Source organism: Klebsiella sp. P1927 (genome assembly GCF_018204675.1).
GTDB lineage: Bacteria > Pseudomonadota > Gammaproteobacteria > Enterobacterales > Enterobacteriaceae > Klebsiella > Klebsiella pneumoniae.
Genome location: NZ_CP073378.1, coordinates 1 through 115,343 on the forward strand (window position 1 = coordinate 1; position 115,343 = coordinate 115,343).

At 44.9% G+C, this 115,343-nt stretch carries 113 protein-coding genes and 6 pseudogenes (1 of these 119 running past the window's edge); 45 read left to right on the top strand and 74 right to left on the bottom strand.

The features are described 5' to 3' along the window. The 3 genes from KB892_RS27235 to KB892_RS27245 are packed head-to-tail and all read left to right on the top strand — an operon-like array spanning position 1 to position 2,596. On the top strand, positions 1–675 hold the full coding sequence (locus tag KB892_RS27235) for an IncC plasmid conjugative DNA transfer DtrJ family protein (protein ID WP_004181910.1): 675 nt from the start codon (positions 1–3) through the stop codon (positions 673–675). An 8-nt stretch (positions 676–683) separates the two neighbouring features. After that, a complete protein-coding gene (locus KB892_RS27240; RefSeq protein ID WP_004181908.1) occupies positions 684–1,820 on the top strand; it encodes a S49 family peptidase in 1,137 nt (378 codons plus the stop codon). Between the two features lie 2 nt (positions 1,821–1,822). Further along, a complete protein-coding gene (locus KB892_RS27245) occupies positions 1,823–2,596 on the top strand; it encodes a nuclease-related domain-containing protein (protein ID WP_004181907.1) in 774 nt (257 codons plus the stop codon). A gap of 53 nt (positions 2,597–2,649) precedes the next feature. Here the strand turns inward: KB892_RS27245 and KB892_RS27250 are convergent, their stop codons facing one another. From KB892_RS27250 to KB892_RS27265, 4 genes are all read right to left on the bottom strand, one after another. Continuing rightward, positions 2,650–2,928: a hypothetical protein gene (locus tag KB892_RS27250; protein WP_065366041.1), complete on the bottom strand. Its 279-nt coding sequence runs from the start codon at positions 2,926–2,928 to the stop codon at positions 2,650–2,652. Between the two features lie 620 nt (positions 2,929–3,548). Next, positions 3,549–3,782 carry a hypothetical protein gene (locus KB892_RS27255; RefSeq protein ID WP_004181905.1) on the bottom strand — a complete coding sequence of 78 codons (234 nt, stop codon included), beginning with the start codon at positions 3,780–3,782 and terminating at the stop codon, positions 3,549–3,551. A gap of 78 nt (positions 3,783–3,860) precedes the next feature. Further along, positions 3,861–4,208 (bottom strand): hypothetical protein, encoded by a 348-nt coding sequence (locus KB892_RS27260; protein WP_004181904.1) that lies wholly within the window; start codon positions 4,206–4,208, stop codon positions 3,861–3,863. Between the two features lie 155 nt (positions 4,209–4,363). After that, positions 4,364–5,431 (bottom strand): hypothetical protein, encoded by a 1,068-nt coding sequence (locus KB892_RS27265; protein ID WP_004181903.1) that lies wholly within the window; start codon positions 5,429–5,431, stop codon positions 4,364–4,366. Between the two features lie 689 nt (positions 5,432–6,120). Here KB892_RS27265 and KB892_RS27270 point away from each other — a divergent pair. Further along, positions 6,121–6,498 (top strand): hypothetical protein, encoded by a 378-nt coding sequence (locus KB892_RS27270; protein ID WP_004181901.1) that lies wholly within the window; start codon positions 6,121–6,123, stop codon positions 6,496–6,498. Positions 6,499–6,695: 197 nt separating this feature from the next. Here the strand turns inward: KB892_RS27270 and KB892_RS27275 are convergent, their stop codons facing one another. From KB892_RS27275 to relB, 4 genes are all read right to left on the bottom strand, one after another. After that, positions 6,696–7,670: a hypothetical protein gene (locus tag KB892_RS27275; RefSeq protein ID WP_004181899.1), complete on the bottom strand. Its 975-nt coding sequence runs from the start codon at positions 7,668–7,670 to the stop codon at positions 6,696–6,698. Positions 7,671–8,272: 602 nt separating this feature from the next. Next, positions 8,273–8,431, bottom strand: coding sequence for a type I toxin-antitoxin system Hok/Gef family toxin (locus KB892_RS27280; RefSeq protein WP_004181898.1), 159 nt, complete (start codon positions 8,429–8,431; stop codon positions 8,273–8,275). A gap of 71 nt (positions 8,432–8,502) precedes the next feature. Further along, positions 8,503–8,790 (bottom strand): type II toxin-antitoxin system mRNA interferase RelE, encoded by a 288-nt coding sequence (gene relE, locus KB892_RS27285; protein ID WP_000323025.1) that lies wholly within the window; start codon positions 8,788–8,790, stop codon positions 8,503–8,505. After that, positions 8,790–9,029, bottom strand: a complete 240-nt coding sequence (gene relB, locus KB892_RS27290; protein ID WP_000534858.1) for a type II toxin-antitoxin system antitoxin RelB — start codon at positions 9,027–9,029, stop codon at positions 8,790–8,792. Before relB ends, relE begins: the two co-directional genes overlap by 1 nt. A gap of 24 nt (positions 9,030–9,053) precedes the next feature. Between relB and KB892_RS31240 the strand changes: the two are divergent. Further along, a pseudogene (locus KB892_RS31240) lies at positions 9,054–9,170 on the top strand (hypothetical protein); the annotation flags it as partial. A 121-nt stretch (positions 9,171–9,291) separates the two neighbouring features. Here KB892_RS31240 and KB892_RS27295 read toward each other — a convergent pair. Further along, a pseudogene (locus tag KB892_RS27295) lies at positions 9,292–9,708 on the bottom strand (cation diffusion facilitator family transporter); the annotation flags it as partial. Between the two features lie 72 nt (positions 9,709–9,780). On the opposite strand from KB892_RS27295, the gene KB892_RS27300 reads away from it, so the two are divergent. Then, a protein-coding gene (locus KB892_RS27300) for an IS3-like element ISEc52 family transposase (protein WP_085929673.1) occupies positions 9,781–10,949 on the top strand; the annotation gives its coding sequence in 2 pieces (ribosomal slippage) (positions 9,781–10,030 and positions 10,030–10,949; 1,170 coding nt in all). A 9-nt stretch (positions 10,950–10,958) separates the two neighbouring features. Here the strand turns inward: KB892_RS27300 and KB892_RS27305 are convergent. Next, positions 10,959–11,270 (bottom strand): annotated as a pseudogene (locus tag KB892_RS27305) (IS110 family transposase); the annotation flags it as partial. A 420-nt stretch (positions 11,271–11,690) separates the two neighbouring features. Beyond that, on the bottom strand, positions 11,691–13,031 hold the full coding sequence (locus tag KB892_RS27310) for an ISNCY family transposase (protein ID WP_000589001.1): 1,341 nt from the start codon (positions 13,029–13,031) through the stop codon (positions 11,691–11,693). A 147-nt stretch (positions 13,032–13,178) separates the two neighbouring features. Here KB892_RS27310 and KB892_RS27315 point away from each other — a divergent pair, with 147 nt between their 5' ends. From KB892_RS27315 to mphR(A), 4 genes are all read left to right on the top strand, one after another. After that, a complete protein-coding gene (locus KB892_RS27315) occupies positions 13,179–14,225 on the top strand; it encodes an IS481-like element ISKpn28 family transposase (protein WP_211778027.1) in 1,047 nt (348 codons plus the stop codon). Between the two features lie 62 nt (positions 14,226–14,287). After that, positions 14,288–15,193 carry an Mph(A) family macrolide 2'-phosphotransferase gene (locus tag KB892_RS27320; RefSeq protein WP_000219391.1) on the top strand — a complete coding sequence of 302 codons (906 nt, stop codon included), beginning with the start codon at positions 14,288–14,290 and terminating at the stop codon, positions 15,191–15,193. After that, positions 15,190–16,428: a phosphorylated macrolide efflux MFS transporter Mrx(A) gene (gene mrx(A), locus KB892_RS27325; protein ID WP_000004159.1), complete on the top strand. Its 1,239-nt coding sequence runs from the start codon at positions 15,190–15,192 to the stop codon at positions 16,426–16,428. The genes KB892_RS27320 and mrx(A) overlap by 4 nt, the downstream gene beginning before the upstream one ends. Further along, entirely contained in the window at positions 16,428–17,012 is a 585-nt protein-coding gene (mphR(A), locus tag KB892_RS27330) for a macrolide-binding transcriptional repressor MphR(A) (protein ID WP_001137892.1), read from the top strand. Before mrx(A) ends, mphR(A) begins: the two co-directional genes overlap by 1 nt. 492 nt (positions 17,013–17,504) lie before the next feature. On the opposite strand, the gene KB892_RS27335 is transcribed toward mphR(A), so the two are convergent. From KB892_RS27335 to chrA, 4 genes and pseudogenes are all read right to left on the bottom strand, one after another. Beyond that, entirely contained in the window at positions 17,505–18,269 is a 765-nt protein-coding gene (locus tag KB892_RS27335) for an IS6-like element IS6100 family transposase (protein WP_001389365.1), read from the bottom strand. A gap of 117 nt (positions 18,270–18,386) precedes the next feature. Further along, a pseudogene (locus tag KB892_RS31725) lies at positions 18,387–18,452 on the bottom strand (EAL domain-containing protein); the annotation flags it as partial. A 43-nt stretch (positions 18,453–18,495) separates the two neighbouring features. Further along, positions 18,496–18,801: a PadR family transcriptional regulator gene (locus tag KB892_RS27340; RefSeq protein ID WP_000130000.1), complete on the bottom strand. Its 306-nt coding sequence runs from the start codon at positions 18,799–18,801 to the stop codon at positions 18,496–18,498. A gap of 10 nt (positions 18,802–18,811) precedes the next feature. Continuing rightward, the gene (gene chrA / locus KB892_RS27345; protein WP_000184001.1) at positions 18,812–20,017 is read right to left on the bottom strand and encodes a chromate efflux transporter; all 1,206 of its coding nucleotides are present in this window, start codon (positions 20,015–20,017) and stop codon (positions 18,812–18,814) included. Positions 20,018–20,244: 227 nt separating this feature from the next. On the opposite strand from chrA, the gene KB892_RS27350 reads away from it, so the two are divergent. From KB892_RS27350 to KB892_RS27360, 3 genes are all read left to right on the top strand, one after another. Beyond that, a complete protein-coding gene (locus KB892_RS27350) occupies positions 20,245–21,249 on the top strand; it encodes an IS110-like element IS5075 family transposase (RefSeq protein ID WP_000427619.1) in 1,005 nt (334 codons plus the stop codon). Between the two features lie 915 nt (positions 21,250–22,164). Beyond that, positions 22,165–23,049 carry a RepB family plasmid replication initiator protein gene (locus tag KB892_RS27355; RefSeq protein ID WP_101992395.1) on the top strand — a complete coding sequence of 295 codons (885 nt, stop codon included), beginning with the start codon at positions 22,165–22,167 and terminating at the stop codon, positions 23,047–23,049. A gap of 896 nt (positions 23,050–23,945) precedes the next feature. Continuing rightward, a complete protein-coding gene (locus tag KB892_RS27360; RefSeq protein ID WP_136537796.1) occupies positions 23,946–24,230 on the top strand; it encodes a hypothetical protein in 285 nt (94 codons plus the stop codon). Between the two features lie 218 nt (positions 24,231–24,448). Here the strand turns inward: KB892_RS27360 and KB892_RS27365 are convergent, their stop codons facing one another. Together KB892_RS27365 and KB892_RS27370 are read right to left on the bottom strand one after the other, a co-directional pair. Next, on the bottom strand, positions 24,449–25,516 hold the full coding sequence (locus tag KB892_RS27365; RefSeq protein ID WP_014386530.1) for a hypothetical protein: 1,068 nt from the start codon (positions 25,514–25,516) through the stop codon (positions 24,449–24,451). 85 nt (positions 25,517–25,601) lie between these two features. Further along, a complete protein-coding gene (locus tag KB892_RS27370; RefSeq protein ID WP_016946352.1) occupies positions 25,602–25,856 on the bottom strand; it encodes an Hha/YmoA family nucleoid-associated regulatory protein in 255 nt (84 codons plus the stop codon). 512 nt (positions 25,857–26,368) lie between these two features. Here KB892_RS27370 and ltrA point away from each other — a divergent pair. Then, entirely contained in the window at positions 26,369–27,856 is a 1,488-nt protein-coding gene (gene ltrA, locus KB892_RS27375; RefSeq protein WP_004178082.1) for a group II intron reverse transcriptase/maturase, read from the top strand. An 85-nt stretch (positions 27,857–27,941) separates the two neighbouring features. Continuing rightward, positions 27,942–29,078: a tyrosine-type recombinase/integrase gene (locus KB892_RS27380; RefSeq protein ID WP_014386529.1), complete on the top strand. Its 1,137-nt coding sequence runs from the start codon at positions 27,942–27,944 to the stop codon at positions 29,076–29,078. A 65-nt stretch (positions 29,079–29,143) separates the two neighbouring features. Here the strand turns inward: KB892_RS27380 and KB892_RS27385 are convergent, their stop codons facing one another. From KB892_RS27385 to KB892_RS27475, 19 genes are all read right to left on the bottom strand, one after another. Beyond that, on the bottom strand, positions 29,144–29,461 hold the full coding sequence (locus KB892_RS27385; protein WP_004026552.1) for a hypothetical protein: 318 nt from the start codon (positions 29,459–29,461) through the stop codon (positions 29,144–29,146). A gap of 144 nt (positions 29,462–29,605) precedes the next feature. Next, positions 29,606–29,935: a hypothetical protein gene (locus KB892_RS27390; RefSeq protein ID WP_016946351.1), complete on the bottom strand. Its 330-nt coding sequence runs from the start codon at positions 29,933–29,935 to the stop codon at positions 29,606–29,608. Then, positions 29,932–30,690 carry a hypothetical protein gene (locus tag KB892_RS27395; protein ID WP_004181760.1) on the bottom strand — a complete coding sequence of 253 codons (759 nt, stop codon included), beginning with the start codon at positions 30,688–30,690 and terminating at the stop codon, positions 29,932–29,934. The genes KB892_RS27390 and KB892_RS27395 overlap by 4 nt, the downstream gene beginning before the upstream one ends. Continuing rightward, a complete protein-coding gene (locus KB892_RS27400) occupies positions 30,687–31,646 on the bottom strand; it encodes a DNA replication terminus site-binding protein (protein ID WP_014386528.1) in 960 nt (319 codons plus the stop codon). Before KB892_RS27400 ends, KB892_RS27395 begins: the two co-directional genes overlap by 4 nt. Positions 31,647–31,688: 42 nt before the next feature. Continuing rightward, positions 31,689–32,096, bottom strand: a complete 408-nt coding sequence (locus tag KB892_RS27405; RefSeq protein ID WP_032409750.1) for a hypothetical protein — start codon at positions 32,094–32,096, stop codon at positions 31,689–31,691. A 9-nt stretch (positions 32,097–32,105) separates the two neighbouring features. Beyond that, positions 32,106–32,570: a hypothetical protein gene (locus tag KB892_RS27410; protein WP_004181762.1), complete on the bottom strand. Its 465-nt coding sequence runs from the start codon at positions 32,568–32,570 to the stop codon at positions 32,106–32,108. A gap of 47 nt (positions 32,571–32,617) precedes the next feature. After that, positions 32,618–32,860, bottom strand: a complete 243-nt coding sequence (locus tag KB892_RS27415; protein WP_004181763.1) for a hypothetical protein — start codon at positions 32,858–32,860, stop codon at positions 32,618–32,620. Further along, positions 32,847–33,455, bottom strand: coding sequence for a hypothetical protein (locus tag KB892_RS27420; protein WP_014386527.1), 609 nt, complete (start codon positions 33,453–33,455; stop codon positions 32,847–32,849). The genes KB892_RS27415 and KB892_RS27420 overlap by 14 nt, the downstream gene beginning before the upstream one ends. Continuing rightward, positions 33,448–33,669, bottom strand: coding sequence for a hypothetical protein (locus tag KB892_RS27425; protein ID WP_223175070.1), 222 nt, complete (start codon positions 33,667–33,669; stop codon positions 33,448–33,450). Before KB892_RS27425 ends, KB892_RS27420 begins: the two co-directional genes overlap by 8 nt. A 141-nt stretch (positions 33,670–33,810) precedes the next feature. After that, the gene (locus KB892_RS27430; RefSeq protein ID WP_004181766.1) at positions 33,811–34,350 is read right to left on the bottom strand and encodes a hypothetical protein; all 540 of its coding nucleotides are present in this window, start codon (positions 34,348–34,350) and stop codon (positions 33,811–33,813) included. Between the two features lie 68 nt (positions 34,351–34,418). Continuing rightward, on the bottom strand, positions 34,419–35,663 hold the full coding sequence (locus KB892_RS27435) for a DUF7146 domain-containing protein (protein ID WP_004181767.1): 1,245 nt from the start codon (positions 35,661–35,663) through the stop codon (positions 34,419–34,421). Positions 35,664–35,773: 110 nt separating this feature from the next. Next, on the bottom strand, positions 35,774–36,004 hold the full coding sequence (locus KB892_RS27440; protein WP_004181768.1) for a hypothetical protein: 231 nt from the start codon (positions 36,002–36,004) through the stop codon (positions 35,774–35,776). A 71-nt stretch (positions 36,005–36,075) separates the two neighbouring features. Then, a complete protein-coding gene (locus KB892_RS27445; RefSeq protein WP_145015273.1) occupies positions 36,076–38,085 on the bottom strand; it encodes a VWA domain-containing protein in 2,010 nt (669 codons plus the stop codon). A gap of 63 nt (positions 38,086–38,148) precedes the next feature. Further along, a complete protein-coding gene (locus KB892_RS27450) occupies positions 38,149–39,225 on the bottom strand; it encodes a DUF3150 domain-containing protein (RefSeq protein WP_004026538.1) in 1,077 nt (358 codons plus the stop codon). A gap of 96 nt (positions 39,226–39,321) precedes the next feature. Next, positions 39,322–40,374 carry an ATP-binding protein gene (locus tag KB892_RS27455; protein WP_004181771.1) on the bottom strand — a complete coding sequence of 351 codons (1,053 nt, stop codon included), beginning with the start codon at positions 40,372–40,374 and terminating at the stop codon, positions 39,322–39,324. Between the two features lie 27 nt (positions 40,375–40,401). Then, positions 40,402–41,223 (bottom strand): hypothetical protein, encoded by an 822-nt coding sequence (locus tag KB892_RS27460; protein WP_004181772.1) that lies wholly within the window; start codon positions 41,221–41,223, stop codon positions 40,402–40,404. 61 nt (positions 41,224–41,284) lie between these two features. After that, positions 41,285–41,638, bottom strand: a complete 354-nt coding sequence (locus tag KB892_RS27465; protein ID WP_004181774.1) for a hypothetical protein — start codon at positions 41,636–41,638, stop codon at positions 41,285–41,287. A gap of 144 nt (positions 41,639–41,782) precedes the next feature. Then, complete coding sequence (locus KB892_RS27470) at positions 41,783–42,769, bottom strand: hypothetical protein (protein WP_101992392.1); 987 nt, start codon at positions 42,767–42,769, stop codon at positions 41,783–41,785. Positions 42,770–43,102: 333 nt separating this feature from the next. Further along, positions 43,103–44,902: an ATP-dependent helicase gene (locus KB892_RS27475; protein WP_004181776.1), complete on the bottom strand. Its 1,800-nt coding sequence runs from the start codon at positions 44,900–44,902 to the stop codon at positions 43,103–43,105. A 290-nt stretch (positions 44,903–45,192) separates the two neighbouring features. Here KB892_RS27475 and KB892_RS27480 point away from each other — a divergent pair, with 290 nt between their 5' ends. The 3 genes from KB892_RS27480 to KB892_RS27495 all read left to right on the top strand — a co-directional run bounded on the left by KB892_RS27480 (position 45,193) and on the right by KB892_RS27495 (position 47,095). Continuing rightward, positions 45,193–45,441, top strand: coding sequence for a type II toxin-antitoxin system Phd/YefM family antitoxin (locus KB892_RS27480; protein WP_004181777.1), 249 nt, complete (start codon positions 45,193–45,195; stop codon positions 45,439–45,441). Beyond that, on the top strand, positions 45,431–45,715 hold the full coding sequence (locus tag KB892_RS27485) for a type II toxin-antitoxin system RelE family toxin (protein WP_004181778.1): 285 nt from the start codon (positions 45,431–45,433) through the stop codon (positions 45,713–45,715). The genes KB892_RS27480 and KB892_RS27485 overlap by 11 nt, the downstream gene beginning before the upstream one ends. Before the next feature lie 153 nt (positions 45,716–45,868). Beyond that, complete coding sequence (locus tag KB892_RS27495; protein WP_040209639.1) at positions 45,869–47,095, top strand: RNA-guided endonuclease InsQ/TnpB family protein; 1,227 nt, start codon at positions 45,869–45,871, stop codon at positions 47,093–47,095. A gap of 270 nt (positions 47,096–47,365) precedes the next feature. Here KB892_RS27495 and KB892_RS27500 read toward each other — a convergent pair. Both KB892_RS27500 and tnpA read right to left on the bottom strand, forming a co-directional pair. Then, positions 47,366–47,590 (bottom strand): annotated as a pseudogene (locus KB892_RS27500) (zinc ribbon domain-containing protein); the annotation flags it as partial. 78 nt (positions 47,591–47,668) lie between these two features. After that, the gene (gene tnpA / locus KB892_RS27505; protein WP_077257669.1) at positions 47,669–48,097 is read right to left on the bottom strand and encodes an IS200/IS605 family transposase; all 429 of its coding nucleotides are present in this window, start codon (positions 48,095–48,097) and stop codon (positions 47,669–47,671) included. 35 nt (positions 48,098–48,132) lie between these two features. Here tnpA and KB892_RS27510 point away from each other — a divergent pair, with 35 nt between their 5' ends. Beyond that, positions 48,133–49,320 (top strand): RNA-guided endonuclease InsQ/TnpB family protein, encoded by a 1,188-nt coding sequence (locus KB892_RS27510; RefSeq protein WP_040209642.1) that lies wholly within the window; start codon positions 48,133–48,135, stop codon positions 49,318–49,320. 92 nt (positions 49,321–49,412) lie between these two features. Here the strand turns inward: KB892_RS27510 and KB892_RS31575 are convergent. Then, positions 49,413–50,514 (bottom strand): annotated as a pseudogene (locus KB892_RS31575) (conjugal transfer protein TraG N-terminal domain-containing protein); the annotation flags it as partial. Positions 50,515–51,019: 505 nt separating this feature from the next. Between KB892_RS31575 and KB892_RS27520 the strand changes: the two are divergent. Continuing rightward, positions 51,020–51,868: a hypothetical protein gene (locus KB892_RS27520; RefSeq protein ID WP_064794295.1), complete on the top strand. Its 849-nt coding sequence runs from the start codon at positions 51,020–51,022 to the stop codon at positions 51,866–51,868. 48 nt (positions 51,869–51,916) lie between these two features. Here KB892_RS27520 and traN read toward each other — a convergent pair whose 3' ends face one another. From traN to KB892_RS27560, 8 genes are all read right to left on the bottom strand, one after another. Beyond that, on the bottom strand, positions 51,917–55,102 hold the full coding sequence (traN, locus tag KB892_RS27525) for a conjugal transfer protein TraN (protein ID WP_070083078.1): 3,186 nt from the start codon (positions 55,100–55,102) through the stop codon (positions 51,917–51,919). A gap of 9 nt (positions 55,103–55,111) precedes the next feature. Beyond that, the gene (gene trhU, locus KB892_RS27530; protein WP_004026524.1) at positions 55,112–56,149 is read right to left on the bottom strand and encodes an IncHI-type conjugal transfer protein TrhU; all 1,038 of its coding nucleotides are present in this window, start codon (positions 56,147–56,149) and stop codon (positions 55,112–55,114) included. Continuing rightward, on the bottom strand, positions 56,146–57,507 hold the full coding sequence (locus tag KB892_RS27535) for a TrbC family F-type conjugative pilus assembly protein (RefSeq protein ID WP_202153276.1): 1,362 nt from the start codon (positions 57,505–57,507) through the stop codon (positions 56,146–56,148). The genes trhU and KB892_RS27535 overlap by 4 nt, the downstream gene beginning before the upstream one ends. Next, positions 57,494–58,018 carry a signal peptidase I gene (gene lepB / locus KB892_RS27540; RefSeq protein ID WP_004026522.1) on the bottom strand — a complete coding sequence of 175 codons (525 nt, stop codon included), beginning with the start codon at positions 58,016–58,018 and terminating at the stop codon, positions 57,494–57,496. Before lepB ends, KB892_RS27535 begins: the two co-directional genes overlap by 14 nt. A 137-nt stretch (positions 58,019–58,155) precedes the next feature. Then, complete coding sequence (locus KB892_RS27545) at positions 58,156–62,397, bottom strand: Ig-like domain-containing protein (RefSeq protein WP_101992391.1); 4,242 nt, start codon at positions 62,395–62,397, stop codon at positions 58,156–58,158. Between the two features lie 127 nt (positions 62,398–62,524). Next, entirely contained in the window at positions 62,525–63,061 is a 537-nt protein-coding gene (locus KB892_RS27550) for a hypothetical protein (RefSeq protein WP_004181791.1), read from the bottom strand. Then, positions 63,049–63,453: a hypothetical protein gene (locus KB892_RS27555; protein ID WP_032437918.1), complete on the bottom strand. Its 405-nt coding sequence runs from the start codon at positions 63,451–63,453 to the stop codon at positions 63,049–63,051. The genes KB892_RS27550 and KB892_RS27555 overlap by 13 nt, the downstream gene beginning before the upstream one ends. Continuing rightward, positions 63,428–63,886 carry a hypothetical protein gene (locus tag KB892_RS27560; RefSeq protein WP_004196672.1) on the bottom strand — a complete coding sequence of 153 codons (459 nt, stop codon included), beginning with the start codon at positions 63,884–63,886 and terminating at the stop codon, positions 63,428–63,430. The genes KB892_RS27555 and KB892_RS27560 overlap by 26 nt, the downstream gene beginning before the upstream one ends. Before the next feature lie 683 nt (positions 63,887–64,569). On the opposite strand from KB892_RS27560, the gene KB892_RS27565 reads away from it, so the two are divergent. From KB892_RS27565 to KB892_RS27580, 4 genes are read left to right on the top strand one after another with little or no spacing between them, the layout of a single operon-like run. Then, positions 64,570–65,373 (top strand): metallophosphoesterase, encoded by an 804-nt coding sequence (locus tag KB892_RS27565; RefSeq protein ID WP_014386512.1) that lies wholly within the window; start codon positions 64,570–64,572, stop codon positions 65,371–65,373. After that, the gene (locus KB892_RS27570; protein WP_101992390.1) at positions 65,363–66,079 is read left to right on the top strand and encodes a hypothetical protein; all 717 of its coding nucleotides are present in this window, start codon (positions 65,363–65,365) and stop codon (positions 66,077–66,079) included. Before KB892_RS27565 ends, KB892_RS27570 begins: the two co-directional genes overlap by 11 nt. Continuing rightward, positions 66,066–66,566: a hypothetical protein gene (locus KB892_RS27575; protein WP_004196661.1), complete on the top strand. Its 501-nt coding sequence runs from the start codon at positions 66,066–66,068 to the stop codon at positions 66,564–66,566. The genes KB892_RS27570 and KB892_RS27575 overlap by 14 nt, the downstream gene beginning before the upstream one ends. Then, a complete protein-coding gene (locus tag KB892_RS27580; protein WP_014386510.1) occupies positions 66,538–66,954 on the top strand; it encodes a hypothetical protein in 417 nt (138 codons plus the stop codon). The genes KB892_RS27575 and KB892_RS27580 overlap by 29 nt, the downstream gene beginning before the upstream one ends. Before the next feature lie 26 nt (positions 66,955–66,980). Here the strand turns inward: KB892_RS27580 and KB892_RS27585 are convergent, their stop codons facing one another. From KB892_RS27585 to KB892_RS27630, 10 genes are all read right to left on the bottom strand, one after another. Further along, positions 66,981–69,698 carry a TraC family protein gene (locus tag KB892_RS27585; protein WP_004196678.1) on the bottom strand — a complete coding sequence of 906 codons (2,718 nt, stop codon included), beginning with the start codon at positions 69,696–69,698 and terminating at the stop codon, positions 66,981–66,983. 44 nt (positions 69,699–69,742) lie between these two features. Further along, entirely contained in the window at positions 69,743–70,480 is a 738-nt protein-coding gene (gene traV / locus KB892_RS27590) for a type IV conjugative transfer system lipoprotein TraV (RefSeq protein WP_004181797.1), read from the bottom strand. A gap of 9 nt (positions 70,481–70,489) precedes the next feature. After that, positions 70,490–71,341, bottom strand: a complete 852-nt coding sequence (locus tag KB892_RS27595) for a thioredoxin domain-containing protein (RefSeq protein WP_025368610.1) — start codon at positions 71,339–71,341, stop codon at positions 70,490–70,492. Between the two features lie 2 nt (positions 71,342–71,343). After that, on the bottom strand, positions 71,344–71,808 hold the full coding sequence (locus tag KB892_RS27600; protein WP_004181799.1) for a hypothetical protein: 465 nt from the start codon (positions 71,806–71,808) through the stop codon (positions 71,344–71,346). A gap of 2 nt (positions 71,809–71,810) precedes the next feature. After that, a complete protein-coding gene (locus tag KB892_RS27605; protein WP_032437928.1) occupies positions 71,811–73,181 on the bottom strand; it encodes a TraB/TrbI/VirB10 family type IV secretion system protein in 1,371 nt (456 codons plus the stop codon). Beyond that, positions 73,141–73,659: a hypothetical protein gene (locus KB892_RS27610; protein WP_014386508.1), complete on the bottom strand. Its 519-nt coding sequence runs from the start codon at positions 73,657–73,659 to the stop codon at positions 73,141–73,143. The genes KB892_RS27605 and KB892_RS27610 overlap by 41 nt, the downstream gene beginning before the upstream one ends. After that, positions 73,656–74,825 carry a TraK domain-containing protein gene (locus tag KB892_RS27615; RefSeq protein ID WP_004026506.1) on the bottom strand — a complete coding sequence of 390 codons (1,170 nt, stop codon included), beginning with the start codon at positions 74,823–74,825 and terminating at the stop codon, positions 73,656–73,658. Before KB892_RS27615 ends, KB892_RS27610 begins: the two co-directional genes overlap by 4 nt. 1 nt (position 74,826) lies before the next feature. Further along, a complete protein-coding gene (locus KB892_RS27620; protein WP_004196647.1) occupies positions 74,827–75,687 on the bottom strand; it encodes a TraE/TraK family type IV conjugative transfer system protein in 861 nt (286 codons plus the stop codon). An 18-nt stretch (positions 75,688–75,705) separates the two neighbouring features. Then, positions 75,706–76,008, bottom strand: a complete 303-nt coding sequence (locus KB892_RS27625; RefSeq protein ID WP_024198097.1) for a type IV conjugative transfer system protein TraL — start codon at positions 76,006–76,008, stop codon at positions 75,706–75,708. Positions 76,009–76,109: 101 nt separating this feature from the next. Next, entirely contained in the window at positions 76,110–76,478 is a 369-nt protein-coding gene (locus KB892_RS27630; protein WP_004026504.1) for a hypothetical protein, read from the bottom strand. 815 nt (positions 76,479–77,293) lie between these two features. Here KB892_RS27630 and KB892_RS27635 point away from each other — a divergent pair. From KB892_RS27635 to KB892_RS27660, 7 genes are all read left to right on the top strand, one after another. Then, complete coding sequence (locus KB892_RS27635; RefSeq protein ID WP_032437932.1) at positions 77,294–77,608, top strand: hypothetical protein; 315 nt, start codon at positions 77,294–77,296, stop codon at positions 77,606–77,608. A gap of 144 nt (positions 77,609–77,752) precedes the next feature. Beyond that, on the top strand, positions 77,753–78,421 hold the full coding sequence (locus KB892_RS27640; RefSeq protein ID WP_014386506.1) for a hypothetical protein: 669 nt from the start codon (positions 77,753–77,755) through the stop codon (positions 78,419–78,421). Positions 78,422–78,476: 55 nt separating this feature from the next. Continuing rightward, positions 78,477–79,241 carry a hypothetical protein gene (locus KB892_RS27645; protein WP_070083074.1) on the top strand — a complete coding sequence of 255 codons (765 nt, stop codon included), beginning with the start codon at positions 78,477–78,479 and terminating at the stop codon, positions 79,239–79,241. Positions 79,242–79,368: 127 nt separating this feature from the next. Further along, positions 79,369–80,547 carry a hypothetical protein gene (locus KB892_RS27650; protein ID WP_004196657.1) on the top strand — a complete coding sequence of 393 codons (1,179 nt, stop codon included), beginning with the start codon at positions 79,369–79,371 and terminating at the stop codon, positions 80,545–80,547. Positions 80,548–80,588: 41 nt separating this feature from the next. Further along, positions 80,589–80,717, top strand: a complete 129-nt coding sequence (locus KB892_RS31460; protein WP_004196653.1) for a hypothetical protein — start codon at positions 80,589–80,591, stop codon at positions 80,715–80,717. Between the two features lie 257 nt (positions 80,718–80,974). Then, positions 80,975–81,433 carry a hypothetical protein gene (locus KB892_RS27655; protein ID WP_072072313.1) on the top strand — a complete coding sequence of 153 codons (459 nt, stop codon included), beginning with the start codon at positions 80,975–80,977 and terminating at the stop codon, positions 81,431–81,433. 160 nt (positions 81,434–81,593) lie between these two features. Next, complete coding sequence (locus KB892_RS27660) at positions 81,594–84,032, top strand: Ig-like domain-containing protein (RefSeq protein WP_070083073.1); 2,439 nt, start codon at positions 81,594–81,596, stop codon at positions 84,030–84,032. Here KB892_RS27660 and KB892_RS27665 read toward each other — a convergent pair. Further along, entirely contained in the window at positions 84,004–84,159 is a 156-nt protein-coding gene (locus KB892_RS27665) for a hypothetical protein (protein ID WP_153908803.1), read from the bottom strand. The genes KB892_RS27660 and KB892_RS27665 overlap by 29 nt on opposite strands. A 3,163-nt stretch (positions 84,160–87,322) precedes the next feature. Here KB892_RS27665 and KB892_RS27670 point away from each other — a divergent pair. Beyond that, complete coding sequence (locus tag KB892_RS27670) at positions 87,323–88,570, top strand: ParA family protein (protein ID WP_004181813.1); 1,248 nt, start codon at positions 87,323–87,325, stop codon at positions 88,568–88,570. Then, positions 88,570–89,580 (top strand): ParB family protein, encoded by a 1,011-nt coding sequence (locus tag KB892_RS27675; RefSeq protein WP_004181814.1) that lies wholly within the window; start codon positions 88,570–88,572, stop codon positions 89,578–89,580. Before KB892_RS27670 ends, KB892_RS27675 begins: the two co-directional genes overlap by 1 nt. A gap of 721 nt (positions 89,581–90,301) precedes the next feature. Here the strand turns inward: KB892_RS27675 and KB892_RS27680 are convergent. From KB892_RS27680 to KB892_RS27700, 5 genes are all read right to left on the bottom strand, one after another. Continuing rightward, a complete protein-coding gene (locus KB892_RS27680) occupies positions 90,302–92,707 on the bottom strand; it encodes an Ig-like domain-containing protein (RefSeq protein WP_101992389.1) in 2,406 nt (801 codons plus the stop codon). 138 nt (positions 92,708–92,845) lie between these two features. Further along, positions 92,846–95,251 (bottom strand): Ig-like domain-containing protein, encoded by a 2,406-nt coding sequence (locus KB892_RS27685; protein ID WP_085013582.1) that lies wholly within the window; start codon positions 95,249–95,251, stop codon positions 92,846–92,848. A gap of 135 nt (positions 95,252–95,386) precedes the next feature. Next, complete coding sequence (locus tag KB892_RS27690; RefSeq protein ID WP_065813287.1) at positions 95,387–97,792, bottom strand: Ig-like domain-containing protein; 2,406 nt, start codon at positions 97,790–97,792, stop codon at positions 95,387–95,389. Between the two features lie 145 nt (positions 97,793–97,937). Continuing rightward, positions 97,938–98,615, bottom strand: coding sequence for an NYN domain-containing protein (locus KB892_RS27695; RefSeq protein ID WP_025368617.1), 678 nt, complete (start codon positions 98,613–98,615; stop codon positions 97,938–97,940). A gap of 130 nt (positions 98,616–98,745) precedes the next feature. After that, positions 98,746–99,165: a hypothetical protein gene (locus KB892_RS27700; protein ID WP_065813288.1), complete on the bottom strand. Its 420-nt coding sequence runs from the start codon at positions 99,163–99,165 to the stop codon at positions 98,746–98,748. Positions 99,166–100,261: 1,096 nt separating this feature from the next. On the opposite strand from KB892_RS27700, the gene KB892_RS27705 reads away from it, so the two are divergent. Continuing rightward, positions 100,262–100,726 carry a hypothetical protein gene (locus KB892_RS27705; protein WP_048995638.1) on the top strand — a complete coding sequence of 155 codons (465 nt, stop codon included), beginning with the start codon at positions 100,262–100,264 and terminating at the stop codon, positions 100,724–100,726. Positions 100,727–100,825: 99 nt separating this feature from the next. Further along, the gene (locus tag KB892_RS27710; protein ID WP_101850616.1) at positions 100,826–101,404 is read left to right on the top strand and encodes an HNH endonuclease; all 579 of its coding nucleotides are present in this window, start codon (positions 100,826–100,828) and stop codon (positions 101,402–101,404) included. Here KB892_RS27710 and KB892_RS27715 read toward each other — a convergent pair. Continuing rightward, positions 101,395–101,709 (bottom strand): hypothetical protein, encoded by a 315-nt coding sequence (locus KB892_RS27715; protein ID WP_004181824.1) that lies wholly within the window; start codon positions 101,707–101,709, stop codon positions 101,395–101,397. The genes KB892_RS27710 and KB892_RS27715 overlap by 10 nt on opposite strands. Positions 101,710–102,018: 309 nt before the next feature. Between KB892_RS27715 and KB892_RS27720 the strand changes: the two genes are divergently transcribed. Continuing rightward, the gene (locus tag KB892_RS27720) at positions 102,019–103,050 is read left to right on the top strand and encodes an IS630-like element ISEc33 family transposase (RefSeq protein WP_004176137.1); all 1,032 of its coding nucleotides are present in this window, start codon (positions 102,019–102,021) and stop codon (positions 103,048–103,050) included. Between the two features lie 533 nt (positions 103,051–103,583). Here the strand turns inward: KB892_RS27720 and KB892_RS27725 are convergent. Continuing rightward, positions 103,584–103,943 (bottom strand): hypothetical protein, encoded by a 360-nt coding sequence (locus tag KB892_RS27725; protein ID WP_004196726.1) that lies wholly within the window; start codon positions 103,941–103,943, stop codon positions 103,584–103,586. A 230-nt stretch (positions 103,944–104,173) separates the two neighbouring features. On the opposite strand from KB892_RS27725, the gene KB892_RS27730 reads away from it, so the two are divergent. The 5 genes from KB892_RS27730 (at position 104,174) to KB892_RS27750 (ending at position 107,880) form a co-directional block, all read left to right on the top strand. Then, positions 104,174–104,617, top strand: a complete 444-nt coding sequence (locus KB892_RS27730; RefSeq protein WP_101850617.1) for a hypothetical protein — start codon at positions 104,174–104,176, stop codon at positions 104,615–104,617. Between the two features lie 253 nt (positions 104,618–104,870). Beyond that, entirely contained in the window at positions 104,871–105,131 is a 261-nt protein-coding gene (locus KB892_RS27735) for a PWWP domain-containing protein (protein WP_004026466.1), read from the top strand. 32 nt (positions 105,132–105,163) lie between these two features. Then, positions 105,164–105,598: a hypothetical protein gene (locus tag KB892_RS27740; RefSeq protein ID WP_004026465.1), complete on the top strand. Its 435-nt coding sequence runs from the start codon at positions 105,164–105,166 to the stop codon at positions 105,596–105,598. Beyond that, positions 105,595–106,338 carry a DNA replication protein DnaC gene (gene dnaC / locus KB892_RS27745; RefSeq protein WP_004026464.1) on the top strand — a complete coding sequence of 248 codons (744 nt, stop codon included), beginning with the start codon at positions 105,595–105,597 and terminating at the stop codon, positions 106,336–106,338. Before KB892_RS27740 ends, dnaC begins: the two co-directional genes overlap by 4 nt. Positions 106,339–106,464: 126 nt before the next feature. After that, positions 106,465–107,880, top strand: a complete 1,416-nt coding sequence (locus tag KB892_RS27750) for a DNA cytosine methyltransferase (RefSeq protein WP_004026463.1) — start codon at positions 106,465–106,467, stop codon at positions 107,878–107,880. 89 nt (positions 107,881–107,969) lie between these two features. Here the strand turns inward: KB892_RS27750 and KB892_RS27755 are convergent, their stop codons facing one another. Further along, positions 107,970–109,172 carry a type II restriction endonuclease gene (locus KB892_RS27755; protein WP_004026461.1) on the bottom strand — a complete coding sequence of 401 codons (1,203 nt, stop codon included), beginning with the start codon at positions 109,170–109,172 and terminating at the stop codon, positions 107,970–107,972. 577 nt (positions 109,173–109,749) lie between these two features. Between KB892_RS27755 and KB892_RS27760 the strand changes: the two genes are divergently transcribed. Then, complete coding sequence (locus KB892_RS27760) at positions 109,750–109,998, top strand: hypothetical protein (RefSeq protein ID WP_004181828.1); 249 nt, start codon at positions 109,750–109,752, stop codon at positions 109,996–109,998. A gap of 27 nt (positions 109,999–110,025) precedes the next feature. Continuing rightward, on the top strand, positions 110,026–110,343 hold the full coding sequence (locus KB892_RS27765) for a DUF3846 domain-containing protein (RefSeq protein ID WP_004181829.1): 318 nt from the start codon (positions 110,026–110,028) through the stop codon (positions 110,341–110,343). A 120-nt stretch (positions 110,344–110,463) separates the two neighbouring features. On the opposite strand, the gene KB892_RS27770 is transcribed toward KB892_RS27765, so the two are convergent. The 8 genes from KB892_RS27770 to yfaE form a co-directional block, all read right to left on the bottom strand. Then, positions 110,464–110,742 (bottom strand): hypothetical protein, encoded by a 279-nt coding sequence (locus KB892_RS27770; protein WP_124036897.1) that lies wholly within the window; start codon positions 110,740–110,742, stop codon positions 110,464–110,466. A 43-nt stretch (positions 110,743–110,785) separates the two neighbouring features. Next, entirely contained in the window at positions 110,786–111,079 is a 294-nt protein-coding gene (locus tag KB892_RS27775) for a hypothetical protein (RefSeq protein ID WP_004196694.1), read from the bottom strand. 60 nt (positions 111,080–111,139) lie between these two features. Beyond that, the gene (locus tag KB892_RS27780) at positions 111,140–111,802 is read right to left on the bottom strand and encodes a hypothetical protein (RefSeq protein ID WP_016947056.1); all 663 of its coding nucleotides are present in this window, start codon (positions 111,800–111,802) and stop codon (positions 111,140–111,142) included. Between the two features lie 154 nt (positions 111,803–111,956). Next, positions 111,957–112,265, bottom strand: a complete 309-nt coding sequence (locus KB892_RS27785; RefSeq protein ID WP_004026456.1) for a hypothetical protein — start codon at positions 112,263–112,265, stop codon at positions 111,957–111,959. A gap of 294 nt (positions 112,266–112,559) precedes the next feature. Further along, the gene (locus KB892_RS27790) at positions 112,560–112,994 is read right to left on the bottom strand and encodes a hypothetical protein (RefSeq protein ID WP_004026454.1); all 435 of its coding nucleotides are present in this window, start codon (positions 112,992–112,994) and stop codon (positions 112,560–112,562) included. A gap of 228 nt (positions 112,995–113,222) precedes the next feature. Continuing rightward, positions 113,223–113,843: a hypothetical protein gene (locus tag KB892_RS27795; RefSeq protein ID WP_016947058.1), complete on the bottom strand. Its 621-nt coding sequence runs from the start codon at positions 113,841–113,843 to the stop codon at positions 113,223–113,225. 66 nt (positions 113,844–113,909) lie between these two features. Beyond that, entirely contained in the window at positions 113,910–114,128 is a 219-nt protein-coding gene (locus tag KB892_RS27800; protein WP_004196689.1) for a hypothetical protein, read from the bottom strand. Between the two features lie 35 nt (positions 114,129–114,163). Next, positions 114,164–114,436 carry a class I ribonucleotide reductase maintenance protein YfaE gene (gene yfaE, locus KB892_RS27805; RefSeq protein WP_016947059.1) on the bottom strand — a complete coding sequence of 91 codons (273 nt, stop codon included), beginning with the start codon at positions 114,434–114,436 and terminating at the stop codon, positions 114,164–114,166. Between the two features lie 277 nt (positions 114,437–114,713). On the opposite strand from yfaE, the gene KB892_RS27810 reads away from it, so the two are divergent. After that, positions 114,714–115,025 carry a type II toxin-antitoxin system RelE/ParE family toxin gene (locus KB892_RS27810; RefSeq protein WP_004181835.1) on the top strand — a complete coding sequence of 104 codons (312 nt, stop codon included), beginning with the start codon at positions 114,714–114,716 and terminating at the stop codon, positions 115,023–115,025. 11 nt (positions 115,026–115,036) lie between these two features. Then, positions 115,037–115,343, top strand: the 5' portion of a protein-coding gene (locus KB892_RS27815; RefSeq protein ID WP_004026449.1) for a hypothetical protein. Its footprint extends 11 nt past the window's final position; only the first 307 of its 318 coding nucleotides appear in the window; the start codon lies at positions 115,037–115,039; the stop codon falls past the right edge of the window.

Genomic DNA, 115,343 nt, shown 5'->3' on the forward strand with positions numbered 1-115,343 from the left:
ATGGCTGGAAAGGATATGTCGGCGCAGAGAATGACGATGATCCGGTTTGGATTAGGGTTGGGTCTGCTGATTTATTTTCTGTTTAACGTTTACCTGGAAGACACTAACAAACTTTATAAGGATATCACCGCTGAGGTGAACGCCAGTAAGTTGCTTATGGATGTGGAGAGATGGCAGGAGGTAACGCGTAATACGGAAAAGACGTTTAATTACCTTTTTGTCGAACTAAACATTACGGCTTACCTGAATAAGACTCTTTTGCCTGAGGATGATAAAACCAAACCGGCTCGAGGAATGAATCTCGCGGCAAACAAATTCATGAGCCCGAGCTATACCGCTGCCCGAAACATCCCGTTAATGGTGTATCAGGCGATTTACCGCTGGTATTTGCTGGCTGGATGGTTTTTTACATTCCTCCCTCTGATGATAGCTCTGGCACTGGATGGTTATTACCAGTGGAAAATGAAGAGATTTGTTTTTGGCGATGTTACAATTCAGCTTTATCGCCTCTGGTTCCGTTCGCTGTCGATAATCGGTGTTTTGATAATTGCTTATCTGGTCATCCCTAACATGAATTTATTTTATGGACTGACACAGTATTTTCCGCCACTTGCCCTGGCGTTGCTCGCTATTGCAATTAACCGGCTTCTCGCGCACTACCAAAAACTCATGTGAGGAAGAATATGTTTAAAAAAAGACCATCGAAACCTGAAACTGGCTCGGTTCAGGACGTGGTATCGCGTGAAAGTAAGAAGTTTTACCGTTTGTATAAATCGCATGTGTTATCAAAAATAACCCTGACGATTATTGGTATTGGGTTTGCAGGTTTTAGCGGCTGGTCCATGTATCAGGATAAACAGAAAAACGGTAAAGGGGCAGACCATATCGCGGTTATCCGTATCCATGGTGAAATGGGTACTGGCTCGCCTACAGGCGACGGTGTCATTATTGCCCGCGCTTTACGTGAAGCATGGGATAACCCGCACGCAAAAGCGATCCTGATTGAGGCCGAATCTGGCGGCGGTGGTCCGTCTGACGCTATTAATATTTATCGTGAGATAAACGAGCTTCGCGACTCCCTCCATGGAGTACCGGGGCTCACAATTGAAAACTCCGACCCCACAACATCCCCGAATAAAAAGGATATGCCACCAGCGCCCTCTGAAGCGGTTAAACAGGCGTTGCTGAAAGCCGTGGGTTCTGGGCATGGCAAACTGCCAGCCGCCGCCCGGGACGTCCGCCCCATCATCGTCAGTATTAAAAATATGTGCGCCTCCGCCTGTTATTACGCAGCCTCACCGGCTGATGCGATCTATGCGGATCCCAACGCCATCATTGGCAGTATTGGCGTACGTATGGACCACTGGGATGTGTCCAGGATTATGGACCGTCTGGGTGTGGCTAACGAACCGTTGACGGCCGGAGCCTGGAAGGCCTCGCTTGACCCCTGGCGTCCGATTGATGACGAAACCAAGGCCTTTCTGCATAGTGAGTTACTCAACAAAATGCATGACCAGTTTATCAATGATGTCGAAGCCGGGCGTAAAGGAAAGTTACTTTCGCGTGAACAGGCGGACAAAGAACAGCTCTACACGGGGCGTTTCTGGCTGGGGGACCGTGCGAAGCAGTTTGGCCTTATCGATGATACAGCCACCAGCACAGAGGTGCGTGAACGCCTGAGTATTGTCTTCGGCACCACGCGTTTTCGCGACTACAACGCGCCAAAAGCATCGTTAAGCAGCATGTTAGGATTGTCACTGGACGTGAACCTTAAAGAAGCTGTATCCAGTGCGCTTCACACCACCAGCACAGTGAGGTAGCGATGGACCTGACCATGTTGTCGACCATTTTTCTTGTGTTTGTCATGCTGATCCTGTCATGCATCATCCTGTGCATCTGGCCGCTTATCAGTAACATGTTCAGCGAGCAGCGCACACGAAATGCATTAAAGGAGGTGTTAGCAGACCTTGAAGGGACGCTTATATCTGACATTACCCTACCGCTCAACGCCTCCCAGACAACGCAGATAGACCATATCTTTATCAGCACGAAGGGTATTTTCATTATCGAAGAGAAAAACTATACCGGTGACATTTATGGTGGTCTCGATGATAAAACATGGACGGTTGTATACGGTTTCGGTAAAGCGAAACATAAGATGTTAAACCCGTTTGTTCAGAACAAAACCCACATATCCGGAGTGTGTCGGGCCATAAAGCGGGGTGATGAGGGTATTGTTAATGTTGTGTTACTGACGGGCTCCAGTAAGTTTATGGTAGACCCAGCACCGGAGTGGTTGTGCCGTAATTGTGATGACCTCGGGAACAAGTTCACTGCGTACGATGCTGAGCCCGTGTTTAGTGTTGAGGAGACTGGCTGGATCGAAAATGACCTGCGTAAAACAATGCTGCCGCAGACGCTGTTGACCGACCTGGGTCACGTCTATTCACTGAAACTGAAACACCGACAACCAATATCTGTACCACACAGGGTGACCTATTTTACGCTACTGACTACCACCCTGTTCTTCCGTGCGCTGAAAAAGTTATTTTCGCGTAAGCGCTCAGAGGTCATCCACAAGCAGTACCGTGAATAGCTCGCATCCATTTTCCACCGTTCTATATGCACAGGGCCACCAGCTGGCCCTGTTTAGCTAAAGTAGTCAGATGCAGGAGGATTAAGGTACGGAACGGACTGCCAGGCGCGGATCATGTTAACCATCTGCTCAGCAATCCCCATTGACTGGTTTAACCGGTATGCCGTCCGGGCTACCATTCCTTCCTGACGTTCATCAGATTTCACATCCACTAGCCTGAAGCACCACCACTCTTTGCCGCAGCTGATGACACAGATATCAAACTCGGCATTAACCACCGGCAGATAAGTGTGTTGATTCAGTTCCAGCAAAAGCGAATATGCCTGTGGCATATACCGTCCATCGAATGACCCCGCCCAACGATATGTTGCGATGAACGGCGGCGAGTCCAGAGATTTGAGAAATGTCATGTCATATCCACCAGCAGTTCGAACTTGCTCCCATTATAAATATTCGAAAGCCTCCTCAAAGCCCCCTTTTCAAACATGCAACAAAGCGACTTTCCCGCGCCCTAAAAAAAGTGTCTTATATCGGCATTGTATTCGGGTCTGGAACTATGTTTAGTGCGAGTTTTTGTTACCAGTGCTTTTGGTGGGTCTTTAGCAACAAGATTCAGGTGATCGGGTATTCATAAACAACCAGAAATTATGTGGCGCATTAATGAGACTATTTCGGTGAGTTCCGTTGATGAAAAGTACCTTTTGTGCTGAATGCCGACCGGGATATCAGGGGGAGTCGCCGTATCCGGGAGGGCCCGGAATGAACAGCGACGTCCTGACAGATATACATTAACGTGCTTACTATCGAGCCCGGTCTATCAAGAGCACTGTATGCTGATGTTGATACTTCCATCCACTAACTGCAGGTTTTTTTACCTCTTAGCATGCATAACAGCATCACTACGGCGAGAATGAGGCATGGTCGGTGACAATTAAAGTTACTTTCTCTTAAATCAATTCAATACGAATCTGAAATTACTGTTGCTGTATACAGCAAGTGCAATCTTATTTTTTTCTTCATCAGACCAGCCTGCCATTTGCTCATTGAGCGGCGTTGACCTTACGATGATGTTTCTCGCTATGTTCAGAGGTTTCACGTCTTTACAGGAACCAGCGAGGATAAGGGCTTTACCGTCGTCCAATTTTTCATTGAATCTATCTAATTTTACAAATGATACTATTTTCATAATCATCTCCATTTATCTGAATGCCTGTTCATTAAACATATCGTTACTGAGCCAGTACTTCCTCACGGTCAGCGAAAGCTATCCAATAAAATCAAGCAGAACCCTGCGGGCAATGCTTTGCTCCGGCAAATCACTGTAGATACGCCGCATTGCTGCTTTGTGGAATGGGGAACGATTAACCATGTCCACCAGCGCTAACCTGCTTTTGTTGAATGATGCCCTAACCTCACTGTAACGCCGGTAATGAAACAGCCTGTGGAACAGGTTCATGGACAACACCTGATCGCCTGTGACTTTGAATCGTATTACCGCCTCCCTTACCTCAATCTCTTCTGCCGGGATTTCACCATCAGCATAGGAACCCACAATGCCAGGGGAAACCAGGTATTCCTCATCAAGTGGATCGTTCATGAAACGGCTATACATTTGCGGCTCCTGTTTAAGGAAATCGTCGTACCGGGGCATCCTAAAAGTTTCGTATAGCATATAACTCATGTGGAGTTACCGTCTTTTCTTACTTAACGATGTGCGATAAAGGGAACCGCATGGATCCCCACCAGCAGCTGGCAATGATGGTACTATCAGGAAGACACCAGCGTTTTAATTTCTTCCACACCAAACGCTTTACACTTCATTTGCGTTTTCTGCCCGACAGTTTCAGGTGCTTTCCACATGCCGTATAACTTGTCTTTGTCTGATATAAATTTTGCGCCTTGCAACTTGCATGACGGAGCCTGTTTTTTATCATTCCATGTGGCATTTACAACGAACGTCCAGACCTTACCCGCCTTTAATTCTGTCGGCATATCGTAGGAGAAGGAGACAGTCGACGCGTGTTGGCTGTTATCCGCAACCGTCATCGATGAGGTATCTACCCCGGCAGCTTTGAGCTCATTGATAGCTGCCTCGCGGCTTGCACCGCTACTTTCCTGCTCTTCTATCTGTTGCTGAATCCACTCTTTGTCGCTGGATGTAAGCGAGGATGCATGGCTGTTGCTGCTGCTCGTTATCCAGTACAGCATCGCAAGATGCGAGAAACCGAAATGATTACTTTTATCTTTCTCTATGATGTTACTTACAAGGTTCTGTGAAGGTGGGATGAATTTTACAGATGAAGAGCCCCGCTCAGAACTTCCTGGAATGCTCTGAGACGACGGGAGAGACGACGATTTTTCGGATGTTGGACTTGATGCAGGTATAGTCCCTTTCTTAGCCACCAGCTCCGACCCGCTCACTGATTTCTTCGGCGTAGTGCCTGCAGCAGCGGCTTCGTTATCTCCCTTGGCCTGAGGTCGACTACTGACAACAGCATACCCTCCAGTCTGGTTCTCCACCTTCCCGGTGGTGCTCTCTGACGGTTTATTCCCTGAGGATGCGGAAACTGCCCCGACCGTTAATGCGGCTCCATAACCTGCAATCATCGCTTTCTGGCTGGTGGTCAGTGGTTTGGTGCGAGCCGGTGCTGGCGTATCGTTAACCGTGCGGCTTGCCTGGCTTCTGGTTGAAGAGTTGTACGACTTGGTAATGGTCGATGGGCGGAAGGATGATTTGTAGGAAGACCGATTGGATTTATACCCTGCTTCCGCAGAGGTGGCCACCAGCATCAGACAAATAAGTGAGATCGAGGTTTTGCTAATTTTGCTGCGCATGATTTATTCCTTTTTTGACGAGTCATTCTGAACGTAACTTTTGGCACAGAGAGCGTTGATCAGCCGCTCACAGTTTTTTGAAAACGGAGTCCCCTCTTAATGCCAAATTAACACCCAGCCAGAGGAGGTTACCCAAAACCGAACAGGTCAGAATGTTAGTTAACATTCCTTGTTGCAGCAGGGTAGTCAAAGGTACCTCCGAGGAATCAAATGCTAATGCAAATCCTATCAGTACATAAAAAAACACGACCGGGAATGAGCGCAGATAATATTCCGTCATTATCGCCGTTGCTCTTACAGCGTAAGCAATATTGCGGATTATGGTTTCTGACCTGGATGGGGCATCCTTTATATTTATCTTCATGCTCGAATCTCTTATTTTTGGGTTTAAGACAACATTTTACAGTAGCCATGTAGTGCCCTATCCCCTTAACTGTTGGATTTTGCCTTTCCGGGATATTTTTTTCCTTTACTCTAATTCACCATTCAACCCTCTCCAGGCATTTTGAATTCAGCGCGACAGATAGCGGAAAATGATAAACCCATCGTTCCTGGTTGCTGATAAGACAGAAGCCTGCCGGGAGCCGGCTGCTGTTTATTGTCATTTTCTGGACTGGATTACACAGAATGTTTATGGCAAATTTCTGGCTTCTTTCTTGTTCTCATCCATATGCTATTGGTGATGTAGTATGTCCAGGTTCCTGAAGGGTGTTGGTTTGGGTATGGCGGGCATTGTGTTACTGCTGTGCGGACTTATCGCGCTGTATTATTTTGAGTCGAAAGCAGCGCTCAGAGCTGATATCAAGGCCTGTCCCACGGTTACAGCTGGTCAGGCAACCGATGCCGTCATTCAGGACATACTCGTGAACAGAGAGCGCATTTTCTCTAAGCCACAGCTGGAGCGTCGGGACATAGTGATTGAAGAACTGAACGTCCAGATAGGCTATTCAGGAACCCTTGTCCCTTTCAGGATCAACGGTGTCGATGATCGCCGGTTTTTTGGCATGTCGGGATGTGCCTCTCTCGACTCTGTTGAATATGCCACAGAGTTTTTGACCCAGCATTAGCTTGATCGGGCACAAGTAACGAACAACATATTTTTCCTGATTGTCCGTTTCGTTTGGCTCGGCCGATGTCACAGTACCGGAGATTTTGCATTCAGGAGAAATGATCTTAAGTGGTGGCCATAGACAGCCAACCGGCCAGCAACACCTGTTCCGGTCGATTCCGGTTCATAATGTTCGCGTCGGCCACCAGCTGACCATCAGTCAATACCAGCATCCTGATCTGCATTAAAAAGAGCCATCTCCTCATCTATAAACACCGGATACTCGAACTTCTCTACCGCCTGAATTACTTCCGGATGGTTACGCCAGCATTCTTCAACAAAACCGAGAGATAACTGTTCAGCTTGCCGCCGCAGCTGTCGTGCAGTCTCGTAGTTGTCCCAGCCACTCTCATAGCTTGCTTTCTGATAGAGGTCTTTTTGCTGTGCTTTTATCTTTTCGATCTCATAAGGACTGGTTACATGGCGGTGCCACTCCAGTGTGCGGGCATTGCCTGTTAACACCAGCCTGTCACCCTTATCGCGGATCTCTATAGTCCTTTCGGAAAAACTCACCGGCCCCTGGTCACGTCCTGTCAGATGGTCAATGAACTCATCCCTCCCTTCTTCATCCTGGACAATCCATTCACCCCGCGTAAAAGCTTCTTTTGCGCACTCAAGGGCATCATGTATGGTTTTCGCTTTACCTACCAGGAACGTACCTTCTGTAACGTACGTGCCATACAGCGGGTCATCTTCCGGATACTCTACCTGACCAGTTACGTATACGAGGAAGGGGTACTGCCGTTCCCTATGACGGACAATAAATCGTTCGCGTTTTGCCATAGCCTCTTTCTTGTAATAACGCAGCGGCTGGACCGACCATGGCACGATTTGCTTCCACCAGTCTGGGGCTAAACGCATGGCCAGTTGCTCAACGTGTTTAACCATTTCATATACCGCAGGGCTCGTTATGGCACCACAATCCCTTAGCTGAACCACGCACTGAGCAGCTGAGTCCTGACTCACCCCCAGCATGCTATCCATCATCTCTTCATCTACCTCGATACCGTGCCGCAGAAGGCCTTCAAACGTCATTAGAGTGCCTTCATGTTTAGCAAGGTCCACCAGCGTATTCACGATATGGGTAAAAAGAATGTCGCTGTGAGTGGCTGGTGTGTTTTGAGTTTTCATTCGTGAACCCCTGTTTAAAAAAATATTGGCAAGGTATAAGCGAATATTTCATTCATGCACACCAGGATACCAATAAAATAACGATCATCAACCCCTTATTATCACCGGAAGCTATTTCCAGCTTACGGGAAATGCATACCAAACCGGTTATAAACGCCTTAATCATTTACAGCATTCAGAATCATCCAGAGTTTTTATCAGTTAACATGCAGCATACCGGCGTATAAAATCCGACAGGAAAATTAGTATTAATGATTTTCCTGATTGTGTTTCATGGATTTAATTAGCCAGTAATTTAATATATTGATGCCCCCCTCATCCATTGAGCAGACGTCAGGATAAAGCTGTGTCTCCGTCCGGTTTTCAGACTGATGACAGGGTGTCACATGGAGTGAAGTGTGCTATATTGATTTGCGATTCATTGAATCCATGTGTAGAAAGATGAATGTGTTTTTTTGCCCGTCGTCGTGCGGGCTTTTTTTATTTAATGTAGTCAGGAAAAAGGGGCTACCAGCGCACTGGTAACCCCTTCATAAAGCGCTTCAGGCATGTCCAGACAGTTCAGCCCCTGTACGGCGGAGGTTGCCCTCCGCCGGGGTTGGCTACTTAGCGGATTCGTAGGCCATAAAAGCCGCCACCTCCCTGGTTGTGTCCCTGTACCGGATTTCGCAGAGCGATTTTCTGGTCAGGTAGGTGAATGCCAGTAGTGTGAGACACACTATTAATACACACCATAACAGGTTACTAGGTGGCAGTTTCATAGCCTTTTTCTCCTGTCAACGCAAAGCAGAAGTGTCACCATCGGTGCGAAACAGAGATGTCATGCTTTGGTTCAGAGAATGCGTTTGACCGCCTCGCTATATACTTCCGAGCGTTCTCTTTTCCCAACAGAAATCACGAAAACGACAACTTTCTCGTCTATAACCTGGTATACAAGGCGATAGCCTGAAGACCGGAGCTTAATCTTGTAACAATCAGGCATACCACGGAGCTTGTTTGCTTCAATCCGGGGTGACTCAAGTACTTCAACCAGCTTCTTTTTCAACTGTTCACGTACCGTCGAGCCCAGCTTTCGCCATTCCTTTAGTGCCCGCTCGTCAAAATCCAGAAAATACGCCATCAGAGTTCATCCAGCGTCACACGTACTGGCTTAGGATTACGAAGTCGTTCTTTCACTATCTCCACAAGTTCAGCATCTTCATCACTCAGGAGTGTCTGTTTGAACGGCAAGCGTTCATTGTCAGCGATATACTCGAGCATGAGACGAAGCGCTTCAGAAGGAGTTACGCCCATTTTTTCAAGCGCGGCGTAAGAACGCGCTTTAAGTTCATCGTCAATACGTAGGTTAATGCTACCCATGTCTTACACCCCTTGTAATTACAAATGTCATTACAAGTATCGCACTACAACATGCTTAGGGCAAGTCACGAAGTAAGTCAGAAAGTAGTCGTAAGAACGGTGATCACTGTCCGCTTTGTGCCAGAAGCGGACTTTTTAAAAATATTGCGTGCCCAACAATTGGGCGCAGGTCACATCAAGTACCCTCAGAATTATAGAGAATACCTGAAATTTTTGTAGAGCGAGGTTTGTTACCCTGCCCGACCAGCGACATGTGGTTAGTTTAGTGATCAGAAATGTCGAGCGTTTGGTCGTTCATTGACGCGGGATCTTCCAACGGTTCCACATGAGTGGTGATATGGATAAAAGGCAGTGCGGTGCGGATATCATTCTCTATACGCTCGGCCCAGTCGTGCCCATATTGAACAGTCCATCGCCCAGGAACTAGGATGTGCATTGTCATAAACGCCCGCCCGCCAGCCTGGCGTGTACGTAGTGCATGGAAATCAAGCCCCTGTTCACGATATCCTGCCAGCAGTGACTCGATTTTTTTGAGTTCTTCCGTGGGTAGCGATACGTCCATCAGACCTGCAGCTGAACGACTCATAAGCTGATAACCAGTCCAAACGATGTTGGCTGCGACCAGCAATGCAACGATCGGATCGACCCAAAACCAGCCGGTCAGATAAACCAGTCCGACTGAAGTGGTTTACTGAATTTGGCCACCTGAACAGAGGTGATATGCTCACCTCAGAACAACACAGGTGTCATAATGAAAAAAAGAAATTTCAGCGCAGAGTTTAAACGCGAATCCGCTCAACTGGTCGTTGACCAGAACTACACCGTGGCAGATGCAGCCAGCGCTATGGATGTCGGCCTTTCCACAATGACGCGATGGGTGAAACAATTACGTGATGAACGGCAGGGCAAAACACCAAAAGCCTCCCCCATTACCCCGGAACAAATTGAAATCCGTGAGCTCAGGAAAAAGCTACAACGTATTGAAATGGAAAATGAAATATTAAAAAAGGCTACCGCGCTCTTGATGTCAGACTCCCTGAACAGTTCTCGATAATCGGGAAACTCAGGGCGCGTTATCCTGTGGCCACTCTCTGCCATGTGTTCGGGGTTCATCGCAGCAGCTACAAATACTGGAAAAACCGTCCTGAAAAGCCAGACGGCAGACGGGCTGTATTACGCAGTCAGGTACTTGAACTGCATGGCATCAGCCACGGCTCTGCCGGAGCAAGAAGCATCGCCACAATGGCAACCCAGAGAGGTTACCAGATGGGGCGCTGGCTTGCTGGCAGACTCATGAAAGAGCTGGGGCTGGTCAGTTGCCAGCAGCCGACTCACCGGTATAAGCGTGGCGGTCATGAGCACGTTGCTATCCCGAATCATCTTGAGCGACAGTTCGCCGTAACGGAACCAAATCAGGTGTGGTGCGGTGATGTGACCTATATCTGGACGGGTAAGCGCTGGGCGTACCTCGCCGTTGTTCTCGACCTGTTCGCAAGAAAACCAGTGGGCTGGGCCATGTCGTTCTCGCCGGACAGCAGGCTCACCATGAAAGCACTGGAAATGGCATGGGAAACCCGTGGTAAGCCCGTCGGGGTGATGTTCCACAGCGATCAAGGCAGCCATTATACGAGCAGGCAGTTCCGGCAGTTACTGTGGCGATACCGGATCAGGCAGAGTATGAGTCGGCGTGGAAACTGCTGGGATAACAGCCCAATGGAGCGCTTCTTCAGGAGTCTGAAGAACGAATGGGTGCCGGCGACGGGCTATGTAAGCTTCAGCGATGCAGCTCACGCAATAACGGACTATATCGTTGGATATTACAGCGCACTAAGACCGCACGAATATAATGGTGGGTTACCGCCAAACGAATCAGAAAACCGATACTGGAAAAACTCTAACGCGGTGGCCAGTTTTTGTTGACCACTTCAGGTCATCTTTAGCGCCGCTGGGCGAGAAGGCCTGCCGGTAACGAGCCAGGGACAAAGCGTGGACGGGGAAAACGGTGATAAATGGATATTTCTGAAGAGCATACACCACGGGACCTTTCTTCAGCTCAACGGCGATAGCGATCCTGCCTTTTACCTTCTGGTGTAACTCGGTAAGCCAGACATCAAGTGCTTCCGGCGTATGTTCAATCACATGGAATGTGCGTTCACCGTTTTTAAACTGAACACAGACATCGTGCTTTTTATCTGCCCAGTCCAGACCAACGTGCGCAGCAAATTGATTAGTCGCAGTCATCACCAACTCCTTTTTATCGGGGATTGGTATGCATTCCACGCTCTTCGAAAGAAATATAGCCAGCAGTTTATCTGCATGCCCTGAGTATTCGTTAGCGAACGTGGAGCACCCACTGGCTCGAAAGAAAAGCGGCGATCATCACGTGATTCTCGCTCAATATTCGTAACCAGTAAGCGCATCCCCTGAATCACTTAAAGTGTAATTCTCAGGGTGCGAATGACTATATCTCGCTCTTAGCGGACATTAGCATAGGCTATTTACCATAACGCCGCATTACGCGTACCGCTCAGACGGCCTGAGCGCGTTTCTGACGTGTCCCCGTTAAAAACAGTAACAAACCACCCGAAAATGCACGCCAGAAACGCTACGTAAGAATCTATCCTATGACTGGATATGCACTCAACTGAATAACGCCTGGTTTCAGTCCATTTTATCGGGATCAGCCTTCTTTCTGGGTAATTTAGGGGGCTTCACTTGCTGATTACTTTGCGTGCGGCGCGTGAGCCAAGGATGGTCAGCTTTAGGTTTTACGTAGAATTTTGAGCGTAAATCAAAACGGGCATTATCCACACGTTCATGGACACTTTTTTCATCATCCAGTGGTATAGGCTCCGGGCCATCAACATATTTTTCCCATCCCAACGCTTTCCCATCATACAGAACCTTAATTTCACCGTTAAAGCTTTCGCATACCGTGACAACCGAATGCCGAAGTCGATATCCCCGGCCTTCACTGCGAATCTGAAACGCACTGCTTTTGTACTGGAAAGTGAGATTTTTGGAGAGAACGCGCTTCGCCTGGAGGCTGAAGATATAACCCAGTTCCTCTTCAGAATGGTGTACATCAAGATGGGCGTTATCAGCAATACGAGGCGGCGTAGCAAACCGGTTGTTATAGGCTTCAATAAAGGTCGGCAACCATGCGTTTGCTGTTTCAATATCACTGATACCCTGAAGCCGCATTTCTTTGACCAGCCTGTCCTGCAGTGTCTGATTGGCACGCTCTACCCGCCCTTTTGCCTGCGGGCTGTTGGCATGGATTGGCTCGATGCCCAGTGTCTTTATCGCACGTGTGAACTGAGTCAACTCTCCTTCCCGCTCCGGGTTATTTACTCTGAATATACTGTGTCTGTCAGAATAGAGAGCCAGTGGTACGCCATGATCATTAAGGTAACCCCGGAGGGTTTCCATGTAAGCCCGGGTTGTTTCTGCAGGAGCGAATCGTAGCGCCATCAGAGCGCTGGTAGCATCATCGATAAAGACTATCAGTGTGCATTTGGGGCCCCGACCTTCAAACCAGTCATGAGGCGAGCCATCAATCTGGATGAGTTCACCGTAGGATGGGCGCCGCATCCGGCGCTGATAAATTCGGGCAAACTTACGACGACGTTCGCGCCATATGCCCTCCTCTACCATCCACTTCCTGAGAGTTTCAATGGATAAACACAAGCCGTGTATCTCGCGCAATTTTTCGCACGCAAGCGTAGGTCCAAAATCAGCGTAGCGGCCTTTGAGGAGTGAAATTACTGTTGCTCTGAATTCGGTAGAAAAGGAATTATTGGGACGCTTTCCACGTCGGCGGGAAACTAGACCAGAAGGCCCTTCATTTCTATACCGTTGCACCAGACGTTTAACCTGCCGAATAGAAATGCCAATGCGTGCCGCAGCTTGTTCCTGAGTAATATGGCGATTAAGTGACTCCTGAATAATGTGAAGTCGGTCGAGTTCCTTATGACTCATCGTAACAGTCTCTTTGATCATGAAAAATCCCCCAGAGAATTGTCTGGGGACATTTTAGAATGGTTCAAAGGGGACATTACAGCTTGGTGTTAACAATAGCCTTTTTCTCCTGTGTAAGTTCACACAGATATTGCAATTGCCTCAGAACACTAAAGGAGGGATTGCCAGATGTTGATGCAGCATATCGGTGTCGGCTATTTTGGGTATTACCGAGCAACTGCTTATGCGATGAAACACTCTCTTATGCCCGAGATTGCGAAGTTAAGAATGAAGGCTCTGAACTTCTGGGATAAGCACGGGATCCGTGCCGCAGCTGATGCTTTTGACGTATCAACGCGAACACTCTACTGGTGGCGCCGGTTACTGCGCACCGGTGGTCCAGAAGCACTAATTCCAAGAAGCAAAGCCCCTCTGGTTCGCCGTTCAAGGCACTGGCATCCTGATGTACTCAAGGAGATCAGGCGTCTGAGAACTGAGTTACCCAATCTCGGCAAAGAGCAGATTTTTGTCAGGCTGAAACCATGGTGTGAAGCGCGGCATTTTACCTGTCCCAGCACGTCAACCATTGGAAGAATCATTGCTGGTGCTCACGATAAAATGCGGATGATCCCCGTACGCCTCAGCGCCAGGGGCAAAGCCCGGTTGATAAAAAAACGCTCAGTGAAGCCCAGAAGACCAAAACAATACCGCCCGGTAAAAACAGGCGAACTCATAGGGATGGACGCGATTGAACTCAGGATGGGGGACCTACGCCGCTATATCATTACCATGATCGACGAGCACAGCGACTATGCGCTGGCCCTGGCGGTCCCTTCACTCAACAGCGATATTACCAGCCATTTCTTCAGCAAGGCCACAAAGCTCTTTCCTGTCGCTATCAGACAAGTTGTCACTGACAACGGTAAGGAGTTCCTCGGTAACTTTGATAAAACGCTACAGGAAGCCTCGATTAAACACATCTGGACCTATCCGTACACACCGAAAATGAATGCGACCTGTGAGCGATTTAACCGGACACTTAGAGAACAATTTATTGAATTCAATGAATTGTTGCTTTTTGAGGACCTGAATTTGTTTAATCAAAGAATGGCTGAATATCTGGTGCTGTATAACAGCAAAAGGCCACATAAATCACTCGAACTGATGACGCCAGTGGACTATATTTTACGTGAGAGTAAAAATTGCAATATGTGGTGGACCCATACACCGGATTGAATATAACCGACGTGACTGTTACATTTAGGTGGCTAAACCCGTCAAGCCCTCAGGAGTGAATCATGACCGTAGTCACGACCGCCGATACCTCCCAACTGTACGCACTTGCAGCCCGACATGGGCTCAAGCTCCATGGCCCGCTGACTGTCAATGAGCTTGGGCTCGACTATAGGATCGTGATCGCCACCGTCGACGATGGACGTCGGTGGGTGCTGCGCATCCCGCGCCGAGCCGAGGTAAGCGCGAAGGTCGAACCAGAGGCGCGGGTGCTGGCAATGCTCAAGAATCGCCTGCCGTTCGCGGTGCCGGACTGGCGCGTGGCCAACGCCGAGCTCGTTGCCTATCCCATGCTCGAAGACTCGACTGCGATGGTCATCCAGCCTGGTTCGTCCACGCCCGACTGGGTCGTGCCGCAGGACTCGGAGGTCTTCGCGGAGAGCTTCGCGACCGCGCTCGCCGCCCTGCATGCCGTCCCCATTTCCGCCGCCGTGGATGCGGGGATGCTCATCCGTACACCGACGCAGGCCCGTCAGAAGGTGGCCGACGACGTTGACCGCGTCCGACGCGAGTTCGTGGTGAACGACAAGCGCCTCCACCGGTGGCAGCGCTGGCTCGACGACGATTCGTCGTGGCCAGATTTCTCCGTGGTGGTGCATGGCGATCTCTACGTGGGCCATGTGCTCATCGACAACACGGAGCGCGTCAGCGGGATGATCGACTGGAGCGAGGCCCGCGTTGATGACCCTGCCATCGACATGGCCGCGCACCTTATGGTCTTTGGTGAAGAGGGGCTCGCGAAGCTCCTCCTCACGTATGAAGCGGCCGGTGGCCGGGTGTGGCCGCGGCTCGCCCACCACATCGCGGAGCGCCTTGCGTTCGGGGCGGTCACCTACGCACTCTTCGCCCTCGACTCGGGTAACGAAGAGTACCTCGCTGCGGCGAAGGCGCAGCTCGCCGCAGCGGAATGAGCGAACGTCGATATAGCCCGCTCGCGACGCTGTTCGCGGCGACCTTTCTCTTCCGGATCGGCAACGCGGTGGCGGCCCTCGCGCTTCCATGGTTCGTCCTGTCTCATACAAAGAGCGCGGCCTGGGCGGGCGCCACGGCCGCTAGCAGCGTCATCGCGACCATCATCGGCGCGTGGGTTGGTGGTGGCCTCGTCGATCGGTTCGGGCGCGCGCCCGTCGCATTGATCTCGGGTGTGGTGGGCGGCGTGGCCATGGCGAGCATCCCACTGCTCGATGCCGTTGGCGCCCTCTCGAACACTGGGCTGATCGCTTGCGTGGTGCTCGGTGCCGCGTTCGACGCACCCGGTATGGCCGCGCAGGACAGTGAGCTGCCCAAACTCGGCCACGTCGCCGGGCTCTCCGTTGAGCGCGTCTCGTCACTGAAAGCGGTGATCGGGAACGTCGCGATTCTAGGTGGCCCGGCCCTTGGGGGGGCCGCAATCGGCCTGCTTGGCGCTGCGCCAACGCTCGGGCTGACGGCGTTCTGCTCCGTCCTTGCAGGTCTGCTCGGCGCGTGGGTGCTTCCCGCGCGTGCCGCTCGGACGATGACCACGACGGCGACTCTCTCCATGCGCGCCGGCGTCGCTTTTCTCTGGAGCGAACCCCTGCTGCGCCCTCTCTTTGGTATAGTGATGATCTTCGTGGGCATCGTTGGCGCCAACGGCAGCGTCATCATGCCTGCGCTGTTTGTAGATGCAGGACGCCAAGTAGCAGAGCTCGGGCTGTTCTCCTCAATGATGGGGGCTGGTGGTCTCCTTGGCATTGCCATTCATGCGTCGGTCGGCGCCCGGATATCAGCGCAGAACTGGCTGGCGGTGGCATTTTGTGGCTCTGCGGTGGGCTCGCTTCTGCTTTCACAGTTGCCAGGCGTGCCGGTGCTGATGTTGTTGGGCGCGCTCGTGGGACTGCTGACCGGCTCAGTCTCTCCCATTCTCAACGCTGCCATCTACAACCGCACGCCGCCAGAACTTCTCGGCCGGGTACTCGGCACGGTCTCGGCGGTGATGCTGTCAGCCTCGCCCATGGTTATGCTTGCGGCCGGCGCGTTTGTCGACCTTGCTGGTCCGCTCCCTGGCCTCGTTGTATCGGCCGTGTTTGCGGGGCTCGTGGCTCTACTCTCGCTCCGTCTTCAATTTGCTACAATGGCGGCGGCAGCCACAGCCTCCGCCCCAACCCATACAGAAGGTGAACACTGATGCCCCGCCCCAAGCTCAAGTCCGATGACGAGGTACTCGAGGCCGCCACCGTAGTGCTGAAGCGTTGCGGTCCCATAGAGTTCACGCTCAGCGGAGTAGCAAAGGAGGTGGGGCTCTCCCGCGCAGCGTTAATCCAGCGCTTCACCAACCGCGATACGCTGCTGGTGAGGATGATGGAGCGCGGCGTCGAGCAGGTGCGGCATTACCTGAATGCGATACCGATAGGCGCAGGGCCGCAAGGGCTCTGGGAATTTTTGCAGGTGCTCGTTCGGAGCATGAACACTCGCAACGACTTCTCGGTGAACTATCTCATCTCCTGGTACGAGCTCCAGGTGCCGGAGCTACGCACGCTTGCGATCCAGCGGAACCGCGCGGTGGTGGAGGGGATCCGCAAGCGACTGCCCCCAGGTGCTCCTGCGGCAGCTGAGTTGCTCCTGCACTCGGTCATCGCTGGCGCGACGATGCAGTGGGCCGTCGATCCGGATGGTGAGCTAGCTGATCATGTGCTGGCTCAGATCGCTGCCATCCTGTGTTTAATGTTTCCCGAACACGACGATTTCCAACTCCTCCAGGCACATGCGTAAACGGAGGTGTGCAGAGTCCCTGCGGCAGGCGACGAACACGACCGTCGTCGATTAGTACCGGTACGGTCGGTGGTATCGAAGTCTTGATCACCACTCAGGTCTACGGCTTACAAATGGTGACCATCCCGATACTTGCGTCAGAGCACCGGGCCGATTCTTTGACAGTGAATCACTCCCGTAAGGTTGTGCCGGTGTGGGTGTCCCGGGTCGAGACGATACTCCGCCAATGCGCCCAGCAAACAACCTGGCCATCGCAGGTGGTGGGGAGCGGTGTGGCGGATGAGTTGGACAAGTTGGTGTAGCAGCACGAGCACGGCGAGATAACATCGCAGGAGTTCGACATGCTCAAGAGACAGCTGATTGCGAATCGCGATGCAGATTCATAACCCGATTGCGGGTTGGCTTCACTCCACCATCACCGAGCAGACTAGCACGGCGGGCTCTGTTGCAAAGATTGGCGGCAGTCAGAGGTAGGCTGTCGCTCTGCGCCGATCAGGCGGCTGCTGCGAAATGGTGGTTGAGCATGCCCATGGCCTCCGTCAGCGCCGAGGGCCCAATGCCAAAAGCTCTCTCCACAAGGCGCACCTCGCCCCTGATGCCGGGCTGCAGGCACCAGGGGCGAGCCTGTCCTTTGCGCAGGGCTCGCATGACTTCGAATCCCTTGATCGTGGCATAGGCCGTGGGGATCGATTTGAAACCGCGCACCGGCTTGATCAGTATCTTGAGCTTTCCGTGATCGGCCTCGATCACGTTATTGAGATACTTCACCTGCCGGTGGGCCGTCTCCCGGTCCAGCTTTCCTTCGCGCTTCAATTCGGTGATCGCTGCACCATAGCTCGGCGCTTTGTCGGTATTGAGCGTGGCAGGCTTTTCCCAGTGCTTCAGGCCTCGCAGGGCCTTGCCCAGGAACCGCTTCGCTGCCTTGGCGCTGCGGGTCGGCGACAGGTAGAAATCGATCGTGTCGCCCCGCTTGTCGACTGCCCGGTACAGGTAGGTCCACTTGCCCCGCACCTTGACGTAGGTTTCATCCAGGCGCCAGCTCGGATCAAAGCCACGCCGCCAGAACCAGCGCAGCCGCTTCTCCATCTCCGGGGCGTAGCACTGGACCCAGCGATAGATCGTCGTATGGTCGACCGAAATGCCGCGTTCCGCCAGCATTTCCTCAAGGTCGCGATAGCTGATCGGATAGCGACAATACCAGCGCACCGCCCACAGGATCACATCACCCTGGAAATGGCGCCACTTGAAATCCGTCATCGTTCCGTCCGTCCAATCTCCGCCAAGCATGCTCAAGCTTCACGATTTTTGCAACAGAGCCCACACGAGTATTGAGCATAGTCGAGATTGGTGCAGATCACTTCTGATATTGAACTGTCAGGAGCTGGCTGCACAACAGCCATTACGCCCAATCAACTGGTGCAGTCGTCTTCTGAAAATGACAATCCAGTTAGGGTATAGCTCAACCTGACATAGAAGCAAAAACTCAACCACCTTCTACCAACTCTCCGAACAGCTCCTTGACCTTTGTTTTCGCATCAGCAAGTGCAGTTCTGCCTTGTTCAGTGATGTCATAAACACGCCGTTCACGTCGCCCGGTGCGTTCGTGGCGTGAGGTCAGATAGCCTTTTTTTTCCAGGCCGTGCAGCATCGGGTACACGGTGCCAGCGCTCATCTCGTAGCCGTGTCGGCGTAGCTCTTCGATGATCCCCAGCCCAAAGACAGGTTCCTCGGCTGCATGGTGAAGGATGTGCAGGCGGATCAAACCGCCGTAGAGGTCTTTGTCAGTCATTTTTTGTGCCTCACAGAGCGACGCTCAACAGCCACCCAGCTGCACCGCTACCGAGGACAACCAGCCACGGCGGGAGCTTCCAGAACATAAGTGCGACAAGGGCAACTAATGCCAAGCCGAAGTCTTGCGGCTGAAAGATGGCGCTAGTCCATACAGGCTGATACAGCGCGGCCAGCAGCAAGCCGACTACAGCGGCATTGATCCCGGCCAGCGCAGCTTGGATGCCTGTATTGCGGCGCAAACGCTCCCAAAATGGCATTGATCCGACGACCAGCAAGAACGAGGGCGCGAAGATAGCCAGCAGACACACAATGCCGCCGATCCAGCCCGACGGGGCGGTGTTCATCGAGGCACCAAGAAACGCGGCGAACGTGAACAAAGGGCCGGGCACCGCTTGAGCTGCCCCGTACCCCGCGAGAAAGGATTCATTGTTGACCCAGCCGGAGGGCACCACTTCGGCTTGCAGTAATGGCAGCACAACGTGACCACCGCCGAACACCAGTGATCCGACACGATAGAAGGAATCCACCATTGCCATGGTTTGACTTGGCATCAGTTCGGCCAACACCGGCAGGCCAATCAGCAAGACAAAGAACAGCGAGAGCCAAAGCACGCCGGCCCGGTGACTGACCGTGATAGGTAGGGGGTCATGCTCAACAACTTTCGCTGGCTTGAACAATAACCGGCCTGCGATGCCTGCGATAGCAATCACGCCAACCTGTCCCCACGCGGACGGCACAAGTAAAACGACGCAGGTAGCAATTGCCATGATGGTGACTCGCAGCCCATCCGTGCATAGGTTACGCGCCATGCCCCATACTGCTTGAGCGACCACGGCCACAGCCACCACTTTTAAGCCATGCAACGCGCCCTGCGAGACGTAATCGCCATAGCTGGAGATGCCGAGCGCAAAAAGGATCAAGGCTATGGCAGACGGCAGCGTGAAGCCAGCCCAAGCAGCCAGCGCCCCGCTGTATCCAGCCCGAGACAGTCCTACCGCTATGCCGACCTGGCTGCTTGCAGGCCCTGGCAAGAACTGACAAAGCGCGACCAAGTCAGCATAGCTCCGTTCGGAGAGCCAGCGCCGCCGTGTGACAAATTCGGCGCGGAAGTAGCCCAAGTGCGCAATGGGGCCGCCAAAAGATGTCAATCCAAGCCGCAGAAAAATAAGAAAGACCGACCATGGTCTGCTGTCATCGGTAGGGTTATTCGTCATACTTTCGCCTTCATGATCTGCAACGAGTTGATCAATAATAAGCGAAATTCGATAACGAAATTCGATATAAATCTAGAAAAAAATACCTCTATGTGTACTACGCAGTTTTAGCTGTGGCTTTCACAGGAGCACGCTTACTTACGGCTTAGCGTGCTTTATTTAATGAGATGGTCACTCCCTCCTTCCCAGTACTATGCTGAGGACAGGCTTTCATTCGGAGAACCATCATGGAAAACATTGCGCTTATTGGTATCGATCTGGGTAAGAACTCTTTCCATATTCATTGTCAGGATCATCGTGGGAAGGCCGTTTACCGTAAAAAATTCACCCGACCAAAGCTAATCGAATTTCTGGCGACATGCCCGGCAACAACCATCGCGATGGAAGCCTGTGGCGGTTCTCACTTTATGGCACGCAAGCTGGAAGAGTTAGGGCATTTTCCAAAGCTGATATCACCGCAATTTGTCCGCCCATTCGTTAAAAGCAACAAAAATGACTTCGTTGATGCTGAAGCTATCTGTGAAGCAGCATCACGTCCATCTATGCGTTTCGTGCAGCCCAGAACCGAATCTCAGCAGGCAATGCGAGCTCTGCATCGTGTCCGTGAATCCCTGGTTCAGGATAAGGTGAAAACAACTAATCAGATGCATGCTTTTCTGCTGGAATTTGGTATCAGCGTTCCGCGAGGTGCTGCCGTTATTAGTCGACTGAGTACCCTTCTTGAGGACAGTAGTTTGCCTCTTTATCTCAGCCAGTTACTGCTGAAATTACAACAGCATTATCACTATCTTGTTGAGCAGATTAAAGATCTGGAATCTCAGTTGAAACGAAAGTTGGACGAAGATGAGGTTGGACAGCGCTTGCTGAGTATTCCCTGCGTTGGAACGCTGACTGCCAGTACTATTTCAACTGAGATTGGCGACGGGAAGCAGTACGCCAGCAGCCGTGACTTTGCGGCGGCAACAGGGCTGGTACCCCGACAGTACAGCACGGGAGGTCGGACGACATTGTTAGGGATTAGCAAGCGGGGCAACAAAAAGATCCGAACTTTGTTGGTTCAGTGTGCCAGGGTATTCATACAAAAACTGGAACACCAGTCTGGCAAGTTGGCCGACTGGGTCAGGGAGTTGTTGTGTCGGAAAAGCAACTTTGTCGTCACCTGTGCTCTGGCAAACAAGCTGGCCAGAATAGCCTGGGCACTGACGGCGCGACAGCAAACTTACGAAGCATAAAGGCAGAAATACACCAGTTTAAACAATCATTCATCTGGTTTTGCGAATACTGATATTGATGATACTAACGGCCCACCGGCCTGTTGAGGAACCTGTAAAACGGAAAGGCTCATTGAAGCCGTATATTTTCTGGAGGTTCATCAGGCGCGGAACTCATCGAGGCGCGGGAATAAAATCCCATTCAGACGCCGGATAGATTCAAGCAAGCCAACTTGTCGTCAAAATCGGTGTTGCAAAAACGGGAGTGACCATAGATTCCGTTTTCTGAGACGACCCCAAGAGTATCAAACGATGCCTGTCTCCCCTCCTCTGAACTATCTGCTCAGTCGCGAACCTTAACGATAGGGTGATTCAGTTTCGGCAAATGGCAGCATGGTAATGTCAGCCAACAGCGTGCTGGTGAATTTATTGTCGGGCCAGACGAATTCAGTTTGTCACTGCATACTGCATGCCGGGTAGAGGAGTGAACAACGATCGAACTGAAACAGTTGCAGCGTCGTATGGAGAAAGAATGGGTTGGTTTCAGGCGGTGCTTCGGCCGGTTTCAAACAGTGTCTGACCGGCTTCTGGTAAGTTTCTCCCTTGCTGTCTGGTGATTCTGTCTTGCCTGGATTGTTGACTATTGATGATGGTGTTTATCCACAGCTTAGAATAATAACAGAAGCTTAACTAAAGCTAAGTAAAGGACAAAAAGGACTAATAAAAGAATAACGTTTTAGTGAGGCCTTGAACTACGGGCCTCTCAGGCCATCTCTGTCAACGCTGGCGGGTATTCTATCATTGCTGGCGGGTGAACCATCATCGCCAGAGGGTATACCATCAACGCTAACGGGGCAATTATCATCGCCAGAGGGTAGATTTTATCAACGCCAGCGGGTAATCTGGTAAAAATATCCACATCCGGGATTTTATAAAATGGCCAATGATAACAATCAGTTAGCGCTAATCATCACTGAGCAAGATAAAAGTTCTGGTGAAGTTATACATTTGGTTCCTAACTCAAAACAGAGTATTCAACCCAAATCGCTACTGCGATTGGGGGTCTTTGTTCCGACAGTCAAGGATGGCAGTGACCCTATGGCACGAGGTCATGTCATCGATGCAACGACTGAGTTGTGTCGTCTTTCTTCTATCGCTGGAGAGGGGTACGAAAAGATTAGTATTTTTGGGCCCAGGCTTGATATGGATACGGATTTCAAAGTCTGGCTAGGGATCGTGGACACACTCGCCAACACATTTCTTGAGCCTGATGGGACTGTTAGGGTCAATTTTATTGATTTTGCTTTCAGTTGTGGGCTTGCTACAAAACGAGTTGATTCAAGGTTAAGGAAACGTTTTAGCGACTCACTGACACGGATCCAGCACACCCATTTCCAGTTCATCAAAAACTCAACAGTAGAAGGGAAAAAAGTAAAGATCGACATGAGCCTGGTGTCTACTTCTTACTATGATGAGGGAACCGATGAGGTCATTATCAGGCCAAATCCGGATTTGAATACTCTGTATCGTGTCGACGGGAAGACCCGACTTTACTTAAAAATATTGAAGACCCTGTCTCGAAAAGAATCAACCCAGGCACTGTATCTTTATCTAGTTGAATTACCTGACCATTTTTATCGCATTGGATTCGACCGCTTAAGAGAACGGTTGCAGCTGACTTCACACAAAGGTGCTCAGAATGCGACGATAAAAAAAGCGTTAGAGCAACTGGATGAAGCTGGTTTTTTAAAATACACGATAGAAAAAAATCGTGGGGATTATGTACTGGTCATTCTTAGTCGAAACAAAAAAGTTACCTGAGTTATTTAGGTAAAATCAGTCATTTACATTACACACTGACTCCAGAGTGTAATTTTAAGAGTTCGGGTTTTTAGCTAACGCAGCAAACCGAACCAGGTAATTACCCTCCAGGAATGAGGCTTTACACCAGCAGCGCCCTGTTTACCCGCCAGCGTTGAAGATGACCACCAGCAGCGACCACGCTTACCCGTCAGCGTTGAGGATGGTCACTGGTATCGCCCCTGTTTACCCGCCTGCGTTGAGGATGAGCACCGTCAGCGGTCACGTTTACCCGCCAGCGTTGAGGATAAGCACCGGCAGCGGCCCACTTTCCCCGCCAGCGTTGAGGATAGCCACCGTCAGCGGCCCCATTTACCCGCCTGCGTTGAGGTTGAGCACCGGCAGCGGCCACGCTTACCCGCCAGCGTTGAGGATGACTACCGGCAGCGGTCCCGTTTACCCGCCAGCGTTGAGGATGAGCACCGGCAGCGGATCCGTTTACCCGCCAGCGTTGAGGATGAGCACCGGCAGCGGCCCCGCTTACCCGCCAGCGTTGAGGATGAGCACCTGCAGCGGCCCACTTTCCCCGCCAGCGTTGAGGATAGCCACCGTCAGCGGCCCCGTTTACCCGCCAGCGTTGAGGATGAGCACCGGCAGCGGCCCCGTTTACCCGCCAGCGTTGAGGATGAGCACCTGCAGCAGCCCCGTTTGCCCGCCAGCGTTGAGGATAGCCACCGTCAGCGGCCCCGTTTACCCGCCAGCGTTGAGGATGAGCACCGGCAGCGGCCCCGCTTACCCGCCAGCGTTGAGGATGAGCACCTGCAGCAGCCCCGTTTGCCCGCCAGCGTTGAGGATAGCACCTGCAGCGACCCCGCTTACCCGCCAGCGTTGAGGATGAGCACCGTCAGCGACCCGGTTTGCCCGCCAGCGTTGAGGATAAGCACCGTCAGCGCCCCCGTTTGCCCGCCAGCGTTGAGGATAAGCACCGTCAGCGGTCACGTTTACCCGCCAGCGTTGAGGATGAGCACCGTCAGCGGTCACGTTTACACGCCAGCGTTGAGGATGAGCACAGTCAGCGGATCCGTTTACCCGCCAGCGTTGAGGATAAGCACCGTCAGCGGTCACGTTTACCCGCCAGCGTTGAGGATAAGCACCGTCAGCGCCCCCGTTTGCCCGCCAGCGTTGAGAATAAGCAACGGTAGCGGATCCGTTTACCCGCCAGCGTTGAGAATGATTCCCCTCCACCGACCCCGTTTACCCGCCAGCTTTGACACTACCAGCGACTACAGTCGACATTAAAATCGCCGTGACCTGCTGCAGCGTGATATACGCCCGGCTGGCATGAAAAGAATTTTAACCAAACAGCACACATCCAGCGGTACAGGAGGCCCGGTTTAACCCGGGGCAGAAACAGATTGATCTATAGCGACTTGTTAGGATCATTTAGCAAAAACCAATCCCGAAAGGCCTGCTTGCTATCGAAGGTGGGAAGGTTATGTATGGACAAGTTCCAGTTAATGATTTTCACTATAAAAGACAAAAATTCAATTTCAGCCTCATTCAGTACACCCTCTCCTTTTTTGCGTATATAGAAGTCATACCATCGTTCGTAAGCGGCAACATTGATAGATTCAGATGCTTCCAGAAGCCGGGGGATATAATAAACCAGTTCTTCAAAGGCAATACTGCCTTGAGGGATATCAGAACGGCTCAGGCGACAAAGAAGGTTAATCGTGGCTCGAAGGTGATGCCACTGCTGTGCCGGGGAGGATGGGAGAGCGTTCATGCTTATCGGAAGTTCATGAGGAATTAAAGCAAGGATCTGATTTCCACTGGTAGACAGCTCACGCCGGTACTGGTGTAAAGTATGGTGTTTAACCTTCTTCATCATAGGATGGTAGATCCATTTTTTCGCTTCCTCAGAAACGAAAAGTAACTTTTCTATCGCATCCATCATCTTTATGCCTTCCCCATTCTCACGATATGGAGCGATGATACTTTCAATCCGAACGGCATCGATCTCCACCAGCGCCAGCTGGTCTGTTTGCGCTAACAGGTCTGGATTGGGCTGGATATCCTCCGACGTATCATTAATAAATATCCCGATTATCGTATCGTTACATATCCCTGTGAGGTCAGCATTAAGGCCACAAACAATCCCACCACCAGCGAGATTTTTGAGGTTAACTATCCCTTTCTCCTTACCCTGCAGAAGATGAGGGAGAGCAAGGTATTTTTTTTCCTGTATTTTCACCTTTATGTATTTTTTTATATGTTGTAGTGTGAGCTCACTACAAACCCCTTTTACTTCTGTGCTGTGGCTAAAATGCCATTTTTTATTTTGACCCTGCCTGGCAATCAGGGAGGTCCCACAGATGAGGCAGATACAGTTACACGAAAGCCCATTTTCAACGCTGGCGATATCAACAATTTTATTTGAATCCGTATCAAATCCAAACGGGATCCATTTTTGTGCATTACGTCGCATGTATATTCCTCGTTAAAAATGAGTAAAGGAATTCTACATCATCCGTTTTTATCAAACCTGGAATAACAGCGTCTAATTACATTATTCATATCTCATCGGGGATGAGATGCCACACGGAAGCAGGTATTTTGTCATAGTTTTTTTTCATGTAGATCTCAGCCCTGCGGTGATCATAAGCTCCGTTCAGGCTGGTTATCTTATTTATATCCCCACCTTCATCATTTAATTTATCCAGGATACGCTCAAACACTCGGTCAAGGGTTTCAGTCGTACTGCACTTTCTGAACTTCAGGAGATAGGTTTCTCTCAGGCTACTGTGCGCATTTGGGCTTTTCAACAACGACGCTCCGGGGCATGTTCAAAAACACTGGCTATTTTCGAAAACAGTAAACGAAGTTCCACGCACAGGCAAGAGAAGCCATTTGATTAATTCACGTTCTGCCTGGATTTGAAAAAAAACAATGTTACTATACTGGTTATAAAAACAGTGTGCGCCGGGAGACCGGTAGAGATCAAGGGGTGAAAGTCCCCGACCATTGAAGGACCAGCAATCCACAAGGTCCCCGAGTCATGCGTTGCATACCGCGAGGTATGGGGCGAAGCGTTGACAGGGGTGTTGACAGGCCAGCCATTGAGCCACGAAATGTATATTAAATTACCGGGTGCCGACGTTGTACTGTTAACGGAAGGCAACATCATAGGGTGCGATACTGCGAGTGCCACATGGACCCGGCGGGGTCTGAGACCCTGGCATGTCAATACGATCTCTACGCGGGAACCGGGAGATCTCCCCTCTGACCATCTGCCAGTGTCGGAGATGGCCCGCACCGGGAAGACGAGGAGTCATAGCCGGTGATGTACGGAGAGGAGAAGTCGGACTCGCTCATAGTAGCGGCGAAGCAGGCGAACAACCCGAAAGGAGCGGAGTCAGTGGAGCGAAGGAGCGGGGCCAAGGGGAACGCGGAACAGCCACACATGCGCCGGACACAGAGCCGGGAAAGCATGTCACAGAGGCTGTCACGCGTGCGGGAAGCTGCGAAGCAGCGGAAGAAAGAACGGTTTACAGCATTGTTCCACCTGCTGACAGTCGAAGCACTGGAAGCCGCATTCCTCTCCCTGAGCAGGAAAGCGGCCGCCGGAGTGGATGGCATCAGGTGGATGGACTACGCCGGAAACATGAAGAACAACATAACAGATCTGCACCGGAGGCTACATCAGGGCAGCTACAGGGCGCAGCCCGGCAGGCGTCACTACATCCCAAAAGCGGATGGAAAACAACGCCCGCTCGGCATCGCCTCGCTGGAGGACAAGATCGTCCAGTATGCGCTGGTGAAAATCCTGAACGCAGTCTATGAAAACGACTTTATGGGGTTCTCATACGGGTTCAGACCCGGGCGAAGCCAGCACGATGCACTGGACGCACTGGCCACAGGGCTGGTACGCACTAACGTAAACTGGGTACTGGATGCCGACATCAGTCAGTTCTTCGACAGGGTGAGCCACGAATGGCTGATCAGGTTCACAGAGCATCGGATCGGCGACCGGAGGGTAATCAGGCTCATACGTAAGTGGCTCACAGCCGGGACGTCGGAGGAGGGTCAATGGCGAGCAACGGAGGAAGGCACCCCACAGGGTGCGGTCATCTCACCGCTGCTGGCAAACATATACCTCCACTACGTATTCGATCTGTGGGCGCATCAGTGGCGACGTCGCTATGCCACAGGCAATGTGGTAATGGTCAGATACGCCGATGACATCGTCATCGGGTTCGACAAACGATACGATGCCCGGCGCTTCCGTATAGCCATGCAGCGCAGACTGAGGGAGTTCGGACTCACGGTTCACCCGGAGAAAACCCGTCTGATGGAGTTCGGCCGCTTCGCTGCCGAAAACCGTGCCATCAGGGGAAAAGGCAAACCAGAAACGTTCAACTTCCTCGGGTTCACGCACATCAGCGGGAAAGATCGCAACGGCAGGTTCATGCTGATACGAAAGACCCGCCGGGATCGGATGACGGCAACTCTGAAAGCCATCAAAGACGGGCTGCGAAGGCGCTGGCATTACTCAATCCCCGAACAGGGAAAATGGCTCAGGAGAGTGGTTCAGGGATACCTGAACTATCACTCGGTACCGGGCAACTTCCCCACCATGCAGAAGTTCAGGACACACGTAACAAACCTCTGGCGCCGGGCGCTCAGGCGCAGGAGCCAGAAGGATGATACGACCTGGACGAAAGCAAACAAACTGGCAGCCGCATGGCTACCAAGGGTTCGGGTTCTTCATCCATGGCCTGTGGAGCGGTTCACCGCCAGACACCCGAGGCAGGAGCCCGGTGCGTAAATCGCGCACGCCGGGATCTGTGCGGGGGGTATCCGGTAACGGGTATCCCTACCGCGACATCAGTGAAAAGACATGAGATCTTCCCATGACAGATAAAACCAAACTGGTTGCTATCTCACGAACCGATGACATGAGCGCTCTGGATGCACTCAAGCTCTTGCGGTTTCGCCGGTACAATACGGCCAGAAGTCAGTTAAGGGTCACGAGTGTCTGGTCTGCATGGTGCGCCAGGCACGGTCTGACCCCCTTCCCGGTCACAGCGGTTGATGTCGAGCGCTATATTAATGGGCTGAATGGATCCGTTAAAATGGCGACTATCTCTCATTTTATTGCATGCCTTTCAAGCGTTAACAGCAGCCTGGGTTTTCCAGACTTCCGCAACGTTCTGATAAAAGCACTGGTTCAGGTATGGCGGGCGCGGGAGAATGAGAAAAAAATCGTCACCGGTCAGGCCCTTCCATTTCTTATATCCGATCTCAATATTCTTCGCCGGTCGCTGCATAAAAGCGACGACCTGAGAGACATACGGGACCTTGCAATGATATGGGTTGGGTTTGAAACCCTGCTGCGTAACGTGGAAATTCGAAGGATTAAAACCGGCGACCTGAAATGGCAAAATGACACGTCCTGTTACCTTCTGGACGTCATGCGGACCAAGACAAGCCTTTCAAGTAACCTGACATTTCAGCTCTCACCACAATGCAGTCAGCATGTCAGACGGTTGATTGAGACGGTGGAATACACCGATACCGAAACCTTCGGGCACCGTTTTCTTTTTCAGCCTGTAAACATCCATACAAACCGATATTTCCCGTCCACCAGCAGTAAGCTATCGCGGGGAAAATCCATAGACAGGATGCTGGTCAAAGCAGGATTCAGTGAGGGGTTACTGACGCAGCTACAGAATGAATCAAAGGTATCACGGGAAGATGTTGGTATGCTGTCCTCTAATTCACTGAACCAGGCATTTGCACGCCTCTGGGGGATTGCCGGGAAGGTCGGCGACAGTAACCGACAGTCCGGGCGGTACCGGACATGGACAGGACACAGTGTGCGTGTGGGGGGAGCCATAGAGCTGTTTAAGGCCGGGTACTCCCTGGAAAAGATTACCGAGATGGGGAACTGGTCTGATCCAAAGATGGTCTTCCGTTATATCCGTGGATATCTTGCCAGTGAAAAAGCCATGGTAAGCTTTATGCGTAATCATCTGGACGACATATAGATTTTACTGAGAGAAACGCCAGCACTCAGCAACATGTTTCTGAGCGCTGGTCACTTATGAACTTTTCAGATATTCAGTTCTTTCAAATCTGTCACAACAAAATCCCCTTTTCCTGAAAGACTGTCAAAATCATCGAGTGTAAATTCATGGGTGTGATACCAAATGACCCTGCATGTGGGGCAGGTAACAGGCAACAAATCTTCCGCTAACTTTTCGCTGTTATGGATAACCTCACCCATCTCGTTATGTTCGACAATATAACCACTTATGCAAAGGGTTTCGTACCCATGAGCACCGGTAACAATATGGGTTGCTGTTCTCTCACGAATTTCCCCATTAATTTTAATCTGCTCTCGAGTGGTAATCGTTCTTTTATTATTCATGAAAACTCCGGATGATATTTAAAAACGGCTGACATTGCTCCCTGCTTCGGAATAATTGTGAAGGCAGCCAGGAAACCTGAAAATATGTTACCCTGTGCCTGAATCAGTTCTGGTGCGTCTCACGAATGAAAATGAGAGGCGATATCATGGATTATCCTTTTTGAGCAGCTTTTCTTCTTTTCTTTGTTTTTTTAATCTCCGTTTTGCCCGGAAATTTGCAACGGTATAGAGAGTGACAGATGCAATGAAATTCACCAGTGCAGCAAACTCTACTGCCAGATTGATCACGGCAGGTTTGACAGGAAGCCAGAGTGAGACAAGGAGAAGGAGGAACGATGTGATACACCGTAAGGCGTGTACATTAGAGCCTCCACTCTGGTTAATCATACCCGTACCGGAACAGATTTTGTTTGTCAGATAATTTAATCCGAATGCACAAACAGCAGTTACTAACAAGAAAATAGCGTAAGTCATTTTTCCTCCAGAGGCTTTAATCTTAATTTGACCACGTTAACCAGTTTCATTACTCCCGCCTCATCCGGTACGAAAATGTAACGACATCTCGGCCATGTCGCGTGTGTAAATATCTTACCAGCGGTGTTGATATTCAGAGGCATAAGCCTTTCAGTCTTACTCAACGGCATTTTCTCTATCGGGATCAACCCTGACTTAAAACTTTTTATCATTAAGTCGAGAGGGGTTTTACAATCTTTATTGCTCATCGTTTCTGTGTAACGGATCATCCCGGCAATCGTTACCTGTATCGTTCCTATATCAGATTCGAATTTCGGCAGCACCGGCCAGTAAGGAATTTCAAAATCCACACTGGTAAGCGCCTGTTCGTAACCCTGCTCATTTGTTTCTGCAACCGTTTTAAGGCCTGGAAACCGGGCGTGCATAAATTTGATAATCTTTACCACATTGGGCGTGCTGGCCTGACGCTGATATATCTCTGGCAGCCATGTGGACGTGGTGGCCCATGTCGTGGTGCATGCATAAGTTTTTTGCTCCATATGCCATAAAATAGAGGTGTCAGCCAGGAAGTGATGAACAGTCAACAGCTCGGCCAGCAGCCGATCTTCATCTGGATGTGTTATGGCATTTTTGAAACAGACCTGTACACGAAAACGTTCTTTTGCAGACAGAAAAGTGTTTCCCCTACTGACGGCCACTTTGTATAACCTCCTGGCCGGATCAGCTTCACAAATCCCGGTTAAAATCCGGCTCATTTTGACTCCCTGATGACTTCCACCAGCCCTATACGGGGCAGGACAGAACGATATTTTTCATTAAAATCGCCGCGCTTCTGCCTTTCACCTTTTACGTAATTTTTTAACGGATTAAACCGGCCCGGTTCGCTGAACAAAATTAATGGTAAAGGCGCGCGAAAGTTGAGTTTGTACGGCCCATGAACATCATCTGGATCTTCAGGACTGGTGTACCGGATATTGACGTTAACAGCCGGAAAGTTACTTTCCCGGATAAGCCGAAATTTTCTCAAATTTTCATCGTCATGACTCACTTCATCATTGAGCAACGACAGCATCATGATTTCTTCGGTTCGTTCCTGTTTCAGCCGTTCAACATCCTGTTTTGTCAGACTGATATCCGGCTGGAGCTCAGTTATCTCCCTGCGTAAGCGGTCGATAACCGTTTCCAGCCGGGTAAATTTATGAATGACAGGGATTTGCCAGGTGAACCCCAGGGAGCGAATTTGCTCAGTAACGATCCGGATATTACGGGACACCTGTAAAGTCACCAGCCACGGGTAAACCTGGTGCAGAATTTCTGACCGGGAGTCCTGGTAATGAGTGATAGCTTTTACAGCATCAGCAAATTTGTCACGAAGCCGGTTGATTTCACCCACCAGCGACATCACCTGATCATGATTGTTTCTGACCACAACGAACCCGGGGTATTTTCGGGTGATTTTGGTTGAATAATGCTCATCCCTGACATGGACTTTATCAACCCGCTGCTGCCGGTAAATATCCACCAGGGTGTCGACGTCGGGTACCGAATGAGTCACATTGATTTCCTGTGGCGGATTCAACTCCTCAACACTACGGGGCTCCGGGAGCGAGGCAAGGTAAGATGAGCCGATATCGCTGTGACGGAGTAAACTGTGCAGCTCACCGAGTTTGCGTAGTTGCTCTTCGTTGTAATGGGCAAAGTCAGTATTCATATCGTCTCCCGTATCGTATTCCTGAACGTGCGACGGTAATCGTTAAACAAACTCTGGTAAAGACTTAAACGTCAGCCATACAGGCTGGCGTCGCCCGTCCCGGCATACTCTGACGAGGCGATAACGGTTTTTCTCCATCGTGACCAGCCAGTACCCATCGGAGACAGGGCGGTCGAGAGTGACCAGTTTTAACCCGTAAAAACCCATCGAGGTAAACAGACGCCCTTCCCGCTCCCGGAAAGAGACCGTAAAGGACGGGAACAGAAGCCAGAATGCAGTGAAGAAAACATACCAGGTATACGGAACAGTCAGTTGTAGAATTTCATAGTTCCTGACGGTAGCTGTGACCAGGCCAAGGCTGAATACAGCAGCAATGCTGGCATATACTTTGAAAGACGCGCTATCGGAGTTTTTCCAGGTAATACCACTAATACAATGCACTTTGCTCATCGCCTTGCCTCAATGTAGTTGTCTGCGCACTTTCATCCGGGGAAGAATTTCTTTCTCCCACAGAGACCTTGCATTCCCATGCCCCCCCAGGAGTTGCATAGCACAAACCCTGTTAAACACAGTTACTTCTTTCCTGATTGCCTGGGTTTGGCTGTCTGTGAGCTCAATGCATTCCGGTACCAGCTGCATAACACCGTTCATCATTTCGGCCTTTATGAGGCCTGGACCGTCTTTTGGGTCGGCCTCACAGGATTCCTTTACATTAAACCCGAATGAACAAAGAAGCTGGCCCTGTGCCTTAGGCCCCATCTGGACCCCCCGGCTATCGACGGTAAAGCGGACGATCGCGTAATCCCCTCCCTGATCGCTGGTTATGTTTCTTACCAGCATGCTGACCGGAGTCATATGAAGCCAGCTGTAGATACCCAAAACAATTTCTTCTTTTAAAATCATATTCAATTTACTGGTTCTCATTTTCTAATTTATGAATATGAAAACATAAAAAAAAGCTCTGTAAAGCCCTAATCTGTAGAAAGCAAAGGTTTGGTGGCTTTTAACTTGTACTCAATAAAAATTCCGGCTGCATCTGCAGCTGTTATTTCAGACAATATGGCATCAATGATTTCCGGCTCCGTGATGTTATTGAACCCCTGCTTACGAACCATCTCTTTAACGCACTCAAAACGTCGGGCTGTTGCCGGGTCGATGACAAATGTATTTAGATGCACATCTTCGCATACGCCAGACGTCTCATTTAGTTTCATGTTCACTCTCCAGATCAGGGATGAAGTCAAAGTTGTACGCAATCGCTTTTTCAGGTGATTCACCCGCGATGAGTTTTAACCAGGAGTAAGAGTCTTGCTGGTTAAGAAAAATAACGAGATACCCTTCATCTGCACTGTTTCGCTGTTTAATGAATTCAATCTCATTATCCATTCCGAAACCAAATGGCCCATGTATAACACGCGACTGCTCTGGAAGCATTGAGCTGAACATTGATACCACGACTTCCCTCAGCTCCAAATTTTGGTGCGCAATAAAAGCCACTCTTTTACCTTCCTTAACGGAAGTTACAATTCGTTTAACACTCGACTTCACGTTATAGCGATACACAATCAACCGGAGCCGGGTCATGCAGAGGAAAATAATACATACGCAGCTGACAAGAGCCCCATAAGCTGAGCCTTCAATGAACCAGTTAAGGAATCCCAAAACAACCAGTCCCAAAAAAGTGACTATACTCAACAGGAAAATATAAAAGTTAATTTTACGGTCTTTTGGATACCAGGTAGATGCAACGGCTATGATAGCCATTACGCCGACTAATGCATACATTGAAAGATCAAACGGGTTACTCATCGATAGTCTCGCAATCGTGCCCAGGGCAGCCCTTGACAGGTGAAAATTCAGGGCATTCTTGAGTAGTTATAAGTCGCTCACCGGCGTTAAAGCGTATTTGTAAGTCACTACGTAAAGCTTCTGCATTCTCCCCCCCCAAAAGGTAGAGCAGAAACTCATCATCAGCCAAAAGTAACTTTTCCAGGTCATAGCACTCGTGTTTGTAGTCCATCATTCCTCCTTGAGACTATTAAATCACAGAGGAAAGACAAATTTTCTGTACTAAAGGGCTAAATCTGGAAGATCAAGTAAATTTTTTGGCAAAAAAAAAGCGCATAAAATATGCGCTCTTTTTTTAATAGACAACAATGGGTAATTAGTTCATACGGAGCATATGGTTCTCAACTCTTGCTATGAAGTTACTCATTGAGGGAAGGTTTAACTCGTCTCCTATGCGTTTACAGTCAAAAAGTGACTTTGCAGGGGAAAAGTTAAAGCCTTTATTATTAACAAACTCTAAAATCTCTTTCAGATAGGAGTTTTTACTTCCGGCACTGAAGGAGTTGAGTAAAGGCCCACGATCTAAAAGTTCACCTGCTGCTTTTTTGGTCAACTTAATACCTTGTTTACTTATCATCTTACAATGATAGTACTCAAAGCTTTCGCTACCTTCCCAGTCTAGAGACCTGGAGGAGTGAAACTCAGAAAGCAAAAGCAACATTGTGCCATGATCACGAACAACATATAAAAATTCAAAATTACCATTTATCAACGCTTGCTTAACTAAGCGCAAATCTATCTCTATGTCGTAGTCATACCAAGGGCTATTAACAAGAGAAGCGGAATGCTTCAGAATGAAGTGTTCCTTAACCCAGTTAAAAACCGATTCGATATCATAATCATAATAAACGTTCATAATTAGCTCTCCTAAAGTAAAAAAGGGAGAGCCCCACAGGGAGCACTCTCCCTGTATGGGTTATGAAATTATTTAATCAAGTCAAAAAATCTTTCTTCCAGTTTGCCTGGGAAAGCTTCATGACCCTTGAGCATTAATACATCATTCCAATCGACACCTTTCGCACCATCAGGTATATCCAGTTCAGGCAAATGAATCTCAACCCGGACTGTTGCTTCAGGATAGCGTTCAGCAAGTAAGGGCTCCATACGGCTCTTGAGAACACGTGCAGCGGACTCACCAGCTGAATTACCGGTGTTTGGATTTACCCGATCTTTATCTGCCCAAATCGACAATTCAATAAATTGGCAATCAGAAGGTGGCATTAAATACTCAGGTATTTCCAGCATTTCCATAAATGTTGAACTTGAAGATGCCCAGCAAGGAATTGAAGTCGCCTCAGTTACTGATAGCGCATTCTCAATACCTTCACTAACCCCCAAAAACCATGATTTAGTTTCATCACAGTAAGTTGGTTTAAATAACTGCATCGAACCACCATTCATCTGGTAGACCGGTTTCATCATTAACTTTGGGTTTTCAACATCAGCTTTTTTAAGTCCATCATCAGTAAGATGAGTTTTATGGATAGTGCAATTGCGACCGAATTTATCGTTAAAAATAGCAACCATCGTTGGATGAAAACTGGCTGGCTTATTAGAACCGGGCCAGTATCTCATCTTAGCATTAAACCCCAGACTAGCTGGAATTTTTGTGAGCATCCGTTTTATACCGCGCCCTGATAGATATCGAGCAACCAATGAATCGGGTGTCACAAATTTTGTGTATTTATACACGGCTTCTAACTTATTTATACGACTAAGTCTCTCTTCCTCACCAATATCTGAAAAAGATTGAGCTTTTTTGTCATAAAGAACAATATTAACACGGTCGGCTTCAGTTAACTTTCTATCCTTGGAAACACCAAGCATTTCAAGAATGTTTTTTGCAGCCTGCGTTTTACTAATGCTTTTTAGTTCAGCAATTAAATCAATGCCATCAATAAAAGTATTATGGGGATAATCCTCATGAATAGCATGAACACTTTCTAGCGTCCTATCTTTAAATCTGAATTTCGTTTTGCCACTACCAGTAAACGGGCATTTGACAGAACGTGGAGCTTTTTCTAAAGCCTCCTGAAACTCAGGATAGTACGTTAATACATTACGCCATCCACCCAGTTGCTGCACATGAGATTTGACAAGGTCAAAAGTTTCTTGCGCGTACTGCATAGGGGTTTTAGCCGGTGAATTATAATTTGTAGAATGACTCATAATACTCTCCTAGCTGACATTGTGGGTTTCACAATGCCTACTGCAATGCAGATAACATTGAGAAACCCACAACGCAGAATGAAAGAAGTGCCACGAAGTGGCACAATCATTTATAAGACTTCGAAACCATTAGCAATATATTTCGCCACCAGTCTTTCAACTGCTGAATCCATTGCTTCGGAATTGTCTTCGGAAAATGTGGCATCACGAACTAATCGTTCAACCGGCATAATTCCATTAACAACTTCCCCTTCTGTGACGTATACCTTGGTTCCAATCATCCCACTGTCTAATTGACGAGAGTCAACGCGAACACGTTTAATATACTTATTACCTTTCATATGTTTGCTCCTTAAAGGCGAGCAAACATACCCATGCGGGTATATAAGCCCGCTTGGGAAGATAATAGAAGTTAAACTAGGCTTCTGATTAAATCTTTATACAAAGAATTTAATTCAGAGATATCGTTTATTTTTTTAAAATAAACACCATCAAAGCCTAGAGGTTTATCAATGCCATAACCGACACAAACAATATCTATGCCATGTTTTTTAGCATTTTTAACTGCAGAGCATACATCATCTATTGATTCAGATGGGTCACCATCAGTCGCAATAAAGATAACTTTACGTGAGAAATTCAAACGTGAGAAATATTCCACGCATGAATTAATCGCTGTCGCAGTTGGGGTATGTAATCCGCTAGAAACATTTTCATAATTTGAAAAGCAACTAGATACAGATTTATTAAAAAACTTAAGTATATCTATATAACCTTCTTTTTGAACTGGATAAACAAGATCAGCAACATCAATATTGTTCACCGATTCACAAGCAAGGGTAAATGCAAGATTTGCTTTTAAGGCTAAAACTGATACGTCATGCATTGATACAGAGATATCACGCAGGTTTATTACACCTACATCAGACCTTTTGTATCCCTCCCCGTTTTTCTTAAACACAGAGGTTGCACCCATAGGTACTTCAACAAGCTTTCTACTATGAATACGAGATCCACGATCAGTTAGCCTGTTGTTACGCCGTACAGTTTGCTTATTTAAAGAAGAAAGTAACTTTCTTAGCTCACGAGAGTGAGCTAGAGCATTATTATAGTCCTCCTCGGTCAGAGTGATAAAACCAAAACGAAAACCAAAGTTTTGAATTTCAGCATCACTGAAAGAAGATGCCATTTGAGATATGGATTTTTTTATAGCTTCATGAAAATCATGAGAATTATCCTGTTCAGCCTCTGTGTCTAGGTATTCATCAAGATCTTCAATCGCCTTTCTTAATTGCGCTGGTGAGAAACTTTGTGTTGTACGTGCAGAAGTTACAGAACCATCAGAACCGTCAGAGCCATCAGAGTCATCAGAGCCGTCAGAGTCATCAGAGCCGTCAGAGTCATCAGAGCCGTCAGAGCCGTCAGAGTCATTAGAGCCGTCAGAGTCATCAGAGCCGTCAGAGTCATCAGAGCCGTCAGAGCCGTCAGAGTCATCAGAGCCGTCAGAGCCGTCAGAGCCGTCAGAGCCGTCAGAGTCATCAGAGCCGTCAGAGCCGTCAGAGTCATCAGAGCCGTCAGAGCCGTCAGAGTCATCAGAGTCATCAGAGCCGTCAGAGTCATCAGAGCCGTCAGAGTCATCAGAGTCATCTAATCGGTTTTGTTCTTCTTTATCTTTTAGATCATCACGTAACTTTTCTAGTTCTTCATATAGTTTCAATCCTAACTCACATGCCATAAGAGTTGAATTAACCCCTGTGGCTTCGAGAATCAAAGAATCAAAACGGTCTTTCATGTCGAATAGAACAGTATCAGCAAGAGCAAAAAAATCATTCAATATTTCAGGAACGCCTTCTTGCCCAAGCTGATTTACACGAAGCTTGTTTAAAATATACATTTCAATGTAGGAAACGATATTAGAACCGTCACCAGTCATGTTTCCATCACTAACCATAAACGAATACATTTCAGCAAGCATTACTTTTGAAAGCGGAAACTGATTACCAGTTTTCTCTTCCATCTGAATGTCTTCGAAGAGGTTAATAGAACGATGAAGCCTCTTAAGTTTTATTTCCGCTTTTTTCTCCTCTTCTTTAGAGGAAAAACTAGCGGTTCCGTCAGGCATTATACATTCGAAGCCAGGTTGTTTTGATAAATATTCATTTTCAAAATCAACAGTAGTTTCGATTTCTGTATAACGATTATGACCACCTTCATGACATATCCAGCCGCTACATAGCTTCCAGTATTTGTCATTACTAAAGTCACCGTTTGGTAAAAAAATAGTTTTAGATCTCATGTTAATGCATGGTGTTGCATGTGGCCCCAAAAAAAGAACATTGAGTTCAGGATCAGCACCAATCACACGAGCAAGATTATCTACAGCCAACTTACTACGAATAGAATTGTTTAGCTTAATAGTCATATAGCACCCATAAAGTTAAATGGGCGCACCCATGTGGGTTTGCCCACAAGGGATTAGAAGATATCAAAAATTAAATGGAGTCGAGAAAGTTACTTTTTTCTGGACTACATCATTATTTGAGACCGGAGTTATCGAAGAATTAGATGTCTTAGCAGGAATACCATTTCCAGTAAAAGGATCAACGAAAATGGAACCAGTATTATTAGCCAAATTATCATCTAAATCGTTAAAACGATTTTTAATTTCGGCAATAAAACCTGTTACAAGATCGTCACCATCCATAATTCTGTTCAAACGATTCGTATCACTTAGCAGTAATAACCATTCGCGAAACAAACTCATGTGAAGGGGGGAATCCAAATTACCAGAAGGAAGATGGTTTAGTACGCTTTGGATAGAGTCAGCAATTTTAGTTGCACGATCATCCAAAAACATAAAACTCACAACCTTATCTTTTAAATTTGACAGTTTTTCTACGAAAGTCTGGTCAATTTTAGGTTTTGTGCAGGAAGCATAGATAGATTCAGCAGTCAGAGCAATATCCTGTATTAAACCAACTGAATAGCGGTCTCCTAAATCCTCTCCATCAATTGACATTGGTGTGAAAGGGATTGGATGGCTAATCTGGAAAAGAAACGATTTTTCGAAGTCATCTTTAGTCATTCTTAATTTTTCAATTAATTCTGCCAATTTAGGACTTCTGTCTTTTTCCATCTGAATGTATTCTTCATAACGCTCTAGAGCATTCTGAATGCCTTCCTTGAAATATTCTCGGACGGCCTCTACTTCAATCAAATACTCTTCCAACTTAGAGGTTGGCAGTATATTCATGGAGCTGAAAGGAATGCAGTATTTACGTTTGAGATTACTCAATCTTGTATGAACAGCGCTTTTAAAGTTCAAAGCCTTAGTAGAAATCCATTGGACTTCAACCTTACTCACACTCGATTGGTCCGATACTTCATCTTCATCAAGAAACTGTCGAATTTCATTCGTTCTACGGCGACCCTGACATCCTTCGACATCTACCTTAATAATAACGGCACCATCTTGTAATTCAGGATTGCGGTCGATGAAACTTTTTACAGTGTTACTGATTTGAGTGGTATCAGCAATAGCAGCGATTTTGATATTAGCCATGATATTTCTCCAGTATGCACCGGAAAAATATCTCCCAAAGGGAAAATATTTCACGGTGGGGGGGGGGGGTAGGTAAAATTTAAATAAACGTATCAATTACAATTGTGAAATTGAACGTGATACTTCTTCCGGGAAAAGTTGCTCAAGCAAAATTTCAGCTTTACTACATGCTTCAGAAGATAACTTAGACGTGAATGCAATTTTAAACCCAACAGAAATTTCTTCATCAAGGACTTTGGAGGTAGAAATCCATGAAATCAATTCACGAATATCCATCACCAGTTCGTCATCTTTCAGATTGTTAAGTTCAAAAGCAACTTTTGCAAACATTCTTAAACATGAAGGTTTCAAATCAGGAAAATGAGCCTCAGCTGCACAATACATAGCTTGTTCATCAGGTCGAATCATCGGCAATATTAAAAAACGCTTAATAAATGCAGAGTCTTGGGACTGTGATGAAGCGAAACGCATATCCTCTCCACTCATGTTAGTGTTAGCTGTACCAATAAAGCGGGTGTAGCGATTTGCATAAATCAACTCGCCACCTTCTTTACCGGTTGCCCACGGTTTACGCTCAAGCGGCATATGAAGCTTAGCTGCCGTATCTGGGTTTATTTTATCTATCTCATCAAGAAGAATGATATGCCCATCACGATAGCCTTGCACAAGGTCACTATAAACATACCGTGTATTTCCATTTTCTAGCGTTCTCATACCTTCAAGATCATCAATCGATAACTCATTGTTGATTTGTTTGATGGTGATAGGCCAGTTCAGCATATGGCTGATATATAATGCTAACTCCGTTTTACCAGATCCAGATTCTCCTTGCAGGCAGATGCCAGCAGTTACTTCATTATTTAAAAGTAACTTCACCATACGGCGTAGAGTGATCGGATTTGGACGATATTTACTGTTTAACGGAGCACGAAAAGGAGTAACTCTTTTGAAAATAGGTATAACGTCATTTTCTCCAAAACAGTCAACATTAAAGTGCTCGTTTGCACGGACAATAATGTATTCCTCTTCATCTTGATATTCTATAGCCTTGGTTAACTCATGAGGTTCGAAATATTTAATTTCTAAGTCAGAGTTAACATTCAAAGTTAGAATTTTTGCATTGTTGTTAGCAGTAGTAGCGGGTGTCATATATAACTCCGTTGGATATTTATGAAATTAAAGGTTTTTGATAATGGCTTTCGAAGTGCTGAAAAGTAATCCGTAATCAAAACCGTATACATGAGATATTACCTTACATGCATCGGAATATAACCACTCAACATAATCCACAGCTTCGGTTTTAAGAACATAAGAATCGGTATTCTGATCCAAAGTCCAGGCACCATTTTCACTTAGATTTTCAAGGATAATCATTTGCTCATCGAAAATCTTTTTAAAGAGTTTCAATCTGTCAGCTATTGACCATTTAATGATCAATGATCTCCTTGTATAACAATATCTATCATCTAAGAAATCTGACCATTTAATCGGGCCTATAATAGGATGAGAAAATGTTAAGTTGTCAGTTTCTAAAGATTTAATAAGATCTTGCCTTGACTCTCTTGAACGTATTGCAAGAAGAAGTCTTGACTTAATAAAATCAATAATTTCATCTGGGTCATATCCGAAGCGATGACACACAATTTGAAATTGTTTAGTACAATACCAATCTAACTCCAATTTTAATTTCGGTGTTAGATATCGAAACCCATTGGCATCAATTTTATAGACCATCGATTGGTCTATATGGTACTGAACGGTTACAAAAGATGACTCCATTATTTTATAGAAGAACGTACATATATGTTCATCTGTCCAAATGAAATCATCTAGCTCTTGATAATCATGGTTCGGTACTTTGTTACCATGATCTTCAACTATTGAGTTTGATTCCACAGGTATATATACCTTTTCTTTAATTCCATCATCCTCAAAGAAGAATCTGAAACTAAGTTGGTTTTCATTCTCAATCTTTCTTAATTTACTACTTAAATGCATGATAGGTTTCTCCATAGGAGAAACCCAAATGGGATTTCTCCCAATAGGGGTTAAAAAATTATTAACGTGTTAAGAACCTTGAACCGCCGAAACCTTCAATAGGCTTAGGAGCTCGGTGAATCAATTTCTGGGCCTGGACTCTAACAACCGTCAATTCACCAGAGTGAACTTTATCAGTCACCAGACAACCAGTTATCATCAGGTTATCGCCTCGAATAATCTCTTTAAACTCCTTATCATACAGGTCTTGAGGTATTTTCACTTGGATCGATGAAACTACCATTTCTATTTTACCATTTCTTTCCATTTCCTGTTTGTTATCCAGTATTAGCATAATAGTGTCATATTCATTACGAACAATCACCTTATTAACCTCGCCGGAAACGCAAACAGTATTTATGTGATTTGTAAACATGTTAGGCCTCTTTTAAAAAACAAAAAGAGACCCAAAAGGAGTCTCTTTTTCTCCTTATGGATGTGTGATTAAACAAAATTTAGAAGATGATACCTTTTTATAAAGGACAACTTTTATAGTTGAACTCCATGAATAAGATAAGTATCAATTATAGCCAATGAAGTTCATAATAGTTGAGATTCCGAAATAGAGAATGGCAACACAAGCAGCACCTTTCAGTACTCTTGATACCGTATTATCATATCCCTTTACAAAACTATTATTTTCTACAGCTTTAATTTCTTGAGCTTGATTTGTTTCCATAGCTGCTTTAGCTTTCATTTCATCATCTTTCAATGATGCTTCAAGTTTAAGCAGTCGTGGCATTAAATCTGCAACTATAAAATCAAAACCATTTACTTTGTGAATCATCATCTCGTTAAATGATAAGTCATAGTATTTGTCTTGAAGCCCGAATTCACTCATCAAAGGCTTCAATTTACCATAAAGGTCATTGAGGTCCTCATGACGAGATTCAACGGTCTCAACAAAGTGCTGACGTTTATAAAAAACATGCACCTCATCAATAACCATATCAAGCCATTGACTTACTTTAACAGCACCCAGCTTGGTCAGTTTATCTTTACCGAAGTGAAGAGACTCTGAAGTAACAATGGAGCTGATATTCAACTCAACAAGCTTTTCATCAAGAGATGATAAAAAAGCTTCGAGCGTTTTTTCACGTGGGATGTCGGGAAATTCTTCAAGAAGTTGTTCAGCCTCATCGAGGTTGATCTCATTAATGAAGACATCACCAACATTCACGCTGTAAATCACAGAACGTTCACAACCAACTAAATGCTTCAGTTTAGAACTTTCTTCAAGCGCCTTTAACTCAATTACACGGCTGACAGATTCTGTCATATACCAGATGTAACTCTTATCGTCATCGGTGCCTTTTTCTATTTTACAAATATCACTGCCAGTATTCGATGGTGGAATTTCTTCACCATAAAACGCTTTGGAATAAGCCATCAAAATTGAATCTTTCTCAATTTTGTCAGCAGCCGGGCGTGACGGTTTAGCACTGGTGGCGGTTTTAGCACGTGTTGGGGTTTTAGCTTTGGGTTTAGCAGTAGTAGCAGTAGTCATTTTATATACCTTTAAGTTTAGAATTAAATCCGGAAAAACCATTTACGCAGTTTATTTAGAAATTGGCGAAAGCCGTCGTTTATCACCCTGAAGCAACAAACCGCCTGAGTTTATACTTTTCTGGCATTAGAAAGTCCGTAGAAAGTTACTTTTTGAAAGCAATTTAACTACGAGTTGTGGTAAGACAGATGTGAGTTATCGCACCAGCGCCATTCTTTTGGAAAGAGGCTCTGGTGTCGAAACTCAAAATTGAGCTACCCATTTATGGATATCTTAGAAGGTATAAAGGTATTAAAAGTAAAACTATTGAGAAATTTATACATCAACCCTGTATCATTGTAAACACATATCTTCACTTCCCTCAATAATTGGTATTTCTTCAGCTAACTCAACTACTTTCGGGAACGACTCAGTGATAAACTCTGACGGTTTCCCATGCCAGGTAATGTAAAGCTCAAGCTCTGCCCTTGTCATCCCAACAAAAAATAAACGACGCTCCTCTTCTATCCCTTCATCACCGATAACCTTCGGTGAGGGTATTTGGTCGTGGTTGCAGTTGATGATTAGTACTTTTTTCCATTCCAGTCCTTTGGAACCATGGAGCGTGCAGAGACAGATTCCACTTTGCTCTGTTTCACTAGATTCCACTTTGTTACCCATGGTCATGCCAGCTGCAATATTTAGCATCTTAAGCCATCCATCTTTCATTGCCCAACGGTAGCATGACATTAAAGAAATCCGGGTTACTGACGAATCACCTTTCGTATTGGACATCTTGTATCCGGCCATTTCTAACCATTCTTTAATTTTTTTAAAACGGTTTTCAATTTCTTCTTTGACTCGTGTATCAGTCATCATCGGTGCCATGTGCTTGTGTAGGGTTTTGGTAAGGACTGATGCATCAGGAGGTAAATCAGTTTGTTGAAAAGTAACTTTTTTGGAACTCATATGCTTCCACACTGTGTCCAAAACTTGTTCATCCTCATTGAGGAAAGATAGAACTCGTTTCATCAGACCGATGTTACCTGGCTGTCGGAAAAAGGAGAACAGATGGAGAATGTTACTTGGCTCTAATCCCTCCCAGAAGGATTTTCCCCCTATCCTCGTAACCGGAACTTCAAGATAACTTTCCATTTTGTCGAGTGTCGTGTTGTTTCGGCTTAAAATCGCCCAATCATGAGGGTTTTTCTCCACCAGCTCCTTGATCACATCAAATTGGTCGTCTGCCTTATCCGATCTTATAAAAGTTACTTTTCCTTTATCCCCATTTCTGCCTGACACGAGACTCTTTTCATAGCGGGCTTTGTTCTTTCTGATCACTGTATCAGCAAATTTAAGGATCAATGGTGCACACCTGAAACATTTGGTCAGGTGAAAAACGTTAGGATTATATGCTTTATCAAACTGACGAAAGATCTTAACTCCACCTGCATCTCTGAAACTGTATATTGTCTGGTCATCATCGCCTACGATTGTGGTGTTGATGCCCCTCTTTGCGTGCTCAGATATCCAAGTGAATTGAATACCATCGGTGTCCTGTACTTCATCAACAATCAGATGAGTAATACTTAAAGGCCTCATCTTATCGGCACTCAACATGCCCACTACATACTTTGAAAGTGAGTTAAAATCTGCAACATTATCCTTTTTGCAAAAGCTCATGTACTCGTTGTAGAACGCCACCTGGTCGCGTGTATATTTAATCCTGATAATGTCCGGGTTAAGCTCCCGGCCAATGCCGTCGATGAATGGCATTATGTCGTTCACACTTTCATGGTAGTTAAGATGTTTTTGTACCCGTGATACCATCGCCATTTGTTTGTGTCCGATTAGAAGCCCTCCTTTCCAACCGGTCTGGTTTACCATTTTTTTTATAAAACCGTGAAAGGTATCGACCTCTATACGGTTGAGAAACCTCGGCTCTATCATTTTCTGGAGGCTATTTTTTAAAGAGTCTGTGGCCGCACGGGTAAAGGTTACCAGGGATACCCGGGCCAATGGATGACGTTGAAAAATGGCTTTTGTTCCCTCCTTCATGGTGAAGGATTTGCCACTCCCTGGACAGGCAATGACCATCGTGTTTTTATCCATATTTTGTATAACACGCTCTTGTTCTTCTGTACTCGATGACATCTTAGCTCCTTCCTGTTCCGGCATAAATCATGTCACATTCAGGAAAGAATTTTCTGAAATAGAGGCTGTTTTTCGTTTTATCTTCAGTATTTTGTATCATTGACTGCTCCCCGCCCAGAATGTACTGCACCTTTACTCAGTTGGAGTTCAACTTTTGGGATGCAGTTCAAAACAGGGCGAGGATTCCAACCCGCACGGGACGAGATTTCTAGGGAACTTAACTGATAAAAGCACCTTTAAAAGCACTCTTAAGCGTGCTATAATTGAGACTCTGAACAGGAGGTTTTTTTATGGCATTTCAGGTACTAACCACTACTGCAGCAAGCATCACAGAGCTTAAACGTGATCCTATGGGCACTTTCAATGCAGGAGAAGGTGCCCCTGTAGCCATACTGAATCGCAACGAACCCGCTTTTTACTGTGTACCGCCTGCTCTGTATGCTCAACTGATGGAGCTTCTTGAAGATCAGGAGCTGGGTCGTATTGCTGATGAGCGAATTGGTGAGGCGGTAATCGAGGTCAGTCTAGATGACTTATAAGCTGGCCTTTAATGAATCAGCTCTGAAAGAATGGAAAAAATTGGGCCATACCATTCGGGAACAATTCAAAAAGAAGCTCGCTGAGCGCCTGTTGAACCCACGGGTGCCCGCATCGCAACTACATGGACGCAAAGACCAATACAAAATAAAGCTCCGTGGCGCAGGCTACCGACTGGTTTACAGTGTCAACGATGATGTTGTGACGGTCACCGTAATTGGCGTCGGTAAACGTGAGAATGATGATATTTACAATTTAACCAAACACAGAAATTAAGAGCCCATTCGTTCAGGTATTTAGTCACAAAAACAATCTTTACATGTAATAAATAGTCGGAATACCGACTTCTGTTTATTTCCTGCACCTGTTGACTCCGTGATATATATATGGTTATTTATACAGGTTGTCTCAATACACTCTGAATGCAAAATGCTAATCCAGAAAGCGTATAAATACAGACTCAACCCGACAGATGCACAGGCGCAACGACTGCGTCAGATGTGCGGCTGCGCCCGTTTTGTCTGGAATTACGCCCTGGCAGAGACGCAGCGTATTCTTGAGGCCGGACAAAAACTCCCTTCCGCCTTTGAGCTGAATAAGATGCTGACAGGATGGAAGAAACTCCCTGAGCTGGCGTTTTTATCAGATGCCTACACCGACAACCTTCAGCAGAAACTGAAAGACCTGCACGGGGCATGGGAACGGTGCTTTGATAAAAAGCTGGCAGCGAAAGCGCCCGTGTTCAAACATAAAAGCCACGGCAATGACTCTGTTCGTTTCGTCAATTTTGACAAATACTGCCAGCTTCAGCACAGACGCGTTAAGTTACCCTCGGGGCTGGGCTGGGTGACATTCCGGCAGTCCCGCGCCGTTGTGGGTAAAATCAAAAACGCAACGGTCAGCCAGCACGCTGGCGGCTGGTATATCTCATTTCAGGTAGAAATGGTGGTCGAACAGCCCACGCACCCGTCAACGTCTGCTGTCGGCCTGGATGCCGGTATCTGCAAGCTGGTAACGCTGTCAGACGGCACGGTGTTTGAACCTGTCAACAGTTTTAAACAGAACCAAAGCAGACTGGCAAGGTTACAGCGCCAGCTTGCCCGTAAAGTGAAATTCAGCGCAAACTGGAAGAAGCAGAAAGCAAAAATTTCCCGCTTACACGCGCATATCACCAATATCCGCCGCGATTACCTTCATAAAGTCACGACAACAATCAGCAAAAACCACGCGATGATCGTTATTGAAGATTTGAAGGTTTCCAACATGGCGAAATCGGCAGCGGGTACGGCAGACGAGCCGGGGCGCAACGTTACGGCAAAATCAGGTCTTAACCGGGCGATACTGGATCAGGGCTGGTACGAAATGCGCCGCCAGCTCGAATATAAGCAGCGATGGCGCGGCGGTGAGGTGCTGGCAGTAAATCCGGCCTACACCAGCCAGAAATGCGCCTGCTGTGGTCATACCTCGAAGGAAAACCGTCAATCGCAGGCCACATTTGTCTGCGTGGCGTGTGGATACGAAGCGAATGCTGATGTAAACGGCGCTTGTAATATTTTAGCGGCAGGACATGCCGTACTTGCCTGTGGAGGGACGGTGCAGTCAGTCCGCCCGATGAAGCAGGAACCTGGCACTGAGCGATCAGTCGTCACCCACTAATGGGAATCCCCCTCCTGAATCGCGCAGCGTGAAGGTGGGGAGGATGTCAAATTCCGTATAACACGTTCTTGTTCTTCAGTACTTGATTACATCTTAATTCCCTTATGTTCCTGCATAAATCATTTCACATTCAGGAATTATTTTTGGAAATATAGGCTTTTTAGTTTTTTTCATGATTTTTTCCTCGTCACCGGTAGCTCAAGTTAACAGCCTCCCCCTCTCTGAAGAAGGGCGAGGATTACCACTTCAACGCAACCTACCTAAACCACATTAAGCGGCTTTAGGGTTTACAGTCGCTCCGTGGGCTAATGTGATCAGCCCGACCGCTTTTATATTCTTCGCCGCATTTACGTCACTATCATGGTTAGCCCCACATTCAGGGCAAATCCATGACCTGACGTTAAGCGCCATTTTTGTCATGGTATAGACGCAACCGCTATAGCGTTTTGAGGACGGGAAAAACTGGTCAATGGCGACCACGGATCGCCCCGACCATCTTTTGTCTCAAAGGGTACTCCCACCGTGGCAGGCGGGAGGGGAATTTGAATTGACGCGCTAGCGTTAAAGGAACATTTAGCCGCGCTGGTGCTGAATGTAGCGCTTTACGACTTCCAGCGGTGCTCCACCACATGACCCAACAAAGTAGCTGCGTGACCAGAGAACAGGCTTATTGTACGCCTCCCGCAAATCCAGAAATTCATTCCGTAGCCGCCGACTTGTGACGGCTTTCAGGCTGTTAACCAGTTTTGACAGTTGCACAGTTGGTGGGTATTCGACCAGCATGTGAACATGATCGGCTTCTCCGTCACATTCTTTCAGTACAGCACCGAAATCACCGCAAACTTCACCTGCATACTGATTTACTTTTTCCAGATGTAACTCACCGAAAACTTTACGGCGGTACTTAGTCACAAAAACAATGTGAACATGTAATAAATAGGCAGAATGACGACTTCTGTTTATTTCCTGCACCTGTTGACTCCGTGATGTACATATGGTTATTTATACAGGTTATCTCAATACACACTGAATGCAAAATGCTAATCCAGAAAGCGTATAAATACAGACTCAATCCGACAGATGCACAGGCGCAACGACTGCGTCAGATGTGCGGCTGCGCCCGTTTTGTCTGGAATTACGCCCTGGCAGAGACGCAGCGTATTCTTGAGGCCGGACAAAAACTCCCTTCCGCCTTTGAGCTGAATAAAATGCTGACAGGATGGAAGAAATTACCTGACCTGGCGTTTTTATCTGATGCCTACACCGACAACCTTCAGCAGAAACTGAAAGACCTGCACGGGGCATGGATACGGTGCTTTGATAAAAAACTGGCAGCGAAAGCGCCCGTGTTCAAACGTAAAACCCACGGCAATGATTCCGTTCGTTTCGTCAATTTTGACAAATACTGCCAGCTTGAGTACAGACGCGTTAAGTTACCCTCGGGGCTGGGCTGGGTGACATTCCGGCAGTCCCGGGCCGTTGTGGGTAAAATCAAAAACGCAACGGTCAGCCAGCACGCTGGCGGCTGGTATATCTCGTTTCAGGTAGAAATGGAGGTCGAACAGCCCGCGCACCCGTCAACGTCTGCTGTCGGCCTGGATGCCGGTATCTGCAAGCTGGTAACGCTGTCAGACGGCACGGTGTTTGAACCTGTCAACAGTTTTAAACAGAACCAAAGCAGACTGGCAAGGTTACAGCGCCAGCTTGCCCGTAAAGTGAAATTCAGTGCGAACTGGAAGAAGCAGAAAGCAAGAATTTCCCGCTTACATTCGCATATCGCCAACATCCGCCGCGATTACCTTCACAAAGTCACGACAACAATCAGCAAAAACCACGCGATGATCGTTATTGAAGATTTGAAGGTTTCCAACATGTCGAAATCGGCAGCGGGTACGGTAGACGAGCCGGGGCGCAACGTTGCGGCAAAATCAGGTCTTAACCGGGCGATACTGGATCAGGGCTGGTACGAAATGCGCCGCCAGCTCGAATATAAGCAGCGATGGCGCGGCGGTGAGGTGCTGGCAGTAAATCCGGCATATACCAGCCAGAAATGCGCGCGTTGCGGTCATACAGTAAAGGAAAATCGTCAATCGCAGGCAGTATTTGTCTGCGTGGCGTGTGGATACGAAGCGAACGCCGACATAAACGGCGCTCAAAATATTCTCGCGGCAGGACATGCCGTGTTGTCCGGGATTAACCCCGGACGCGCCCGTAAGGCGGCGTAAGCCGTTAAGCGAGGAACCGGGCAATGCGGTAACGCGTTGCTACCCTACAAAGGGAATCCCCTTCCTGATTCACGTAGTGAGAAGGTGGGGGAGGATGTCAAGTAGCTGAACATTTCCAGGAACGATATTGCAGCGCCTGAGATGTTCAGCCAGAGTTGCCCTTGACTGACCATGGCGTTGGTTCGTTTCATGCTCGCTTCGAAGAGTTGGTAATCTGCGGCGATACCCAACGACTTGCGATACTGCAGCACACCTTTATCTATTTGGTTGAGGACAAAAGCCCCTGTGGTGATATCGTGAGCCTGACCAGCGCTTCCAAAAAGCGAAGACGCCACACCTTGCAGAAAGTCACTTTTTTGTCCTGACTCTTCTTTAGCCGATTCAACAAACTGATTCATCTGCCCTATACGTTTCATGATAGATACGCCCAGGCGTCGGAACAGGATGCATACTGCAGTCCGGTGGATGTCACCATGTGGACGCTGGCCGTCTTCAGGCTGTTTGTCGTCATTGAATCCATCACCGTTTCTATTGAACCAAGATCAGTGACATAGATTTCATTTAACGCCACCCCTCTTAGTGGGGTCTGAACCTCTGTGTCCTGGGTCGTTTTAATACAATCGCGTGCAATAGACTGGATGATTCTGCAGACATCAAAGGCGACAGGTTTTTCACTCCCGCTCATCGTATTCGGGAAAGCCTGACAGAACCCACTGGATTCCCCGCCCCACTCCATATATTTGACCATTTTTGTCATTGGCCCCAGCGTCAGGCTGTCATCGAGCGTGTCAGTGACCTGCCCCACCGGCGTAAGCGGGTCAAACGCTGCTCGCCAGTCCGTAATTAGCCCGTGAAGTAATCCGGTTGTCAGTTAACCGGTTGACGCGATAAATAACGGTACATTGTCTATGTTCCTGACCTCCCCTGTTTTAACCGATTCCAGAGTGACATCGGCTTTAATGACGGGAATTGAATAGAACAGCAACCCCATTATCCAGCAGAAGATCGGGACTTCGTTTTTTGTGGGGGCAAGGACCCACCGCAGGGATTTATAAAAAAGTCCAATTGCTGCTGCATATTCAGCAAATCTGAGCCATTCATTGGATCCGTGAGTGGAAATAATCAGCGCGATCCCGTAAAAGCCGTATAAACAAAATCGATATCACTAATGGTATATATAGTAAAGTTGCTCATTTACCCCCCTACACTGTATTGAGGGTAGCTGACCTCTATTAGATACGTTGAATCTATGCCGAAAACGACGTCTCATGTTGAGTTTGAAAGTTGCATTAAATCGACTCCTGACAGTACTACTGGGAAAAGTAACTCTTCTAAAAAAGTTACTTTTTGGTAGTTTCTCCTCGAAGGTTTCGAGGCATGGTGTAAAGCACTTATGCCTCCTGGTAGAAGGTTCACTTTTTTCTCGCCATACAAACAATTAACAACGCTGAGTATCTTTCTATGTCTTATCATCTTTTCAGCCCATTGGTGCAATCTATATATTTTCACATAGTTGAATTTTATTTCTTCCAAATAAGGGTAGGGAAAATCGAAAAAGTTGATTTTTTTTGGACAGGTATATTTTCAACTTTAACGCCTGTTTTTGAGTTTGGTTACTCAGATGTCCAACCGAAAAATAGTATCTTGCACGTGCATAATTTTATGAAATAATGATGGAAACAACCACTGGGGCATTTCAATGAAAAAAACATTATTAGCTATCCTCACATGCACTCTTCTGGCCGGATGCGCCACTCAACCACAGAGCCCAGATAACCGTATGTTCACAAAAGAACACGGTGTTTACTGGCATGCAGATCCTCAAAAATCGGTGGCAACGAACGCATACGCACTTGCAGGTGTACCAGTAAATGTAGATGAAGCAGAGAATGCAGGAGGGGGAGTTGATGAAGGTCTTGCTTCAAAAATGCTTCTGAACACTGCTACCGGTGTAATAACAGGCGGGCTTAAAGCTGGAATTGGGATGTTTACGGCATCACTCTACAGCGAGGCTGATGCTGAATTTCTCATGGTTCCACAGAGTGTGGTTTTCGTTTCAAATCCTCGCAATCTTCCTTATGACGACCCATCACTTATAAAAGAAGGGGCCAGAATTGTTATCGAGTCAATAAAGGAACAACCTAAAATTTTAGGTGCAACTTATGAGGGTCAAATAAACGCCTTGAACGCATGCACAATCTCAAAATCTTCAATGGGACCTTGGGATAGTTGCGAACTTAAATCAAAGGTAGAAAACTCAGGGGATGTAGGAAGTGAGTTCTTCAAATACCAGGTTATCCGGCCAGCAACTGGTGATGAATTAGCTCAGCTTTCGTTGCCAAAAGGTAATTACTCGATAATTCGATATACTAATATTTTTAGTAAGAATGCTACATTTATGACTAATAACTTTCCAGGTTTTATTCTACAGCCTCAATCAAAGAAAACAGCACCTGGATTTCCTAGTGTGACAATTAATAATCTTGAATATTATTTTATTAAAGGTGATCTTGGAAAGAAAGGATTTCCTCATAAGAAAGAAATATAATCCGGATTTGTCAGTGAACGGAAAGGCCGGGTCTCCGGCCTCCTACTTTTAATTAATTGAATTACCAGTTACAGGATCAACGTAGACAGAGCCTACCTCACATACACTTGGTCTCGGAAGGTATGAACAATCTACATTGTTGCCATTAATTGCCTGCACATTCTCTTCTCTCGCTTTGGTCATATTGATACTACCCCCCATCGACTCCAGTGTTCGCTCCGAGGACAATTGCGCCTCGTTATTTTTATATGGACCCATATTAGCTACAGAACTCTCTGTGAATGCTGCGTATTCATCCGGGACTTCCCCCGCGACAACTGCTGATTCAATATACTCAGTCATATCTATTTTATCCCAGTCAAGTTGCTGGACCTGTGAGATAGTTAATCCCACACAACCACTTTCTACAGGATTAATTCCCAATTGCGGATATGCCTGCTGCATTATTACCCTTGATAATAAAGAGTTATAACAGCACATGTCGGTTGCTTTTTTAATGCACTTCTTAGTGAAGCCAACGTTGAGATATTTAACGCAACGATCTGTATCAATAACAAAACATGCCCCTTGGTTTTTGTGAATTGACGCTTCCATCTCTTTTTGGTCACAAGCCAGAAGCATTTCGAGAAGCATTTTTGTGATTTGATAAGCAGTATATATCCAACCAACTATGTTTAAAGCTAACATAAAATTCTGAACAGCACTTGAGAAAACTGCCTGTCCAAGTTGTGTGGTGGCCGTCTTATCAAACACAAAGTCCCTGATTGCATCGGGCAACATATCGTAAGCTTTATTCATCAACTGCTGTTTTATTGCAGCGAGACCGCCGGTCTGTAACCCATCTTTGGTGAGCTCTGTTGTAACAGCTGAACCTCCCCCTTCAACTGTTGAAGAGCCAATAAGTCTCGAGACGTTTCCTGCTATTGATTCATAAGCAGAAGTTAGTGGTTCAGTCACGCGTTGCCACATTTGGCCCACGCTTGAAGATACACCGGAGGTCCATTGTCCGACAGAGTTCGTCATCGATGCCCACGTACCTGACTCACCACCAGTCCAGGTTGTCAGCTTTGCTGATATTTTTTCCCAGTTTGTGTTTCTGAGCATTGTCCCGGCTAAGATAATTGCCTCTAGTTTTCCGGCTGCACCTTTAGGAGCTTCGCAGCAATCTGTTTTTGCCAACCCGTTTACAAAGCCTACAGAACGGCCACACCATTGCTTCTCTCCGGAGAAGACAATGCAACTATTGGGGTCGTTAGGGTCACTACACATAGCATCGCCCTGCATGTTCTGAACCATGCTGCTATAGGCTGCGACCTTACCGAAATCACTGTTTTGTTCATTCGCACCGGTATTACAAGTACCTCCTGAACATGGGATCATGCCTACGCAGGTGTTTGCTTCGTTTGTTACTGTCACAGTCCTTGTTATTCCTTCATCACAGGTCCACTTTTGTTCGTACATGTAACATTGATTAGTAGCAGAATCGAACCATCCCTCAGCGCATGTTTGACTGGACATAGTGCATGCAGAGTTTGTAGAGTATTTTGAACATGCATCAGGCATATTCTTTATCTGGTCATAATTGTAACAAGCCTCATTGCCATTCTCATCTTTAAGAATATTTCCTGATGCATCATACTGACATAATTTTTCTTTCCCTAACGGATCGCAAAAATATCCTTCTAGATTAGTTTTCCAGGTTAAGTTACCTTGGTCTCCTTCATATAAAGGTGATGCATATTGCAATATCGATTGTGGTAAACGTTTAGTGCCTACATCAAGATCGGCAAAACGATCAAACCTGCAAAATGAACCTGTTTGTTTAACAACATCGTAGCAGCCAGGTGGGTCCTGTATATGTTTATCTTCAAGTTTGATATTTTCAAAAATTAGTTCTACTTCAAAGTACCCTTCACCGTTACCCCCGACCCATACAGTAGATGACATTTCAACTTCGTGGTCACTTTCTTTGTACACGGATTCTGAAACTTGGCGCGTTATATCAATAGGTTCCTTTAATTTATTCGATTTATTTCTCTCCATGCCATTACGTGGTGGGCCATAACCAGGTTCGCGATATTCACCATCGATATGAGCAAAAATCTGCTTGCCATCAAGATTAACTTGCATGTGGTCATCCCACTCAGCATTTACTATGCTTGCTGATTTTAAGATAGCGTCCTGGTGGAAATGAAGCGTCATGCTATTGTCATAAACACCACCAGACCAGTAGTCATTACCACGCTTTCCGAACCAGATACGTATACAGTTATCGCCACATACGCTTAGGTCACCATTACCACCAGAGATGTAAACTGGTACACTGAAGTCACGTGTAATAGTGCAACTACCATAATTATCTTTTTTAGGTGCGTTACAGTAATATTCCTTATAATCAGGAATATGTTTTTCTTTTGTTGTAGTTGTGGTCTGTGTTGAACAGTTTTGCAACCATTGACCCGTACCAGCCGCTGCGTTTGCTATTTCATTTCTGCCACTTGTAAACATTGGGTCATTTGGCGAAATATTAGGGGCTGGATTGGATTTTGTTGCAGCCACCAGCGAACGATATGCTTGCCCATCATAACTATTAGCAGTGAATAATTGACTCTTACGAGTTTTTATATCGTTAATGAATCCTTTCTCGTCACCATAACTATCACCAGCATTAAACTGAACATCAGCATTATTTTGCTCTGAACTATACATTTCAGCTGTATTGGTACTAGTGATCGCGCCTCCAGGATTGGGGTTGTTACTTATAGATATACTTCCATCCTGGTTACGTGAAAGTAACTTTCCACCGTTTTCTGAACCTTTTATGTTTATATTATTACCGTTCATGTTGGGTAGCATTACCGTACCAGCGATGTCCGAACCATCAGTTTTGGCATAATTCAAAACATCATCATTTGTGAATGTTTTTCCACCATATTTCTTCAGGTCCATTGACGAACTGTTAGTACTATCAAAACCATTTATTTTGTCGGTATAAGAAGGATTTTCACTATTCTTATATTTTTCTAAAATGTCCTCTGTAGTTACTGTTGAAGTTCTGTTCGCTGCAGGATTAGCAAGATCAAAATTGTTTTCCAGTTGTTCATAAATTTCGTTTGCCGCATATACTTTCGGTGCCATCACAATATTGAGAAGCGTGACATAATACGCCCAACTGAGCGTATTAGTTACAATTGACACAGCTACGGCTAAGGAAACAGCCCTTTTAAATATCATCTTGACCCCTTAACCAAGCCACCTTACGCAGCAATCGTTATAACGCCAAAGCATGTATACATAGTTATTTACACCTATACGTTTTCGTCCGCCCTTCCGTGTCGACCAGTCATGAACAGAATCACCAAGTCTATGACAACATTCCGGTCCTTCTGCTTCCGGTACGGGATACAGCATCGATAGCCTGTACTGTGATCTAGGCATGAAATAACTGAACCTGCGTTCGCACATAGCGTCCTGGCCCATGGTTTTCATCAACATTCCTTGCCTGTGCAACTTGGTAATCATTCGTTGAGTTAATAATGAGGAAACCCGGACTGAATCGTCATTCGCAAAAACATGGCCGGTTAGCGGATAGAGGTTACCATCACAACCTGCACAAAAGTGGGCACTCAGATTGTCAGCCCCAGCTGTAACCTTCACACAGTCAGCTGCGCACCACATTGAAGCAATAGGATTTGCGAAAACAACTGCCTCAGGATTTAATACGAGTGTAAGCAGGTCATTTTCCCAGAGCGGATCAACTTCGCTAATGTAGGTAAGAGACGGGTCAATATAAGGCTCAGCGGTACAATCCCCCATAATGAGGAGCTTAAGCATCACTAGGATCGGAAACTCCCATAAGTGAACATCATAAAACCCTGCCTCATTACCCCCTTTGGGCCTGTTAGTTGCTCCTTTCCCCATATCGAAGCTTGAAGACTGAAGACTAACCCCTTCAAGGAATGGCGAACACCATGGTGACTGTACAACCTCTACTATTTTTACTGGTTGGAAAAACGACAGTTGCCATCCTACCTCTGGGACCCCATTTTGATCTGTGCAATAACATACGGGTTGTGACGGTGCAGCCCCTTCTGGTGAGGAGCCTACTCCCATAATGCGCATTGGAAAAATACAGCTCCAACAGATGTTTTTAATCAAACCTTTCCAAACACCGGCCGATTGACAGATTCCGCTACCCGTCTCAGCCCCAATCGCCATTCCTGGTAAAGCCAGGCTGAGCATGACAGCAGTGAATGCTGACAAAAGTAACTTTCGTATCATTGAGCCGCCTCTTTTTCTGATTGCTGATTTATACGCGTATACTCGCGTACATCTGCCTGAGCAAACTGCTGTACTTTGAAGTAGGTTCCTTCAACCGATATGATTGTAGGGGGGGACTTAATCAGGAACCGGCTAATGATTTCAGGGTTGATCTTGTACATCTGCCCATAGAACTGGCCGCGCAACTCCTCTAAATGCTTCCAGCCATCATCACGTTTGATTCGCGTAAAAATGGGCATAACTTTTCCTTCGCCGAAACGGTGACGAAACTGTATTTTGGCCCATGTCAGCTGCTCAGAATTCATTGGGTCAAAAACGATCATTGTCAGTTTCTGTGGAAATTGAGCAAGAGGATTTCCCTTCTGCCCTGCGGCAGCAATGAGGTTACCTTGGTTATCTCTAATATCTTGGTTTACCTGAATTGTTGGGTCGATATACCAGATTTTATTCTCGTCAGATACGGGAAGGGACGCCATCCACTGATTTTGCCAAGTTGATTTTATTGCGTTCTTTTTGGCCGCCTCCCAGTCATATTTATTACTTCTCTCCTCAAGTTCCTGTACAATACTTTTCTCTTTTATAGGGAATGTTTGGGCTGAAACCGGGAAGGTTGTTTTTTCTGGGTTTTCCTCGATCTGTTTCATGAAATACTTAATGTTAATCGACCCACTAATCTTGTAGGTTTTATCATCTTTTCTGTACACCATCGTTGGAACTTCTTTTACGCTATACTGGGTAAAACTTTCCGGATCGAGGGTGACTAAAGGTTCTTTTTTTATTTTTGCTTTAGATATATAATCACGCAGCACTACCTGCATCTGAATAAGGTTTTCTACACCTTCCTTAAGCCCCCTGAACACCACGCGCGCATTGTTTTCCGATGCTGTTTTAATCAGGTCTATCAATACATAGTCTGGCATGCTGAATGATGCAAATATTGTCAAGCCATTATCAGTCGATAGTTCTTCATTTTTGTTGTTATCTAATTTACGTTCGAAGTCCTGTGCAGTAATCCCCGACTTCCCAAACATTTTTTCAACGTTGGAAGACTGGGTTCGCATTGACTCGTTTTTTGACTTGTTAATTGTGTCTGCCTCTTCAGAGAAGGTCTCTGTAGACTGATTCTTTTTTATGTCCTGCGCAATATCACTCATCGCTTCCGCTTCACGCAGCTTACCTGTGTGTTCTATCACCGCACGCACACTGTCGGAGACAGAGCTGGGATTGTACCGGGGTGTGCCGACAATCGACTCTATGCTTTGAGTCTTTGCATGATCAATAGAGTCATCGGCATATGACAGAGATGTAGCTAACAGGCAGCTAAAAAGTAACTTTTTAATACATTCAGAAGATGGCATATGCTTTTCCTGTGATTGTCGTTTCTGGTATTGTTCCCCAAAAACGGGAATCCCATGAGTAATCGGTCTGGCCAACTACGAAAATGTGTCCAGCTGGAACCGTGATTTCACGGTTCAGAATTTGCGGTTCAATATGGTATTTTTTGGCAATACGCCTTCCGTCAACCCGGAAAATACGGTCGCCGTTTTTAACGTATGTTTCTGTAATCTGGATTTTGTCCCCACCCTTACCAGCAACGATTTTTATTACCTTCTCCCCAGGTTTAATGAATCGAACATCTCTGTCCATGGTGAAGTTAATCATATCCCCAATTTCATAGCCCTTATCATATTTATCCACCATGTAATAATCAGCTGGAATACAGCCATGCAGGAGTCCATGCCCCAGAGTGAAGCGGGAAAAGAACAGATGCATTAATACCGAGATGATCACCAGGTGCAGAATCAGTGATTTATCAACTCGTAAAACACCTCTTCTGTGCGGAGAAAGATATCTAAGGGACATCAACATGAGATGGGTCCTGAATGATTATTTCAGGATATTATGCCCGAAAGGAAGAGGCCATTTGCTGAATAACAAGATGATTTTAATCATTTACCAAAAAAAATAGCCCCTGACTCAGGGGCTACTCAAGAGAATGACTTATGTCAGTTATTCAACGTAATGAAACTTGTCGCTGAATCACCGCTGTCATCGTAAGCAGTTATAGACACCACCAGCTTACCCTTATTTTGAGCTTTGGACAGTGTTGCAGTACTTCCGAACACACCACGAACCTGATCATTCACCTTCCAAACATAACTGGAAATCTTGCCGTCAGGATCACTGCATTTTGCAGTAAATGCCCAGCTCAGTTGCGTTTCAGTGTATGTCAGGTTACATGTAGGAGGCGTGTTCGGTATCACGTCAAAATCAACCACAACAACCCCTCTCTGACCCTGCGTACTGACAACGTCCATTTCCAGTTTATAACTACCTTCCATGATGTTCTCAAACGTCTGTGACCAGTAATTTTTGCCACCATCGACAGGCTTACCATTCAGCTTAAACGTCACATTGTCAATTGAGTCTGCCGAGTGGGCCAGCTTAACACTGGACCTCAAGGACAGGTCCAGCGGGGCCCTCATGAACTTGTTAGAGTATTTGGGAGTAACGCTAATTTCCATCGGACTCTGTTCGTTCACGATAAAAGTGTAATCAACCCGGGCTTCATTGTTCCTGTTATCCTTCAGGACATACGTCAACGTATGTGTACCCGATTTTGTTACCTGGAACACTTTCGTCCCGTTATTGTCGCTGGACAGCGTCATCATATTTTTGTCGTATTGCCAGTCCTGGGTGAACACAACTCCAGGATAAGAAACATCCACACCAGAGACTGATACGGTGAGTTCCGAAGGTATCATGGTGTATTTCAGTTTTGTATTCAGGCGTGGCTCCGGGAATTTGTATACCCAAGATTTTACGCTGATTTTCCGTTTTGCTATGGTTCTGTCTTTTGCCTCCGGCATGTAGGCCTGATACGTAAACGTTGCATACCCACGTTCATCTAACATGTCTTCGGTCAGGACGGTATCAAGCAGCCCCCCCTGTTTTACGCTTCCATCAGGGAGCACCCACTCCTGGACAACTTTAGCATCAGATGAGTACTCGATATTAGGGTTCGTGTAGGTACCCTGCAAAGTAACTTTTTTACCTACCTCTACCTGCGAGTTCCCCTCAACCTTAACCGACAATTTCTTATGCTTAATGACAGTGACACGAGCACGAGTTTCTTTCCATGCCGATTTCCCGGCCATTTCGTCGGTTTCGGTATACCGTACTTTTGCAAAGATATACTTGGGCACCTCCGAGGACGTAATCATGTATTTAACCCCCCCCTCAGTCCATTCCTCTCCATCCTCTGACCACTGGACTTCAACTGCACTACCTTGTACATCTTCATTGTTATCAGTCAGTGTCACCGGGATGCTGTGCCCCTCAAGAACCTTTCCAACCGAGATAACAGGTTTAGGTTCCCGGTAAGCAACCACCGTGAGATTATCGGTATATGAGACCTTACCTGTGTATTTGTTGGTCAGTTTGGCGCGGTAAAGCCACTTACCTACTTCTTTTTGTTTGATGCTTACGCTTCGAAGTCCGGTCATATCTTCAAGCGTATTCCAGGTTGATCCATTGTTACTGGACATCTGCCATTCAGTTGGACTCAGGGAATCATAATCATCGGTACTTTTCGTTCTGAATGAGACCATTGCTGACAGAGGAACTCGGCCTACAATAAGCGATTTAGACAGCCCACCTTCGAGGTTGGCCCCTTTATACACCCTGATACTTGTTGTTGATGTCTCACGTTTGAGTACAAAATCTTTAAACGGACTGCGTACCGTAGCTACTGCGATGATGCGGTGACTACCCAGAGTCAGATCGTCCATGTTGAGCTCACCGGTCGCAATCCCCTCAGAGTTAACGGGCAGATCACCGGTCAGAGGAGTTCGCTCAGTTACCGAAACATCTTTACCGGTTTCTTCATCCGTAACCCATTTAGAGGTAACTTTGTAAACCACCACATCCCACTGCCCCATTGTGGAGGCATCGTACAATGTACAGTTACAGCTGTTATTCCATTGGCCGATGTTTACCGATACCGGTACTTTCAAACTCGTTGCTGATTTACGCTCTGCAACTTTCATATAGGCACGAATACTGAAGTTTGGAACAGTATAAACTTTGAGCACACTGGATGACTTTATACTGGCTTCATTTTCGTAGGAAGCTTCGATGTTTACATTCGTTTGCGTCCACAATGGCGCTGCAGGTACTTTTATACGCTCAGAATAAGTTACCGGCGTATCACCACCTGATTTATTCTTGTAGGTTTTAGTTTCAGCGTCCTGGCCTTCAACCTTAGTTGTAAGGACAACGTTAGCCGGTACTGATTTTGCAAGCACCTTAGCTGCGTCCCCACCAGTGATATAAACCAGTGCTGTATCCTTACCAAGAGTCTCTACCGTTTTACTCATCTTGTATGAAATTTCAGGTGCAAACGGTTCAACGGCTTTAACGGTTTTACGGTTATGAGTGGCAATGGCTTTAGAGCCTTTTGTATTAATCACATAGACGTTGTAGTCAAGGACGTTATCGCCAACTTTAGAGAAGTAACCCGTCAGGCCAGGAACTTTAGACTTCGAGTAAAATTCGAGACCAGATGGAACGTTGTTCCACTGAACATAACAGGCCGTTCCATAAACCGCAGTTCCGAACTGGCTAAGAAACGCCTGAGCGTCTTCTTCAGTAGAGAAAATCTTACAGGTATTCCCTGATTGCTGAGTAACCAGCGAAGTGTAAGGACGGACGTAACCGTAAATCGTAGACGCTGATTCGATGGACTTCAGAGTGAAAGTCATCGGCATATAGGTAAAATCGATTGAATAGGTTTTGGATATACCGTTAACATTCTCAGCAACAACCGTCAAAGTATGGACTTTGTTTGTTTCGAGTGACGGCATCGGCTTTAACCGGTAGATCCCTTTGACGTTTGTGGGAGTGTATGAAGCCATGACGTTATCAATGACAACGCTCTTGATGTCGGCAACACCCTCTTCGCCCTGGAATGCAGCAATAACGATCTCATTCAGGAAGTACACCTGGTCCCGCTTAACAAGCTCTGAGCCGTCCTTGAAAACGGAAACAGATGGTTCATCAGACAGTATAAGTTTAGATTCCGGTTCGGTATAACTGGAATCATTGCCCGCTGTATTAGACACAGAATATGTTGCAACGTAAGAAGCGCTGGCCAGATCGCTTATATCAAAAAAATAAACAAATTTACCCGCAACTTCCTGATATCCGGCGACAGGTTGAAGAGTTCGACGGGACGGAGTTGACCAAATTTTGTTAAAATTAAGCTCCGTACCATCATCTAAAGTAACTTTTGTCATTGGAGAGAAGCTACCATCAGGAGCAAGTGTGAGCGACATTGCAGCAGGTTTCCACCAGTCATTGGTATCTGACCGGGCAGGAACCGAGACAGCTACAGCGATCGTCTGCGGAGCAACGTAGATATCTTTATCTCCGATCTTGAATGACCGAGCTTCTTTAGAGACGTTCCAGAAGGTATTGTCTATCGCTGGAGCGCGGTAATCCCAGCTTAATCTCACCTTAGAGGTTACTGGTGGGGAGAAGTAATTATTGAACGAGTTTAAGGTTACGCCTACATCCCTGCTTCCGAAATCGGAACTCCCATCACTGATGCCTACGCTTCCGGTCGTTATAGAACATTTTGAGGCTCCTGCAGCAATGGCGCAGGATGTCCCAGAACCGACAGACGCGACCATATCGTAGTCTCGGGGTTCAACGGTTATATCAATATTTGAGAGTGTCTCGTTTTTAATGTATGACGTCAGTGTTGAACCGGAAGAACCGTTGCTCATTGAACCTTTTATAGAAGTAATCACAGGAGCTACAGGCGCAACAGTCTTGAAGTTGTACTCCCCTTCCTTGACTATGACTTTTTCACGTTTTGAGCCCGAGTAGTAAACGATTTGCCATGGAAGTTTGATATCCCCAGCGATCGCAGGGATGCCCTTCAGTGAGAACCCATTAGCAATCGGCATACCGGAATTATTAGGTAACCATTCAAACACACATTTCAGGCTACCAGCCGTACTTTTGACATTAGGATCAGAGGACACCTCGCATCCCTCAGATACCGGAATAGCTGTAACCGTACTTTCTTTCACGAAGGCCGTATTTACTTGTGAACTGGTAGAAAATTTGACATCTGGTAATGACGTTTCCAGGGTACCGGAAACCATTATCGATTCTGCGTTTGAAAAAGCACTGAACACAGAACAGAACATCAGGAAAGAGATTTTATTAATTTTAGTCATGGAACGCTCTGATCGTAGTTATGCCATAGTTACATCTAATGTATCCTATGAACAGAGCGTATTTTTCCCATTAAGGGAAGTATCTTCATTGAAATTCCCGTAAAACGGGAATGGCTGTACAGAAAAGTTACTTTTGTAGTTGAGCATTTGCATTAAGACGCATGCACGTTAGAACCGCGTCAGATGGAACCCCTGGATTTCGGGCCAGTATGACGGATAAGAGGAAAAGACCTAAGCGAAGGCAGGCGGCAGGATCAATACTAATTTTATGTATAAAGTTAATGTCTCGCTCGTCTTTGTTGATAGCTACAACGCCCCCCTCCAACATTGCTGTGGATTTACCATCAAAAGTAACTTTTACGTTTTTGTAGACTTGCTTATTATGGTGCTTTGTTTTTTTATCTTTCAGAACAGCCTCACGAGTAAGGCGAAGAAACGCCATACACAAAGCGATCACTTCATCATCACTCAGCTTTGTTGAAAAGGCCTTTTGCCCAGTCCAGTCAAACGCGCCCGGCTTAGATGCTAAAGGCCCAGCAAGGATAAGATTCACACTGCCATTTGTCTCAGAATAATTGAGCTCAAGTGCAGTCTTGCCGGAATTAAATACCTTTTCATTTCGGTAAGGTTGATGCTGTGGAACATCATTATTTATATTTTCCACCAAATATGTCCTTCACCTTCGTTGATTAAATCCTTCACCAGACCAATGTAGGTATTCCCTCCAGATTGCTTCATCGCAAAAATATAAGCACTGGTCTCTAGCATTAGATAGTCTCCCGATGGAGCACCAGGTGGAACCTCTGTAGAGCTAAGACTTTTAATGTACTCCTTTTTAACAATAGAAGGAATGTTGTTTATCATTATTGTTTTTTCATCAACGATCTTAAAATTCATACTGGTTTCAGCGCCCGCCAGACTTGCGGCATGAACCGAGTTTTGCTTAAAGCTCGACAGGCTTGGTTTATTCATAGTTAGAGAATAAATACCTAGCAGGGTAATAAGTGGAACTATGAAGAAACTAACTTTTTTAATACTCACTATCTTCATCGTCATCAAATCCCCCTTGGGTCTGGCATGCAGTAATGTAAAGAATTCTAAGTTGATGTAGGAAATTTTCTGCTGTAGCACCACCTACAAATGTTATCATTCTGTTAATTCTGATGCCTGCATCTTCAAGTTCAAACTCAGCTATTCCACAATCCGACATTATTGTCATCGTGTTTTCATCTGGGTCTTCATCAAGCGAAGGGGGTATAATAATGGATAAGATAACAGTATCTACTGGAGCTATTTCCCAATTGTGTTCCTCTCGGGCCATAGGAATTATCTGAATAAAATACCCATCCAGGATCAAAGAAAGTGGATTGCGGGTGTTGTCAGCAAACCCAAAATTACTGGTTGCTTCTTCGAAGTTTAAGCCAGAGCGCTCAATAATCTTGAGAAGTTCCTGCTTTCGTACCCCATGGTAAATCATGCCATCTGTCATCTGTAGTTACTCATGTGCTTTGATGGATAGTGTGTCGCTAAAAATCATACCAAAAACAAAGTATTCCTACCTCAGCCAGAGTGAGAAAAAGTTAACTTTCGCTCTGAACCTGTAGGTTTATCTAATCTTAGCTTAACATGTAAGCTACCGATATCTGCACCGCTCATAATTCTAAGGGCTCGTATTATTCACTTGTTGAACTAGATCATCAATCGAAAGGAACACATTACAACGCGCCAAAAGTTACTTTTATCAGAATGCACACAATTTAGCTCGAATAAGAATCTGGATTGTGATTTGGTAACAGGATCTTTAACTTTAGCAATCAGAGTATGCCTTGCTTTTACATTGCAGTATCACCATTTAAAACAATAAGTTATAACGAAACGCCAAGTGTTTGATAACATGCCTTTTCACTGGATCTGCGCTTACGAATGTGGCACTGAGGCAATTCTTTAACCTTGTAAAGAATGAGTGAGCCCGCGCTGGAGGTCAGACCTTTGGTTGCATTTAAACCACGTGTGTTACATGCCTACATGGGAATGATTCTCATCAACTATTAAAAAGTCACTTTTACATAAATCTAACAATGTACTGAAAAAAAATATTGTAAAAATAGCTTTTTTCCTCTCTGGCGACGTCATCACATCCCTCATAAATGTATGATCACACAGAGGTGATAAATGACTATACTTTCAAATCTAAGTATTGACCTTACTGATTTTACAGGACGAATTCTTATCGTCAGTGACCTTTATGGACATTTTGAACTGTTACTCAAGGGCCTTTCAAAACTGACCCAGTCCGGTGATGAAGTGGTTGTTATAACTACTGGTAATTTGTTTGACTGGGGCCCTTCCCCCTGTCAGCTGCTTGAGGCAGTGGTTTACAAAAAATTTGGTGACAGGAAAGTTCATTTTTTCACTGTGGTAGGTTTTCATGAATTACTTATGACTGATGCTATTACTCAAAAGTACCTTAAAACCTTCAGGTACTTTCCGGATACACATACTCGTAAACACTGGAGAAGTTTAGGTGGAAGCTGGCATGACTCTTACGACCAGATTTTGCTTGAACGTGATATTTATAAAATCGATTACCCACTGGTAATAAATCTCAAAACAAAACTAGGAACATACATAATTGGTTCGTCAGATATCCCCCACGATGGTGGTGACTGGAACACTCTCATGGCAACCTTGAACAAGTTGGATAACCAAAACTTACGCATTATGGCGAGTAATATAACCAGAACTAGGTATTTTCTAGAATCAGGAAAGACAATAGATGATATATCGCTTGTAGTATTAGGAGTGCATCAACCTGATCAATTAAAACGAATTCTCTCAGGGCAAACTGAACTAGCTAAATCAACCTTGTGTCTGTTCCCTAACAACTGGGATGGACTCTCAAATGCACCACTTGATTTCAAAATAAGATTTCTTGACATCACTGAAAGTGAATATGGGAGTTGCTATGAGTTTTAAGAATTTAGCTTGTGTTATCTTATTGTTACCAAACGCAAGCTACGTAATGGCAGGCTCTCAGCTCCAGCTAAGTTCTGATGTTATGGTTGACCAGAAAATGAAAAACATTGTTGTCCAAACAAGTTATTTTAAAAACAAAATTGACAACACAAAATTTATTCGAATTAGCAATCACACAAGATCATTCCCATTAATCCTCTCCTTACCGGAAATTAAATACTCTGTCATCATAAAAAATGGACACAGTACGCTTCTCTCAGAAGATGATGGCATGATTTGGGTAGAACCTGGGAGTAACGTCATACTAAAAATTAAAGAAGCTGAAAAACTCTACGATTTCATTCCAATAGTCTACATTACAGGGAAAAAGAAACCAAATGTACTTACTGTTTTACCCGGTAAAGCAATTAGTGCTGCGAAAGAGACAAAGCTAATTGAATATAAAGTTTCACCAAATCAAAAAAGAATGTCACATGATGACAAGGTTGTTAAGCTATCAGGCTTTGGTAATATAAATAAACTGAAGAAAGGTTTTTATGAAGTACAGGTCGACAAATTTACTTCTGTGAGCTTTGATAAGGAGGCTTTAATAATTACCCGAAATAATATGCTTGCGGGATCACAATATAACACTAAAAATCTTGTTGCCTATCCACATGAAAAAATAATAATGAACATTAGCGGAGAAACTCATGTTGAAAAATAGTCTGATGTTCCTTGTAATAATTTTACTAACAGCTTGTCAGCACCCCCCAGGATGGCATAAAACGCTACCCGCGATTAACTTTAGCCCTGTTAAAACAGTTGAAATGCCAGGGAAGGTTACAGGGGAATATTCTGTTCGCGTAGTCAATGCAGGTATCGACGTATATATAATAATTGACAATGGTTATAATGAGTTTATGACTGTAGATAAACTTTCCTTATACGGGAATCGTTGCGGATATGAGTCTCAGGGGGAGTTGCTCATTCCTCCCGCTGCAGTCAGTACATATATGGTTCCTAATGTAGCATTATTAGGTCTGTGCTATACAGATGATATAAAGTTGATTTTCATTAACAATACATTCAATGGTTTGTCCAAGGATAAGAAGGATACAACTGTCCCTATTGAAGTGATGATGCAGTTTAAGCTTACTTCTGCTAAAGAAAAAGAGGAATTTAATGATGTTATTTATAGCTCGTGGAATTAAAAAAGTTTGCTTAGCTGGATTCGCTATTGTTCTGACAACAAGTGCATCATGGGCCTTTACCTATACGATTGACTCAAATCCCCAAGGAGCTGTAGTCATTAATGTGATCACAAAGGAAAGAATGGGTTTGACACCAATTAAAGTGGATATACCAGATACACAGGAAGGAAAAACATTTGGTATCCTTTACAAAGACTACCGAAATGTTGCCCTCATGATATACAAACCAGCACCAACCGCAGAGAGAGCTTTTACTAATAGTCCACCCGTTGTGGTCACTAGCGCTCTTCCTGGTGAATATCCCTTAAGTGTAAATATTGATGAAGTACGGGATAAAGTTGTTGTGGATTTGCGTCCAGTCATGTCACAACCTGTTACTTTACAATAAAAAAGGGGCTTATGCCCCTTTTCTCTTTAAGCAACCTGCCTTGTTTTCATGCCTAACTGTACTAGCTCTTCTTCATAAACCCTGTCAATTGCTTCGGCATACGTATATCCGTCATTAACAAGGTTCCATATTTTACGTCGGTCAGACGGGTCTGTAGTAAAACAAAGTTCCATTTTACGATCAACATAAAGACGGACGATTTGTTGCACGTTCTCAAAACGAATCATAATCTCTGAAAAAACATACTTTACAGTCCTGATCATCTTCATCCGTTCATATTCTGATGCTGATGCTGAAATATATTTATTTTTCTCCATTGAATCAATCGCCTCTGGGCTCTGCTTCATAATAAATTTCCATGGTGAGTTGTTGGCTATCGCTACACCGATTGGCGACTTGTAGAAGTCTTCGAAGCTCTGTGTAATACAGATCCCTGCACAGTTTGTTTTACGGAAACGACGCCATGCTGCTTCAAGGAATTTAGTAAAAAAGTTAACAGCAGCATCATCACCATTACTTTCGCCGATATACTCCCAAGCCTCATCAAGTATAAACAAACGACGACGACCATCCTTTTTAATAAACATAGCATGCTGTGCTGCCTGGATTATCGACATTAACACAACCCACTGAAGATGTGGTGTAGGTTTGAGTTCTTCAAGTTCAAGTACAATGAAGCGGCTATTAAAATTAATGGGTGGCAATGATGTTGTAAACCTCCTACCGTAAATGCCGCCTTCACACCAAGGTCCAAGTTGAATGCCTATATCTTTAATTTCTTGTTTCTCATGCTTCATGCATTTTTTAGCGAAGCCAGTAACTGAAGGAAGATATCCATCTTCAGGGCTATTTGATTCCTCAGCAATAAGACGAAGCATTACTGCTTCCTGTAAAGAACTAATGTTACCATTACTTGAAGCCATTAGTTTTAGTTGATTCAGAACCATGATTGTTTGAGCAATAATGTCTGATTCTTTACTTTCTTCACCTGAATTTCCCGTTAATCCCTCCAATGATTCATCTCCTGTATATTTTCTCACTAGGAAAGCGAAAGGGTTAAGAGAAAAGGTAGCGTCAACTCCAAAATCAATAAATTGAGAGTCCTCAAATTGCTCAGCAAGCCCTTGATATGAACGTCCGATATCAACAACAAACACCTGAGCACCATCTGGTGACGCATTAAATTTGCCATTCAGGTCCAGAGGCGGATCGTATTTATCTGCCGTAAGCAGATCTCTAATATCATCAAAATGATAAAGCGGATTGATATGCTCGCCAGAACAAAGATAGTTGAGAATAATGTTGTTTGCTGCAAATGATTTACCTGCCCCTGAGGTAGCCCCAACGCATACGTTGTAACTGGCTGAAGTTTCGAAAATATCAATCATAACCAACTGTCCCTCGCGGGTTACAAATGGAATGACTGGATTTGTGGAGTTTCCTTTCCACGGGCCAAAGATAGGAGCTAGGTGAGCCGCACCCGTATTAGTCATTACATCACCACGATCCATATCTCTAAAAGTCGCCGGATCATTACATAAAGGTAAAGCCGACATGACACCAGAAAAACAAATATAACTATCATCAGCCACAACGATTTTTTTCTCGCTGTAATAGTTAATTAGACTTTTTGCAGCTATTTTCACTTTTTCCAGTGTATTATCCATGACGATAAATGTCATGTAAGTTTGTAGTAGTTTAGCTTTATCCTCCAACTCTCTAGTCAATGCCGAGTAATCCTTGTCCATATCGGCAAGGCGAGGAAGATATTTTAAAACAATAGGTATTTTTGACTGATTATCTGTTATCGCTTTATAACGAAGATACTCTTTCTGTATTTTCTTTTGATGTGGGAATTGTATACAGAAGTTGATAATAAAAGGAGAGAAAATGGTTTTGCTTCCAGTCATCCAGTCAACAACCAACTCGTAAACAGCACCAAAGTTGACATATTCAGGGAATTTTGTCATCGACAAATGCTTAAAATATCGTTGAGCTGTCTCATCATCATCAGCAGACAATGACGCGAAATAATCCTCCCCCACCTCATATTTCCTTCCTGGAATGTTGACCTGATTATTTAATGGCATTAATGTACTAGCTTCAAGTCCACCATATTTCCATCTGGAGTCTTTTCCGGGGTTTAATATTTTATCAACACTGTACAACCATGTGTCAGCATTACCAACAATTGGTGACAAGGTTAAACCTTCTAGTTTAGATAGAAGGTCTTTAAAAAGGCCATCCAGTCGCATGGATTCGGATTCATTAGGAGAAAAACCTTTAATAGGTATCCTAACCGTTACCCACAACTCGAAATTCCTAAGCTTCAAATCATCAGCTTGCGTGATCTTAATGCCATCAGCTTCTTTCAAAGGCTCATATTGACTTTTTGTCAGGTAATCCAGTGAGTATACGGTAAGAAGATCCGCTTTTTCATTATCCCTACCTCCCATCCTGTTACCTCTGCGACGTAACCAACGGGACAATGATATGTTGACATCCGGTAAAGCAGCCAGTGTCATTTGCATAATGGACTCCGCAGGAAAATCCATTTTAAACAGATCCGTCAATAGGTTTTGTTGGTTATCATACAATCCAGGAGAAGGGTTGCAGACAAAAAAGAAACCTACCGCGTTATCTTCCAGCAAAAAATAAGGGGCATCCACCATTCTGTCGACCACGGGAATGAAGTGCCCTAAGTTATATCTTTCAAGTTCTTTTGCGAGACGTGAATTGTTCATACTGTTACCTTACATTCCGTGGAACACTATATTTATGCGTGTGGCTAGAAAGAACTACCGGTAACCCCATTCGCCGTTACGCCTTTAGTACTACGTTGCTGCTGCTGCATGTTGTCACGAGCGCGTTCCTGAATTTCCAGTGGGACAATTCGCGCCGGATTTTTTAATGCTGAATCACCTGCCACCCACGTTTGAGGCTTAACATTGACATATACATAGCCAGGGAGGTTCAAAGCGTCGTTATCGTCTGTGTAAGGCGCGATAAGCACACGCATAACTTTGCCTTGTCTTAACACAGCCAGCGGCTCAGGAGCGATAACAGCTTGTCTCGTACCCTGTACCTGATACTGACGCTCTTGATATGAACTCAGCGTTGGGTTTACCGGCTTGCCATCAAATTCTGAATACAGTCCCTTTCCTGCTGGTACGCGCTGCTGCGACACATAACTCGCTGTTGTCAGCGGCTTCACCGGCTTAGAAGTTCCGGTGAACAAGGGTTTAGGGCCAGCACTTACTACCGGTTTCTTTGGGTACTGCACGCCCGGTGGCGGAGTCAACGACGTTGGATATTTGCTATCTGCAATATCCTGCTTTCCCTCATCACCTTCCTTTTTTAAATATTTGAGATCGTCATGATTGTTAGTTGCTTCCATAATTGCCCGTGGCCCCATACACAGCACACCTTTTTCAATACCTGGGCAGCTGCTCTCAGATTGACCTATGCACCCTGATAAAGAAGACACCGCAGCAACAGACATGAGAAATTTCGTGATGTTGTTCATTTATATACCTTATTTGTTAAAGGGATTTTTAAGCAAAGGTTGTAAATTCAGTTTTAACCAGTTTTTATAATCAGTCGGTAATCCATTGCCCAACACTCCATCTTCACGAACTACAGATGGGATGCCTTGAACGTTATAAATGGATGCCAGGTATAGACCTGTAACAATAGGTTCAACTGAACAATCTTTCAGATTTTCATGAGGAATAAGCCGGTTGTTTATATCTTTTGATTTTCCTAATAACGACTGAAGAATATCGTAATTGGTAATTTTACCAGCTTTAACAGAGCACCACATTTGTTTTACCCGTTTAGCTGATTCGCCAGGGCTGGGTAAAATAACAATATCAAAGCGAACAAGTTCCCTTTCTTCATTCATCTTTTTCAGAAAGTCAATACAATCTTGACAATCAAGAGAAATGAATATAACTGCCTGTCGTTTGAGGGACGGATTCCCGAACTGGATAGTAAAGGCATCCTCAGGTTTGAACGGTGCTTCGTTCAATGGTAAAAAGTAACTTTCTCGGATATCTGATATCGATTGAACTTGTTTTTTCCTGAGAACATCATAAACTTTACCTTCTGAAAAAGAGTAGCGACCCGTTGTGGTAACTAGGGTGAGGCCACTTCGCTGATCCTCAAATAAAAAAATCCCACCCGTCGGTAAGTAGACAGCATCCTTTGGCTGGTAAGGACTAAGCTTGCTAACTAATCCCCTTGACGACTGATTTAAAGCGAGACCATTTTCAGCAGCAGCGCGTGTTAACGCCGCAGCTTCTGCATCATACTTATCAGCTGCAGCAGAATGAGTTGAATTGAGTAGTGCTATACACACGAGCAACTTGATAAGTAACTTTCTCATAATCACTGTTTACCCTCAAAATATTTAGGGTCTATACCATATTCAGTCAGTTCGCTTTCTACTTCTGATTCATCTATGTAAGCTACTTCATTTACTGTTGATGGTCGTGTAATGACATAATTCATATCGAGCACCAGGAAATCACGTGCCCGGTAAAGTGCCATCAACTTGCGAATATAAGGGAGATAACCTTCACCTTTTCCATTGTGTGCTTTTAAATACTGTTCATTTAAAGCAGAAGGGTTAAGAACGGCAATTTTTACGCTCTTATGAAACAGTCCTACTCCTTCATTCATTCTCTTCCCAATATACACTGAAATACATACCAGGATAGCGACGACAATGATGATTTTAACAGCCTTTTCGACTAAAGAATAAGACAGTGAGAATGTCAGGCTTTTCTGTTCGCTTGACACTTTTTCAAAATCAGCGTCATGTTGGTCTTCATCTTTAACTGGTTGAGTCATGTTTATTTCGCCGATAAATTGGTTGGGATGGATGCACCACTAAGAACGACAAAAGTCGCATTAATACCCGGAGAAAGCTCTACAACTGGCCACTGCTGATCAATCATGTGGGTATACCAGTCTGTCAGCTTGTTTAATCCTCCTGAGACCATACCGCTTGCACCCACAGCGCCAAGAGCACCAATATTAGGTCCCTGGTATTGTGCTTGTGAGTTAGGGTCGATATTCAACTGGCTAACTTTGCTTGGGCTCAGTCCCTGCGCCAGCGCACTAAGTCCACCTGCAAAAGCACTACCCATAATGGCGTTACCGTTTCTGGAGATAAGCGTACCTTTGATACCGGCTTTACCATCGATTTCACTAACAGCGTATGCCTCCAATTTGATATCAAAGCTTTTGCCTTTAGAATTAACACAGCTCAGACTAGTTGTGCGGATATAGACTCGTTCAGAAGCCATATCTCCACGAGCAGTACCTAAGAGGTTGCAGTCACGTAGATCCATTCTGTAGTTATTGGGTAAAAACACATCGCGTTTAACCCTGAACGTTACTCCCAAAGGTTCTTCTTGAGACGACAATGATGTCGGCGCTTCAACACCTGTCACCAGAACTGCATACAGTTGAGACGTAGCAGGCAAATACTGGTCTTCAGCACGCTTTGAGTGGCGAGCATTGCTATCAACCGGCTTAGTACCATCTCCTGCGATAGCAGCTCCAGGTCCAGCTTTAACGACCCGCTTTTGATTCGCGTTAGTAATGTTCTTTTCAACAATTGGTGTGACTTCAAGAACACCGTTATTGGCCGTGGTAATGCTGTTGCTGGTTATAGTGCGTACCAACTGAGTGCGTTGAGGCGCAATCCCTCCTGCAACTGGTATTTCCTGATTGCGATTCCCTTCTGCATTACGGTTTAGCTGATAGGCTGGATTTTGCTGCTGATTTTCATAGACCGGCTGGCCTACGCGGTTATCAAGACTACGATTGCTCGCAGGTCCCTTTCCATTCTGCATATCAGAGATCTGTTGGTTCAGTTGCTTAATTTGGATTTTAAGTTCAGTCAGCTCACTGGAATTTTCGGCCTTATATTTTTCCATTTGCTTTACCTGATCCAACATGTTTTGTTGATCTTTACGGTTTTCCTGCTGAACTGTTTGCAAAAACCTTTTCTGACCTTCTTCATCCATATTGACGATGGAAGAAGTGTCAAGCAAGTTAGTCACAGGCTTAATTTTTTTAGCTTTCTTGCTCGAATCATCTCCGCCCATAAGCGTGATGGTTACCATCACAAGAGCCGCTAATGCTAGGACAAGCAAAAAAGCAATTCGAATTGCTTTATTTTCTTCCCACAATTCCTTCAGCTTCAAAGTTTTCATTATATTGACCTTTATTACTTGGTGGTAAATATCTCTTTACCCTCAATGACCTGACCTTTTCATCTATCTGCGGTACAGAGTAAGGAGGCTCAGCCCGTAAATTTTTGAAAACGTTATTTTCGAGTTGCTCATAGAACTGACTATCACTATCCAGTTCAATGTGAGGCAACTCTATTGCCTGTTCATTGGTTTTCTGATCAAGTGTGGTGATGCTTTTTTCATCAAAACTTTCATCCGGTTTTGAATCAAAGCTACCCTTTCGAGTGAAATCCTTATCAGATAGCAATTTGTCAGAGTCATATACCTTAAAATCATCAAAGCCAGGGGGCGCTGATTCTTGCACTGTATATTCCGATGGCACAATTTGAACTATCGCGGTGCGTTCCTTTGCTAAATTCCCTATAAAAAACCCCATCCCTAGACCGACACTGAACAAAATGCCCCAAGTGAAAATTGAAAAGTTACTTTTTTTTGTCATTCATTAATCAGACTTGGTCGTTTAGTTACACGTGACTCCCGTTCCTGATAAAGCTTGTCACGAAGGATATACAGCTCAGTTTTTTCACCCGGTTGTAAGAATGCTTTATCAAAGATTGCGGTAGCAATCACACCTGGTGTTATGCATTTTTGGTCATCAACAACCGATGGATATGTCAGTGTGTTTTGCACAAGAATGACATCAACCAGTTCACGAGCCCCAATAAGACGTTGCCCAAGTTTTGCGTAAAAATTAAACCGGCAAGGGGATTTTTCGTTATTAGGTATAACCGAAAGTTTATCTAGTTGGAGTGCAAAACCGGTAGGTACCTCACCGTTAGCAACGGGATAAAGAATATCTATTATCCTTTGTTTGCGGTCATCCTGAGCAATAGCTTTTTCGTCAAGCTCACCCGATTGCGCTTTTTCAAGAAGTTCTTTATTTGTGTTTTCAGCGATATGGCGATCACGTTCAATGGCCATGTTTCGCGTTAACTGTGTTTGAACACGAATCATAGCTCCCGGTACATCGATGGGGATCAATGTCAGGTTATATGTTGATTCAGGAACCCCTTCTTCGGACAACATGATACCTATAGGCGCATCTTTTACAGTTGTTATAAAGACACTGCCACCTTCTACATAGATGGTTGTATCTTCTGACGGTGCAGTTGTAGAAACGCTTACGTTCTTAAAAGTCGTCTGGATACGGTTTTGTAAACCTAATGAAACAGGGAGAACAATGTTTCCACCCGGCGGCACCGTGACGTTTTGCATTGGCTGATACCGTTTTTTTGCTTCGTTTACCGCTTTCTGCCCAGGCCCCTCAGAAGGGGTATTGTTCAACAGGGAATCGGTCATTGACCGAACCGCTGGTGAAGAAGCACTCGCTGGTGAAAGTCCGGGGGCAGCAGGTAGTGCAGTTGTCGGGCGGTTCGAATTAACAGGCGGCTGATTGCTGTCAATTGGTGGTTGATTAACAGCCACTGTCCCCGGAACTTGTTTAACTGCATTAGTTACAATATTCATAGCTTCGGCGGAATCTGGTGGTTCATCGAAAGCTTGTGTATTCACTGCCGACGCCGGAATACTGAACGGTTCATCTGCATGAACAAATGGAGCCAGCACGTTTAATGTGATTAGTATACCTAAGAGTTTTCTTTTCATATTATTGAGCTTCTGCTTCGTTCAGTTGCTTGTTCATATCGGTATTTTCAGTGAACTCTTTTTCCAATACCTTCCCGTTAACTGTGACTTTTTTGATATTAGGGGTCCCTGAATACTGGTTCAGATACAGTATTCGAGGTCGCCCACTTTTCACACTCAAAACCATCTCGTAAGTCCAACGCTCAGTTTGTTCCTTATCAGAGACGTTTAGGAATTTAGTTTTGCGAGTACCCCATACATAAAGAACATTATCACTGGGTAAAAAGTTGACGTCCTCTGCAACAAATGTTTGATCAACCTTTCTTGCAAGCATTAAATCCGAGGCTTTTTTGAGTTCTGCTTCTAACTCGCTCTGTTTAGATGCCGGAAACATCTTAAGAATATAACTGGTAACGAAAGTAACATTTTTAGGGTTAATGTTCCCCAATGTGGTTGCTATAAATAGCCCCCATTGCGTCTTATATGACTCACTTGCCTTACTTCCGGCAACGGAAACTTCCTCAGTCATATCCGGAGGGATGGCAATGACCTCAGTTGTGGAAAAAAAGACCACTTTAATTACCAAAAGGCCAGCAATCACCGTCAATAATCCATTGTTTAAGATTAATTTTTTGTCACGCTGAATTAACTGACTGTAGGTAAGTTCAGCACCCGTTTTCTTCCCTTTTTTAGGAGGCTCGAGTTCTTTTGACAAATTCAGGATGGACTTATGACGCTGAATTTTATCATTGCTGTAACTTTCAGTTTTTTCATACTGGACGTCGTCAGCCTCATCATCCTTTGATTTATCAACTGTCTTCTTCTTCGGTACAAACCTGAAGAAGTTCATGACGTTTTCTAAAAGTGACTTTTTCTCGTTCATAACTTCTCCGGGGTTAATTTAGCTGTACAGCACTCTCATAAAGGGATCAGAGAAATATCGACTCTGGTAAACAGTTCTTCCAGGAAGAAAACCATTCCACCAAAGTTTATGTTTCAATCTCCCCCGTACAGAGCTTTCCTTAGCTTTGTTGTATGAGACCCAGTAAACAACTGCGGTTACTGTGGCTATCGTCATGCATTCAAAAATGTTCCCGAATGCCAGGAGTCCCATAACAACACCAATCTGCTTTGCATCAAAAAAGAGAATCAGCAAAGGTAAATTAATCCGGTACGGAAAGCGGTATGTGTAGTTATTTTCCATTCAGTTACCACCAGTAGTCATCATGCTGTCTATTGTACAGGTAATAAAAAGGGGACTTTCGTCCCCAAATTGTTGTTTTGCTCGTTTAGCAAAAATTTTTTTTAAAGCACAACACCCGCATCAAGGAATCCGGTGATGATTTTTTCGCCGTTAGCCAAAATCATCATCATTAGGAATGAAACGAGTGCCAAACCCGGGTTCGGACGGCCGATGGAGAAGTAGAATGCAGAGATCAGCATACATGCGGCCAGGGCCTTCCCGGGCGCGCCACTTAAAGCTTCTGAAAGTTGGGTCCAAATTTCACCCAAGGCTCCGTCATCCCCGCCCGCCAAAGCAATAGATGAGAACAACGCAGCGCACAACAGCGCAATAAATACCTGGAACATTTTATTGCTAAGCATATTACGCAGGCTTTCAGCCAGAGTGTAGTTAGCAGTAGTGCCGCTCATAGCCATTGATTTCTGGATCATTGTGAAACTCCTGAATGCGAATATTGTATATGTGTTCTGGTGACTAACCAGCAATTGGAGAATACCCTGGGTTAATTTTTGATTTTCAAACTAAGGAACAAATTTTTTAAACAAAAAAGAGAAAACGCTGAAGTTATAAAAGTTACTTTTCAATGAGTTTTTTTCTTATCGACATGTCATTATCAATTAGTTACAAAATTCGCCCTGTTTCATTCATTTCACTTTGCCAAAGAAAACATATTGATTTTAAAGTAGATTTTGACAACCTCTTTTCTCCCGTAATCCTTTTTATCCTCCTGTACATTCTTGGTTTCTTCGAAAAAGTCACTTTTTTGTCCATGCAAACACTGTTTTTGCGATCATAAAAGTAACTTTTGGACCTGATAAATTTCGATGTCCTTTAAAAAAGTGACTATTGGTCACCATCTTAATGTTCACTTCTTGAGCAAGGACAACCAGGGAGTTGAGAAAAGTCACTTTTTGGCTGTGATACAGTTCAGGTGTTAATTTTCCCCTTCCAGCTTAACAACCATAATTAGTGGGTCATCAAAAGAGGCGCACAGATCCTCCAAAAATGGTCCTAGAATGTAGAGAAAATGGAGAAATTTTGAATAATTTGTAACCCACATAACATATTGATCTTTAATAGTTTAATGTTATTTTTGGAATAATTATCTAAATGACTACGGTTACACATAGCACTTTGGAACATAATCAGCTATAGAAGATAAAACTTATGCTTTTACCCTCTTCCCATGGGCCATTTCTAAATGTAAATTTAGGAGAATTCTTATGTTTGTCATGAAAGGAATATCATGAAAAGTCGGATGGTAGAGGTCGCTGGGTTAAATCTTAAAATTACCATACATAACAACATGTTAGCTTTGAGTTATAATATTGATGGGCTCAGTATTTACAATTCAAGTCGTATTATTCGCAACTCAAAACTAACCGAATCTGAGATTTTCGCAAGAATTGGCGCTGATTTGGTTGGCAAAGTTTTTTCTGTAAATATCAAGCAGATAAACAACATCGTACACTCTAATGTCTGCGTAATACCTATACAGACTCAAGCTAAACAGGTTAACTTTGCGGCTGGAGTAATGGCGTCTTGTTTCAAGAATTTCTGATTAATAGTCTAGATACCATAGGGATAATCGGAAGTATTATCGCTCCCCTGCTCGTGATGTCAGCTGGTTCTGGTGACATAAAAATACCCCCTTACCTAGCGATCTTTTCCTGATAGGATAGGAATATTTGTGAGGGGGGTAAATATGTGGGTCACAAAAGATAATGAAATTATCTCAGATGCTGAACCGGATTCAGACGGTTTTATGGAAGTTCGCCGTCCATGCCCTGACTGTTTAGGTTCAGGTATAAACTGCCTCCAGTGTGCGGGTTCTGGCTCATTGCCGGCTGTTATGGAAAAAGTATATCCTGTGTACGAGTGGGCTTCTAAAAACTCTCTACAGATGCCATTTAAATCACCTGAACAAGCACTTATTAAAAGCTTTCTTAAAGTTATTTTAGAGGCACCCAATCAGGGTAAAAGTAATTTTTACTCAGCACTCATCCAAAAATTGGATAAAAGTTACTTTCCTACAAAGTTACAATTTCGATGTCTGAAACCTAATGGATATAGAAAAAGTTCAGCAGTCAGCCTTCAAGTACGGCCCTTTACTGCCAAAATCGGTACCAAACTGTATCTGGCTCTCACCGTAATTAAAATTCAGGTGCTCACCAGAAAATGTTCTTCTGAGAGTTTTTCATCTTTACTTTTGGAGACCTCTGACCACCGGCATTTTATTGCTTATGATACGCACCCATCAGGGTTTATTCTTGGTAATATAATTAATTGCAATGTCCAAGTTGTTAAACGACTCTGGGTTAATAATATGAGTATATTGCTGGTGAAAATGATTTCATCTTCTCTGATTAAGTGACAGTGGTTACCAAACACAAGTTATAAGTCTTTTAAAGAGGCAATACTTACTCGTTATGAATAGTCATAAGAATTACAAAGAGTTAGGGTTATTGCAGGATTTTTTTAGAAAAAACCATAAAGCTACCTTTAATTGTGATCAAAATAAAGTTGAGATCACCTCTAGTGATATCACTCCACTTCTTGTTAAAGGTAAAAGTAACTTTCAACAGGCTAAGTTTTGTTTATCCGGACCGGTGATGCATTTACGGTATCAACCTTTATGGTTTGCTATTTTGCTGGGACTGAACGCTAGACAACCAATCCATCAAGAACTTCAGTTCAATATTTCACTTGTTGAACTTATAGAAAAATCGGGACGTGTTTGTCAGGCACTCGGAATCAGGCAAGTCAACTATACACTTGCTGAAGTTTCTTACTTTTTGTTGCTACTCATAGAGTTCAGAATCGAGATACAAAAAAGTAATATCTGTCAGACCTGTTCGGTTTTTACAGAAATCAGTCACGATATAGATTTTCAGTCTATCAGCATGGCTAGTGTTACTATCAATCCTAGAGTGGTTGACAAACTTTGGGAACTGGCTAATTCGGCGTCAGTTTTTTTGACAACTCTCTTTTTTGCCAAGCGCCCGGAACTATACAGCCTACTGCAAAAGTTACTTTCAAAAACTGAAGAGGTTTCCCTTAGCGACATTGCTCCTGCAACGTTGCAACACGTACAGTTGTTATGCCGTCATGGCCTCGTCACTTACACTAAAAAGCATAAAATACTTGATATTCATAGTGTTAGTGTTTTAATTGAAGGTCTCCACCCATTGTAAACAACCAGTAAAAGTAACTTTCATAAAAAATTTACCAAACTGGCTTTTTTGACCACATAGCGAGAAACTTTTACAAAATAATACTGTACAGTCTAATTTCAGAAATGGTTCAGTCATAGGTAAGAAAATGAAACAAACAGCTGACTTTTTTATCTCTACAGAGCGGAACGGGAGGCTAGTCAAAAATTTGCGTGAATTTAGTGACGCAAATCCTGACATTTGCCACAAAGCGGTTAATGGCCAACCGTTTATGATCGACCCAAGGGCATTAGTGTTAGTTCCAAACTGGAACTGCCGTGAGATGGGTCTGGGAGAGGCATACTACAAATTACCAAAACCTGCCGAGCATATTCAGAATCTTAAAAAAGCATTTCTGAATGGGGCAGACATTGACCCTATAACTGTCGTTATTGTTGACGGTAAACCACTTGTTCGACAGGGGAACTGTCGTACAAGAGCTGCGCTTTTGGCTCAACAAGAATCAGGTCTCCCCATCCTAGTTAGATTGCGTGAGTTCCAGGGTGACGAGATAGAACAAGAATGGCATTCTCTGGATGGGGCGAAATCTCTCCCCCTTTGCCCCGTAGGTCGCGGCATTGCCTATAGCAGACTGGTAAATGATGCCGGGATGTCTGTTGAGCAGGTTGCACAACGGGAAAACATTTCTGAAATGGCAGTTCGCCAAATCATTTCTCTTGCAACCATCGATGACGAATTAAAGACGTTGATTAGTCAGGATGTGATTTCGTACACACTCTGTCTTGAATTAATTCGTGATCTTGGTGAAAAGGAAGCTCTTGATAAAATTCGGGCCGACCTAAACGCAAAGATAATGGTTATTAATAGTTCCACCGGGAGTGATACCCTTCCTCTGAATGTTGCCGAAATAATTAAGTCTCATGGTAGTCCTAAGGCTGTCAGGGTCACTAAATCTTCACTGGGAGTGCAACCAATTCCTCGTAAACTGGCACAAAATCTCGCAGCCAGTACTAAAGAGGTTTGCAACAGATTACGAGCCTCACTTCCCTCTTCGTTTGATCTCAATCAGATTGGACCCAACGAAAAAATAAATATTGAAGTTGACAGACATCTAATTGAACTTATATTTAATTCAGATGACTCTATTCGTGGCCATGAAGCTAAGCTCGAGCGTAAAACAACAAAGGGAAAACTTTCTAGTTCTGCCCCATCAGTAACATCAGAGGTAAACTCTAATGCGCTGCCAGCTAATGATCCTATGGAGGAGCCCGCTTCAGAAAGTCAGGAAAACGAATTTTCGCTATTGAATTTACATTCCGCAGTTTGAATTTAAACAACGAGATAATTTAAATGATAGAGGGTTGGGCTATGTCTGATAGTAAAATCAACGAGATGCAGGGAATTCCCCCTTTTCCAGAAAATGGAGAACCTATTGCAGTATTGGTTCCCCCGGTAGCAATGAATAATTTTCCGTTGGCTAATCCAGAAGAGGATTAACTACTCTTTGAACCTACTCGTCTTTAAAGTAAGGGGCTATTTTACAGCTCCTTATTTTATTGTAACTTAACCTTAAAATACCCCTCTATCGTTATAGACACTGAATAAAATCAATTCCGCTGTTTTTATTGAATGTTTTTGATTTCTATAGATTAACTCCTTGTTCTCCCTTTTTTGTATTTTTAAAATAGGGTATGTACAAGCCTTTTTCATTTGATTTAATTGTGTCATACATAACGAGATGGTGGGGCCTATCCATGACACATTCGAATGAAAGATGGTATTCAGTTGACGGTCAGTTAATTGATAATAAACTTGTTTTCAATATTAATGAATTCAACGGCACTGCTCGGTACGAAAAAAATTTTATCTGCTCATATTGTAAAGGCTCAGGTCGTCATCGTATCAGTTATGCAAATTCTTCAGGAAAATGTTCCGCGTGTAAAGGTACGGGCAAACAAGGTACCTTAATAAAAGAGTGTTTCACCCTTCAAATGCTTTTTAAAAAGAATTATCTAGCTGCTAAAAAGATTGTTTCTTCACGACACTGGCGTGAGAGTCAAGGAAAAAATTTATCAGCCCTTGAGAGACAAATCATGTCTTCAAGCAACAAAAACCCCTTCCTTAAAAGCCTTACGCTTACGATTCAAAGTGGTCGTCATCTTTCAACTAAGCAGATTGCTGTAGCAGAAAGTATCCTTTCCCAACTTAGCTGAACCTCCGAGTTAAAATGTCACTATCAAAAGATGGTGACATTTCTTTCTTTTGCTCTCTTATGTCGGAAACCCAAAAATATCACATGATACTATTCTCGTATAGACCTATGAGTGTCTTTGAAAAGTAACTTTCGTGGCTTCTCACATAAAAAGGTTTCCTATGCGCTTTTCACTATTCTTAAATCATTCTGCTTTAGCTTTGAGTCTCTCAATAGCCACGAGCATGTTTTCCAACGCCCAGGCCCGGGTATACGAGTACACCTTTACAGATATCAATGGGGCGCAAAAAAGTGTCCCTGAAAGTGCGCCCTATCTTAATCCACATGGGAATTTTAACGCTCTCCTCATTGGTGGCTTGGACCAACAAATCCGCTTAACCGTAACTCGCGATGCTGATAACAGTGCTGTTTACAGCACAACAACAAGTATCATCTCTGTTGATGACAGGATTTCTTCCGCTAATGGAAATATGTTTTACGGAAAGACTGTCACTATTCCACCTATCAGTGATGGTCGTTACACCATAAAATCTGAGATTTTAGACTCAAAATCGACCGTTGTTTCAACAACATCCCATCCTTTTATAATAGATACGGTTGGCCCTACGTCTGATAACTTCTCTGTACCATGGATTCCTGGGTACAACATGGTTGTAACGGGACCTCGCTGGGAACTTGGCCAAGGTCAAGAATCTGCCATAAATCTTGCAATTAAGAATATCAATGATCTATCTGGTTTTGATAAGGCTATTGTTCAAATAATAAAACCAGATGGATCAATACAATCCAGCTATACAATGGCCTACGACGATGGGTCAAGAGCTGCTACAGCCCCTATAACTAAAGGTGGTGGAGCGATAGCTAAAGCTACATGGATGCCAGTGTCGGATGCCGATGTAGAGTTTCGCTTTCGAGCATTCCTTTATGATAAAGCCGGAAATGTTACTCAAGTCCCCGACCAAAAATTTGTATTTGATTCTTCTGCAGGTGAATATGAGCTATTTGCAGTTGCAGACCCCAATTCTTCAACTAGTGTTGTTCCCGGCATTTCGTCTGGCTACATTAAATATTCAGCAGGGATGACTGTTAATACTAACCCTGTTACTCTTGTGTACAAGATTCCCAAACATAATTATAGGGCTTATAACAAAGCTGGTTTATCCTTCGGTTCTTTGCTTACTGAAGATAATAGTTATGTATATATAAAACAATCCACCCCAGTTGGTACATCATTTACTATTCATAATGGATACCAATACGGAGGAGGTAACGCTTCGTATAATGTTAAGTTAAGTTCAATCGCTCCGAAATCCCCATCAATAAAATCCTACTCAGCAAACTTTTCAACAATTGGCGATTTTTCTGCTGGCACAATGAAATTCACAAACATAGATTTGCCAGGTGAGTATCAAAGTATAACTGTGTTTGTAGACCCTAGGGATTATGTGCAGTCATTTTATAACCTTACACAAGGCTACGAAGTTTGTACTATTGAGCCCGGAGAAAGTTCTTGCACTGGTCCTTTTTCATACGCAATAAATAAGGGGAATGGCTACATAGCTCATTATTTTATAGTTCGCAATCAAGATAAGACACTTACATCAAATCAATTTGAGATTCGTAGCATCTGGAATACGGATTTAATACCTAAGATCACAGGGTATGATTACAAAGAAGAGAATAAATCTGTCCTTGTTTATGTCACACAACCCGGCAATGGCAATTGGCGTGATGTCTTGATGCTTTCTAAGCTAGAGATACTGGATACAATTTCTAATACGGTTCTTCTGACGGGCACAAAAGCCGCGATGTCTGGAGAGGACTATACTTATGCATTTGATTTATCGGCTATACCTGAAGGGAAGTATGATTTAACCTTCAGGGCCACTGATACTTTTAACAACAGTTCTCAGTTGCCGTTCAGATCTCTTATCATAGATAACTCCCCTCCTTCAATTTCATTTTCGTATGAAGGGAAACCACTGTTATCAGAAAGTACAGTCTATGGATTAGAAAACATCTCAGTAGCTGTATCTGATGCTTTAAGTAAGTCCAAGATCTCTCAAATGGTTCTTCAAGGAGGCCCTGCATCAGATGATGTAGAATTAGGATTTACCCATAACACAGATGGTTCATACACACCACTTTATCCTCGTTTGTTTCCTTCACTTGATGAAAAAACTGATAAATACACACTTGTAGTTAAAGCTATAGATGATGCAGGTAATGAGTCATCAAAATCTATCCGTTTTGCATATTATCCTAAGAATCTCATTGTTCTTGATAAACTTAATACCCTTGCGGTTAACAAACCTTTAAACCTTTCTTCAGGTGAACCTCTGGCTGTTCTTAAAGCAAGTCAGTTACGCCGTAATGATGGTTCCTTAGCAAAAGGCGTACAGACAGCTTTAATTACTGTTAGGGGTGACTCAGCATTCCCAATTAGTGTTATTGGAAACCTTGTTTCTCCAGGTGAAACGAAAGAAATTCAAATAGATTTAGGTTCTGTAGGAAATGACGTTGTTGTCCCTATATTCCCAGGAGTATCTGGCGTTGTCGGTGCCTCCGGTTTTATTGTTGAATTCCCTCAACTAAAATAATTATTAACCACGCCAAAAACCAGCTTCTGGCTGGTTTTTGTATTTTTTTAATAAAGATGGCTGATATGCCTAGCCCCCTCCCCTTTTCTTTTACATGACCTGAAAACCCATCTTCTTTTTTTTTCACATATCCTCCCCCTTCGATATTTACCAGTCATCCCCTGAGCTTCCGCAATTACCTGAAGTGATAATATGCTGAACACCCCCCCTCTTCCCGGTGATTTACTTGTGACTTAACTTACTCATGAAGACCTGTATGAATAAAATCATCCCGTTATTCGCAGCTACATCCCGGAAGCCTCTAAATTCTGATGATGCCCCACATATGCAGTACGATCCCTGTTCGCAGTCGTATATCTTAAGCCTCAGCGGATTCCTGATGCGCAGCAGCTGAAAACAACCCCCTTGTTCGCAGTCAGATACCTTAAGCCTCATCAGACTCCTGATGTGCAGCAGTTGAAAACAACCCCGTAGTTCGCAGTCGGATACCAGAGTCACAGCAGACTCATAATGTGCAGCTGGTGAAAACAACCCCGTAGTTCGCAGTCGGATACCAGAAGCCACAGCAGACACATAATGTGCAGCCGGTGAAAACAATCCCGTTGTTCGCAGTCAGATACCTCCAGCCTCATCAGCCCCCCGATGCGCAGCAAGTAAAACCCCATGTTCGCAGACGCATACCTGAAGCCACAGCAGACTCATGATGTGCAGGATGTGAAGACAACCCCGTTGTTCGCAGGCTGATACCTGAAGCCACACCAGACTCATAATGTGCAGCCGGTGAAAACAACCCCGTTGTTCGCAGTCGGTTACCAGAAGCCACAGCAGAATCATGATGTGCAGCTGGTGAAACAACCCCGTTGTTCGCAGTCGGATACCTCCAGCCTCATCAGACTCCCGATGCGTAGCAAGTTAACCCCCCTCAGCATGTCCGCAGTCGGACCCGAAGCCACCACAGACTCATGATGTGCAGCAGGTGAATACAACCCCGTTGTTCGCAGTCGGTTACCAGAAACCACAGCAGACTCATTATGTGCAGCCGGTGAAAACAATCCCGTTGTTCGCAGTCAGATACCTCCAGCCTCATCAGCCTCCCGATGCGCAGCAAGTTAAACCCCATGTTCCTTGTCGGATACCAGAAGCCACAGCAGACTCATTATGTGCAGCTGGTGAATACAACCCCGTTGTTCGCAGTCGGATACCAGAAGCCACTGCAGACTCATGATGTACAGCAGGTGATAACAATTCCCTGTTCGCAGTCAGATACCTCCATCCTCATCAGACCCTTGATGCGCAGCAAGTTAAACCCCCTCAGCTTGTCCTCATTTGGTTACCTGAAGTCTCTTCAGGCTACCGATGTGTAGCCAGTTAAACCCCTTGTTCGCAGACGCATACTTGAAGCCACAGCAGACTCATTATGTGCAGCTGGTGAATACAACCCCGTTGTTCGCAGTCGGATACCAGAAGCCACTGCAGACTCATGATGTACAGCAGGTGATAACAATTCCCTGTTCGCAGTCAGATACCTCCATCCTCATCAGACCCTTGATGCGCAGCAAGTTAAACCCCCTCAGCTTGTCCTCATTTGGTTACCTGAAGTCTCTTCAGGCTACCGATGTGTAGCCAGTTAAACCCCTTGTTCGCAGACGCATACCTGAAGCCACAGCAGACTCATAATGTGCAGCCGGTGAAACAACCCCGTTGTTCGCAGTCGGATACCTCCAGCCTCATTAGACTCCCGATGCATAGCAAGTAAACCCCCCTCAGCTTGTCCGCAGTCGGATACCCGAAGCCACCACAGACTCATGATGTGCAGCAGGTGAATACAACCCCGTTGTTCGCAGTCGGATACCAGAAGCCACAGCAGACTCATAATGTGCAGCCGGTGAAAACAACCCCGTTGTTCGCAGGCTGATACCTGAAGCCACAGCAGACTCATAGTGTGCAGCCGGTGAATACAAACCCGTTGTTCGCAGGCTGATACCTGAAGCCACAGCAGACTCATAGTGTGCAGCCGGTGAAAACAACCCCGTTGTTCGCAGTCGGTTACCAGAAGCCACAGCAGACTCATAGTGTGCAGCCGGTGAAAACAACCCCGTTGTTCGCAGTCGGTTACCAGAAGCCACAGCAGACTCATGATGTGCAGCCGGTGAATACAAACCCTTGTTCGCAGTCATTACGTGAAACCTCAACTGACTGATGAAGTTCAGCCAGTGAATAAAACCCCCGTTATTCGCAGACGCATACCTGAAGCCACAGCAGACTCATGATGCGTAGCGAGTTAAAACAACCCCCTTGTTCGCCGTCATTAAGTGAAGCCTCTACTGACTGATGAAGTTCAGCCAGTGAATACAACGCCGTTATTCGTAGTCGTTACGTGAAACCTCAGCGGATGAATGATGTGAAGCCGGTGAAAACAACCTCGTTGTTCGCACTATACTCATGTGAGCCTCTCGTAACTCATGAAGCCCCATAGATGATTTCAACTCCTTTTTATAAAATCGGCTATCTGAATCCTCAGACTATTCCAGATATCTTGCAGATAAAACCATCCCGCTGTCTGTTCGCAGTCGGCTATCTTAAGCCTTATCAGATTCTTGATGCTTGCAGTTGTAAAAAACCTTTTGTTCGTAATCGGATCCCAGGATTCTCTGGACACCCATGAAGTCCACAGATGAAATGCAACTCCGCTGTTCGCAGTCTGGTCATTCGTGCCCATGGAGACTCATGAAGCCCCACAGATGCAATCAAACTACGTTTCACAAAGTCGGTATCAGAATCCACAGAAGAATCCTAATGCCTTGTAGATGAAAACCCATTGTTCGTAGTCGGCAATTCTGGTCTGGAGCCCCAATAAGTTGAACAGCCATGTTTTCGACCTCGAAATTTGGGAAGGTATACATCGTTAAACCGGCCTCCAGTAGTTAGGTGAAAGAGAAGGGCAGAGCAGGGCAGGGCAGGGCAGGGCAGGGCAGGGCAGGGCAGGGCATGGTAAAGGGGTGGCATAGTCATTTGCGCCCATGGGTTCTAGCTAAATTTTAAAAATTGAGTATGGATGGCTGGGAAAAAGTCTCAGAATTCACCAAATCTGTGAATTTTGCCTAGTTAAATTAGATTTCTTTTAATATCAATGCCTTGAGAATTATTTGTACATTTCTCGCCCAAAAAATGACTGTGCACGAAATCTCATTTTGAGCGCATGATGTGATAAAAGTGCATTGTAATGCACTTTTACCTTGTAATACGCTCAATCCTCATGAATAATGTGAAGACTAACCTAAGGAGAGATCATGAGCATATTAGATGATATTCGTACTATCGGCCTAAAGATGAAAAATGAACAAGCAAGCCTCAAGGAAATAATCTTGGAGTCGAGTCGGGTTGATGTTTCGGATGAACAAGTCGATGGCTTAGATCGTCTTATCTATAACCATTGTTTAAATAAAAAAACTCTTTCGGACTTCTTTGGTAAATCAAGAAACACTTTTAGTAGAATTCTTGCTGAACTACATGAGAAAAAAGTGATCGGTGAACCTATCTTCCAGAATAAGAGTCACCTGTATACACGTTGGGATGTTCAAAAAATAATGGAAGCGATGGGCACTATTCAATATCGTGAAATGTATTTGCCCCGAGTTATTGTTACGGAAAACCATAAAGGTGGGACAGGTAAAAGTACAACAACAGCAACACTTGCTACCGCGGCCGCTTTGGATCTTAATCTGAATGCAAAAATCTGCGTAATTGATCTTGACCCCCAAGGCTCGTTAGGCAATAACCTTATCCACTCAACTAGTGAAGATAGTGTTTACCTAACCATAACCGATGTTCTGCTTAGTGAAATTGAAGATAATGACTTTACACAATATATAAAACAGGGATATACGGAAGCACAAATTATTGGTGCTATGGCATTTTCAACCCATCTCCCTAACATGGATGTTATAACTGCATTCCCGACAGATGATAGATTTACTGATAAATATTGGAGCCTCGATAAGGAGGCAAGACTCAAACTTCTGACACGTTTTCGTGATGTGGTTATACCTGTATTAAAGGAAAAATATGACCTTATATTTATAGATACTCCGCCACAAGATTCTCCAATTATTTGGTCAACAAACGAAGCAGCTGATGCAATACTTGTTCCCATTACACCACGAGAATATGATTTTGCATCAACCACAAACTATATGATTACGATTTCTGACCGACTTGAGCAGCTTCCATCTAAGGGAACAAATATTAAATGGATAAATGTTCTTGCAGTAAACGTAGATGATAGAAGTCAACATGAGATTCGTACTTTAAATAAACTAGTAAGAACTGTACGTGATCGGTTCATGACAACAAATATTAAACATTCAGAGGCTTTCGTTGCAGCGGCTGAAAAAGGTCGTACTGTACTCGATATTAAAAAATCAGAAGAACTTTGTTCTTCAAAACAATATGATATTGCTGAAATGTCGGTTCAGTCGGTGTATCAACAACTTATCAATGAAATTAAAAGCTTCTCAGTTAGGGAGGAGGGTAAATAATGAGTGATGTTGAACGCGGTACAAGCAAAGACAAATACTTAACCGGAAACAGCAAACGTACATTTGTCGATCAAAAAAGCGGACTTCCACCTTTACGTACTTCTCCTACACAGAAGCGACTATTTACTCTAGCAAATGGGCGTAAAGTTGAAGCTCGCTACGTTGTCGTCCCTGGCTCAGAAGTTGCTAATAAAACGCTCGTTCATGAACTAAACCCACGAAATCAAGAGGCAGTTGACGATCTCTCTACAAGAGAAATTCTTCCTTTAATTAAAGAGAATGGGGTTACAACTGAAGCTATTGCCGTCTACCGGGACGGCCAATTTTACCTAATTGAAGGAAGTAGGCGTCGTTTCTGCTGCATAAAATGTTCGGTTGATTTACCTTTATGGGCCTTCGATGTAGAGGTTAGCCGTGAAGATGTCGATTGTATTGTTAATGCTGCACAAACGGCAAAACGATTCTCGTATCGTGAAGTTGGAATTAAATACCTTGAAATCATGAAGAATAAGGGTTTTAAAACTAATGAGGAACTTGCTTCTTATCTTAATATTGGTATTGAATCGATAAGAAAGAGAATTCAGGCTGCAAAAATCAGTAAAGAACTTATTAGAATATTCCCAGATAGTGAGGGGATACCTAATACTTATTATAGTAAATTGGCTAGAATTGAAAAAACCGCTAATGCTAATAACATTCCTCTGACAGAGCTAACATCTGAAGTAGGGGCGGATGACAATAAAATTACTAACATTAATGATATTGAGGAAGTTCAGAAGTCAATTTTAGATGGTTTACATTCAGTTCTTAGTATTCTTTGTAATGATGTAAATAAACCGCAAAAATGGACAGTGACTGATATTGCTGCTTTTGATAATAAGGATACTTACGCTAGGGTAAAAAGAAGCGCCGATGGCCAGAAAGTAAGCTTTGAATTTAAGCGTATTGGTCAATCAACAATAAATGAGATTGAACGCTTAATTAAAGTTAGTATTAGCAAAGCAAAATAATTATTTTATTTTTAGTCATGATTCTTTAACAGGGATCATGACTTTCTCATTTATGCAACTCACATGTACGACTTTGACACTGGAGGTTCTAACAGCTTTCTGTTCCACTCTTGGCAGAGAAGAATCCCTTTGCTCAAGTCCATCTCTTGGTGCTCCGGCAGCTTTCAGAAGCATCGTTGACTAAAACAACCCCATTGTTCGCAGTCGGATACCTGAAGCCACCGCAGACTCATGATGTACTGCAGGTGAAAACAACCCCGTTGTTCGCAGTCGGATACCAGAATCCACGGCAGACTGATTCTGTGCAGCAGATGAATACAACCCCATTGTTCGCAGTCTGTTTCTTGTTGCTCTTGAAACCTTCTGGTGCACCGTTATGATTATACAACCAGCCTAACTAGTTAGGGCTGCGCCCAGCCTACTCACGAATAACCCTGACAATGTACCGTCCTAAAGAACTCTATAACCCTTATACTGGGGGAGGGGGCAACACCAACTAACGGGTCTGATCATGTCGAAATTCGACTCTGATCATTTCTGGAAAATTTCCAGCAAAGCTGGTATCTATTGCCCTGATGTGAAAATTAACCTATCTGGTGGGTAATTAGAAAGTTACTTTTTATTGTTACTTTCTATAGTTAGACGATGAATCTATGCCTAACGTCCCTAATCAGTATGAACCTGATCAGGGCACATTTTTTGATTAATGCATGTTACTTGGTTACTTGATTTGCGGAAATTCGATTATGAAATTGCTTTCCCCTGTAGAACCGTTTTCTGCTGTGAAAATAGGAACAGTTGAGTTTTCACCGGTTCCAAGGTCTATCTGAATTTCTTTTGTCTCCCCGGGGTGAATAACGTTCCCAAGGATATTTATCGCATAATCTGCGTCCTTCCTGACCGTGATGTTTGCCGTTTGTATACCCTTAGCCAGTGAGCCATCGTTACGTCGTAGCTGTCCCGTCCGCATGACGGCCAACGGTGTGTTGTCACTGGTTTTTAGCGCCTTTACAACACCCAAAGTTTTCAGCTTCTCAAGGGTGACCAGGTTTTTTGGGTAATAGGCGAACTGAATGCTTTTTTGAGTAGTGTTACCTTTCGCGTCGGTAGCATATGCGGTTAGTGTATATTTGTCCGTATTTGCATCCAGACTGGGGAAGAGACGAGGGTAATCAGGTGTATAACTACCGTCCGTATTCTGGTTAAACCCCAAGATAACGCTGTCCGACGCTGGTCCTCCTTTAAGTTCAAGTCTAACAAGGCTGGGTGCTGTTAACTCATCATTTAGCGTTATACTGATGTTCTCAAGCCCGAAAACAGTAGCACCGGGGGATAGCGGCGCATTTTCATATTTAAAATTAACAACAGGAGGTGTCTTGTCGTTAATCAGATTTATGAATGGTGATGAAGTTTCATTGTTAAAGCTGTCCTTTGCCAGAAAGCCTAAATTGTATTTACCTTCGGCCAGTTTGCTGAGATCAAAACTGTATGTGTAATCCTCGCCAGATAGAGCTGTTTGGATACCTGACAGTAGTTGGTCCCCGGTATCTGAATCAATCAGAGCAGCAGATTTGAGTTGCAACAAATCGCGGAATTTTCCGCGCCCTGGTTGCGTCACAAATAAGAGTACAGTTTTGTTTTCCTCCTGGTAACTATATCCAGTTATCTTGGGTAACAGATCAGTGTTCCAGTGATGTCTTTTTTCTACAGTGACTGATGAAAGTGTTTTATCCATATCAGTCAATCTGAAGAAGTATGTTGTAATACCATTCCCTGATTTCGGAATAGACCATGATACCGCACCAGTACACTCAGTCTCACCAGCAGGTATCTGACAAATCTCAGTATTTCCACTCATCGCTCTCTGACCATAACTTCGCGGAGACGCAGTGATCTTTACAGAGCTGAATTTCACGGGTAGATCTTTGGAATCCCAAAGATAGCTGCCTGCATTCATTTCACCTTTTATATCTGATGTTAACCATACTTCAGGTGCTGCCGGGCTGGCCGGAGCCTCACTTCCTAAATTGATATTATAGGAGAGTGAGCCTCCACCCCATTGATATCCGTTATGGATGACGTAAGCTACCTTATAGGCCGTTTTCGCGGATACATAACTGTATCCATTCGCTTCGGAAATAATCGTGCCAAATTTCAAACCAGCTTTACTGTATTCCCTTCGATTATTCGATGGAACCCTGTACACGAGTGTTAAAGGGTTTTGGTTAACGGTCATTCCCGGCTTATATGCTATGTAACCTTCACTAAATCCCGGAACTACGCTTGTTTTAGAAGTCGGGTCATAAACAGCAAATAAAGTATATTCACCAAGATCTGAGTCAAATATGAACTTCTGATCCGGCAAAACTTTATGGTTTCCCGCTTTATCATAGAGCGTCACACGGAAACGATATTCCACATCAGCGTTTGATACAGGCATCCATGATGACCGACTCATATTCCCTTTTGTCCACGGTATTGAAAGGGATGCTGATCCACTGTCATAAACCATATCTGTAGTTGAAAAAACAGTATCATCAGGTTTTATCACCTGAATAGTCGCTTTATCAAAACCGGTGGCAGATTTGACGTTTTTCACATTCAGGTACAGCTTTGCTTCAGCCCCGAGGCCTAGTTCCCAACGCTCACCTGTTAAGACCATATCATATCCGGGGTTTTGGTCCACGCTCAGGTTATCTGACAAAGGCCCTACAGTATCAATAATAAAATTGTGAGACGTGCTGTCGATAACAGTGTTTTGAGTATTCAGGATATCTGACGTTATTACATAACTTCCATCACTCAGTGGTGGCAATGTCAGCGTTTTACCATAAAATTCTTCACCAGTTGATGCCTTTATACGGTCATTGACCGTCACGCTCTCAGTAGTAAAGCTATATACTCCAACCTTTTCTTTCTTTACGGTTACCTGAATTTTTCTGTCGAGTCCCGATATTATTCTTACCTGAATTTTTTCATTTGTATTTAGGATACCTGCTTCCGCACTGACTGATTTATCCGTTCCATAGACATCCTTGAATACATATTCATACACACGAGCATATGAGGGGAGTGAAAAAGCGGAGAGGGCAATTAGTATTAAAGTAGTCTGTAAATTAATTTTCATATCAAATTATTAATCCAAAAAATTCGTGAAGTTTATGCCTTGGAGAAAGTTACTTTTTTCTGATTGCATACTTTTAACAACACCATTTGGTACGAAACGCCACCAGCCCCACATAGCAGAGGCGGTGGCCGTCGATAGTTAGTTAAGTTGTGGGAACTCGATGATGAAGTTGCTTTGACCCGTAGACCCGTTGATAGCCGGAAAAATCGGAACCGTAGAGTTTTCACCAGTTCCGAGGTCAAGCTGTATTTCTTTAGTTTCCCCGGGATGGATCACCGTTCCCAGAATGTTGATGGCATACTCAGCGTCGCTTCTGACCGTGATATTTGCCGTCTGCATACCCTGGGCAAGAGAGCCATCGTTCCTTCTCAACTGGCCGGTACGCATGACTGCCAGAGGTGTGTTGTCACTGGTTTTGAGTGCTTTAACCACGCCCAGTGTTTTCAGTTTCTCCAGGGTAACGAGATTTTTAGGGAAGTAGGCGAACTGAATACTTTTTTGGGACGTATTACCTTTAGCATCTGTGGCATATGCAGTGAGAGTGTATTTATCCGTCGACGTATCCAGAGTAGGAAACAGCCGTGGGTAATCAGGTGTGTAGCTACCATCAACATTCTGGTTGAAACCAAGGACTACGCTATCAGATGCAGGCCCCCCTCGTAGTTCCAGGCGGAGAAGAGTAGGTTTAGTCAGCTCATCGTTTAGTTTAATGGATATATTCTCCAGACCATAGACCGTGTTGCCGGAGGTGAGCGGGGCATTGTCGTAGTTAAAGCTGATCTCAGGGGGAGTCATATCATGCACTAACGTGATGAATGGAGAAGATGTTTCATTTTCGAAGGTATCTTTTGCCAGAAAGTTTAAGTCGTATCTTCCTTCAGCCAACTTACTTAAGTCAAACGCATAAGTATAATCTTCACCAGAAAGCGCTATTTTGGCTCCATTCAGCACCTGCATACCTGAATTAGCATCAATCAGTTCAGCGGACTTAAGCTGAAGTTGATCTCTGAAGGTACCATTACCGGGTTGGGTAACAAATAAAAGTACTTTTTTCTTATCTTCCTGATAGTCATATCCCTTTATCCTCGGTAGAAGGTTTGTGTTCCAGTAGTTCCTCCTTTCCTGATTAATTGATGAAAGTGTCTTGTCCTCATTATACATTTTAAAAGAATATGTCACGCCTCCATTGCCACTTTTAGCAATTGACCACGGTACCGGCCCGCTGCACTCAGTCTCACCTGGTTGGATTTGACAGATTTCCAGGTTACCTGTAAATGCTCTTTGGATATAATTTCTCGCAGAAGCACGGATCCTCGCTGAAATAAATTTCACCGGTAGATCACTTGTTTTCCATAAATAGTTAAAAGAATTAATTTCACCTTTTGTGTCCGTCGTGAGCCAAACGCTACTAGGCATTTCCGGTCCGACAGGCGTGTCGGGACCCAGTTTAAGGTTATAGTTTGCAGTAGCGCCGCCCCATTGGTACCCGTTATGTATATCGTACCTGTTGTTATATGCTGTTGTTGCCGCCACATAGGCGTAACCGTTAGCTTCTGAAATGATAGAGCCAAAACTTAAACCAGCTTTGTTGTATTTCCTTACATTGTTGATGGGGATACGATAGATTAAGGTAATCGGGTTTTGATTAACTGTCATACCCGCTTTATAAGCTATATAACCCGAAGTGAACCCTGGAACAACGCTTGTTTGCGCTTCGGGGTCCCGTATAGCAATAAGAGTGTATTCACCCAGTTGGTCATCAAATACAAATTTCTGTTCCGGTAATACTTTTCGGGAGCCTGCTTTGTCAAAGAGTGTAACCCGGAAACGATACTCTACATCAGCATTTGATGAAGGCATCCAGGAGGCCTTTTTCCGGTTCCCTAAAGTCCATGCAGCAGACAGGGAGGAAGACCCGCTATCATAGTCCATAGCAGTAATGGAATAGACGCTATTATCGGGATTAATAACCTGTAATGTAGCTTTATCGAAACCAGCGACTGCTTTAACGTTGTTAACGTTCACATATAGTTTTTGGTCGGCTCCAAGGCCCAGTTCCCACCTTTCTCCCTGGGTGACCATTTCATACCCCGGTTTCTGTAAAATGCTCAAATCGTCCGCTGTAGGGCCCACACTATCTATGGTGAAATCCTGTGTGGTGGAGTCGACCAGAGCACCCTGTGTGTTAAGTATTTCAGAGATAACCTGATACGGTCCATCACTCAGGGGAGGAAGCGTGATGATTTTCCCGTAGAACTCTTCACCTGTTGATGCCTTAATTCGATCACTTACCTTAATGCTATCGGTTGTCGTGCTGTAAACCTCCGTTCCTGACTTCCGGACAGATACGTGTACTTTGCGATCTAGGCCGGAAATCAGGCTCAACTGAATTTTTTCGTTAGTGTTAAGAATGCCGGTTTCCGCACTGACTGATTTCTCCGCACCGTAGATATCCTTAATGGTGTACTCATAGACCCGTGAATGCGATGAAAAGGACATCGTCGCGAGGATTATCGTTGTCAGCAGTTTTATCTTGGTATTCATTTCAGATCATTCCCAGCAGGCTTGTAATCAGAGTTGAGAAAGTAACTTTTCTCTCTTCCTGGCCGTCATATTCGGCGTTGTCGTGTTTATCCAAAAATTACCGGCCCAACAGCAGGGACCCGTAATCGTGAGTCGCTATTTAATTTGCGGAAACTCAATGATGAAATCGCTTTGCCCGGTAGCGCCGTTTGTTGCCGGGAAAATTGGGACCGTTGTGTTAACACCAGCGCCGAGGTCTATCTGGATGTCTTTGGTTTCGCCCGGCTGAATGACAGTACCCAGTATGTTGATCGCATAATTAGCGTCAGTCCTGAGCGTGATGTTGGCAGTTTGTACACCCTGAACCAAGGAGCCATCGTTCCGCCTAAACTGCCCGGTACGCATGACGGCCAGCGGAGTGTTGTCGCTGGTTTTCAGCGCCTTCACCACACCCAGCGTTTTGAGTTTTTCCAGGGTTACAAGATTTTTCGGATAATAGGCGAACTGAATGCTTTTCTGAGTGGAGTTCCCTTTGGTATCCGTTGCATACGCCGTCAGGGTATATTTATCGGTATTTTCGACAAGGGTAGGGAACAGACGTGGATAATCTGGCGTATAGGAGCCATCGGCATTCTGGTTGAAACCAAGAATCACGCTATCAGATGCGGGGCCACCTTTCAGCTCAAGGCGTTCGAGAACAGGCTTTGTCAGCGCGTCATTCAGGCTAATCGCGATGTTCTCCAGCCCATACACGGTAGAACCGGAAGCAAGCGGGGCATTTTCATAATTAAATATGACGTCTGGGGGGGTCATATCGTTCACCAGCGTGATGAACGGCGATGACGATTCATTATCGAAGGTGTCTTTGGCAAGGAAGGAAAGGTTATATTTGCCTTCCGGGAGAGCTCCCAAATCAAACGTGTAGGTGTAATCATCACCAGCAATCGCTGTATTGGTACCGGTTAACACCTGGACATTTGAATCCGCATTAATTAGAACCGCAGACTTGAGCTGCAATTTGTACCGTAAACTGCCGTTCCCCGGTAGATTCACAAATAGCAGAACCTTTTTCTTGTCTTCCTGATAATCATAACCAGTAATTCTGGGCAACTGGTCAGCATTCCAGTATTGCCGCCTTTCAGCATATTGTGAGAAAAGGGTGCCATCTGAGTTGGTCATCTTGAAGAAAAAACCCATATGGCCGTTACCACTTTTTTGAATATTCCCAACAATTTTCCCTTCACACTCCAGCTCGCCGACAGGAATGTTACATAAGAAACCTCCGGTATTAGACATAGCCTTTTGAATGTAATTTCGTGCCGACGCTTTCACGCGGGCAGTAAGAAATGTCACCGGGAGATCGGATGTTTTCCAGAGGAAATCATATGAGCTTACCGAGCTTTTCTTGTCCGAGGTAATCCACACGTCAGGAGTAGTCGGGCTTACCGGCGCATCTGCACCCATTTTAATATTGTAGGTTACACTGGCCCCCCCCCACTGATAACCGTTATGGATAACAGAGAGCGTCTGGTAAGGGGTCGTGACCGACACATAGCTGTAGCCGTTAGCCTCAGAAATTATGTTCCCGAAGGCCAGCCCACCTTTTCTGTACTCCCTGCGGTTCGTAGAAGGGACACGGTAGACAAAAGTAATGGGATTCAGATTGACCGTCATCCCCGATTTATATTCAACATACCCTTTACTGAATCCGGGTATAACACTGGTTTCAGCTGTAGGGTCATACACCGCGACTAGCGTGTATTCGCCTAAATCCGAGTCAAAGAGGAACTTCTGATCCGGCAGGACTTTTCGGGTACCTGCCTTGTCGTATAGCGTGACACGAAAGCGATATTCTGTATCCGCATTGGACACCGGCATCCAGTCGGCTTTAACCGCGCTCCCCTTAGTCCACGGAACAGAAAGCGATGCAGAACCGCTATCGTAAACCATGTCCATTTTGGAATAGACGGTATTATCGGGATTTAAGATCTGGATAGTAGCTTTATCAAAACCGGCCGTCGCTTTCACATTTTTGACGGTGACATATAGTTTTGCTTCTGCCCCCAACCCCAGTTCCCAGAGGTTTCCGGTAAGCACCATGTCATATCCCGGACGCTGGTCAATCCTCATGTTATCGGCTGTGGGGCCAGACGTATCAATCAGGAATGATTGAGTTGTCGAATCAATAAGGGCATCCTGGGTATTCAATATTTCCGAGGTAATGGTATACAGCCCTTCACTTAACGGTGGCATGGTTATAACTTTCCCGTAAAACTCTTCATCTGATGATGATTTGATGCGATCGGCAACTTTCACGCTTTCTGTCGTCGTGCTGTAGACATTCGCGTCGCCTTTTTTCACCGTCACACGGATTTTCCTGTCCAGCCCTGAAATCAGGCTAAGCTGGATTTTCTCCGTGGTGTTCAGCTTCGCTGAATCGGCGCTAACGGATTTCTCCACACCGTAGATATCTTTTATTGTGTACTCATAAACACGGGAATGGCCCGGCAATGAAAGGGTGCCGAGGATTAATGCCGCCATAAGTTTGAGTTTGAATTTCATATCAGTACCAGTCTAAATCATGGTTAAAAGGTCGCATTGTGAGTCGCTCTTAACCACTGACGGAGCGATACATGCCAAAAAGTTACTTTCCTTCTCCGTTGCAAAAACAACGCATGTTTATGATTCTGCTCACCTGGCCTACGGCTTATTTCACCTGCTCGAGAACAGCACGCCTGCTCTTCTGGGCTGGCGAATGTAATGAGCGATTCCAGACCAGCGTTTTTTCGTAAATCGTGATGAAACCAAGACGAATTAGCTCCTGCTTAATCTGCTCGTTCAGCAATGAGCAGGATTTTTGCCCTGTCACATTTGAAAGGTAATTTTGTAAGCCCATTGGCGTGGCAGGGAGCGATTTAGGGGAGGATGCGCAGGAAAGCTTCAGTCTGTTAATCCAGTACCCCATGTCATGCTCTTTGGCTTTCATCACTTTCTTTGTTGAAGCCGTGTCTTTAACCGGCTGCGGAGCGGGCAGGGCTGGAGAGAACCTTGTACAGCTGATCCCTGCTGCTTTAAGACGGGCAATAATGCCGTCATAGCCCTTGTCACGGGAGATAACAGAGAAGTGTGACGTATCCCCGGACAATGCGGTCAGCTGGCCGAGTTCCAGAACCAGATGGAAATCAACATTGTTTTTGGATACCTCAGTCGCCGGAATAATGCATACAGAAATTGCAGAGCTCAGGGACGTAACGGGAATTTTAATGTTTTCCTGTTTAGCGCCCGTGAAGAAAAGCACTTTGTCAAAGTCATGAAGGGAAACCCCCTCAAGGCTTCCGATATTTTCATAATCAATCAGGGCAATTCTGGTTTTGGAACTGAGCATTATTCTCTCCCGAAAAAACAGGTTGGACTAAATATCAACTTAATCACCACCAGCAGCCCAAAAGTAACTTTTGGACCTATGTACACTCCCGCCACCCGGTAAAAGTGACTTTTTACGGCGCAAATACTGACTAAACGTGCTGGTTCTGATTAAACATGGCTACGGCCATTGGTCTGGAACCACTGGTATCATCTACCTCTACGGCAATATCTATCCAATGGTCGGGGTCGGATACCCAGTCAATCAGCTCTTTAAGGGACAGGCTGTATCTGAACTTAATTTTCTTAATGCTGTCATTGTCAAACCAGTTAATTCGGTTCACATGCTGTTTGATGTAGTACACATCCCATGAGCCATGGCCCAGAAAGTCCTTACCCCACTGCCGCTTATGCTCTCGCCAGTCACAGGGCAGAACGTCTGCACGAAAAAGACTGTCTGTTATCTGATAGATATCTGAAAACCCGACCTCGCTATCGGGGATCATTTCCAGGTACAGGTATCCGGCAACCGGATGCTTCGTGCTAATGACCACGTGTTTCGAGCTCATCATAGTTCCGTTTTCCGTATGAACAGACCTAACGCCAATAATCCAGTTATATCAAAATTTGTTTCAGAAATTCCTGAATAACAGGACAAAAAAAATCCAGAGAGGAAAGAAATGCGGGACAAAAAGGGTCTTTCAGGATCGCTTATTTTGATATCGTCTATTAACTATTCCATCCCGAGATGTTCAAATGACGCCAGTATGCAGCGCGGGAAATGTGAAAACAGAATGTGCAGCAAGAAGAAAACGACATAGAAGGAGAGGGAGGCTCATTCACATCACTGATGACAGCTATATTAACAGCAGAATGCTTGATCAGATATCCGACGACGTGATGTATTAGGAAGCATTCAGAAAAGGAACTTAACGACGAACGTAAAAAAACACACTCCACGGCCTTAAAGTACCTTTAAGTCGGGAAAAACCAAAATTTTCTATGTTAGATTATTATCTGTTTTAGTAGGCCAGAACTAAACCAGTGCCCTGTCTGGTAAAAGGGAGTGGCGGTAGCTTCTGAAAATTGAGTTTAACTTCCAGATTATTCAAGCGGGATGTATATGCATGCAACTCATCTGACGAAAAAATTTAATGTTTTGGCGGTCGTCTATTTCACAATCATTGCTTGTGGTCAGATTGTTCTGTTCCCTCATTCTCAGCCCATTTTCCTGTTCCTCGTGACTATGGCTATGGCGGTTCGCTTATTTACCCTGCGGCCTCAATATAAAAATTTACGATTTCTGGTTTTGTCCATCATCTCACACCACCTTGTTTTTACCATTCTTTCACTCATCCAACTCTATATCGATGCTAGGTATAGCAGGGCAAGTTTCATTGAGTATCAGATGGTTTATGCGCCTTTGCTCATCGGGATGGGATATGTGTATTTCAACGTATGGAGAGCGCGTACCTAACATCCTTCCGACCTCTTTGGTTAAAAGAGCCTGCATGAATTGTTCTACCCACAAAGCCATACCGCTGACCTTTTCTTGTGAAGTGGCAACAGGTACAGGTGTCCCCGTTAAGGGGTCAGACTGTTGTACGTTACCGGGTTAATAACGAGTATCGGGAATTGACCAGCGATACCCATTAGACAGGATTAAACATGTTGATTAACAATAAAGTTAAAAAAGAAATAAAGGCAAAAAGAAAGAAGGCGTCCAAAATATTTTGGACGTGCAATTACATCGAAAAGAAATATCTAGAACCTATTGTACTAGCCCTACTTTGGTTATCTGGGATACCATTGCTGGCATATCTTAAGCTATCCCCGCAATGTTCACCTTTGACAGCATTGCTGATATACGGATTTGGGATTATTACAGTACTTTCTGTATGGTTCTATTTGGATCTTCCTAAAAGCTGGATTGATTTACTTGACCGTCAAATTTTGAAGTACCGATCAGATACATCATTCATTGATGTACTCAAAAATGTGCACACTGAAGACTTTATTGACCATGGCAAGATAATAGTACCAATTCTCGACATTAAATATTGGGCTGTTAGCCAAGAATGCCAACTGAATAGACTGCTTAGGAAAGAAAATAGCGTCAAAATCAAAAAATAGGTAGTTGTTAACCTTAAAAGTTTTGAAAGTAAAAAGGATTGATGTCCATTCATTAATTTTCAATTATCAAATTGCAGAAAGTTACTTTCTGGGGGATCTATGTCTGAAAAGATATTCAAAAGGGGGGGGGAGCTCATAGAGTTGCCCTCTCACAACAACAATACCGTAAAAACCGAGATGCAGACCAGGACAGAAAAACCCAAAACGAAAATCACCAAAGCGCAAAGAGAAGAGCTCAGATTAAAATTTGCGTGCAGGTGTGCCTACTGCGGCTGTGAACTGAAAGAAAAGGGCTGGCATGCCGATCATGTAGAGCCAGTTCGTAGAGATTTCGATATAGTTCGCGCGCCCCAGGGGAGTAGGGTGAGTCACGTCGCACGAAGCAATGGACGAGTATTTCATCCTGATCGCCATGATTTAGATAATCTTTTCCCTGCGTGTTCAGCATGCAACCTTTTCAAAGCGACATATTCGATCGAAGGGTTCAGGGAACAGATTGCCCACCAGCCTGAGCGTGCTCAAGCATACTCAGTCAATTTCCGCACAGCCCAACGATTTGGGCTGGTAACGGTTATTGAGAAACCTGTGGTTTTCTGGTTTGAGGCGTACGATGCCTCAAAAGAACTTGAACCCCAGCTTTCTTATTTTTTGGCACACCGGGAGGCTTATCAGGATTGAGGTTTGCTGTCTTTTCTTGGACTGATGTCGGCTTCTTTAATCCGTTCCTCAGCTTGCATTCCGGTATAGATACATATAGCACTATTGTAATTATTAAAAGCAATCTGACTTTTGAAATCACAAAAATATGCAGGGTTCTTTGTCGCTATAGTATCGCCTTTCTGGCACTTCCCCTTCAGGCCTTCAATCAATGAGTCATTATCGGTGCCCATACATGCTTTGCCAGTTGGGGTTATACCTTCTTCCTTACAGCCAGAAAGAAAGACTGTGGCACAGATCAACACTGTAAGCATTTTTTTTTGCATTGTTCCCATTCCCTGTTATACATGGTTTTTCAATTATAGACATTACCTGGTCTGATGCATCTACCAGTAATTGTATCGCGTCTATCTGGCTTAATGCCTCAACATGGTAAAAACGGATAAACGCATACCATCTCAGCTCCCCCTTGACCCAAAACTTCCGGCCAATTTTGATGACACCCCTAATAGTGAACGAAGCAAAGAACAGCTAAATAGCTGCGCGGAATAGTAGATCACTGAAAGGGAACTCAGCCCGGATTGTGCGATCTGATCAATCGCCAAACCAACCAAAACCACCAACCGGACTGAGCGATGCCGATCATAGCACCAATACCCCGTGGCGAACGACGCCTGATGCAGAAAGCTATTCATAAAACGCGCGATAAAAATCATGCCCGCAGACTCACGGCCATGCTGATGCTTCATCGGGGTGAACGGGTCAGCGATGTTGCCAGAACTCTCTGTTGTGCCCGTTCATCCGTTGGTCGCTGGATTAACTGGTTTACGCACTCAGGTATTGAAGGCCTGAAATCCTTACCCGCAGGGCGCTCCCGACGCTGGCCTTTTGAACATATCTGCACCCTGTTACGTGAGCTGATAAAGCATTCTCCCGGCGATTTTGGTTATCAACGTTCACGCTGGAGCACCGAATTACTGGCAATAAAAATCAACGAGATAACCGGTTGCCAGTTACATGCAGCAACCGTTCGCCGCTGGTTGCCATCTGCGGGGCTTGTATGGCGCAGGGCCGCGCCAACTCTGCGTATCCGTGACCCACATAAAGATGAAAAGATGGCGGTAATCCACAAAGCGCTGGATGAATGCAGCGCAGAGCATCCGGTATTTTATGAAGATGAAGTGGATATCCACCTTAATCCTAAAATCGGTGCGGACTGGCAGTTGCGCGGACAGCAGAAACGGGTAGTGACTCCGGGGCAGAACGAAAAATACTATCTGGCCGGCGCACTGCACAGTGGCACGGGTAAAGTTAGCTACGTGGGCGGCAACAGCAAAAGTTCAGCGCTGTTTATCGCTCTGCTGAAGCACCTGAAAGCCACTTACCGGCGGGCGAAAACAATCACGCTGATCGTTGATAACTACATTATCCATAAAAGCCGCGAAACACAGCGCTGGTTGAAAGCAAATCCCAAGTTCAGGGTAATTTACCAGCCGGTTTACTCGCCGTGGGTGAATCATGTGGAACGGCTATGGCAGGCACTTCATGACACGATAACCCGTAATCATCAGTGCCGCTCAATGTGGCAGTTACTGAAAAAGGTCCGCCATTTTATGGAAACCGCCAGCCCATTCCCCGGAGGAAAACATGGTCAGGCAAAAGTGTAGCGGTATTAGGCGCAGCTATTTAGATGAATGGTGGGATCATCCTTATGGGATCACTAAACCAGACGGCTCATTTACTGACAGATGTCTTAACGGTGGAGCGAGGGACCGCTCATCGGTGCTTGGAAAGGTAAGAACTTACGAAGAGGCTTGTGTCCTGGCTCACGACGCCCAGGCAAAATGGGTCAATACCCGTCTGAAACCTATCTTCATGTACTCTAACGAACCGCCCTTCAGGCTAGTGGTTCAGTCCCAGCGACCAGATTACGAAGAAAGCATCATTGGGGAGTTCAATACTATTGATGAAATTAATTTGTTCTTGTTAAAGCAGCACCCCACCCGAACTACTTGAATTACCTCCGACCATCGACACAAAACTCATTGATCTTGAGGCCCTGGCCTGGTATGGGAAAGAGCTTGATCTCGCTGCCTCCAGACTAAAGGCTGAGCTTATGGCCATTTCTGTTTTGCGTGAGGAGGTCAGTATGGCCGTTCGTAGGAAAAAAGGAGACGCCAGTTAGCGGCGGGCTGTGGGATTACCGGCGTTTATCAATAGTGTCAACTATCAAGCTTATGTAAGCAGACCTCGAATCTTCACTGTCGGACTGTCTTGCATAGGCTTTTTTTATTGCTCCATCGGAGAGTGGATGCTTCATATTGAGGAATAACATTACCACCAACACATCAATACAGCGGGCGGATGCAAAATACTCATAGATATAATCGTACGTTGTTTTTTTAAAATCGCCCCCCACTGAGCCGAGGTCAATCAGCGCTGCGATTATCTCTCCTGCCTCGCCATTCCTAACAGTTGGCTTCAACTGGCTTAGTTTTCGTTTCAGAGCCTCCTCGCGATCTCGTTGTTGCTGTAGATAATCAGAAAGGCTATTAAACATTCAAACTGGTCCTGTGCATTCTAATCCCACCTATCATACGGACATTCTTAAAATCTTGGAACCAGGGAAAGATACGGTCGGATCTAGACCGGTGGTGGGGGAGTATCGACTTTTACCTTTCGAAAACACAGTCGTTTTATAAAAGGGGTTGCTGCGTACCTAAAATAAGGTACAATTTGTTTGAAAGGGAAGGCTACGGAGCCGCCCATTAACTGCCTAAGGAGGCGTTCATGTCAACTATCCCTCAATTAGCTAAGCTGGGTTTTTCCTCAGATGTTGTTCCTGTGATCAATACCCCAGCGCCCAATATGACTCGCGGATTTGAGCGCTTTCATATCAGCTATAACAGTTCATCTGCCGGGTATGGCTGCGATACAACTGCTCTGGTTCTGGATGGCCGTGTGTTTTTCGTACTGAACGGGGACCATGCCTGTGATATGACCAAAGCTGCCGCAGCACGCGGTATCGATGGCTGCATTGACGTCTTCATAGACCGTATCGAGTCGGCTAGTCGACACAGCGAGCATAAAATGGCAATTGGTCTGACAAACGATGAGTTCGGATTGATGCCGACCGCGCTCGCTGTCATCGGAGAAGAGAACATCCTCCGTCTTCTATCTGCTGTGACAGGAAACGCTCAGGACTTTTCAGCGTACGGTATTAATCAGACTTAACCATTCTCAGCCCCTACTGACCCATAACTTTTGAGGCTTGTATGAAACTTGAAGATTTAACAGGTGACGACCGTACTCTGGTTGTAGTCGCTCTCCAGGCTCTTTTCCGGGAGCGAACTAACTCATATCATGCAGCCTGCACCGCCTGCCAGCTTGCAGGCGAGAAACCACCAGCTGAGAATCTTATTGGCGTGGAGGAAAGTATTTCGGCAATTCGCCGGATGGGAGCTCTCCCGCAGAGATGAAGCCAGATATGAAATCAACCAATGAGAACGAAAACAGACGCGGATTGCTCATCAGTGCAGGTCAGTTGCTGTTTGGTGAGCGCTGGCAAACAGAACTCGCCAGAGCCCTTGGACTGTCGGACGGCAGACGCATCCGGCAGTGGCTTTCTGGTGACAGACCAATACCTGTCGGTATATGGGATGACCTGCGTGAACTCCTGGAGGACAGAAGCTCCAAAATGGAGCTGATAGTTAAACAGATTCAAGCCAGTAAGAAAGATAAAATGTAGGTACCTGCAGCTGACCATTAACAGGAGGCATAATGACGCAACAATTTTCTCCTCCGTATGAGGTGGTGGAAATGTCCCGGCGTATTTTTGAAAATTTAATCTCCAGTACTCTTAAGACATCTGATACCACAGGAACCTGCATGTATGGTTCGATTCTGGTTTCCATGCTACTGGAGAAATTTTCTGGGGTCAGGACGCGTATCGCCGGTGGTGATGGTGTTGGTGATGGCGGAATTGTCACCCCTGAAGGCATGAAAGGGCATTACTGGGTTGTCGCTAACGTTCATGGCATGCACTTTATTGTAGATATAACTGCCGATCAGTTCGGTATGGACAGTATCATATACAAAGGTCTTAAGGATGCCCCGGAGTACGTGGAAGGGCACCAGGCTGTAGTAGATGAGCATGTTGCTGATAGTTTTCAGAAGCTTTTTCAAAGCTACTCTTCAGAGGATACCCGGCTATGAGCCCTGTCAAAAATGGCGACATCATGAAACGCCTCAGAAAAATGATGCCCAAGACCGTTGAGCCTGCATTCAATTCACCTGAGGAGTTGTTGCAATGGCAGCGGGAACAGGGACAGCTTCGCTCGGAGGCCCTTGAGCGCGAGAATAGAGCTATGAAAATGCAAAGGACTTTTAACCGGTCAGGGATACGTCCTCTGCATCAGAATTGTTCATTTGATAACTACTTAGTTGAATGTGAGGGACAAATGAAAGCACTCATGCTCGCCCGCCAATATGTAGAAGAATTTGAGGGGAACATCGCCAGTTTTATTTTCTCTGGAAAACCAGGCACTGGCAAAAACCATTTGGCAGCAGCAATCTGTAATGACCTCTTGTTGCGGGGAAAGTCAGTTTTAATCATAACGGTTGCAGACATCATGTCGTCCATGAAAGATACCTTCGGCAACAGGAATACCAGTGAAGAACAACTACTGAACGATCTCAGTAAAGTTGACCTTCTGGTCATTGATGAAATTGGAGTGCAAACAGAATCACGCTATGAAAAAGTTATCATCAACCAGATTGTTGATCGCAGGTCATCATCAAAACGCCCTACGGGGATGCTCACTAACAGCAATATGGAAGAGATGAACAAACTTGTAGGTGAGCGCGTGATGGACCGCATGCGTCTCGGAAACAGCCTATGGGTAGTGTTTAACTGGGAAAGCTACCGACATCGTGTTTCTGGAAAAGAATACTGAATCGACTGGAAAAACAATGAGAGTACTGCCTGGCAGAGCACGTTATACTGGTTAAAATCACAGATATTATTTGCGCTGGGTTAAATGAGTGATAGAATATCACGCATATAACCTGTGGAGGCAATAATGTCTGAATTTGATTCCCTTGCGGAAGAGCTGGTGGAAGAGGCACGTAATGAAGAGGCCAGACAACAGCAAAGGGACCTGTCCCTGATAGGGAAAGTCCTTGAAATCTATGATCAGAAGTTTGTTGCCGAACTTTTGCGTAAGCTGGGAAATTCAGACTGGACCAGGGAGACCCTGAACCGCTGGATTAACGGGAAATGTGGGCCACGTTCACTTACCGTAACTGAGGCATCGCTTCTTGAAAGACTGCTCCCGCAGCCGCCAGCAAACCATCCCAATTATGCTTTTCGCTTCATCGATCTCTTCGCCGGTATCGGCGGTATCCGTCATGGGTTTGAAGCCATTGGCGGCCAGTGTGTTTTCACAAGTGAATGGAACAGCTATTCAGTCAAAACTTATAAAGCAAACTGGTACTGCGATCCCGAAGCGCATATCTTCAATTCGGACATCCGCGATGTGACACTCAGTCATAAGGAAGATGTCAGCGAAGAAGATGCCTACGCCCATATCGATAAATCGATACCCGATCATGATGTTCTGCTGGCTGGTTTCCCGTGTCAGCCCTTTAGCCTTGCAGGTGTGAGCAAAAAAAACTCACTTGGCCGTAAACACGGTTTTGAATGTGACACCCAGGGGACCCTATTCTTTGATGTGGCTCGTATCATCATGGCAAAAAAACCGGCCATCTTTGTACTCGAGAACGTCAAGAACCTCAAAAGCCATGATAAAGGGAAAACTTTCCGTGTCATTATGGATACCCTGAATGAGCTCGGTTACGACGTTGCTGATGCTGAAGCTACAGGTGCGGATGATCCAAAAGTTATAGATGGTAAGCATTTCATCCCTCAGCACCGGGAGCGTATTGTTCTGGTGGGCTTCAGACGTGACCTGAATTTAAGTCAGGGATTTAGCCTTGCTGACATTTCTTCGCTGTTTCCTGAAAGAAAAGTGCTGTTCAGAGAACTCCTTGACAGTGATGTTGATGATAAATACACACTAACGCCAAAGCTGTGGGATTATCTCTATAAATACGCCAAAAAACACCAAGAGAAAGGTAATGGCTTTGGCTTTGGCCTGGTTAAACCAGACGATGATAAAGCGATTTCCAGAACAATATCAGCAAGGTATCACAAAGATGGCAGTGAATCGCTTGTTGATCGTGGTTGGGATAGCGAACTCGGTGAAAAAAACTTTAATGACCCTGATAACATGGCCAGACGTCCTCGGCGTCTAACACCGCGTGAGTGTGCCCGGCTAATGGGATTTGAGCAGCCAGGGAAAGTAACTTTTCGAATCCCCGTATCCGATACTCAAGCTTACCGCCAGTTCGGAAATTCCGTCATCGTGCCGGTCTTTGATGCAGTAGCGAAATTGCTGGAGTCACGGATCATCGAGGCTGTAAAGGCCCGGAAATAAATGCACTAAAAGAGCCCCAAGGGGCTCTTCAAATATCTATGCTGGTATCATCCCATGCGCATACGACTCTCGCCAGATGTGAGGGGATGTCACCAATAGAGTTTTTTGATTTCATCAATAAACGCAGATAGTGACATTAACTCACCCCTGATTTCCTCAGGAAAGGCCTTATGCAACCCTACCGGTACAACGAGCCGTATCCCCTCAGACTGCATTTCCCTGAACTGGGCCACAGAGACGCCCTGCTGTACGGTGAACAGGTGTACTGTATCAATTCTGTCAGCCTCATTCAGTACCTGCCGCCAGCGGTCCTTACAGGTGGTTTTAACCCCCAACATGCGTAACCGTTCAGCTGGGTAATCAGGATCGTGATAGGCAGCACCGGAAGGAAAGATGAAATCGGGTTTTTTCTTACCTTCCGTGATAGCCTGGGTTTCAAAGCTCGTTGCACCGTGTTCTTTGAAAAGAGATTCAAGATGGAGCTCAAGACTTTTCCCGGCACGAGACTTCCTCCGGTTACTCACTGAATTAGCAAGCGTAATAAAATCATTCACCGTAGCAAAGCCTTCGGCTATCTGACCCAGCACGTGCAGTTCCTCAACGGCAAGAAAAATTTCAAACTCAATTTTCCTCCTCCGCGTCAGTTGTGAGTCCGGGTCGTCAGTTGTTCTATCGTAATGACATGCGGCAAAACTAATAATCTCCCTTCCTGAAGGGAAGTGGTGAGTCCATTCGGGTGGAAGCTTATACTTTGTTCTGCCAGGAGAAGTTTCTGTAACGAACCCTCCAATTATTTTATCTCCCGGACCAAATATCGTTGCTCCCGGGATAACTTCACCAATAATTGGTTCAAGAATATCTTCCTCGGTCAGGTCCTTGCAGACCCAGACATCACAATAACTGGATGATGTTCCAGGCACATGGTCGAAGGCGAGAAGTGCCAGAGCGCCGGTATTCTCCGGATTCTGGAGAGGATTTTGTCTACCAAAGCCCGTCAGACGCTTTTCATCACGGGTGCCCCCGAAAAATTTATTGTTGTAGTAAATGGCCCTTACATCATCAAGGTCAGGGCAATCAGGATGAGATGACACGTGAACAGAAAAAAGAGCTTCAGGATTTCTTAACTGAGTATCACGGAGGGAAGGAAACAGCTCATCAATGACGGCTCCCGGCATGTAAAGACCAGACTGGTGGGATCTTGTAGCACCGGTATCGTTCGCGGATAAGCGCTTAACGTATACCCAAACATTCGCAGAACACTTTGTTTGCAACCACTCCGCCAGAAGGCTCATTCAAACCTCAACACCATAAACATTCGCTGTTTATGCACGATGTTACGGATCCTGAGGGTAGAATCAAGGCAAAAGAGAGTGAGCGTGGCTGTGAGGATAAAAGGTGTAACTATGAATTCATTCGTATGTTCAGGAGGTTATGCTAAAAATAAGCATACACCATCACTTAATAATTTATTAAACCACAAGGACATCTGAATTAAATTTTATCACTATCTTCACATTATATTCATATTCGCACTTACATTTAAATATAAAAACAAAAGTTAAAAAATAGAACGGTGTGATTTCATCTTTATAATTATTCACTGTTTATGAGATGAGTATTCCCATCTGCATTAAAAGATACCCGCCTAGAAATATAGGGGATTGACGAAGCGACTTTAAATGCAAGAATAGATATGCACGTTGTTCTAAGAAATGGAAGACACACAGGAAAGAACAGTGTTTTCGTTCTTACAGGTCAACATAGTGCGAACTAAATATTTTTTATTACAATCAAAATGCGGGATTTCATTGACTAAACATTTATATGTGGAAAAATAGATTCATCCCGTATCACTCAAGAAGGTAACATATGATAATCCGTGACAAGATTACCGCAGAATTGAATTACCAGGCATCTGTAGAAGGAGAGACGGGTAATATAAAAATGTGTCGTATTATTCTGGAGTCTGTGAACAACATGGTTGTTTACAATACAATGGTAAAGGTAAAAAAAGCACCAGGCTCTGACTCAAAAACCGACGATGAGCAGTATTTCCACTATGTAAAGTCCTGGGTGGTTCCGTTCATTGAAAAAATGCATGCAGTCAATGACAAATGAATGCAGCATAACTGAAAGGAAGAACTCATGGCATTACTGATATCAGCAGACGATCGCATTACAAGGCTATCCCCTCTGGACCTGGAAGGTAGCCGTGATAATGACGGTGCATTCTCGCTTGCAGATATGCAACAACTGGTCGGTGGTTACATTGAAGCTGTGAAGCTCAACCCTGTAATCGTTCATGAAAACATTCGATATTGCTGGTTGGTTATTAATGAAGAAGGAAAGCTTCTATCCTTACCAGTAAACAAAAATGCAACTATTCTGGTGAAAAGTGTTATCGGCCCTGACGACTATATAGTCGGAAATGCGTTGATGCTCGAAGAAACCGAATTTCAATAGCTTAACAACATGGCTTTGAATGTTTTTTTATGAAGTTTTGGTCTTTATATTAGCCTGTCATTGACAGGCTTTTTTATAAAAATCATGGTGTTGGGATTTAATCTAGGTGCAAGCAGAAAGTTACTTTCTTTTTGACATTCCTAAGGAAATATTTAGAGCTAATATATCAGGTTTAACATTAACAAGTTGCAATAAACATTCTCTATGGCCATATGTGCTACCTCCGGATTTATCGATATAGACTTCACCATTAGCTCTCTTTCTTTCCCTTCCGTAACGTGCTGCGTATGCTTCTGGCATATTTTTTGAGCAAATCTCGCAAGGCCCCAGGTAGTCACTACTCCGACCCGTTGCTCTGGTGACTTTAATCATACGACCTGTCGGTTCATTTTGAATCATTACAATTCCCCCCTATAATCTAAATGAAATATAGGATTCGTGCCTACCCATTAAAATAGTTAAAAATTAGCAAGCCAAACACACCAAATACACTAAAATAGAACGTAGCAACAATGATTCTGGCAGACACGGTTGGTGTCATCCTTGCATTAAATGCGCAGATGAAAAGCGCAATGGTTGCAACAGTTTTTATAATGTAACCTGGAAATACATTGCTTTCGCCTATAATCTTGCCGACCTGTGAGCTTAACAGGCAAAAAGCTAGAATAACAAGCGGGCTCAACCATTTTTGGTTTCGACTAAAGTAAGAATCACTTTTTTTGTTATGCATACTCATATATTTTTCCCTTTTTTTTAATGCTATTCTGCTGATATCATCAGATTTGTTGTTAAAAAGTTACTTTTTGCGAGTCGTGTTCTTGCATGCGATAAAAACAAGCAGAGCAACCACACAAATTGTGAAGAATAACGCTTGCCATTGGCTCCTGAGATAATCCATTGATTGAGAATCGTATAACGCCGTAGTTCTATGAAGATCGTTGTTCTCAATCGCGACTTGTTGCTTTTGAGCGTCTGCACCCAAATCTTTTACCATTAACTCAATCATGTCGTTTTTTGTTGATTTTGAAATATTGCCCTCGTCAGTTCTATTTTTAGAGATGACCGCATCATGGCTTTGTTTTTGGCTTTCAAGTATAGAGATCAGATGCTGAATGCTAGAATTCAACTCTTCGCTGGATGAGTTATTTTTGTTCAATGATGAGATTAGTTGATCGATTTTTTCTTGTTCAAGTTTGTGCTTCAGTTGCACGGATATTTTATTGGTCAGTTCCTCCTGACTTTTATTAAGCACATTGTGCTCAGATATTTTCTCAGAAGTAGTGTTTCGTTCATTAATCAGGTCAGTTAAGTGGTTCAAACCCCGTAAATCGCTAGACTCAAATTTATCATTGGCTGGTTCATCAAAACTGCTGGCAAAGCTAACAGGGCTCATGAATGCAGTCAGAAGAATGACTGGCAGGGATGACCGAAAGAAGTTTGAAAATATAGAGGATTTCATAAAAATAACCTGAGTCGTAGATAAAGTGGTCTATCTATCGTACAGGCCAGTTAAGTTACTTTTCTGACTTAAATGCTCATAAACACGGTTTATGACATTTTTTTTTAGCAAACGTAGAGGTATGCCCCTGGGAGATAGAGGGGCACAAATCTGCTCAGCATCCCATCATCCGTTCCATTTTCTCCATTTGGCTCAGCTCATCGAGTTCACGCTGCTCACGCCGTCTTTCCACTAATGCTCTTTTTTCGCCGAAAGACATCTCGCGGATATTTGGAACTTTCACTTTCCCGCTGCCTTTACAGGTAGTGCAAAGGACATCATAGGCACCGTTAACGATCCTTTGCCGTTCCTCTGGCTCAATATCGTAAAGTTCAGAGTTGGTAAAACCATCTGAAAATGCAGGGTTGTCCATGCTACCGTGGCCATCACAGTGATGGCAAATTGCCCAATAAAAGTTGCCCATAATGCCTTCCTCAATCTGCTGTTACACCACTCATCGTCTGTTTTTAGCGGCTTATCGGTGGTTACGTCATTACACTTACAATTATATGCCGTAGGAGGAACATATTTTGCAATCACATCTATGTGGCGGCTCATGTTTTTCAAAGCACGTCAATGTATGCAGTCTGAGCGGAGGAATACGGCGAAATACGGTATGACCGCAGCTAAGTCGTAAGACCCAGATCCTGCCTCCTCTTTCTCCAGTTGTGATATCAATGTGTACAACATCCCTCCAGACCTTTTTCATTTTGGTTTCTTATCCAAGCTTTTTGCTGTTTTTATCAAAGGGAGGATCAATTACCATATCCGCAGCTTTGTCCCACTCACTTGGGGTCACTGCTCCCGTCAGGTACGCAATCCTCATACCTATTGTAGGTCTGCCCGCTTTCATGAGATACGCCGCTGCACCTGCACACATAGCATCTTTCGTTGAAGGGGTGTACAAGCCATCTTCAAATTGCCCGCCAGCAATAGAATGTACAATTTTATGGCAGTAAAAGGTTGTGTGATCATCTTTTACCAGGGTATCGATAATGGACGATAGACGACCAGGGCTCAGATGGATGGCCCCTTCTTTCCTGAAAGGGCAGTTAGCACAGGGCATCTTTAACCGAAACATATCTTTGATGCGGAAATGCCCCCCAGCACCCAAGGTTGTTGGTTCGATACTGCCTGTTTTATCTTTTTGCATAGTTGCACCAACCGTGATAAACGAAAATTGCTTGTGATTGCAGTCAGCGATCTGAGCACCGTTCCTCTTTTCTCTCTTCTGAATCGTCCCAGCAGTGTTCTGATATCTCTCTAGTGACAGCAACTGAGTTGTCTTCAGCTAAAACATGATAATCAGCAAACCTAAAGTTATCACACAGTATTACTGTGTAACGCTTCATTTTTGCTCCTCAGATCTGAGATCTGCAACCTAAACAAGATGGGGGTGTGTTATGTCGTAAAACTGTCCATAAGTTAGTTTCTTGAAGTTTGGGGGGATGATAACTGGTTTATTATACCCATCATTCCTGTTAGGTATGGCGAAAGCTAATGCATCCTGCCTTCCAGAGATTGTACCACCGTAAGTTGTCAGGATAGCTGTAGCGAAAGGGCGATTGGCCACTGGTCCACCGTGGGCGCTGTGCATGATGCCAAAATGATTAATTATGTATGAAGACCAGCATGGGAAAGGACCGAGTTTGTTATTAACATTTTTAATAATTACATCGAGTTTTTTGTTGAACTCCCGCCCATCCGATGTATTTCCTTTCCCCCGGGCTACAATCACCGGTACCTTATCCATATAGCTTCGTCTTTTGATCGTGATTTCGCACGGGAATTTGTGATCTGCTTTCCAGACGAATGACTGTATTTTATCCCCCTTATCACCAAAACTCTGGGAGTCGACCCAGCCTACGGCTTCAACGAGTGTCATGGCTTCTTTAATTAATTCTGACCGCTTCTGTGAAATCGGCTCGAAGGACTCAATTAGAGCCTGAACCTCTGGCCCTTCCACAATATAGTAATCATAAAACTTCACATGGTCGGACATTGTGCTTTCCTTTTAATAATATTGGTTTGGGTGCCATCAAAGAAAGTTACTTTCCGTGCGTCTAGTCTAGAGGCCTAGCACCTCTTTCATTTGCTTTTGCGTTCTGATGGCTTTTGCCAGCGTTAGATCAACATCTCCCCTGTATCCCGTACCATCAGGTAAAATAACCAGACGCACCATTTTTCTGTTAGGTTTACAAATCTCTATCCTGTCTCCTTTGCGAAATACAGAGTATCCTTTTTTACATGCCTCAGAGACTAATTTTTCAATACCTTTACTTGCCATAAGTTAGCCTTACTCGGATTGAATCAGTATTAAAATTAAATATACAGTACCAGGAGGCCACAAGGTCGACAACAGCAAGGCAAAATTTCATCCTGCCCAACATAAGCCAGCGGGTCATTATCATACTTCACTTCACCCGATTTTTTCTTGAGTCGACATGCACCGCAATAACCAGAACGGCATTGTGATTCCACCTGGATGCCTGCTGATTCCAGTTGTTCCAAGATAGTAGTAACGGCATCTTCGCCAGTTATAACTGCCTCACTCTGTTCGGTAGAAACAATCTGACAATTAAAGTTAGCTGACATAACGCCCCCTTGGTAGTTGGTTCATTATATCACTTCCAGATGCCACCATAACCCCCTTAATTATTTGGCAACAGAAAAAAACCTTAGTTAATACACCTCGTCATAAACAGCCAAAAATTTCCACTTGGGGTTTCCCTCAAAAAAACAAATTGAAAACACCCCACCCAAAAACTGCGAATGTTTTTGAAATATCACTCACCTTTTCTCTTCTAAATTTAAAATGACCCCTTGTCGTAGCGTTTTAATATGCAATCATATTCATAACAAAGGAGGAAATATGATTCATTCATTTGAAGAAAAAAATCTTGAGAAGTTATTTACGAGCGGGAAATCGCAGTCAGGGCTTCCTACGGATATTACTAACAGTCTTAAAAGAGCCCTTAATGAGTTACACGCTGCGGGAAGCGAAGCCGACCTGATCCGTCTTAAAAGCCGTAACTATGAAAAAATCCACCATACGCGGTTACGCGAACGTGAAAGGGCGGGCGATATGTCCTCTATCCGCGTGTCTTCAAAATACCGCCTGCTGTTTACGTGGGCCAATGGTGGGGCTAATCGGGTCAAACTTACCGCTCATGCCCATGCTTAAGGAATTGTTTAATGCACCATGTAGCAGAGCATCCTGAGGAAGAAATCCGGGCTATCGAGTTATATACATTGTTGGGCCGGGAAGGCGTGCAGGTGCGTCTGAACAGTCTCTCTGTTAAGGCTATATCTCGTTGGGAGCAGGCTCTACCTTTGCCTCCTGATTTTACGGGGACACCCTTTGATTTTCTAACGGATGCTGAACGCGAAGAAAGGCATCTTTTGTTAATCGGACAGATGCTCTGCATTGATGAACAGGCAGAGGCCCGCGAGCGTATCAAACAGCGTTTAGCCAGTCGTAGGAAAGGTAGCAGCCAGCAAA

Excerpts from the sequence above, each read along its gene's own strand:
- KB892_RS27755 (WP_004026461.1), bottom strand. The coding sequence starts at position 109,172 with ATGAGCCTTCTGGCGGAGTGGTTGCAAACAAAGTGTTCTGCGAATGTT.
- KB892_RS27655 (WP_072072313.1), top strand. The coding sequence starts at position 80,975 with ATGACACATTCGAATGAAAGATGGTATTCAGTTGACGGTCAGTTAATT.
- KB892_RS27270 (WP_004181901.1), top strand. The coding sequence starts at position 6,121 with ATGTCCAGGTTCCTGAAGGGTGTTGGTTTGGGTATGGCGGGCATTGTG.
- KB892_RS27795 (WP_016947058.1), bottom strand. The coding sequence starts at position 113,843 with ATGTCCGACCATGTGAAGTTTTATGATTACTATATTGTGGAAGGGCCA.
- KB892_RS27320 (WP_000219391.1), top strand. The coding sequence starts at position 14,288 with ATGACCGTAGTCACGACCGCCGATACCTCCCAACTGTACGCACTTGCA.
- lepB (WP_004026522.1), bottom strand. The coding sequence starts at position 58,018 with ATGTTGATGTCCCTTAGATATCTTTCTCCGCACAGAAGAGGTGTTTTA.
- KB892_RS27560 (WP_004196672.1), bottom strand. The coding sequence starts at position 63,886 with ATGACAGATGGCATGATTTACCATGGGGTACGAAAGCAGGAACTTCTC.
- KB892_RS27440 (WP_004181768.1), bottom strand. The coding sequence starts at position 36,004 with ATGAAAGGTAATAAGTATATTAAACGTGTTCGCGTTGACTCTCGTCAA.
- KB892_RS27775 (WP_004196694.1), bottom strand. The coding sequence starts at position 111,079 with ATGAGTATGCATAACAAAAAAAGTGATTCTTACTTTAGTCGAAACCAA.
- KB892_RS27675 (WP_004181814.1), top strand. The coding sequence starts at position 88,570 with ATGAGTGATGTTGAACGCGGTACAAGCAAAGACAAATACTTAACCGGA.
- KB892_RS27365 (WP_014386530.1), bottom strand. The coding sequence starts at position 25,516 with ATGCGACGTAATGCACAAAAATGGATCCCGTTTGGATTTGATACGGAT.
- KB892_RS27425 (WP_223175070.1), bottom strand. The coding sequence starts at position 33,669 with ATGATGGACTACAAACACGAGTGCTATGACCTGGAAAAGTTACTTTTG.
- KB892_RS27760 (WP_004181828.1), top strand. The coding sequence starts at position 109,750 with ATGATAATCCGTGACAAGATTACCGCAGAATTGAATTACCAGGCATCT.
- KB892_RS27480 (WP_004181777.1), top strand. The coding sequence starts at position 45,193 with ATGGCATTTCAGGTACTAACCACTACTGCAGCAAGCATCACAGAGCTT.
- KB892_RS27740 (WP_004026465.1), top strand. The coding sequence starts at position 105,164 with ATGACGCAACAATTTTCTCCTCCGTATGAGGTGGTGGAAATGTCCCGG.
- KB892_RS27615 (WP_004026506.1), bottom strand. The coding sequence starts at position 74,825 with ATGAAAAGAAAACTCTTAGGTATACTAATCACATTAAACGTGCTGGCT.
- KB892_RS27410 (WP_004181762.1), bottom strand. The coding sequence starts at position 32,570 with ATGAGAACCAGTAAATTGAATATGATTTTAAAAGAAGAAATTGTTTTG.
- KB892_RS27660 (WP_070083073.1), top strand. The coding sequence starts at position 81,594 with ATGCGCTTTTCACTATTCTTAAATCATTCTGCTTTAGCTTTGAGTCTC.
- KB892_RS27585 (WP_004196678.1), bottom strand. The coding sequence starts at position 69,698 with ATGAACAATTCACGTCTCGCAAAAGAACTTGAAAGATATAACTTAGGG.
- KB892_RS27635 (WP_032437932.1), top strand. The coding sequence starts at position 77,294 with ATGAAAAGTCGGATGGTAGAGGTCGCTGGGTTAAATCTTAAAATTACC.
- KB892_RS27405 (WP_032409750.1), bottom strand. The coding sequence starts at position 32,096 with ATGAGCAAAGTGCATTGTATTAGTGGTATTACCTGGAAAAACTCCGAT.
- KB892_RS27340 (WP_000130000.1), bottom strand. The coding sequence starts at position 18,801 with ATGACTGACAAAGACCTCTACGGCGGTTTGATCCGCCTGCACATCCTT.
- KB892_RS27670 (WP_004181813.1), top strand. The coding sequence starts at position 87,323 with ATGAGCATATTAGATGATATTCGTACTATCGGCCTAAAGATGAAAAAT.
- KB892_RS27460 (WP_004181772.1), bottom strand. The coding sequence starts at position 41,223 with ATGCATTTAAGTAGTAAATTAAGAAAGATTGAGAATGAAAACCAACTT.
- KB892_RS27430 (WP_004181766.1), bottom strand. The coding sequence starts at position 34,350 with ATGAACGTTTATTATGATTATGATATCGAATCGGTTTTTAACTGGGTT.
- KB892_RS27690 (WP_065813287.1), bottom strand. The coding sequence starts at position 97,792 with ATGAAATTCAAACTCAAACTTATGGCGGCATTAATCCTCGGCACCCTT.
- KB892_RS27245 (WP_004181907.1), top strand. The coding sequence starts at position 1,823 with ATGGACCTGACCATGTTGTCGACCATTTTTCTTGTGTTTGTCATGCTG.
- KB892_RS27420 (WP_014386527.1), bottom strand. The coding sequence starts at position 33,455 with ATGAGTAACCCGTTTGATCTTTCAATGTATGCATTAGTCGGCGTAATG.
- KB892_RS27260 (WP_004181904.1), bottom strand. The coding sequence starts at position 4,208 with ATGTATAGCCGTTTCATGAACGATCCACTTGATGAGGAATACCTGGTT.
- KB892_RS27355 (WP_101992395.1), top strand. The coding sequence starts at position 22,165 with ATGGCCAATGATAACAATCAGTTAGCGCTAATCATCACTGAGCAAGAT.
- KB892_RS27315 (WP_211778027.1), top strand. The coding sequence starts at position 13,179 with ATGTTGATGCAGCATATCGGTGTCGGCTATTTTGGGTATTACCGAGCA.
- KB892_RS27765 (WP_004181829.1), top strand. The coding sequence starts at position 110,026 with ATGGCATTACTGATATCAGCAGACGATCGCATTACAAGGCTATCCCCT.
- KB892_RS27555 (WP_032437918.1), bottom strand. The coding sequence starts at position 63,453 with ATGACGATGAAGATAGTGAGTATTAAAAAAGTTAGTTTCTTCATAGTT.
- KB892_RS27610 (WP_014386508.1), bottom strand. The coding sequence starts at position 73,659 with ATGACAAAAAAAAGTAACTTTTCAATTTTCACTTGGGGCATTTTGTTC.
- traV (WP_004181797.1), bottom strand. The coding sequence starts at position 70,480 with ATGAACAACATCACGAAATTTCTCATGTCTGTTGCTGCGGTGTCTTCT.
- KB892_RS27715 (WP_004181824.1), bottom strand. The coding sequence starts at position 101,709 with ATGCAAAAAAAAATGCTTACAGTGTTGATCTGTGCCACAGTCTTTCTT.
- KB892_RS27545 (WP_101992391.1), bottom strand. The coding sequence starts at position 62,397 with ATGACTAAAATTAATAAAATCTCTTTCCTGATGTTCTGTTCTGTGTTC.
- KB892_RS27445 (WP_145015273.1), bottom strand. The coding sequence starts at position 38,085 with ATGACTATTAAGCTAAACAATTCTATTCGTAGTAAGTTGGCTGTAGAT.
- KB892_RS27470 (WP_101992392.1), bottom strand. The coding sequence starts at position 42,769 with ATGACTACTGCTACTACTGCTAAACCCAAAGCTAAAACCCCAACACGT.
- trhU (WP_004026524.1), bottom strand. The coding sequence starts at position 56,149 with ATGATACGAAAGTTACTTTTGTCAGCATTCACTGCTGTCATGCTCAGC.
- KB892_RS27250 (WP_065366041.1), bottom strand. The coding sequence starts at position 2,928 with ATGCCACAGGCATATTCGCTTTTGCTGGAACTGAATCAACACACTTAT.
- KB892_RS27510 (WP_040209642.1), top strand. The coding sequence starts at position 48,133 with ATGCTAATCCAGAAAGCGTATAAATACAGACTCAATCCGACAGATGCA.
- dnaC (WP_004026464.1), top strand. The coding sequence starts at position 105,595 with ATGAGCCCTGTCAAAAATGGCGACATCATGAAACGCCTCAGAAAAATG.
- KB892_RS27475 (WP_004181776.1), bottom strand. The coding sequence starts at position 44,902 with ATGTCATCGAGTACAGAAGAACAAGAGCGTGTTATACAAAATATGGAT.
- yfaE (WP_016947059.1), bottom strand. The coding sequence starts at position 114,436 with ATGTCAGCTAACTTTAATTGTCAGATTGTTTCTACCGAACAGAGTGAG.
- KB892_RS27685 (WP_085013582.1), bottom strand. The coding sequence starts at position 95,251 with ATGAATACCAAGATAAAACTGCTGACAACGATAATCCTCGCGACGATG.
- KB892_RS27455 (WP_004181771.1), bottom strand. The coding sequence starts at position 40,374 with ATGACACCCGCTACTACTGCTAACAACAATGCAAAAATTCTAACTTTG.
- KB892_RS27790 (WP_004026454.1), bottom strand. The coding sequence starts at position 112,994 with ATGCAAAAAGATAAAACAGGCAGTATCGAACCAACAACCTTGGGTGCT.
- KB892_RS27495 (WP_040209639.1), top strand. The coding sequence starts at position 45,869 with ATGCTAATCCAGAAAGCGTATAAATACAGACTCAACCCGACAGATGCA.
- KB892_RS27335 (WP_001389365.1), bottom strand. The coding sequence starts at position 18,269 with ATGACGGATTTCAAGTGGCGCCATTTCCAGGGTGATGTGATCCTGTGG.
- KB892_RS27415 (WP_004181763.1), bottom strand. The coding sequence starts at position 32,860 with ATGAAACTAAATGAGACGTCTGGCGTATGCGAAGATGTGCATCTAAAT.
- KB892_RS27395 (WP_004181760.1), bottom strand. The coding sequence starts at position 30,690 with ATGAGCCGGATTTTAACCGGGATTTGTGAAGCTGATCCGGCCAGGAGG.
- KB892_RS27735 (WP_004026466.1), top strand. The coding sequence starts at position 104,871 with ATGAAATCAACCAATGAGAACGAAAACAGACGCGGATTGCTCATCAGT.
- KB892_RS27785 (WP_004026456.1), bottom strand. The coding sequence starts at position 112,265 with ATGGGCAACTTTTATTGGGCAATTTGCCATCACTGTGATGGCCACGGT.
- KB892_RS31460 (WP_004196653.1), top strand. The coding sequence starts at position 80,589 with ATGTCTGATAGTAAAATCAACGAGATGCAGGGAATTCCCCCTTTTCCA.
- relB (WP_000534858.1), bottom strand. The coding sequence starts at position 9,029 with ATGGGTAGCATTAACCTACGTATTGACGATGAACTTAAAGCGCGTTCT.
- KB892_RS27520 (WP_064794295.1), top strand. The coding sequence starts at position 51,020 with ATGAAAAAAACATTATTAGCTATCCTCACATGCACTCTTCTGGCCGGA.
- KB892_RS27800 (WP_004196689.1), bottom strand. The coding sequence starts at position 114,128 with ATGGCAAGTAAAGGTATTGAAAAATTAGTCTCTGAGGCATGTAAAAAA.
- KB892_RS27770 (WP_124036897.1), bottom strand. The coding sequence starts at position 110,742 with ATGATTCAAAATGAACCGACAGGTCGTATGATTAAAGTCACCAGAGCA.
- KB892_RS27645 (WP_070083074.1), top strand. The coding sequence starts at position 78,477 with ATGAATAGTCATAAGAATTACAAAGAGTTAGGGTTATTGCAGGATTTT.
- KB892_RS27310 (WP_000589001.1), bottom strand. The coding sequence starts at position 13,031 with ATGATCAAAGAGACTGTTACGATGAGTCATAAGGAACTCGACCGACTT.
- traN (WP_070083078.1), bottom strand. The coding sequence starts at position 55,102 with ATGATATTTAAAAGGGCTGTTTCCTTAGCCGTAGCTGTGTCAATTGTA.
- relE (WP_000323025.1), bottom strand. The coding sequence starts at position 8,790 with ATGGCGTATTTTCTGGATTTTGACGAGCGGGCACTAAAGGAATGGCGA.
- KB892_RS27810 (WP_004181835.1), top strand. The coding sequence starts at position 114,714 with ATGATTCATTCATTTGAAGAAAAAAATCTTGAGAAGTTATTTACGAGC.
- KB892_RS27680 (WP_101992389.1), bottom strand. The coding sequence starts at position 92,707 with ATGAAAATTAATTTACAGACTACTTTAATACTAATTGCCCTCTCCGCT.
- KB892_RS27570 (WP_101992390.1), top strand. The coding sequence starts at position 65,363 with ATGAGTTTTAAGAATTTAGCTTGTGTTATCTTATTGTTACCAAACGCA.
- KB892_RS27265 (WP_004181903.1), bottom strand. The coding sequence starts at position 5,431 with ATGCGCAGCAAAATTAGCAAAACCTCGATCTCACTTATTTGTCTGATG.
- KB892_RS27535 (WP_202153276.1), bottom strand. The coding sequence starts at position 57,507 with ATGCCATCTTCTGAATGTATTAAAAAGTTACTTTTTAGCTGCCTGTTA.
- KB892_RS27700 (WP_065813288.1), bottom strand. The coding sequence starts at position 99,165 with ATGATGAGCTCGAAACACGTGGTCATTAGCACGAAGCATCCGGTTGCC.
- KB892_RS27710 (WP_101850616.1), top strand. The coding sequence starts at position 100,826 with ATGTCTGAAAAGATATTCAAAAGGGGGGGGGAGCTCATAGAGTTGCCC.
- KB892_RS27725 (WP_004196726.1), bottom strand. The coding sequence starts at position 103,943 with ATGTTTAATAGCCTTTCTGATTATCTACAGCAACAACGAGATCGCGAG.
- KB892_RS27625 (WP_024198097.1), bottom strand. The coding sequence starts at position 76,008 with ATGGAAAATAACTACACATACCGCTTTCCGTACCGGATTAATTTACCT.
- KB892_RS27380 (WP_014386529.1), top strand. The coding sequence starts at position 27,942 with ATGACAGATAAAACCAAACTGGTTGCTATCTCACGAACCGATGACATG.
- KB892_RS27390 (WP_016946351.1), bottom strand. The coding sequence starts at position 29,935 with ATGACTTACGCTATTTTCTTGTTAGTAACTGCTGTTTGTGCATTCGGA.
- KB892_RS27485 (WP_004181778.1), top strand. The coding sequence starts at position 45,431 with ATGACTTATAAGCTGGCCTTTAATGAATCAGCTCTGAAAGAATGGAAA.
- KB892_RS27640 (WP_014386506.1), top strand. The coding sequence starts at position 77,753 with ATGTGGGTCACAAAAGATAATGAAATTATCTCAGATGCTGAACCGGAT.
- KB892_RS27465 (WP_004181774.1), bottom strand. The coding sequence starts at position 41,638 with ATGTTTACAAATCACATAAATACTGTTTGCGTTTCCGGCGAGGTTAAT.
- KB892_RS27435 (WP_004181767.1), bottom strand. The coding sequence starts at position 35,663 with ATGAGTCATTCTACAAATTATAATTCACCGGCTAAAACCCCTATGCAG.
- KB892_RS27630 (WP_004026504.1), bottom strand. The coding sequence starts at position 76,478 with ATGATCCAGAAATCAATGGCTATGAGCGGCACTACTGCTAACTACACT.
- KB892_RS27385 (WP_004026552.1), bottom strand. The coding sequence starts at position 29,461 with ATGAATAATAAAAGAACGATTACCACTCGAGAGCAGATTAAAATTAAT.
- KB892_RS27595 (WP_025368610.1), bottom strand. The coding sequence starts at position 71,341 with ATGAGAAAGTTACTTATCAAGTTGCTCGTGTGTATAGCACTACTCAAT.
- KB892_RS27240 (WP_004181908.1), top strand. The coding sequence starts at position 684 with ATGTTTAAAAAAAGACCATCGAAACCTGAAACTGGCTCGGTTCAGGAC.
- KB892_RS27620 (WP_004196647.1), bottom strand. The coding sequence starts at position 75,687 with ATGAACGAGAAAAAGTCACTTTTAGAAAACGTCATGAACTTCTTCAGG.
- KB892_RS27400 (WP_014386528.1), bottom strand. The coding sequence starts at position 31,646 with ATGAATACTGACTTTGCCCATTACAACGAAGAGCAACTACGCAAACTC.
- KB892_RS27575 (WP_004196661.1), top strand. The coding sequence starts at position 66,066 with ATGTTGAAAAATAGTCTGATGTTCCTTGTAATAATTTTACTAACAGCT.
- KB892_RS27565 (WP_014386512.1), top strand. The coding sequence starts at position 64,570 with ATGACTATACTTTCAAATCTAAGTATTGACCTTACTGATTTTACAGGA.
- chrA (WP_000184001.1), bottom strand. The coding sequence starts at position 20,017 with ATGACGAATAACCCTACCGATGACAGCAGACCATGGTCGGTCTTTCTT.
- KB892_RS27450 (WP_004026538.1), bottom strand. The coding sequence starts at position 39,225 with ATGGCTAATATCAAAATCGCTGCTATTGCTGATACCACTCAAATCAGT.
- KB892_RS27605 (WP_032437928.1), bottom strand. The coding sequence starts at position 73,181 with ATGAAAACTTTGAAGCTGAAGGAATTGTGGGAAGAAAATAAAGCAATT.
- KB892_RS27280 (WP_004181898.1), bottom strand. The coding sequence starts at position 8,431 with ATGAAACTGCCACCTAGTAACCTGTTATGGTGTGTATTAATAGTGTGT.
- KB892_RS27600 (WP_004181799.1), bottom strand. The coding sequence starts at position 71,808 with ATGACTCAACCAGTTAAAGATGAAGACCAACATGACGCTGATTTTGAA.
- KB892_RS27780 (WP_016947056.1), bottom strand. The coding sequence starts at position 111,802 with ATGAAATCCTCTATATTTTCAAACTTCTTTCGGTCATCCCTGCCAGTC.
- KB892_RS27275 (WP_004181899.1), bottom strand. The coding sequence starts at position 7,670 with ATGAAAACTCAAAACACACCAGCCACTCACAGCGACATTCTTTTTACC.
- KB892_RS27235 (WP_004181910.1), top strand. The coding sequence starts at position 1 with ATGGCTGGAAAGGATATGTCGGCGCAGAGAATGACGATGATCCGGTTT.
- KB892_RS27580 (WP_014386510.1), top strand. The coding sequence starts at position 66,538 with ATGATGTTATTTATAGCTCGTGGAATTAAAAAAGTTTGCTTAGCTGGA.
- KB892_RS27705 (WP_048995638.1), top strand. The coding sequence starts at position 100,262 with ATGTTGATTAACAATAAAGTTAAAAAAGAAATAAAGGCAAAAAGAAAG.
- KB892_RS27720 (WP_004176137.1), top strand. The coding sequence starts at position 102,019 with ATGCCGATCATAGCACCAATACCCCGTGGCGAACGACGCCTGATGCAG.
- KB892_RS27750 (WP_004026463.1), top strand. The coding sequence starts at position 106,465 with ATGTCTGAATTTGATTCCCTTGCGGAAGAGCTGGTGGAAGAGGCACGT.
- KB892_RS27730 (WP_101850617.1), top strand. The coding sequence starts at position 104,174 with ATGTCAACTATCCCTCAATTAGCTAAGCTGGGTTTTTCCTCAGATGTT.
- KB892_RS27695 (WP_025368617.1), bottom strand. The coding sequence starts at position 98,615 with ATGCTCAGTTCCAAAACCAGAATTGCCCTGATTGATTATGAAAATATC.
- KB892_RS27255 (WP_004181905.1), bottom strand. The coding sequence starts at position 3,782 with ATGAAAATAGTATCATTTGTAAAATTAGATAGATTCAATGAAAAATTG.
- KB892_RS27350 (WP_000427619.1), top strand. The coding sequence starts at position 20,245 with ATGGAAAACATTGCGCTTATTGGTATCGATCTGGGTAAGAACTCTTTC.
- KB892_RS27650 (WP_004196657.1), top strand. The coding sequence starts at position 79,369 with ATGAAACAAACAGCTGACTTTTTTATCTCTACAGAGCGGAACGGGAGG.